Origin of the sequence: Litoribrevibacter euphylliae (assembly GCF_042646085.1) — a bacterium.
In the GTDB taxonomy this organism is placed as follows: domain Bacteria; phylum Pseudomonadota; class Gammaproteobacteria; order Pseudomonadales; family Litoribrevibacteraceae; genus Litoribrevibacter; species Litoribrevibacter euphylliae.
Genome location: NZ_JBHRSZ010000007.1, coordinates 1 through 115343 on the forward strand (window position 1 = coordinate 1; position 115343 = coordinate 115343).

Here is a 115343-nt window from a genome sequence, read left to right on the forward strand (position 1 = left end):
AGACTAAAATCCAGCCTCAAAGGTTTCTAACACACCCCCCAACAAGCATTCAGAAAAAGAAATCACACAACGAAAAACACAATCCCAACAAAAGGCACGCCCCTAAAACGCAAAAAGACGAGCAATGCCCGTCTTTTTTATAAACCTAATAAAGAAACTGCTATATAGCTCTTACTCGCGCAAACTTTTTCTTACCCGCCTGAATCACATGCTCGGCACCAGCTTGCATCTTAAATGTAGACTCTACAGCTTCCTGATCCACCTTAACTGAACCACTCTTTAGCATATCTCTTGCTGCATTCGAGTTCTTAGTTAATCCGGCTTTATTAAGAATGGCAGAGATTGGCATTTCATCCTGACCATCAAATGCTACTTCAACTTCTGGAATATCATCAGGCAACTCACCATCTGCCAAGCGATTCCCCGCTGCCTTGTGTGCATTTTCTGCCGCCTCTTGACCATGGAAGCGTTCAATCAACTCACGAGCCAGCTCCATTTTGATATCTCGAGGATTAGCACCATCCTCAACAGAAACCTTTAGCACATCAATCTCTTCAATCGACTTAAAGCTCAGCAATTCAAAGTAGCGCCAAATCAAATCATCCGGCATAGATACGATTTTCTGGAACATATCACCAGGCGCATCATTAATACCCACATAATTACCTAATGACTTAGACATTTTCTTAACGCCATCCAAGCCTTCAAGAATCGGCATCATGATCACTGCTTGAGGCTCTTGCCCGAAATGCTCTTGCAGTTGACGGCCAGCCAGAAGATTGAAACGCTGATCGGTACCACCTAATTCAATATCGGCTTTCATTGCTACAGAGTCATAACCTTGAATCAATGGATACAAGAACTCATGTATCGCAATACTTTGACCGCCCTTAAAGCGTTTCTTAAAGTCATCACGCTCCAACATACGTGCCACATTAAACTGCCCAGCCAATTGAATCATATCGGCCGCTGATTTTTTACCCATCCATTCAGAGTTGAACATAACAGTAGTCTTTGATTCATCAAGAATCTTGAACACCTGCTCTTTATAGGTTTGAGCATTACGCTGAACGTCTTCTTCGGTCAAAGGAGGGCGCGTTGCGCTTTTTCCGGTTGGGTCACCAATCATCCCGGTAAAGTCACCAATCAAGAACAGAACATCATGCCCCAGATCCTGAAACTGCTTTAGCTTATTAATAAGTACGGTATGACCTAGATGTAAATCGGGTGCGGTTGGATCAAAACCAGCTTTAATTCGTAGCTTGCTGCCTGACTCCAGCTTTTTAATTAAACCTTCTTCTGGCAGAATTTCTTCCACACCACGTCTAATAATCTTCAAAGACTCTTCAACACTTGCCATTTTTTATCCAACTTTTCTTGAACGAAATACATCACTTAGGGGTCAAACGGTCGCGAATTATAACACTCACTTACAAGAAAGCGACCGAACATTTCTTGTTAAAAACCAGAAAAATGGCTAAGATATGTACAATTTTCTACCAAAAATAGTAAGTTAGGCGACACTTTTAATATGAGCTCTAAGAAAAACCTCTCAAGTATTGCAAAACAATACCCGAAGAAGCATTTTGTCGCTGCTTCAGCGGTGGCTAGTTTTTTAATCGCAATTGCAATTCTACCTACATCAGAAAAGGTTTCCGCGAGTCGGACTCAGCTTGATCTAGCATTACCTTTTGACGAAGGCATCGCTGCACCTCAAGAACCTTCTATTCAGGCATCAAATACACCATCTGAAAAATCCGTAAACGTTAACTCTGTAAACTATCCATTAGAAAGTACTCCTGCGCCACAAGGAATCCAATTTTCCAAAGAGTACACAGTTAAAAATGGCGATACTCTGGCGGTTATATTTAAAAAAGCGGGCTTTAGCTCACGAGATGTTTATCACGTAGCCAAAGTGTATGAAGACGCCACTCGACTTCATCCTGGTGAAACCGTAAGTTTTGCCTATAACTCCGACAACACCTTCAAAGCGTTCAAGCATCAGAAAACACAGTTGATCTCAAATGTTATCGAAAAGCAGAACGACGAGTATCAGATCAAAGAAATCGTTCGCGAACCAACTGTTGAGTTCAGATTTGCACAAGGCACAATTAATTCGTCTCTATTCCTTGACGCTAAAGAAGCAGGTCTTGATCAAACGTCCATTATGAATTTTGCCAATATTTTTGGCTGGGACATCGACTTTGTTCAGGACTTACGCCCTGGCGATACCTTTTCATTAATGTATGAAGAGCTATTTCTTGATGGTGAGTCCATAGGGACAGGCAATATTGTGGCTGCGGAATTTGTAAACCAAGGCCAAAAATTCCAGGCAATTCGCCATGTCGATGAACATGGACGAGCAAACTATTATACGCCTGAAGGCAAAAGCATGCGGAAGGCCTTCCTACGCTCACCTATCGATTTTGCACGTATCAGCTCGCACTTTAACTTGCGAAGAAAGCATCCTGTTCTAAATAAAATCAGAGCACATAAAGGAACGGATTACGCAGCAGGCAGAGGCACCCCGATTCGCACAGCAGGCGATGGTAAAGTTGTTTTTGCAGGTTGGAAAGGCGGTTTTGGTCGTTGTGTGATCATTCAACATGGCCAAGGCATCCAAACTTTGTACGCTCACATGAGCAAGTTCAACAAAAAAACCAAGAAAGGCACACGTGTTAGCCAAGGCCAGGTTATCGGTTACGTTGGCAGCAGCGGTCTAGCGTCCGGCCCGCACCTTCACTATGAATTCCGTGTTAATGGTGTTCATAAAAACCCAGTTAAAGTGAAACTGCCAGAAGCACGTCCAATCGAGAAAAAGTATCGCAAAGATTTTTTGGCTGATGCTGATAAATGGTTAGCTATTCTAGAAAACAACCAACGTTCTGTTTTAGTAGCTAGAGTAGACTAAGCACATGGCGTCTGAACTCTATTTAGGCGCCATGTCTGGAACCAGCTTAGACGGCTTGGATATTGTCTTATGCGACTTTAATTCGAAAGACAATATCCTATTAGCCTCGCACTTCTCTCCCTTTCCCAAAGAACTCAAAAGCACGCTCTACGATTTAAGTCACGACGAAACCGTAGCAATCAATCACCTTTATGAAACTGAACAAAGGTATTCCGAGTTTTGTGCATCTGTAGTTAATCAGTTCATTGAACAACATGCCATTCAAAAACTAAGCATTAAAGCCCTTGGCCTACACGGACAAACCATCCGGCATGAACCTAAAATACCAAATCGGTTTACCGTTCAGATTGGAGATTGGAGCAAGGTTGCAGCGCTAACCGATATAACCACCATTGGTGATTTTCGTCGTAAAGATTTAGCACTGGGCGGAGAAGGAGCACCTTTGGTACCTCCGTTCCATCAAGCCATTTTCCAACACCCGGAAAATGCTCGTATTGTTATGAATATTGGTGGCATCAGCAACATCACCGCTCTTACTCCAGAGCAACAACCATTAGGCTATGACACAGGGCCAGGTAATGCCCTTCTAGACTTTTGGTACTCAAAACATCAGTCCGGTCATTATGACAATCAAGGACAATGGGCCCGACAAGGTCGTATCATCCCAGAGATTCTTAACAAGCTGCTAAATGAGCCCTACTTTAAACAAGCGGCGCCTAAAAGCACGGGTAGAGAGCTATTTAATCCAGAATGGTTAACCCAAAAACTGTCAGCTAACTCTTCAGATTCAAGCTTCGAAATAGCACCAGTTGATCTGCAAGCTACGCTCACTGAATTAACCGCGATCACTACAACCAATGAAATCAAGCAGCAACTCACTGCAGGCGAAGTCTTTATCTGTGGTGGAGGCTGGAAAAATTCGTATTTAATTGAACGAATAGAAACGTTATTAGGAAGCAGCTACCAAGTAAGTTCAACAGAAACCCTTGGTATTCATCCGGATTGGGTTGAAGCTTGCGCCTTTGCTTGGCTAGCATCTAACACCCTTAATCGAAGAGACAGCCATCAAAGCTCAACCACAGGAGCTAGCCGAGATGCAATTCTTGGTGGTATTTATTACGCCTGACTCAAAAGTGCTGATAGCCTTGTTTAATTAGCTGGCGCTTATAGAGCGGGCCATTTGGAACGGTATCAACAAATGGAGGCAAATCAGAATGTTGAACACCGTCCTGAGCCATCCACACTTCACAAATACGAACATCAATAATCTTATACGCATCCAAGCGTGCAGCCTGATCCACCAGCATTTTATATTGCTGATAGTTCTTTCGCTGAAACAAGCGAACTTCAGGCCCATGGAGAACCACTTCGATAGGACTTCCGCTGGAAGAATACTCTTGATGAGAAGAAAGAAAGTCTTCGGCACGGTCAAATAAGTCTTTTAGCTCTTCCGGAGTATGCAACTCAACCTTAGCTACATAGAGCCCTTGGGCATTCGGAACATAAGAGACCTGACTGGCATTCGATATTGGGGACGAATTATCTTGCGCCCAAGAAAGATAAGCAAAAGAAAAGCCTGACAAGGTTAGTCCTAAAATGAAAAAACCATTGCCAAGCTTCATAGTGTGATCCCGTTATATGGAGAAGGATGAACCACAACCACAGGTTGTTGTTGCGTTGGGGTTACTTACCACAAAACGCGAACCTTCAAGACCTTCAAGATAATCAACGGTCGAGCCTACTAGGTACTGATAGCTGAGACTATCCACCACCAAGGTAACCCCTTGCTTTTCTACCGTCGTATCATCGTCGTTTAAAGCTTCATCAAAGGTGAAACCGTATTGAAAACCAGAGCAGCCACCGCCGGTCACATAGACACGCAGCTTTAACTGTTCGTTCTCTTCTTCCTCAACCAGAGATCTAACCTTATCAGCGGCGGCATCTGTAAAATCGATCACATAAGGGCTTTGAACTTCAACCACGCCACTCATACAACTCTCCGAATTAGATTAAATGGGTCGATATTATCCATTTATCCAACCAATTCAGTCAAGATTAACCGTTATCGCTTACTGGTTTTGGCTCAACCATAGGTGTCTGGGCTTTAGATACACTGCTCTTCTTCATATCCTTTACTTCAGTGGTGTGCTTCAGCTGACCATTCACTTCAGCACCCATCACCATTTCCATTACAGTATAGTAAACATCGCCTTGCACCGACGCTTTTTTAGCCAGTTCCAAGTGCTTGGTAGAATACACATTACCCAATACACGACCGTTCACAATAACATTTGGTGCTCGGATTTCACCCTCGACTTGCCCACGATCACTGATACGAACAACGCCATTAGACTCATCATCCGCGATAATATTACCTTTAACATGACCATCGATGTGCAACCCACCGGAGAAATGCAAATCACCAGAGATTTTTGTTTTACCTGAGATCACGGTATCCCAGTGATGATGACTACCTTTACTGCCCCACATTATTGATACTCTCTCCCATTGCCCAGCCAAACGCACTATCAACGCGTACTGGCTTTCTGCCTTGTGTTTGTAGAATTACTTGAACTTCTTCTGGCTTAAAGCCTTCTGGCAGCTTTAACTCACCTACGATGTTTTGGAAATAACGGAACCTAAACTTAATCCCTAAATCTTTATAATCTTCAGAAAGTTCTCTCAAAGAATAAATGGTCTTCTGTCCATTAAGTTGTCCAATAATACTAACCGCGGCTTGCCCATTAAGGTAGGACTGATTCTTTTCAAGCTGTGTAAGCACAATTTTAAATTTGAAACGCTGTGCATCAGAGGTTGGTGTCAGCTCCAATTTTTGAATATGCAGACCCGTATTCTTACTGCCCGGCGCCATAATGTTTTTATAGAAAGTGACTTCTTTCTCAAGCTCAGCAATGCGATCTCGGTACTCTTTAACCGATTGACGCACCGCATCACTGGCTTGTTTGTCCAGCTTGCTCCCTTCTTCCAAGACGGCAACACGTTGCGTTAGGCTATCAACCTTAACGGTTTTATCTTCAAGATCTTTTTCGATGACTTCTTTCTGATCAAGCACTACATTTAGCCGTGTAGAGACATGCCAGCTTCCAGCTAAATAAGTACTCACAAGAGCACCTAACAACAATAAAATCAAAAACGCACGACGAATAAAGTCAGTGCCAGGATTGTATGCCACCACTTTAAGACGTTGATGTGGAGAACCTTTCACCACAGCCATAAAATTTCCCTTCTTGTTTTACGCACTTTATTAGAATGGCCCTGGTCTATTAACGACACACTTGTCGTATGTTTCTGAAATCCAGGGCACTGTTATTGGCGACACATCTCAAACATTATCCGTTTGAGATACTACGTGATTAAATCAAAGCTAAATTAAGGTGTTACTCACTTAAGTTCTTATCAATTTAAGGTAATAAAGCGACTTGGCGCAAACCCGTCTCTTCATCTAAGCCCATCATAATGTTCATATTTTGGACTGCCTGACCTGCTGCACCTTTGACCAGATTATCAATGACGGACAAAATAATCACCGTATTACCATTTTGCGGCTTATGCACTGCAATACGACACGTATTGGCACCTTTTACACTACGGGTTTCAGGGTGAGAACCCACCGGCATCACATCCACAAACGGCTCGTCCTTATAAGCCTGCTCGAACAATGCTTGAAGATCTTCAACATCCTGAGTCAAGTTCGCATAGAGGGTTGCGTGAATTCCACGAATCATCGGCGTTAAATGCGGTACAAAGGTCAGCCCTACTTTATCATTGCTGTGCCATTGCAAGCCTTGAGAAATCTCCGGTAAATGACGATGACCGTCAGCTTTATAAGCTTTCATAGATTCCGTCGCTTCACACAACAAAGTTCCCACACTGGCACCACGACCTGCACCACTGACACCCGACTTGGTATCGGCGATCAGACACGACGCATCTACTAAACCAGCTTTGACCAAAGGTAAGAAACCAAGCTGCACCGCAGTTGGATAACAACCAGGGTTAGCAACAAGTCGCGCTTTGGCAATTTGTTCACGAGACGTTTCCGGTAAGCCGTACACCGCTTCTTCAAGCAGTTCGGGACACGCATGCTCCATCCCATACCACTGAGACCAAAGCTCAGGATCTTTAATACGAAAGTCGGCCGCCAAATCAATTACCTTAACGCCTTTCTCAAGCAAGGTAGGCACTGACTTCATGGCAATGCCATTTGGCGTTGCGAAAAACACCAAATCACACTCAGCAAGACGATCAACATCAGGCTCAGTAAACTCAATATCCAAGTGACCACGAAGGTTTGGGTAAAGATCAGAAATTTTCCGGCCAGATTCCGAACGCGACGTGACCACGCTCAATTCAACTTCGGGATGCAACACCAAAAGTCTCAATAACTCTACGCCTGTATAACCTGTACCACCTACTACTCCGACTTTAATCACAATCTTTCCTCTGCAGTCGCTCAAATTGGAAACCCTTGATATGATAATGGGCTAAGCTAAAAAGCTAAAGTAATCTACGAATAAATGCGATTAAAGCAAACCTTAGCCTACCCCACGGTCATAAGCGTATTCGAATCACATCACTATGAGAAGTTGGTCACAAAGGAAAGCACTCCCTAAGTTATCTGCCATTGCGGTAGCCATTGGCATTGCTTCAGGCTTAGTCATCCTGCTATTTCGCATTCTCACTGAACACGCCACCAGCAACTTAATGCCTGGACAAAATCACGAAGGTTTTGAGCAACTGTCCGAAGAAGCGCGTTTTTTCCTTCCAGTATTTGGCGCCATACTTCTGGCCGTCATTTACCGACTGATTCCAACGTCTTTTCACGATGTCGGTGTTCCCTACCTTTTGCAACGACTGGATTACCATCAAGGGCATCTCCCCTTTCGAAACACCTTAATGCAATTTATTGGTGCTACCATTGCTCTTATTTCAGGTCAAAGCGCCGGTCGTGAAGGGCCCGCGATACATCTCGGGGGAGGTGTCAGTAGTGTCATCGCGCGTTACAGTCAATTGCCTTATGCCTACCGACGCATGCTCATTGCCAGTGGCGTAGCTGCTGCAATCTCTGCATCCTTCAACACCCCACTCGCAGGCGTCATCTTTGCGCAAGAAGTGGTTCTCAGACAATTCAGTCTGATCAGCATGACGCCGTTAGTGATTGCTGCGGTAACAGGCTCACTGGTGACACAAATTGCGCTTGGTGAGTTAGCCATTTTCCCAAGCTTTGAGATTCTGCTCAGTGCCTGGGATTTCCCCGGCTTAGTACTATTAGGATGCTTTATCGGTGGTTTATCGGTAATTTTTAGTCGTCTGCTGATTGCCTGGCAAAAAACCAACAACTTCCCTAAATGGTATTCCTTACCCATTGCGGGTCTGATTACCGGAGCCGTTGCCTATTATGTGCCGGAAGTCATGGGGGTGGGTTACGACACCATCAATCTTCTTTTGGGGAATGTGTCTGACTGGCAATGGGTAGTGATTATTCTTTGCGCCAAACTGTTACTGACCAGTTTCGTCCTGGCCTACGGAGTACCGGGTGGACTGATCGGACCAAATCTACTCATCGGGGCCTGTGCCGGTTTTATTGTAGGGCTAGGATTGCAAACCTTGCATTCCGACATCAATCCGGGGCTATTCTGTTTGATTGGCATGGCGTCAATGATGGGCGCGACCTTACACGCTCCCATTGCAGCGCTGATTACTCTATTGGAAATGACCAATTCCTCTCAGATCATTCTTCCCGGCATGATCAGTATTGTGATGGCCTACCTGATCAATAAAGGACTCTGTGGACAACAAGCCATTTTCGATGAGCTACAAAGAATCCGACACGACCGTGATCGTATGAACGCGCAATCGAGTACCCTGGAACACTTTGGTATCATGCCTATCATGGATCGTCGCTTTGTAGTCGCCCAACAGATGCTGAAAGTTCAAAGTGTCATCCAATTGCTGTATGACCAACCACGATGGATCGTCATCGATTCCGGCACTCGTTTTTATCTGATGCAAGCCTCAGATTTAGCCAATTGGCTGCTCTACCAAATGAACTCGTCAGAACAAATTGAGCAATTGAAAAACGATGAAAGCAGAGAAATCGATCTACTAGCCATTCCCGCTTCACGATTAGATTTAACGGCGATAAACATCAAAGCTGACATTGCTGAGGCGTTATCCTTAATCGACAGTCATAAAACCGATGCGCTATTGATCCAGAGCACACCACCCGAAGGACAAGCACCCAAACTCCTTGGTATCATTACTCAAAACGACTTAGCTCACTTTTATTCCAACCGAAAATTTGATGATTTTTTTGAAGCGCCGGATCAAGAGTCTAAAAACAAAAGTTAGATAATTCCGACCGTCTATTGATGTAACTAAGGAGATTTGCGTGACCTATTTGTGGGTGAAAGCCTTTCATATCATTGCTATCGTGTGCTGGTTCGCCGCCCTGTTTTATTTGCCTCGCCTGTTTGTCTATCACGCCATGTCAGACGATGAGACATCGAAAGAGCGTTTCAAAATCATGGAGCGCAAGCTCTATCGCGGAATCATGACACCATCGGCCATTATCTCTGTATTACTGGGAATTTGGCTTGTTTCGCTAATGCCCAGCCTCTACATGGCGGGTGGCTGGTTCCACGCCAAGGTGACTATGGTGTTGTTATTAGTGATTTACCACGCCCTCTGCGGATACCACCTCAAGCAGTTTCGTGATGACAAAAACACCAAAAGCCACGTCTATTTTCGATGGTTTAATGAAATGCCGGTACTGTTATTGATCGGTATAATTATTATGGTAGTGGTAAAACCGTTTTAATTTTGTAAGGACTGGTTCGACATGCAGTATCGCCCTCCGGTTATATTGACCTTTTCTGGATTAGACCCAACAGGTGGTGCCGGCATCCAAGCCGACATCACCAGTCACGCCTTGGTCAATAGCCACTGCTGCCCGATCATTACCAGTTACACTTCACAAGACACCCACAATGTCTATTCGGTCTACCCACTCAGCAGTGACATCATCGAACAGAGTACACGTTGTTTAGTACGGGACGTAGGCCCACAAGCCATTAAAATCGGCTTATTGGGTTCCACTGATATTGTCCTTACCGTCGCTGAATTGATACGGGAAATTCGAATCGACTGTCCACAACTGCCTGTCGTGTTTGATCCGGTTCTCGCGGCAGGAGGCGGCACAAACTTAAGCAGTGACCAGTTGCTAGAAGCCATTCGAGAGCACCTACTGCCGGTTTGCTCGTTGATCACTCCCAACACCTATGAAGCCTGTCGTTTGGCGGAACTCACGAATGCTGATCAAGCAGCAAAATCCTTGGTTACTGATAATCTATCGGTGTTACTAACAGGCACTCATGATGAGAGTGACAAAGACCGTGTTCACAACCGGTTATATACTCAAGCCTCAGAAACGGAATGGCACTGGGAGCGATTGCCTGATGAATACCATGGTTCAGGATGCACCGTTGCCTCGCTGGTGACAGGTTTATTAGGGCACGGTATGCCATTAATTGAAGCAGTCGAACAGGCTCAAACGTTAACCATTAAAGCATTGGAAGACAGCTATGCTATTGGTCACGGCCAACGCATTCCCAACCGTCTTGCCAATGACCTTTATAAGTCCTAATCCGGATCAACACTCGGCCTTCTATCAATCATGAACAGTGACTCTATCTCCGACATCATTTCGGGCATCTATGCCATTACTGATCCAAACTTACTGACATCTCAAACGGCTTTACTTGACGCCGTGGATGCAGCTCTGGCCCAAGGTGTCAGAGTCATTCAATACCGTGACAAACTTGCGTCCAGCGACCAAAAGCTAGAGCGAGCCAAAGCGATTCATCGACTATGTAAACGCTATCAGGCCGTTTCCATCATTAATGATTCGTTGGAATTAATGATCGCGGCCGACGCAGACGGTGTTCATCTGGGGCAAACCGACGGTGCTACGGCCCTGACCGAACTCGATATTCCCAAACAAAAAATTATTGGTGTGACCTGTCACGACGATATTGAACTTGCAATCCGCGCCCAACAGCACGGTGCCTCCTATGCGGCATTTGGACGCTTCTACCCGTCCAACACCAAACCTCATGCAAAGCCGGCAAAAATCGAAACGCTTATTGAGGCAAAGCAAGAATTATCCATTCCAGTGGTCGCGATTGGCGGTATAAACGCGCATAATATGTCCCCATTACTAGACGCGGGTGCCGATTGCATTGCTGTTATCAACGCGATCTTCGGACAAAACGACACCCAGAAAGCAGCGAATACGTTAGTCTCAACCTTTAATAGACTGACGGCTGGATTTAATTAAACGCTCGAAAAAGGTTAACTCATGACTCGTTCTCAAGAACTATTTGAAACTGCATCCAAAGTGATCCCTGGCGGTGTCAATTCACCGGTTCGTGCCTTTAAAGGTGTCGGTGGCACGCCTGTATTCTTCAAAGAAGGCAAAGGCGCTTATCTGATTGATGAAGATGGTCGCGCCTATGTGGATTACATCGGTTCTTGGGGACCTATGATTCTTGGCCATGGCCACCCGAAAGTTCTAGAAGCAATTCATGCGCAAGTCGATAAAGGGTTAAGCTTTGGCGCACCGACCGCAGTTGAAATCGAAGCCGCAGAAAAAGTGTGCAGCCTGATTCCCTCCATCGAAAAAGTGCGTATGGTCAGTTCAGGCACAGAAGCAACCATGAGTGCCATTCGCTTAGCTCGCGGGTACACAGGTCGTGACAAGCTGATTAAATTCGAAGGCTGTTATCATGGCCATGCCGATTCCTTGTTGGTAAAAGCAGGATCTGGCGCACTCACGCTTGGTGTACCAAGTTCACCAGGCATTCCTGAAGATCTTGCAAAACACACCGTCACGCTTGAGTACAACAACCTATCTCAAGTCGAAGAAACACTTAAAGACATTGGTGATCAGGTTGCCTGCATCATCATCGAACCGGTCGCCGGGAATATGAACTGCATTCCACCGGTTGAAGGCTTCCTTGAAGGTTTACGGGCTCTGTGTGATCAACACGGCGTAGTTCTGATTTTTGATGAAGTAATGACCGGCTTCCGTACTGCTTTGGGTTGCGCCCAATCGGTTTACAACATCACGCCAGACCTAACGACCTTAGGTAAAGTCATCGGTGGTGGCATGCCAGTTGGCGCGTTTGGTGGTAAAGCGGAAATCATGGACTACATCGCACCAACCGGCCCTGTCTATCAAGCAGGAACGCTGTCAGGCAACCCGGTGGCCATGACAGCAGGCTTAGCGGTGCTGAATGAAATATCTCAACCCGGTTTCTTCAAAGCCCTAACCGAGAAAACCACGCAACTGGTTAATGGCTTACAAGAGCGAGCAGACAAAGCAGGCATCCCATTCACTACCTCTCAGATAGGCGCCATGTTTGGTTTGTTTTTCACGGATCAGGAAAAAGTAACGAGCTTTGCCCAAGCAACCGCTTGTGATCTTGATCGCTTCCAAAAATTCTTCCACTTGATGCTGGAAGAAGGCGTGTATCTGGCACCGTCTGCTTATGAAGCCGGGTTTGTATCAGCAGCCCATGACGACGAAGCGATTCTGAAAACGTTGGATGCAGCTGAAAGAGCATTTGCAAAGTTGTAAGAATTTCTTTCTTACAGGCATAAAAAAAGAGGCTCAATGAAGCCTCTTTTTTATAGTCTTACGAAACGACTTTAGACTTTAATCTGATAAGCGCGCTGAAGTGCTCGTTGTGCTTTCTGTTTCTTACCTTGCGCGTCCAGTGCTTTCGCCATCGCAATCCACAGTTCTTTTTGAAGAATCGGGTTACCGTGGGACAAAGACAAGCCCTTCTTACACAGTTGTTCCGCCTGACGCGGTTGGTTTTTCTTCAAATGAATGACCGCTAACTCGTAATACACTTTCGGTTCTTTCGGGTCGATACGTTGGGCACGTTCTAATACCGACTGCGCCTTAGCGTACTTTCTTTTCAGGCTATAGGATTCGGCACTCGCCAGTAACTTAACCACACCCAATTTGGTATCGTGAATCGGTTTTGAAGAATGAATGGTTTTCGCCTGCAAGGCTTCACGGTCTTCTTGCGGCTTAATGATGACGCCATTGCCGTTATTGATGGAATTTCCTGATTGATACACCGGTTCTTTCTGACCGCCCGATACCACAGGCACATTTTGATGAGTGGCACAGCCTGCCATGGTTACAAGCAACAAACTCATCCATAAAAAGCGCATGGTCATTCCTCAATAATTTGTTGTGATGATTCGTGTCCGCAGTTTACCAATCTAATAAGCGCTCTAATAGTCCTTTACTACGAGTGACCGTTGGGTTGCTACAAGGAACCTGCTGATCTGGAGCACTGTCGCCAATAAAGGGCAGTAGCCGCGCACTGACGCAATCCTTATCAACTCTCAGCCCAGAGGCTTGATCGATCCAAGAAAAGCCTAGACCTTCCGGAACAACACGCGGAGCATCGCCTTTTGGCATATCCCGCATCACTTGCCCCCACACACGAAGCGCGCCCGAACTTCCGGTCAACTCGGTCGGCGCATTGTCATCCCGCCCCATCCAAGTCACCGCTAGATAATTGCCTTTCACCCCGGCAAACCAGCTGTCTCGCTGTTGATTCGAAGTGCCTGTCTTACCGAATACCACTTCATCCGTAGGGATCACATTATTCAGCCAACGCCCCGTGCCTTCTCTGGCCGCCACCTGCATCGCATAATTGACCAAATATACGGGTTTCTGATCAAACACTTGCTCGACTTTAAGCGGGTATCTATCCAGCACTTCGCCTTCAGCATCCGTCACTGAACGAATCACTTTCAAAGGCGCCTTAAAACCATCAGCCGCCAAGGTCTGATACATTTTAGTCATTTCATACGGACTAAGTGACAGCGATCCCAACATAGTAGCCGGAAGCATAGGCACTCGATCTGAAAAACCAAACTGACGGAACGTATCGATCACCTGCTCCAAACCGATTTCCAAACCCAAGCGGGCAGTCGCCTGGTTATAGGATTTAGCTAACGCTTGATACAACAACACATCGCCGTGACTTTTGTTATCAAAGTTACGGGGCTGCCATTCATCACCATTGTCCATCAAGATCTTAAACGCCTGATCCTGAATCACAGAGGTCAAAGTGTATTTCTCAGGTTGTTGCAACGCGGTTAAAAACACCGCTGGCTTTGCCAGCGAACCAATCGGACGCTTAGCATCCAACGCCCGATTGAACCCGGCATAGCCGACGTTTTTATCCCCAATCGCAGCAACCACCTCTCCGTTATCCACAGACGTGATGACGGTTGCCAACTGATAATGTTCACCCTCTTGTGGATGTTTACGTGCAAGGCGCTCCAGCTCGGCCACTGCATTCTGCTCTAACGACCATTGCACCTGTGGGTCCAGTGAAGTGAATACGCGTAATCCTGATTTAGAAAGCTCGTCTTCCGAATAATCACGTTTTAGATGTCGATGTACCAAGCCAAGATACGCAGGAAAGCGATTAGCTGAACGCGTAGGATGAGAAACCACATCTAAGGGCTGACGCTTCGACCAGTTAGTGACTTTGGCCTCAATAACCCCTTGCTTAGCCAACAAATCGAGCACCAAATTTCGGCGTTCAAGCGCCCGTTCTGGATGGCGTTTGGGATTGTAATAGGCCGGGCCTTTAATCACCGCCACCATCAAAGCGATCTGATGAAGTTTTAATTCCCGAACAGGCACGCCAAAGTAGTAATAACTGGCCGCCATCACACCATGTACGGCACGCCCACCATCTTGCCCGAGATAAACTTCATTCAAATACGTTTCAAGAATTTTATCTTTAGAAAACCTGAGATCCACCAGCAAGGCCATGGCCGCTTCCTGGAGTTTACGGGTATAAGTCCGCTCTCGAGTTAAGTAGAGGTTCTTAATCAACTGCTGAGTTAAGGTACTGCCACCTTGAACTACTCCTCCCGCCTGGAAATTTGCCAACATGGCACGAACAATCGATTTAGGGGAAACCCCATGATGGTCGTAAAACTCCCGATCTTCCGTCGCAATCAATGCACTCTTTAACGCCTTAGGTACGTCATCGACTTTAACTAACTGACGGTCTTCATGATGGTTTGGAAACAGACTCCCCAGCAACAAGGGTTCAAGACGGAAGAGATCCTGTTCACGACCATTAACCCGGACTTGTTCAATGCGTCCGCCTCGGAAGATAACCAAACATTCGGTGGCCTCCTGAAGCTCGTCCTCAAATTGGAATCCACGAGCATGAATACGAACACTGTTGCTGCGCTGTAAGGCATAGCCCGTACGTCGGTGATTCTGAAAACGATAGCCCAGTGCTTTTAACTCCCGAACTAACTGATCCTGACTGAGCTGTTTACCTGGATATAACTCCAACGGCCGTGCATACACTTGTGCAGGGAGCTCCCATTGCACCGCATCCAAATCCTGGCGCAACGTCGCATCGAGATACACAAGAAACGCCAGCAAGCACACCATTCCCACCAGACTTAATTTCACTAAGAATCGAAACCAGCCTGGCAACCAATAGACTTTTTCATGAGAAGCTTGCGCTTTCTTACGCTGCTGAGTTCTTTGAGAACGACGGCTTGATGTCCCGGTGTTTTTCGAATTACTGGCTCGACCCGACGTGTTTTTACTGTTCGACGTTGTTTTTTTGCGTTCTGCCATGAAAAATTTACGCGTTTGCTCTCACAATGTTGTGAATAAATACCAAGAACCAAGAGGTGGTGAGGCTGTTACCTCTCTTGAAAGTCGCATATTATATAACCCAAGGTCTTTACACGACTACTGCAGTCGGAGCACGATTTCGGACACAATGGAACAGAGCGTCAGCCATGCTCTTAATCAGAACTCGATCAAATAAAAGGTATAAAGAATGTCTCAAAATAATAAAAAGTATCATGTCTACGGTTTGGGCAATGCATTAGTAGATATGGAGTTCGAAGTTAGCGATCAGTTCCTTTCCGATAAAGGAATTGAGAAAGGCATGATGACCTTAATCGACGAAAACCAACACCATACCCTGTTTGACGATCTAAAAGACACTTTTGGAGTGATCAAACAAGCCAGTGGTGGTTCTGCAGCAAATACCATCATTGCCGCCAGCTATTTCGGAGCGAACAACTTCTATTCTTGCCGAGTATCCAGTGACGAAACCGGCGACTTCTACGTTAAAGATCTGATGGCCGCTGGCGTTGATACCAACATGAACGGCAATCGTGAAACCGGCGTTACCGGTAAATGCCTGGTAATGGTTACGCCTGATGCAGAACGTACCATGAATACCTACTTGGGCGTTTCGGAACACTTTGATCACAGCAACATTGTCGAAGGTGCTATTGCGGATTCCACCTACCTTTACATTGAAGGCTACCTAGTAACGTCAGAGTCCGGTCGTCACGCCGCGATTCAAGCTCGTGACGCTGCGAAAAAAGCCGGCACTCAAATCGCCATGACCTTCTCTGACCCAGCCATGACCCAGTTCTTTAAAGACGGTCTGGTAGAAATGTTGGGTGAAGGTGTGGACTTGCTGTTCTGTAACGAACATGAAGCACAGCTTTTCACCGGTAAAGAAACCGCACAGGAAGCCATCGAAGAGTTGGCCAAACTGGCTCCGCATTTGGTGGTCACGCTAGGCAAAGACGGTGCACTGATCGTCAAAGACGGTGAGCGTTACCAGATTCCTGCTTTCCCGGTAAAAGCCATTGATACTAACGGTGCTGGCGACATGTTTGCAGGCGCTTACTTATACGCTATTACCCATGGCCATTCACCGCAAGAAGCCGGTCGTCTTGCCAGTCGTTCAGCGTCTGAACTGGTGACACACTTTGGTGCTCGTCTACCAGCAGAAAGCCACGATCAATTAAAACAAGAGATTCTATAATTACGCTTTTTCATCTTGGATGAACATTAAAAGCGACAGGCGCCAGGACAAACAGAGTGGAACAGAAACAATACGTACAATGGTTTAGAAATACCTCCCCGTACATCAACGCACACCGTGGTACAACGATCGTGTTGCTGTTGAATGGTGAAAGTATTGCTGACCCAAACCTTCCCAATATCATTCATGATATTGCCACTCTGAGCAGCCTCGGCGCCAAACTTTGCATCGTCTTTGGGGCCCGTCCACAAATCGAGCAGAAACTCAGTGAGCATCAAATTGAATCCATCATTCAGCAATGCCATCGGGTGACGTCGGATACCGCTCTCCCCCACATCAAAGATGCCGTCGGCAGCATTCGTATTCAGCTCGAAGCGCTACTTTCTATGGGTCTGCCCAACTCACCCATGCACGGTGCTGACATTCGCATCAGCAGCGGTAATTACATCACGGCTCAACCTATTGGCGTAAGAGAAGGTGTTGATTTTGGTCACACCGGCGAAGTAAGACGCGTAGATCATCAAGCCATTTTGGACGATCTTAGCCAAGGCCGTATTGTCCTAATTCCGCCGTTAGGCTTTTCACCGACCGGAGAAGTATTCAACCTGCCTTCAGAAGCACTGGCCACCGATGTCGCAAAAGCGATTAATGCGGATAAGTTAATCTTGTTCCAAAAAGAAGCCGGCGTAATACAGGACGAAAAACTGATTCGTGAACTCACTCCTCTTAAAATCAAAACCTTGCTCGCCAACAGTGCCCTCGAACCTGTGATTGAAGCCAACTTAAAGTCGAGCCTGGTAGCATTGAATTATCTGTCTCGAGTGCATTTGGTCAGCTATCAGTCTGATGGTGCACTGCTTCAAGAGCTTTATACCCTTGATGGTCAAGGCACCTTGTTAACCCGTGAGCCATCGGAAGTATTAAGACGAGCCTCCATCAGTGACGTGGCAGGTATTCTCGACCTCATCCAACCTTTGGAAGAGCAAGGCATTCTGGTAAAACGTTCACGCGAACGCCTGGAACAAGAGATCGAACAATTCATCGTGATGGACTGGGAAGGCATGATCGTCGGCTGTTCCGCCATCTTTCCTTATCAAGATAGCGACACCAAAACTACTTGGGCAGAACTGGCATGCGTGGTAGTACATCCCGACTATCGTGGTAATGATCGTGGTGAAAAACTACTGCATTATGTCGAACAAGAATGCCAGAAACGCCAATACAACAAGCTCTTTGTTCTGACCACGCGCACCGGCCATTGGTTTATCGAACATGGCTTTCAAGCGATGGCTCCAGAACAATTGCCACCAGCAAGAAAAGAGCTCTACAACTGGCAACGAAATTCTCTTATTCTCGCTAAGACAATCAAAGCTGCGGCCACCTCTTAAGCCCGCATTTCAATAGCTAGAATGTCTCCCTTAAGGCTCTGAACTAAGAGCCTTCTTCTTCTGTTGACACCAAGTGCCCGAAACAACAGCACACACTCATAGAAAACCCATCCAGGATCAATAACCTAAGCCGACACTTTATCCATACTTATTTTTCTTGAATTTGCGACTTATGAACATCAATTCCATTACGCAATCAAAGTAGACTCGTCTACACTGAGGGCAATGGATTTAAATTGGACAAGGCAATCTCGATATGTCACAACTTCATACCCCCAGCGTTGTAGAAAACTTACAAAAACTGATTGGCGAAGAAAAATTCTCTGTCATTCTTTCCAGCTCACGCGCCTCTTTGGAAGGCATCATCTCTGAACTGAAATCAGCTTATACCGACTCTGATCATGAAACCATGCGCCGTGCCGCACACAGCATTAAGTCTTCGGTTGGAAATTACGGTGCTGACCCTGTCTCCAAAAAAGCAGAAGAGCTAGAACACAAATACAAGGCTCAAGATCTTGGTAATGCGGCCAGTGAAATTGAAGAACTCGACGGATTAGTACAGGGTCTGTTGACTGAACTTGAAACCTATCTTTAATCAAGGTCATCGCTATCGTTGAAGATACATACAGTCAATAAGGCACTACAGACACCACAACTTAGGTAGTTAGAAGTTATGCCAGGTTCCATCTTAATCGTTGATGATATGACGGATAACCGTCTACTCTTAGATGCCTTGCTATGCGATACCTATCGCATACAGTTGGCGGCATCAGGTCCTGAGTGTTTTGAAAAAATTGCAGAAAACAAGCCGGGTCTAATCCTGCTAGATCTGATCATGCCGGAAATGGACGGCTTTGAAGTCTGTCAAAAGCTTAAATCGGATTATCAAACGCAAGATATCCCCGTTATTTTTATTACCTCGTCGACAGACGATGATGAGAAACTAAAAGCCTATGAGTTGGGCGCAGATGACTTCATCAACAAGCCATTCAATCATGAAGAATTGATCGCAAAAATCTCCAAAGTCGTTTCAAGCCAAGCAAGTATTCAAGAAGCCAAAGATCTGGCTCAGGCCGCTCAACAAGCGGCACTTATTGCTATGACCAATTCCAGTGAATTGGGCATGATCATTAAGTTTATGGAATCGTCCAGTGAATCGGAAGATTTCGATATGTTGGCGAATAATCTCAATGAAGTAACCAAAAACTTTGGTCTGATTTGCTGCTTTCAGTTCGCCTACGAAGATAAAGTTCTGAATATTGGGAACGGCTGTGAAGAGGGCAGTCTCGAAGCAAAAATGCTGACCGAGGCCCGAAAAGCAGGCGGAATCATCGGCCACGGTAAACGTATGTTCTTTAACCAGAGGTACGTGTCCATGCTGGTCAAAAATATGCCGGTGGAAGACGAAGAAAAATGTGGTCGCTACAAAGACAATCTTGCGCTGCTTCTCTCCGCGGCCAATGGCATTGCAAAAACCATAGGTGTTGAAAAAGCGATGCTAGAGCAGCGCAAACAGCTGATTAGAACCACCTTCGACTCCACCTATGAACGAACGCAACATGTAATGGGGTTAGTTCGTTTGCTAGAAACCAACACCGTCGATGTGGTTCAGGAAATCCGACTTTCATTTGAAGAAGCACTTTTTAGTCTAGGTCTGAGTGAAGAGCAAGAAAGCTACTTGATGGGTATTTTTGATTCCGCAATGGATAAAATGGACACCGTAAAAGAAACCGCTATCGAAGTGGAAGATGCTATGAAAACCGTAGTAAACGCCTTTGAGCAGCTTTTAAATGAATAAACCTCAATAAGCTCATCGCAGAGCAACTAAACAAACAAGCAAGAAAGCAAACAAAAAAGCCCTGACAATAGCCAGGGCTTTTTCCTACCAGAGAAACAATCTCTTTGTAGTGCTTAATCGTCTAGCATCGCCTTGTCACGAACCGCACCTTTATCTGCACTGGTTGCGAATTTAGCGTACGCCTTCAACGCAGTGGTTACACGGCGAGGACGATCTTCCACAGGCTTCCAGCCCTTCTGATCTTGCTCAGCACGACGTGATGCTAGCTCGTCATCGCTTAACTCCACATTGATCGTACGGTTTGGAATATCAATCACGATGGGATCCCCATCTTTCAGCAAACCAATAGCGCCACCCGCAGCCGCTTCCGGCGAACAGTGACCAATGGAAAGACCGGATGTACCACCGGAGAAACGACCATCGGTTAGCAGTGCACAGGCCTTACCCAAACCTTTCGACTTAAGATACGACGTTGGGTACAACATCTCTTGCATGCCTGGGCCACCTTTCGGGCCTTCGTAGCGGATGATCACAACATCGCCTTCTTTCACTTCGTCATTTAGAATGCCACTGACTGCGGTATCCTGAGATTCAAAGATCTTAGCCTGGCCGTGGAACACTAAAATCGACTCATCAACGCCTGCGGTTTTCACCACACAGCCATCTTGAGCAATGTTGCCATAAAGCACCGCCAATCCGCCTTCTTTAGAGAACGCATGTTCCATGCTACGGATACAGCCTTCAGCACGATCACCGTCTAGCGTCGGCCAACGGGTGCTTTGACTGAATGCAGTTTGCGTCGGAATACCGGCAGGGCCAGCTTTGAAGAACTTGATTACTTCTTCAGACGGGTTACGCATGATGTCCCACGTATCCAACGCATCTTTCATTGTTTTACTGTGAACCGTCGGCAACTCATTATGCAACAAACCTGCACGATCAATTTCACCCAAAATCCCCATGATGCCACCGGCACGGTGAACGTCTTCAATGTGATACTTTGGAGTATTAGGTGCCACCTTACATAGCTGCGGCACAACACGAGAAAGGCGATCAATGTCTTTCATGGTGAAGTCGACTTCGGCTTCTTGAGCGGCTGCCAACAAGTGCAGAATGGTGTTGGTTGAGCCTCCCATCACAATATCAAGCGTCATCGCATTCTCAAACGCTTTAAAGCTGGCAATTGATCGCGGTAATACCGATTCATCGTCATGATCGTAATAGCGCTTAGCATTCTCAACCACCAAACGCGCTGCTTCCAAGAACAAGTTCTCACGATCCGCATGAGTTGCTAACGTTGTACCATTACCCGGCAGTGACAAGCCGATGGCTTCGGTCAGACAGTTCATTGAGTTCGCGGTGAACATACCAGAGCAAGATCCACAGGTCGGACACGCGCTGCGCTCGTACTCAGCCACTTTTTCGTCAGACGCTGTATCGTCCGCAGCGATTACCATGGCATCAACCAAATCCAGCTTGTGCTCAGACAGCTTAGTTTTACCGGCTTCCATCGGGCCACCAGAAACAAACACCACTGGAATGTTCAAACGAAGCGCCGCCATCAACATTCCCGGTGTGATCTTGTCACAATTAGAAATACACACCAATGCATCTGCACAGTGCGCATTGACCATGTACTCTACCGAATCAGCAATGACCTCACGCGATGGCAAGCTGTACAACATGCCGTCATGGCCCATGGCAATACCATCATCAACTGCGATGGTATTAAACTCTTTGGCTACGCCACCCGCCTTTTCAATTTCACGGGCAACCAGCTGCCCCATATCTTTTAGGTGCACATGGCCCGGTACGAACTGAGTAAATGAGTTGGCAACGGCAATAATAGGTTTATGAAAGTCTTCATCTTTCATACCCGTGGCGCGCCACAAAGCACGGGCACCCGCCATGTTTCTACCATGAGTGGATGTTTTGGAGCGATACTCAGGCATGGATCTTCCTCATCAATTATTTATAGGCCCGATCTTGATCTAAACCGGTTTATATCTCTTGACCGACATTAGAATACTCAAGCACATCAGGACGCATCTGAATAGTTGCGCATAGCATAGCAGACCGCTCCGCACACTCCCAGCTTTTGGTCATTGGTCGTAAATATGATCAGAATCGCTGACTTTTGAAACATTCTGACTATGATAATAAGTTATATTCAGAAGTAGCCTTAATTATGTGACTTATATGACTGAATTAAAAAAACAAATCTCAGCATCACTTCGTAAAGATCTGGAAGCAGGCGAACTGATCCTGCCCAGTCTTCCTGAAGTTGCGATGAAAATTCAGGAAGAGGTGAAGAAAAAATCTTCCACCGCCCACTCCATCGCCAAAGTCATCATGCTCGATCCCGGTTTAACAGCACACTTTCTTAAAGTGGCGAACAGCCCTTTGTATCGCACCCAAAACAGCGTGCAAGGCCTGCCTGAAGCCATCGGTCTAATTGGTATAAATTCTGTTCTGAACATGGCTCTGACCTATACTATGCGTACTATGTTCGTGAACACCGAGGGGCCCTGGAAAAAGGTGCTGATCCATCAATGGAACGAAGCCACCGAGCTGGCAGCCATCGTTGCCGTTTTGGCGGACTATCTGCCTAACTTTAATAGTGACCATATGATGGTCGCTGCCATGCTTCAAAACATCGGCGCTTTACCTTTGATCAATCATTTACAGCATTTCCCTGGCCTAGAGCAAGAAGAAGTGGAAACTCTGGTGGAAGAAAACGCCACCAAAGCAGGCTTAGCTTTGGTCAAACTCTGGGGCTTAGGAAAATCCTTTGAAGATGTCATTAAGGCTCGCCACGACTGGATGTACGAAAGTACACCAGAGCTGGATACAACCGATCTCATCACCATTGCGCGCTATCATTATATGAAAGACAAACAGCGCTTAGAAGATTGCCCCCCAACCAGTGAAATTGCCGCCTTCCGACATCTTGAAGAACTGGATTTCACCGCCGAAATGAGCATGCAATGGATCGACTCTGCACGAGAGAAAATCCGGGCGATTAAACGCATGCTGTGTATGTGAAATGAGAACTCAAAGAGGTGTTAGTAAAGGGGCGTTGATTCGCCCCTGATTTTAATGATCAAAAAAACCGAGGTCTGTCCGTTAAAAATCACTCGGTGAACCCGACAAGGCGAAGTGCATATCCATCATACTCAACGCTCGATGCCCCAGATACAGATGCGTATCCAGCAATTGATTAATCTCTGACGTCGATACCACACTTTGAATTTCAGAGCTGTTCACATGATTTTCTGTGATCAAGATGTAGGTGTCGCCAATACGCTTCAACGTTTCAACCACATCACCAATATCGGCGGCTCTTGCCGTATCTCTGCTGATGCTATAGAGGTTAGCCCTTGAAATCATGATATCTCGCACCGACAACTCAGCTATTGGTGTCGATGTCTTTGTCGCATAAGCCACCGCTTTTTGTCCCATCAAATCACGTTTGGTGACAATGCCGATGATTTCATGCCGACTGTTTTCAACCAAACACACAGACGTTTTCATCGCATGCATCACATGGAGTGTTTGCTGAATACCATCATCGGTGTGAACCGTTACCGGTTTTCGATCAGTAAAAGCATCGACCAATACCGATGCCGGGCTGGATAAAGATAACTTAATATTGGGTAAGGCAACTTTTGTGGACTTGGAAGGCACTTTGTTATTGAGCGAAACGAGTTTCAAAGGCTGATACTGAGTCATTGGGCAGCTCCTGGTTATGATCTGATACGTCTTCCATGACCATCGGATGAGCATCCATAGGGTAATTATTGCCGGAGACGAAAAGGGCTGATTCTTATGAGAATAAACACTTTCGATCAATTTTCAGGATAGACCAGAGCCGATGGCTCTACCTCAAAAAGAAATGCTACAGGGTGTAAATACCGACAAAGGGAGAGCGGTGTTCTCTCCCTCAACCAGAGATAAATTTAGACGACTCGTTCCAGTACGATAAAGCTGTAATCGTAAGGATTTGGGCCGTCGGCCTTAAACTCTTCACGACCTATTTCTTGCCAAGTCGAACGATCAAACTCTGGGAAATAGGCATCGCCCTCAACGTCCGCGTGAACCTGGGTAAGATAGAAACGATCGCATTGATCAAAGGCCATTCCATAGATTTGGGCTCCACCAATGATCATCGCTTCTTCATAGCCATTAATCACAGCCAAACTCTCAGCTAACTCTTTGGCTTGCTCGATGGTCGATACCACGTGAACACCTTCCGGTGCCTCAAAGCCACTGCGACTCAACACGATATTTGGACGACCCGGTAACGGACGACCAATCGATTCATAGGTTTTTCGTCCCATAATGATGGGTTTACCCATGGTGACTTTTTTGAAGTACTTTAAATCTTCCGGTAAGTACCAAGGTAATTTATTGTCTCGACCAATGACTCTGTTTTCAGCCATGGCCACAATCATCGACAGTTTCATTTGGAATCCTTTACAGAACATTACACACTGAATGGGTATTGAATCGGCTCATGACACTGATAACCGATGACTTCAAAGTCATCCAACGTCACCCAGGTTTCAATGTCTTCCAGCGTTTTAATATCCGGGTTAATGTTTAATTGCGGTGCAGGGAAGGGATCACGCTTTAACTGCACATCACGCATTAATTCCAGCTGATCTTCATAAATGTGTGCATTAACAATTTTGTGATACGCCATGCCCGGTTTATGACCCGTAATCTGAGCCACCAGCGCCAACAGCACATAGACTTGCACCATATTGAAATTCAGCCCCAGAGGTACATCACACGAGCGCTGGGTACTGTTAAGATATAAGGTGTCGCCCAACAGCGAAAAATGATGACTGTACATACACGGACGCAAACAGCCCATGTGGAAGGCACCTGGATGATAGAAAGTGAGAATTTCACCACGATCGTCCTGACCGGCTTTCAGGTCATCAATGATCTTACGCAACAGATCAACGCTACCCCCGTCAGGTTTTGGGAAGTTACGACCAATGGCGCCATACACTAAGCCCATATCATCCTCGCCTTTACGATACTCGCTGGCTAGCCAAGCTTGGTTTTCATTGGCGTTGGCATCCCAAGTCTTGGTACCCAACTTACGAAAATCTGCTGCGTTATCGTAACCGCGTAAATAACCAATAATTTCAGCAATGGCCGACTTCCAAAAGCTCTTACGTGTCGTCACCAAAGGAAACTCATTGGCGCCCACATCGTAAGTCAGGTCGGCATTAATCACCGTCAGACAACGCTTACCGGTTCGGACGTTATCAACCCAAACCCCTTCCTCAACAATTCGGGAACATAAGTCGAGATATTGCTTCATCTGAAATTATCCTAATTCTATTTAACGGCCTGAAAATGAGCTGCGAATTGTAGCATGAGGCGGGGGATTCACCCCACCTCTGAATCGAGTATAACGACTAGGCGGCACTCGTTTGCTGAGCCTGTTTTTTGTAACCAATCACCATAAAGGCTACACCGATCAAAATCATAGGCGTCGATAGTACTTGCCCCATGGTGAGCCAGTCACCGTATAAGTAGCCCAGTTGCTCATCCGGCTGACGAACGAACTCGACAATAAAACGAAATACCCCGTAACAAGCCAAGAAAAGCCCGGACACCACCATGCGCGGACGTTCTTTCGATGAGAAGAACCAAACAATCAGGAATAAAGCCACCCCTTCTAGCGCAAACTGATACAGCTGTGATGGGTGGCGCGGCAAATCCCCCGCTCTTGGAAACACCATCGCCCAAGGCACATCCGTTACACGCCCCCAAAGTTCACCACCAATGAAGTTACCAATACGGCCGGCACCTAAACCAATCGGGACCACAGGCACAATAAAATCCATCAGCTCAAAGAAAGTCTTATTAATTTTGCGACCGTACAAGGTCAGCGAAATCATCACTCCCAGCAAACCACCGTGGAAGGACATCCCCCCCTCCCAAATGGCGAATAACGACAAGGGGTCTTGCAGAAAGTGGCTAAAGTTGTAAAAAAGCACATAGCCGATTCGACCACCCAGTATCACACCCAACGCACCCCAGAACACCAAATCCGAGATTTGATCTTTGGTGTACTGGCCGTTTCTCTGAGCTCGGTAATTCAAGAGGAAGTAGGCGGCAGCAAAGCCCAGCAAATACATCAAACCGTACCAATGAACTTTTAACGGCCCTAGTTCAATGGCCACTGGATCAATAGAAGGGTAAGCAATCATAACGTCCCTGCGTTGTTAGTTAGATAGAAGTTAGTAGATAGAAAGTTGATTAGACTACGACCTTGTTTAAAGTTCGTTAACTGAGTAAGAAACGTGTACCCACCACGACTAATAAACAAGCAAAAGTTCGCTTCAAAATCAGTGGTGGTAAGCGATGAGCCAGTTTAGCGCCCTGACGAGCAAAAAACACACTGGTCACCACAATACCGAAGAACGCAGGCCAATACACGTAACCGGAGGTCCACTCAGGCAATCCGGCCTTATCCCAACCGACAACGACATTGGTTATCGCGGCAATGAACGCAATCGGAAAACCAATCGCCGCCGCAGTTCCCACAGCCCGCTGCACTTTTAAATTACACCAAGTCAGGAAAGGCACAGAAAGCGTACCGCCACCGATGCCAAAAATCGCCGACGCCCAACCAATGAAACTACCGACCACGCCTAAGCCGAATGAGCCCGGTAATTGTCGAGACGGTTTAGGGCTTAATTGAAACGCCATCTGCGCCGCAGCACACAAGGCAAAAGTTCCGATAATTTTCTGAAGATGTTCACCGCTTAATTGATCCGCCGTCGCCACACCCAGAGCAGAACCAATTACGATACCCACGGAGATTTTCTTAAAGGCGGGCCAATCCACCCCGCCTTTTTGATGATGGGTACGAATCGAACTCATCGACGTGAACACAATAGTTGCCAACGATGTCCCGACCGCGAGATGAGTTAATACCTCTGGGCTTACTTGCTGCGCCTCAAAAGCCAAAACCAAGGCCGGTACGATGATCATACCGCCGCCGATACCAAACAAGCCGGCCAACAGTCCAGCTATGGCACCGACCAACAAATAGACCAACAAAACCATAAAGAAGTCCTTTCGGTTACAATAAAAAGCTGGTCATTATTACACTGATTTTTCTAAGATAGAACGAACAATCAAGAGAATAATTCACCGAAAACGGGATACGCGTTATGTGTTTGGTCGCCCTTGCCTACAAAGTTCACCCAGACTACCCGTTAATTCTGGTGGCCAACCGCGACGAATATCATCATCGCCAAGCCCATCCTGCTCATTGGTGGCCGGATGCTCCAAGTGTTGTGGCAGGAAAAGACCTTAGCGCAGGCGGCAGCTGGATGGCTTCAGATCATTATGGCCGACTCATCTGTTTGACCAACGTTCGCATCGGTCGTGCACCCCAAGCAGAACAAGCTCTATCTCGCGGTAAGATTGTCAGCGATTACATCGTCCAGAACATTCCCGCCAATAAATACCTCACGCAACTGAGCGATCGCAGCCACCTGTTTAACCCGTTCAATTTATTGGTTTTTGAAAACGACAAGCTCTATTACTGCAACAGTTTAAATCGGGGGCATATGAGTTTGCCGCCAGGGCTGTATGGATTGAGCAATGCCTATCTCGACACCCCGTGGCCAAAAGTACAGGCCACCAAAGCACATCTCCAGCACGCAATCATTGACGATGACATCAGCCCTGACCATCTTACCAACACCTTGGCCGACCGCACGCCTTATGCTCATGAATTACTGCCGGATACGGGTATCCCCAAAGAACTGGAGCACTTATTGTCTTCGGCCTTCATTGTCAGTCCCACCTACGGCACCCGTTGCACCAGCGTGTTTTGGCAGGATCAAAAAGGAAAATGCTACTTTCGGGAAAGTAATTGGTTTGCAACTGGTGAACTGGCGGCGCAACACGAGTTCTCGTGGAAAGCCAAAGAGTTCCAGCACACAGAGCCGCAACAGCCGCTTCGAAAACCTTATCCGCTGTAACCGCGTGTGACCTAGCTCCCATTACTGTCTCCAAGTCATTCACAAAACAGATGCGAATTGATTCAAACTGTTACTGAAAACTCCGGCACAAACGGCTTTTACCTGTCCATAATAAATACATGACTGAGCGAAAAAGATTTGAAATGCATCCAGGCGCTTTGATTTCTTGTGTGTTGGTACTGTGTACCAGCGCCTTTGCCTTTGCTTTGTCGGCGGCCACCCAAATAAAGCCAGTGCTGCCTTCAAATGTTGCAGAGAAATACCTGTCGACATTACTCACAGATTATCAGGAAAAGTTTCAGTACAGCGCACTGCAACAACCTCGACGCGTTGAGCAGTTCTATCATCGAATGAATCACCAAACCATCTGGTTTGATCATTATCAGTTAACCTCTGCCGGGGAGGCTCTCATTCAAGCCATTAAGGAAAATGCCGTCGATCAACCAGGCGACTACCCCTACCACGCAGAGCATATTCTTTATCGGCTACAAAGCCTGCAGACCCATCCCAGAGAAGTAACACATCTCGATGTGTTAATGACCGATGCCTTTTTGTCTTACGCCAACGACGTTTTATCCGGCGATTTGATTCCAAACCAGAATGAACCCGATCACCCAGCCATTCTGAAAACGGCCTCATCGAACAATGATGACATGCTAGTGCCTTTTCGTTCTAGCAATGCAGACACTCATACCGAAACAAATGCTCTTCTGGAAAATACCTTAAACCGAGATCAGCTACTGCCGTTGATCAAGCACACATTAACCCCGCAACATCAAGGTTATATCAAACTCAGAAAGGCACTGGATCACTACCTCAAATTGGCCCAAACCGGCTCCTGGGAGGCCTTTGAAAACACAGATAACATTAAAATGGGCGATCATCACATTCAGGTAACCCGGTTAAAAGAGCGGCTCGCGTTATTGGGTGACTTCTTTAACCATAACTTCCAGATGATTCCTGCCAGAGACTTTCTCAATGAAGCCGCTCGGGATTTCAACACGCCAATGAACTTTCCTGGCAATCAATGGCAGGCACACCAAGACTACTTTGATGCAGACCTTTCCGAAGCCCTAAAACAATTTCAGCAACGCCACGGGCTTCACCCTAACGGCGTGTTGGACAACGCCACCAGAGAACAACTCAATATCACGCCCGATCAAAGAATTCGCCAGATTGCCATTAACATGAAGCGCTGGCGTTACCTGCCCAGTGAGCTGGGAAATCGCTATGTGATGGCGAACATTGCCGACTATTCACTAAAAGTGATCAACGACGACAAAACCACCTTGGAGATGGATATTATTGTCGGCAAAGCCAGTCGCAGAACACCGATTCTGGTACAGAGCATAAGAACCTTGGTGTTAAATCCAAGTTGGGCGATACCACCAAGAATTGCACGCACCAGCATTCTGCCCCATGCGAAGCGAGATCCATCCTACCTTAAAAAACACAACATCGAACTGGTTCGAGGCACAGGCCCACAACGTACCGTCATAGATCCAGAGACCCTTGATTGGGAAACCATCAACATCTACAAATTCCCATATCGACTGGAGCAGAAACCCGGTCGCCGAAATTCGTTGGGCGAAGTTAAATTTCCACTGAATAACGACTTTGCCATTTACCTGCACGACACATCGCAGCCTAAGTTGTTTGATCGATCAATGAAAGCGCTTAGCTCAGGTTGTGTCAGAGTATCGAAACCACGCGAACTTACGGCAGCATTGCTTGAAGATAACCCTGGCTGGGATAAAAAACGAATTGCTAGAGCCCATCGCAGCAAACGCACCATGTATCTAGGGCTGAAACAGGAAACACCCGTTTACCTTATGTATTGGACGGCCTGGGTGGATGATCAAGGCATGATTCAGTTCAGAGAGGACATCTACAATCGCGATCATCACACCGATTACGACACTTACGCCTCGACTATAAGTATGTAGGTCTACTCACTGGAAACTAATCACGACAAAACATTCACGAGCAAATAGTCACGACAAAAATACCCACGGGAAAAGAACCGCCGCCGTCGAAAAGACATCGTTTAAGAAGCTTTTCTACCACCTTTGGGGCGAATAAAGGAAAGGACACCAGCGTCTTCTAACGCCAGTTCAATAATACTGTGAATAACTTCCGGGCTGTCAGCAATCATCACCCGAGCCAATAACTCTTGCGACCAGCTATGGGTGATGTTGCGTACCACATACTTCACTTTTGGCAAGCTGGCCGAGTTCATACTCAAAATGTCATACCCCATCGCCAGAAGGATCGGCGCCGCAATGGGATCACCGGCCAATTCACCACAGATGCTGACAGGCACGCTTTCCATGTGCGCGTCTTCAGAAATCTTTTTCAATGCCTGCAATACGGCAGGGTGATAAGAATGATAAAGATCGGCGACTCGGGCGTTGTTGCGATCTACCGCTAGTATGTATTGGGTCAGGTCGTTACTGCCGACCGAAATAAAATCGACCAACTGAGCCAACTCACGGGTTTGATAAACCGCAGCAGGTACTTCAATCATCACACCCACTTCTGGCATGACCACATGGAAGCCTTCTTCACAGACCTCATGATACGCACGATGGATCAGACGCATTGCCTCTTCCACCTCCCCGGTACCTGTGATCATGGGAAGCATGATTCTAAGGTTGTTCAAGCCTTCCGACGCTTTCATCATGGCTCGAACCTGAACTAAGAAAATCTCCGGATGATCAAGCGTAATACGAATACCACGCCAGCCTAAGAAGGGATTATCTTCCTTAATCGGAAAATAACTGAGCTCTTTGTCACCACCGATATCTAAAGTACGCATGGTCACCGGGCTCGGGGCAAACGCTTTCAACTGCTCACGGTAAGTGTGCATTTGCTCTTTTTCGGTCGGAAAGCGGTCTTTGATCATGAACGGCACTTCGGTGCGATACAGACCAACCCCTTCAGCACCGCGATCCAAAGAACGAAAAACATCGGCCATCAAGCCGGTATTCACCCAAAGCTTCAAACGACGACCGTCTTTTGTTTCACATGGCAGGTTCTTTAGCGTGTCCAGTTCGCGAACTAGCTCTTTCTCTTCTTCTACAATGCTTTGGAAGTTCTCTAACAGCTGATCAGAGAATAAGGTGAACACTTTACCGCGGTAGCCATCAATGATGATTTTCTTACCATCCAACCGGGAATACGGTAATCCCTGAACCCCCATAATGGTTGGGATACCCATAGCCCGTGCCAAAATCGCGACATGAGAGTTACTGGAGCCTTCAACCGACACGATGCCCTGCAGCTTTCCTTTGGGAACTTCGGCCAACATTGTGGGAGTAATTTCCTCACCCACCAAAATCGCATCATCAGGGTAATCAATCGGAGCGACTTTCGCCGACTGCATGTATTCCAGCAAACGAATTCCCATGTCACGAATGTCCGTGGCTCGCTCTCGCAAATATGGGTCGTCCATCACACTGAAGTGCTGCTCGTACTGACGAATCACCTGAGATAATGCACCTTGCGCCCACTCACCGGATTCAATCTTTGACAATACCTCAGAACCCAAGGCCTCGTCATCGAGCATATTAAGGTACACATCGAACAATGCTTGCTCTTCAGGGCGAAGCTGGTCGGCAAGTTTATCACCGGCCATACGAATGTCTCGTCGTACCGCTTCTAACGCTTCTCGAAAGATTTTTTGTTCGGCGTTAATATCCGCTGCAGGCTTGCTGGGTACAGAATCTAAATCCGCAGAGCGAATCATCACTACAGCATGACCAATCGCAATACCGGGTGAGCCTGATACCCCTTTAAACTGCTGATCTTTTTTGATCTTGGTTTTCTTGTCGTGCTTATTAAATTCATTGATCTTACCGGTGGCTTCGGCATGAACAATTACACCTGCTAACTGAGCAGACATAGTGACAAGAAACGCTTCTTCGCCTTCATCAAAGCGTCGCCGATCCCGTTGCTGAACCACTAGTACGCCTAGCACGCGACGATGATGAATAATAGGAACGCCTAGAAACGAGTGAAATTGCTCTTCCCCCGTTTCAGGAAAATATTGATAGTTCGGATGCTCTGGCGCATCTTCGAGGTTAATCGGTTCTTCCCGAACGCCAACTAAACCGGCCAAACCTTGTGCAGAACTGAGTTTTACATGACCAATTGCAGAGCGCTTAAGCCCTTCAGTGGCCATCAGTACATATTCATGGGTATCCGGTTCCCACAAATAGACAGAACACACTTGGGTATTCATAGCCTCTCGAACACGGCGCACAATAATATCCAGAGCAGATTGCAAATCCCCTGCGGTATTAACTTCCTGTACTATGCCCCTGAGAGTTTTAAGCATTCGACCTTATTCTCAAACCGTGTTCATTAAAAACGCCAGGCTAATTAAGTAAAGCTGATCGAAAGAGTTTCGCTACTGCCAATTAAGGCTGAATTAAACGCACTTTAGGCGCCAACTCTTTCAATGCTTTTCGATATACCTCTCGCTTGAACGTCACTACCTGATCCAAAGGATACCAGTAGCTTACCCATCGCCAACCATCGAATTCAGGATTCCCCGAATAGCCAAGATTGACTGATGTATCATCACTCACCATTCTTAACAGAAACCATTTCTGTTTCTGACCAATACACACGGGCTGACTGTTATAGCGCACCATGCGTTTTGGTAACCGATATCGAAGCCAGCCGCGTGTACACGCCAGTACTTCCACATCATGTTCTTTCAGCCCGACTTCTTCCTGAAGCTCTCGATACAGTGCATCTTCGATAGATTCGTCGTGCTTGATCCCTCCTTGAGGGAACTGCCAGGCATCTTGACCGATTCTCCTAGCCCAGAGTACCTGGCCATGATCATTCGATAGAATGATGCCTACATTTGGCCGGAAACCGTCCGAATCAATCACAAAAATAACCCATTAAAAGTCTAGCTCAATATATTCACCTGCTGGCTCGCCGGATTAGGACCTAACGGACAGACAAGATGAACCCATAATTCATCTAAAATACCGTATCTACAAACTAGCCACAACCTGAAAGCTATCGGATTCAGATGCAAATCACGCGCAAGTAAGTTCCTTATAAGCAAAATAAACACCGAAATAGTGACTCAAGAGAGATTACTCATCAGCGTCGCCCAAAATACTTGAATGTCACTAATTTGCAGCAAGTAACCTGTTTAATGCAAAATACCGAGTTATTGAGTAATTCTTTCCGAGCTTTTCAGATTGAGCATTAAACAATGTAATTCTCAAGACTGGTAAAAGTTAAATACCATTACTGTAAACCTGTTAACCGTTTGGGAGTCACTGTGGCTTTAGCAATTTTCGATTTAGATAACACCCTCATCCATGGAGACAGCGATCACGCTTGGGGAGAATTCCTAGTTCAGAACAATTTAGTAGATGGCGATTTATATCGTTCTAAAAACGATGAATTCTATCGCCAATATGTGGATGGTACACTGGACATTCACGAGTACCTTGAATTCAGTCTTTCTGTTTTAACTCAATACAGTTACGACGAAATCACCCAGTGGCGCAAACGGTTCTACGAGCAAATTTTCAGTAAGATGATGCAACCTAAAGCCGCAGAACTACTGAAGCGCCATCGTGATAATGGCGATTATCTGCTCATCATCACAGCCACTAACTTGTTTGTGACTGAGCCAGCCAAAACCCTCTTGGAAGTCGACGACATCATCGCCCCCACCCCGGAGTTTGTAGATAATCAATACACAGGAAAAGTCACTGGCACTCCAAGTTTCCAACATGGTAAAGTCATTCGACTGAATGAATGGTTAGAAGACAATAACCACTCATTGGAAAATAGCTTTTTCTACAGTGACTCACATAATGACTTGCCTTTGCTAGAGTTAGTGGACAACCCTATTGTGGTAGATGGCGACCATCACTTATTAAAAGCAGCAGAACAACGTGGCTGGCAAAGCATCAGCCTAAGAGACTAAAAAATAACAATGAAAGCGCTTTTTGTTTTACTTTTTGCACTAACCGGATGGATGTTAAGCGGCTGTAGTGAGGACGCACCACCCCCCTCATCAAGCACTCAAGCCGTCCAAAAGCAAGAACAGAAAGCGTCGCCTCTGCAAGCAGATTTAACGGTTTTGGCGGAACACAGTTTTCGCCAGACCACCGAACTACTGCACCTTGGCCACCAACTGCATATCTCTATTCGGGATTTTCTGAAAACCCCGTCCGAACAGTCTCTAACCGTAGCCAAACAAGCCTACTCATCGTTACTGCAGCAATGGGTTCAATCCCTTCCTTATATCAACATGACAGCGCTGACCACCAGCGGTGCCCCCTTGATGAATCGCCTGGAAAAACTCCCTATGCTACCGGGCTATCTTGATCAAATCCCCGACTACCCTTTTAGCGGATTGGTTCACGACATTATGCTGCCCATAGAGTCGGATAACCTGATGCGCTTGCACACGTTAGATAATGACGAGCAGGTAATTTTTGGCCTCTCTGCAATAGAGTTCTTACTCTTTGATCATTACCAGGCGGATCACTATAAAAAGTTTCTACCTATGACCTCGTTGTCACAAGAAGAGCAGCAAGAACAAATCCAGCTAGAGCAACTACCCAACAATCGCCGCCGAGCATTACTCTTGTCTCAAGCAAACCAATTAGTCGAAGATCTCTCGGAATTACACAAACGTTGGCTCAGTGAAGGCGGCGATGATTCGAAACGGCTGATTTCTTTAACCGATAAAAACCTGAAACTAGCACTTTCCAGCAGCCTTAAGAAAAACACACAGCTCATTCTGGACGCGTTAAACAGCGTGCAGGAAAAACCGTTAATGCTTGGTCGTGCACACTTTTCCAGAGAAGAAAAGGCGCTGTTAAATACCGGAGTATCGAGCCTGAAAGCGTTTCATGAATCCATTCAAGCGATTTGGCAAGCCTACCCTCAAACGGAAAAAGATGAATTTGATGGGGTCTTGGAATCACTGCTGGAACTGCATGAACAGTACACAGAAGACCCAAGTAACAGCTTATTGCTGGAACTCGCCAGTAATCGCTGCAACCAGCTGCTTGAAATTTCTGACGATTTAAGTTTTGAAGAAGCGCCTGAATAACAACTCAGGCGCTTACGTTCGGAAAAGATAGGCTATCGAATCACCAACTCTTTAATACACGAGTAAACAGACACTTGATGTATTCTGTTTCAGCAATGGCCGGGTGAATCGGATGATCAATGGCTTGATGCCCTTGCTCTATCACCTGAACGGTACGATCTACTTGTCGAGCACCGCTTTGAACGATATTAACCAGACGATCACGGTCTAGGTGCATCGAACACGAGGCCGTTACCAAGGTACCGCCCACTTCTACCAATCTCAACGCTAATTGATTCAGCTTCTGATAGGCTTTCTCGCCAACTTTGATGTCCTTACGACGCGCAATTAGCGCCGGTGGGTCTAACACCACCACATCAAACTTTTCTTTCTGATCAGCTAACGCCTTGAGACCCGTAAACGCATCCGCCTGAATAGTGAAAACGCGCTCATCCAAACCATTCAACACCGCATTGCGCGCCACACACTCCAATGCAAACTCCGAACTGTCGAGACACACTACTTCCGATGCGCCAAAAGCCGCTGCCTGAATTCCCCAGCCGCCAATGTAACTGAACACATCCAACACGCGCTTGCCTTCAACATAGTTAGCCAAGCGAGCACGGCTGTCTCGGTGATCATAAAACCAACCAGTTTTTTGACCTTCCAACACTGGTGCCTCAAACTTCACACCATTCTCGATAAAAGAGGCAAAGCCGTCGTTCAACTCACCTTTGACCACTTCGACATAAACGTCTAAGCCTTCGACCGGGCGCATTTTGCCATCGTTTTTCAAAACAATGGTGCTCGGCATTAACATCGCATCCAAGACCTCGATAATGTCTTGTCGCAACGCTTCCATCGCCGGATTAGAAATTTGGATAACAACCGTTTCACTAAAACGATCCACCACCAAGCCAGGTAAACCATCACTGTCACCAAAACATAACCGATAACTGGCATCATCATAGTGTTGTTCACGTAAAGCCAATGCACTTTGCAATCGCTGCTTCAATAACTTGCGATTGAGCAGTTGTTTGTCTGAACGTGAGATAATTCGGGCACAAATGAGAGATCCGGGGCTCACTATCGCAACGCCCATGCTACGTCCGTCGGCGGCATGTACCTGCACCTGCTGTCCGGACTCAAACGCTTTTAAAGGCGTCACTTTTGTATCTACTTCATTGCTGTAAATCCACATATGACCGGCGCGAATTCGAGCATCTGCTCGCGGGTTGAGTTTCAGACTGGCTAATGACATGTTACGGCTCTCCTAACTTGGGCGGCTATTATGCGTTAAATCAAAAGAAGATGCAGAAATCTTTTACATATGAACAACAGTCAGGTACAAAAACATTTACTATAATTTCAGGGATTTATTGCAACGGGGTCAGCATGTCGAGCAAAGAGCTTTCTGAGAGCCAAATCCAGAATGTGTTGCAAGGAATTCGTATTCCACCGCAGCCACAAATCATGGTAGATCTTCAGATGGAACAGGCCATGCCTGATCCGGACATCAGCCGTATTGCGCAATTAATCAGCAAAGACGTTGGACTTTCCGGCACCATCCTTAAGATAGTCAATTCTCCGTTCTTTGGCCTGAGCAATAAAATCACATCCGTTGAGCAGGCTGTTAACCTGTTAAGTTACACCTCAGTCATTAACATCGTAAATGGTCTCACCATTCGCAGCGAAATGACCGACGAAGACATAGTAGCGCTCAATCGCTTCTGGGATTCAGCCAATGATATTTCGATGGTCGCGGCCACCATTGCCAAAGAAATCGGCTTAAAGAACCACGACGAAGCTTACCTGCTTGGACTCTTCCACAATTGTGGCATCCCACTCATGATGAAGCGCTTTGGTGTGGAAGAATATTCAAAAACGATGTCGGAAGCCTATGGCACAGACGCTGAACGCATCATTGATTTAGAAAATGACCGCTACAATACCAATCACGCAGTGGTCGGTTATTACACCGCGAAAGCCTGGAACATGCCGCTGCATTTATGCACCGCGATTGCGGAACACCACAATCTGAATCAGTTATTTGACGACAAGTACAGTGCCGACAGCGAGAAGAAAAACCTGATAGCAATCTTGAAGATAGCCGATCATATCTGCGCCAGCCACCAAGCACTAGGTGGACAATCGGTAGATTATGAATGGCAACGCTATAAAGACAACATCTTGGAATATGTCGGACTTGGCATCTACGACATTGAAGACATGGCCGCCCGCTTCCGAGAGATGGGCATCTCAGTGGGCGACTCCTTTATTGATTAATGTTATGAACTCTTATTCAAACGCTTCGTAAGAGTCAGCGCATAAGTCGCAAGGTTGCTCGATAATTTCAACCGGCTCTTCCTGGATAAGACGTCGATTCACACCTATCTTACCATCCGTCAGCCAACGCATGTGTGTCTGTTGACCACAGTGACGACAGAACAAGATCTTGAGGTTATGGCTCTCAATCTGAAAGACACTTAGGTCTTGAGCGCCGTCCACCAGGGAAAATCGTTTCTTATCCACAAAGTAGAGTTGCTGGCCATAGCGGATACAGGCGTCGTCCCGACACACCACCCGAACCTCCGGATCGTCGTCCAAAAACACCTCCATCTTAATGGCACCGCAATAGCACTGCGCTTGTCTCACAGACATGTTAGTTCCTTACGCCATAAACCATAGTGCTTGTTTAGAAATAGCAGTCATCACGATATACCCAAATACCGCAATAGCAGCCACAAAACAGATACGTCGTTGTGCGAGAGTTTTACCAAACTTCAGCGCAAACATTCCTAATCCAATATAGACCAGCAAAGCAATCAGTTTCGCGGACAGCCAAGGAATCACAAACGGGTTCCATTGATACACCACCAATAACCCAATTGCTGCAGCCAACAACAAGGTATCGTTAATGTGCGGCAGAATTTTCCAGAGCTTATGATTCAGAGGTTTTTTCAGAAATAACGTTAGAACACCTCGAATACTAAAACCAACAATCGAGAGTAATGCAAAGAGCATGTGTGCATGCTTTAACCACATAGAAAATCCTTTAACAGCTGTCATTGTGAAGAGGTTTGAACCCAGACTATAAGTCAAAAAAAAACCGGACTGCAATAGCCCGGCTTTCTTTTAACTGGAATCAAGGCAGAAGCATTTAAGACGCTTTCCAAGCCAAGTCCAATTCACGTGCCGCTTTTACATCATCCAGACGTTTCACTGGCTGAGTATAAGGTGCACCACGAACCATTTCAGGGTTCGCTTCCGACTCTTTGAGAATGCTGGCCATAGCCGCGATGTATTCATCCATCGCTTCTTTGGATTCGGTTTCTGTCGGTTCAATCAGATGACACTCAGGCACCAACAATGGGAAATACGTGGTCGGAGCGTGCTGGTTATAATCCAACAGACGCTTCGCTACATCCATGGCATTCACACCCAGATCTTTGGTTTGCTTGCTCAAAGTGATGATGAATTCGTGAGTCGCACGACGATCTGGATAAGCCAACTGGAAACCTTCTTTTTCAAGACGCTTCGCCATGTAGTTGGCATTTAAGGTCGCGTATTCACCCACACGGTGCATACCTTCTTTACCAAGTAAGATGGCATAAACATAAGCACGAACCAAAATCCCGGCGTTCCCCATAAAGGCAGACAAATTACCAATCGTCTGAGGAATATCTTCTTGAGTTAACCAGCGATAGGTTGCCGCCTCATCCGAACCCTCTTTACCCACAATCGGTGTAGGCAGGAAAGGCAACAAACGATCATTTACCGCCACAGGGCCCGCACCCGGGCCACCACCACCGTGGGGTGTTGCGAACGTCTTATGCAGGTTCATGTGCATAACATCAAAGCCCATGTCACCCGGCTTAACCTTACCTAAAATAGCGTTCAGGTTGGCCCCATCGTAATACAACAGACCACCCGCTTCGTGAATAACTTTCGCGATCTCTTCAATCTGACGCTCAAACACACCACAGGTTGATGGGTTAGTCATCATAATGCCTGCCGTCTGAGGACCGACCAAGGTCTTCAGCGCGTCAACATCCACATCACCTTCGCTGTTCACCGGTACTTCACGGACTTTATAGCCACACATCACCGCAGTCGCCGGGTTAGTGCCGTGCGCCGCTGAAGGCACAAGAATCTCGGTACGAGCATCGTCGTTACGAGACTGGTGATAAGCACGAATCATAGCAACACCAGCAAACTCACCCTGAGCACCGGCCATAGGCGTCAGAGAAACGCCTTTCATACCAGTCACATCTTTTAAGATTTCCTGAAGCTCATACATACAGCTTAGGAAGCCTTGAGAATGGCTTTCTGGTGCCAACGGGTGACGATTCAAGATACCAGGTAATGACGCCGCGGCTAAGGCACCACGCGGGTTGTACTTCATCGTACAAGAACCCAGCGGGTAGAACTGGGTATCGATGGAAAAGTTCTTACGCGACAAGTTGGTATAGTGACGAATCGCCTGCAGTTCAGAGACTTCTGGCAAACCAGGCTTTTGTTTACGAACTAAATCCGCAGGTAAGCCTGAAACATCTGCCGCTTCAGCCGGAACCTGAGCAGTCGCTTTACGTCCTGAACGACTTTGTTCAAAAATCAACATAACAATAGACTCCGCAGGTTAACCTTGAATTTCGTTTAACACATCGACCAACGCCGACTTGTACAGTTCGAGATCCGCTTGAGACTTAGTCTCAGTTACACAGATCAACATGGCATTCTCAAGAGAGGCATCTACGCGGCCTAAATCGAAGCCACCCAGAATTTCACGCTCTGCCAGCTTCTCCAGCACAAGCGCAGCATTCACTGGTAACTTAACAGCACACTCGTGGAAGGTATGACCGCTGAACTGACGTCCAACCCCCTCAATCGAACAAAGCAGTTCAACCAACGATTGAGTATTTTTATAGCTTTGACCGGCAACATTGGCCAAACCATCCGGACCAACCATGCTCATGTAAATAGTCGACGCAGTAACCGCCAAGCCTTGGTTGGTACAAATATTTGATGTCGCTTTCGAACGACGAATATGCTGTTCGCGCGCTTGTAGGGTCAAGGCATAACCAGGCTTACCATCGAGATCCACGGTACGACCGATCAAACGCCCTGGCATTTGGCGAACGATCGCCTGAGTACAGCACATGAAGCCATAATATGGGCCACCGGACGCCATAGGCACGCCTAACGGTTGACCGTCACCGACCGCAATATCCGCACCTTTTTCACCCCAGTTACCCGGTGCTTCAAGCACTGCCATAGCCATCGGATTCACTAACGCAATCGCCAACGAATTCTGCTGATGAATCCAGTCAGTCAACGCATGAACGTCTTCCAACTGCCCAAAGAAATTCGGCTGCGCGATAATCACGGCAGTAATGTCTTCGCCTTCATACGCCTTTAAAGCATCCAACGCGGTAGTGCCTTGCTCAGCATTCCAAGGCACTTCCACCAGGTCAATGTTCTGAGACTCAACAATCGCAGCTAAGGCAGAACGATAGGTAGGATGAACAGCACCTGGCACTAAGATCTTACGGCTCTTGGATTTACGGTTAGCACGAACCGCCATCAATACCGCTTCAGCCAAGCCGGAGGCGCCATCATAAAGAGAGGCATTGGATACATCCATCGCCATCAAGGTCGCCATCATCGACTGATATTCATAAATTAACTGAAGCGTTCCCTGACTCGCTTCCGCCTGATACGGCGTATACGCGGTCATGAACTCACCACGAGTGGCAACGTCCCATACCGCCGCAGGAATATGGTGTTCATAAGCACCCGCTCCGATGAAGCACAACGCACCTTCGTCCTGAGCGGATTTTTCTCGCATCCTGCGCATCATGTCCATCTCATTTAACGCATCTGGCACTTGGGTCAGTTCACCAGCACGCAGCTGAGGTGGAATTTCATCAAACAGATCTTCGATGGACGAAACCCCAATGGTCTCCAACATTTCCTGAACGTCTTGTTCAGTGTGAGGAATGAATGGCATGAGAAACCTCAAATATATGACAACAGATAGGCAATCACTAAAAGCTAACCAACAGGTCAGAAAATAGCAATCCCAAAAACACAAAACGGGGCAAATGCCCCGTCTTGTTGATACTACTAACTTAGTCTTCCGCTTCGCATTTCTCGCGATAAGCGTCCGCATCTAACAGCTGCTCAAGCTCTTCTGCGTTGGAAAGCTTGATTTTGAAGAACCAGCCGTCGTGATAAGGATCGGCATTAACTGTTTCAGGCGCATCTTCAAGCAACTCATTCACTTCGACGATTGTGCCCGACACTGGCATGTAGATATCAGAAGCTGCTTTAACAGACTCAACTACACCGGCTTCCTCACCGATTTCCATTTCGGCATCTACGTCTGGATGCTCTACGTAAACCACATCCCCTAATAGAGATTGAGCATGATCGGTAATACCAATGGTAACGGTGCCGTCACCTTCAACACGAATCCACTCGTGGGTATCTACGTATTTTAAATCAGCTGGGATTTGACTCATCTTAAGCGTCCTCAGGTCAATTTTTATTCAAAAACTTTCTTTCCGTTTCGTACGAACGGCGGTCTAACCACTCGCACTTTCAGTTGTTTTTTACGCACTTCAACGACGGCGGTGTCACCCGTGCCGGCTGGAACCCTGGCTAACGCAATGGCATGGCCTAAGGTCGGAGAGAAGGTACCACTGGTGGTTTCACCTTCACCAACGCCGTCCACAATCACCTTCTGATGACCACGCAATACGCCTTTATCTTCCAGTACCAAGCCCACTAACTTTTGAGCCGGGCCTTGTGCTTTTTCTGCTTCTAACGCCGCACGACCGATAAAATCACGATCTGCCGGCTCCCAAGCAATCGTCCAGCCCATGTTAGAAACCAATGGAGAGGTGGTTTCATCCATGTCTGAACCATATAAGTTCATACCCGCTTCCAGGCGTAGCGTGTCACGAGCCCCCAATCCACAAGGGCTCACGCCTGCATCGGCCAGTTTCTGCCAGAAATCAGCAACGTGTGCTTCCGGCACCATAATTTCTAGACCATCTTCTCCGGTATAACCAGTTCTGGCAATAAACAAATCACCCGCTTCTGCCCCCTGAAACACTTTCAAAGAGGCCGTCAGTGCTTGCTGCTCTGCTGACATGACGGTCTTTGCTTTCTCGATGGCATTCGGGCCTTGAACAGCAACCATGGCTAACTGCGGTTGCTCTGTCAAAGTGACATCAAATGTTTCCGCTTGCTGTGCCATCCAGGCTAAATCTTTTTCACGGGTGGCGCAGTTTACAACGACTCGATACCAGTCTTCCATGTTATAGACGATTAAATCATCAATGACATTGCCATCTTGATTCAACATACCGCTGTACAACGCTTTGCCTTTTTCTTTTAGGCGAGCCACGTCATTGGCTAACAACTTTTGTAGGAACGCCTGGGCATCAGCCCCCGTCACATCAACAACCGTCATGTGAGATACATCAAACATTCCGGCATCTTGGCGAACAACATTATGCTCTTCAATTTGTGAACCATAATGGATCGGCATATCCCATCCACCAAAATCCACCATTTTGGCGTTCATATCTACATGAGACTGATGTAAAGCGGTTTTATTCCCCATGGTTCCCCCGGAAAAGAGTTAACGGTCATTCTTATCCTTCTCCACCGAACACACTCGATAAAGAAACGATAGGCATTCAATCATAAACTAACGACATATATTAATGTCGACGACTTCTCGACATCAGTACAATTACTGGCGCCAGACCAACAATCACCAAGGTCAGGGCGGGCAAAGCGGCTCTTTCCCACTCACCTTCGGAAGTCATTTCATATATTCGAACGGCTAAAGTATCCCAGCCAAACGGACGCATCAACAGTGTAGCAGGCATTTCTTTCATCACATCCACTAACACCAGCAACCCTGCGACCAGCAACCCTGGACGCAGCATTGGTACATAAACGCGCCATAAGACTTGCCGCTGCGTTGCACCTAACGACTGAGCCGCCTCATGGATGGTAATTCGCACCGCTTGTAAGTGAGAATTCACCGGCCCATAGGCCACAGCCAAAAATCGGACGACGTATGATACCAGCAAAGCGAAGACACTGCCTAAAAACAATTGACCAGTATTTATACCAAACACTTGATTGATCACTTGAATCAAACTGTTATCCAGCCAGCTGAACCACACCATTAAGCCCACGGCCAACACCGTTCCTGGTAAGGCATAGCCCAATGTCGAGAAGCGGGCCATCTGATCCATCACCGGATTCTTCTCAACACGTTGTGCAAACGCCATGATCAAGGCCGCAAACACCGTCATCAAGGCCGCTATACCACCGAGACTGACGGTATTTACCATTAACTGCACAAACCGCGCATCAAAGTCAGCTAACTGAGTTTCAATAACCCACCACACCAACTGACTCACTGGCAGAACAAATGCCAAACTCAAAATGAGCGTACAGAACGCAGAGGCCATCGCAGCCTGAGCGCCCGACAACAGATAAAGACTTTGTTTTTGCTGACGTTCGTGCTGTTCGAAACGCGCTTTTCCTCGCGCCTTTTGCTCCATCCACAAACACGCAATCACAAACACCAACAACACAGACGCAAGTTGTGCGGCCACATAAATGTTGAACAACCCATACCAAGACTTATAAATGGCGGTAGTAAACGTATCGAAGTTAAACACGGAAACCGCACCAAAATCAGCCAAGGTTTCCATAATAGCCAACGCCATTCCAGCAGCAATGGCAGGCCTTGCCATGGGTAGCATCACGCGCCAAAAGGCTTGATAACTATTGCACCCTAAACTGCGGGCCGCATCCATCTGACCACGCCCTTGGTTCATAAAGGCAGTGCGAGCCAACATGTAGACATAAGGGTAAAACGCGAGCACAAAGACACAAATCACACCGGCAAGATTACGAACCGGTAAGTCGAAGTCAGGAGAAATATAAGTGCGTAACCAGGTTTGAATAGGACCACTGTAATCCAATAATCCCAAAAAGCAGAAGGCCATCACATAAGCAGGTACAGAGAAAGGCAACATCAACGCCCAATCAAAAAACTTTCGACCAGGAAACTGACACATTGCCGTTAACCAAGCCAAGGCGACGCCTAAAATCAAAACACCTAATGCTACCCCCAAGGCCAACAACAAGGTATTTACAAGTAATTCAGAAAGAACTGTATCAAGGAGGTGAGTCCAGTCTTCCGGTTGAGGGCTCAACCAAGATAAGAAGATCACTGCGACTGGCATAAACACCGTCAGGGCAATGGCTATGACCAGAAGCCACCAACGCTTCTTCGATACCCATTGACTAACAGGGTTATCTAATAGTTTCTTAAACGCAAACGCCCGACCAGTTGTTAACTGTTCGGGCGTTTTTGGGGATAAGTGATCCACAGATGTATCGCCTTACTGAGAAAGACGACTATTTTATCTGTAATTCACACGATCCATCAATTTTACTGCAGCAGGTTGTAAACGACCGGCTTCAGAAACATTCAGTGCATCACGTTTGAAGTCACCCCAAGCTAAGACTTCTTCGGACGCGGATACCTTAGCATTCACAGGGTATTCCTGATTTAACTGCGCAAATTGCTGTTGTGCTTCTTCAGTAGACAACCACTCTAGCAATGCCGTTGCAGCTTCAGGATGTTTCGCGTGTTTGGTTACGCCTGCACCTGAAATATTTACGTGTACACCACGGTCTTGCTGGTTTGGCCAGAAAATCGCCAAGTTAGCATCAGCTTCTTTCTTCTGTAGACGACCAAAGTAGTAGGTGTTTACTACTGTTGCATCACACTGACCTGCCTGAACTGCGTTCATCGCTTTGGTGTCATTAGAGAACACATCCGTTGCCAGGTTGTTCACCCAACCAGATACCACTTGCTCGGTCTTCTCTTCACCTAAGTTGCTGATCATGCTAGCAACCAACGATTGGTTATACACTTTCTTAGACGTACGAAGACAAAGACGACCTTTCCAGTGATCATCCGCAAGGCCTTCATAAGTGCTGAGCTCGCCGTCTTTCACACGGTCTTTAGCGTAAACAATGGTACGCGCACGAATCGACAAACCAAACCATTGGTTGTTTTCATCTTGAAGGTTTGCTGGAACGTTGCTTTCTAACGCATCAGACGTTACTGAACGAAGAACACCGTCTTCCGCCGCTTTCCAAAGGTTGCCTGCATCTACTGTGATCAGCATATCCGCAGGAGTATTCTCACCTTCGCTCTTCAGACGGCTTAATAATGGAGACGCCTTATCAGTAATGTATTGAATCTGTACACCCGTTTTTTCTGTGTACATATCAAACAACGGCTTAATCAAATGTTCTTTACGTGCAGAATACACAGTCAGAGTTACAGGCTCTGCCGGTTTAGTTACTTCTGTTGAAGCTGCATTCTCAGGTGCTTCTTGCTTACTACAACCTACTGCCAAGGTTGCCAAAGCAACCGCCGAAATTAATTTACGCATTATTTCCTCCGTCTTAAGAATGCAAATAGCAATGATTACCATTATGCAGCGCAATTATACTAAGTTTTTGATGAAGATCATTAGAAGACTAGTAAGAATTTCAGAAAAACAGAAAAATTAAGAAAAGAAAGCAAGACAGACCAAAAAATTCACCACCTTCTGGTCAGGTTGTTAAGGCAGGCTAAAACAAAGGCCGTACACTGTCCGGTAAATCACCATCCAATCCCATTGCTCGCATAATAATAGGACGTTTTATCAAAGGGTGCTGATTTAACAAGCTCATTCCAACGTTACGTATAAAACGAACCGGTGGGGCAGATTCAGCAAACAGTTGTTTAAAGCCTTCCATGACCGACATCATAGATAAATTATGGCCCATACGACGGCGCTGATATCGTCTTAAAATAGGATCGGAGCCAAGATCAAGGTTCTTTTCAAAAGCACTGACCAACTCTTCCGCCAGAACCGCCACGTCCAACAACCCAAGATTGACGCCCTGTCCCGCCAGCGGATGAATGGTGTGCGCGGCATCGCCCACTAACGCGATACGATCTTTGACATAGTGCACCGCATGACGCTGTTTCAAAGGAATTGAATAGCGCCTATCCACCCAAAGAACGGTGCCAAGACGATGCTCTAGAGCATTACTGATTTCATGGCAAAACGCCCCATCCGACAACGCCATCAGTTGCTGCGCTCGTTCCGGCTCTTGCGACCACACGATGGAACAAAAGTGACGCCCACCCACACTGCTCAGCGGCAAGAACGCCAATGGCCCTTCTTTCGCAAAGGCCTGACGCGCCGTCGCACCGTGACTCAGTTCCGTTTCTACAGTAGTCACTATAGCGTTGTGATTATAACTCCATTCGCGGACATTAAACGCCGCCAAATGACGTATCGCCGACATTGCACCATCCGCTGCAACCACGACACGGGCAGAAATCACTTGGCCATTGTCCAAACCCAACAAACGAACACCGTGCGGCTTTAAACCAGCCGTCGTTTCAGCATCGTCTTCCACCATAGGGCCGAGCTGACTGACCGCCGTTCGATCTAAAACCTTAATATTTGGACATTGAGCGATGCAATGGCGTAAAGCAGACGTCAAGATTCGGTTTTCGACAACCGTCCCTAGATGGTCAACATTGGCTTCGTCCGATGAAAATTCAATGCCACCAGTGCCTTCGGCATCCCACACCGACATGGTTCGGTAAGCGCAAGAACGCAGCTCTTCGACCAACGGCCAAACACCAATGCGTTGAAATAAGTTTTCAGAAGCGTGAGTTAATGCCACCACACGCGGATCAAACTGTGTATCGCCGATCTCCAGCGACATCAACTCAGTATTGAAGGGGCCAGCCTCAATCAGACCGATAGATAGGGATCGACGACTCTCTGTGTCTTTACTCAGTGAACTCAATAACAACGCCAAGGTAGCGCCAACCAAACCGCCACCCACAATAACAACGTCAAATCGCTGAGAAACCGTATCCATGATTTTCCTTTAAAAAGAACGTTCGAGAAAACTAATGAGAACCCAATCCTAACCCCATCGCCTGCCGTGCAAAGGCCGCTTTTGCAGGGCCGATCCGATCCAATGCCATCAGTCCTACTTCTCTTAAACGATTCAACCAACGCGAGTCATTGGTAAAAATCTCGATCAACCAGTGAGAAAACGAGGTCGTCAGCCACTGATCCAGTTGTCTGTGGTTTTGATAGTGCGACAACCACTCAAGCGCCAGTAAAGATTCATTCTGATTCAATCGTTCAGCAATAGCATCACTCAAACACAGCAAATCACGAATGATCAAATTGAATCCCTGCCCTGCCACCGGGTGCAATGCATGCGCCGAATTCCCCAACAACACCACGCCCGGGCGGACTTGATCGGTCACTCGCATCAAGCTCAAGGGATAAGATGCGCGTTGTCCGACTTTGGTAATGGGCCCAAGCCGTGTTCCGAATTCTTGTTCCAGAAGTTGAATAAACGCCCGATCCGACAAAGCTAAACGCGCTTCAATCTGATCATCCGGCACGCTCCAAATCAGAGCGCTACGACCTTCGGTTAAAGGCAACAAAGCCAGAGGCCCGTTAGGCGTAAAACGTTCAAAAGCAACGTTATTGTGTTGTAAGCGAGTGCTCACATTGCACACCAACGCGTGCTGATGGTATTGCGTTCGATTGGCCTGAATCCCCAGCTTATTACGCAAGCTGGATTGTGCACCGTCGGCAACCATCAAAAATCCCGTCGAAATTTCAGAACCGTTCGATAACGTCAGGGTTTGCCCTGTCTCATGCTGAGTCAGCTCATCCACTTTCGCCGGAGCAATCCAATCGATGTTGCCGCACGTTTGTACGGCCTGCATCAAGCATTGGCCAAACCAGGCATTCTCGATGACATAGCCCAAATGCGGCACCTGACATTCTCGGGCATTCATGCGAGTGGTACCAAACCCGCCTTTATGTGAGACATGAATTTGATCAATCGCCGAAAGTCGCTGAGATAACTCATCCCATAAGCCCAAACGATCTAAGATCTGACGCGTGCCTTCCGACAATGCCGTCGAGCGGGCGTCAAAACTCGGTTGATACGCTCCGGCCTTAACATCAAAGGCTTCGATGATCGCCAAACGCTTCTGATGTCGTTCCAACACCGGCACCAGCAACAGCCCCATGGTCAGGCCAGCCATACCGCCACCCACAATGACAAAGTCATAATGCATTTTTTCAGAAGGAGTCTCAGTCAGCGACATCAAAGGGTCTCGTTATCCAGCTTATTATTAATCTATTGCCTAATCTGAAACAGGCTCTAAAGAACACCCGCCATCAGTGCTTCAATTTCATCTACGTCTTTGGGTACACCGTGAGTCATTACTTCGCAGCCGTTGCTGGTCACGGCAACGTCATCTTCAATACGGATGCCAATACCACGCCATTTGGCTTCAACCTCTTCACAATCTGGTGCGATGTAGAGTCCTGGTTCAACCGTCATCACCATGCCCGGTTCCAGCACTCGCCATTCATCCGCGACCTTATATTCACCCACGTCATGAACGTCCATTCCCAGCCAATGACCGGTACGGTGCATGTAGAACTTTTTGTAACCTTCCTCGGCAATCAAGGTCTCAAGGTCGCCTTCCAGCAGACCTAATTTCAGTAGGCCTTCGGTCAGAACACGAACCGCGGCAACATGAGGATCGTTCCAATGATTGCCCGGCTTCACTTGTTCAATAGCCGCATACTGGGAATCGAGGACTAATTGATACAGTTGACGCTGCGGTTCACTGAACTTGCCTGAAATCGGAAAGGTACGGGTAATATCCGAGGCATAAAAATCCAACTCACATCCGGCGTCTATTAATACCAAATCGCCCTCGTTCAGAGGCTGATCGTTATCAACATAATGCAGAATACAGCCGTTCGCGCCACCGCCAACAATGGTGGTATACGCCGGTGAACGAGCCCCATTAAGCATAAACTCGTGCAAGAATTCGGCTTCCAGCTGGTATTCCATCAATCCAGGTTTACAAGCTTTCATCGCCCGGACATGAGCTTGCGCTGCAATTTCCGCCGAGCGACGCATGATCTTCAGTTCCGCTTTCGACTTATACAAACGCATGTCATGCAGCAAATGGTCTAACGCCGCAAATTCACCCGGTGGATGCGCACCACTGCGTGCTTTGGCTTTAATCGAGTTAACCCATTCCATAACCTGCTTATCGAATTGCGGATCACAGCCCATCGAGTAATAGACACGATCTCGCCCTTCAATCATTCCAGGCAAGATTTCATCAATGTCCGTAATAGGGAAGGCATCGTGTGCTCCGTGCTTCTCGATAGCCCCTTCCGGGCCAGAGCGATAGCCTGTCCAGATTTCCTCTTCGCGCTTGCGCTCACGACAGAACAGAATAAACTCGCCATGCTCACGCCCTGGGATCAACACTGCTACCGCTTCCGGCTCATTAAAACCTGTCAGGTATTGAAAATCACTGTCCTGACGAAACGAAAACTCAGCATCGCGATTACGAATCTTTATCGCCGACGCAGGTAAAATAGCAATACTGTTAGGCGCCATCATTTCCATTAAAGCCTGACGACGTTCAAGATATTCCTTGGGAGAAATGGCAAGTTCAGTCATAAATCCTCTGCTTACTGTACACCTTCGAAAGTGTCTTTATTCTTTTTAAGAGTCTGATCTGCAGCGTAAACGTTCACGAGTTTACGATTAATGTAAGGTTTTTCCTTCTGAAGACGGCTCAACTTCGTCACCTTGCTGCATCGCCTGACGCAACATCAGAACACCAAGACGCACATACTCATAGAGCTCATATAAGTCTTTTTCATTTTCTTCCGACTCGGACAGCTGATCGTCCAATTCTGAGATGGCGTGTAAATGATTCAATAACTCCACCAGCTCGGTAGACAGGTTTCGCTTATGCTCTGCCGCCAAACCATACCCGGTAATAAAACCACTGGCCCAAACCGCCAACGCATTAGCGCGTTCACCTAAATCATAATCATCTGCCGGCATCAACAGTTGGAAATCATATTGATCAGAAGATAGTCCATCTCGTGTTACCTGGTAGATGTCCTGCATGATGGATTTGGCACGATCATCGATAAGGGAAATATCCATGTCGATCATATCAAGCAGCTTTAACCACTCCTCAACACCTTTAGTTTCAGCCTGAACCAACATGCCGACCAACACACCATGCACCTCTGACGGCTCTTGCTGAATTTTCAATTCCAGAAAAGAATCCGCTAAATCTTCAAACAGTTGTTCCAGCGTGTGTGTTGGTTGCTCTTGAATGGCCATAAATTACCCCTAATTATTGATCGCGCTATCCTAGCATTTGTGGCGTAGACACACCAGAAACAGCCCTGACGCCAGCCGCCTTGCCAGCATCGCGCTAATCCACAGCGTATCAGTGAAGTATGGCTAAAAAATCAACGAAAGCCGTGGTAAGCAATTGACCCTAATCTGTCACGGTTCTATAGTAGGTTTAGCCTTGAAGTAAGAAGATGCAAAATGGACAATTTGAGTTTCCCCGATCTGGAAAAAAAAATAATCGAGCTGATCGAACAGTATGAAACTCTGCTCGAAGATAATCGCAAACTAAAAGAACACCAGGAAGCCTGGAAGGCGGAACGGAATCTCCTTTTGCGTAAAAATGATTTGGCTCGCACGAAAGTCGAAGCTATGATTTCTCGCCTCAAGGCTTTGGAGCAAGAATAAATGTCAGAAGTGGAAACAGTTAAGGTCAGCATTCTAGATAAGGAATATCTAGTCAACTGCCCCAGTGAAGCACGCGCCTCCCTTGAGCAATCCGCTCGTCACCTAGATCACAAAATGCGTGAGATTCGTTCTACCGGTAAAGTGATTGGCCTGGAGCGTATTGCTGTGATGGCTGCTTTAAATATCTCACACGAAGCCTTATCAAGAGAACAAAGCAAAGGCGTCAGCCAAGATCAGCTTCAACAATTGGCCGATCGCTTAGACGCTGCACTGACCAAAAATCATTCATTGCCGTTCGAAGACGACAGCGAAGACCAAGGCAGTCTCTAGCACTGCCTAATATTTACACAATTCCGTGTAAATTCTGAATAAAAAGCCCCACTTAAACACTTGTTTACATCATAACGCTGACAAATTATTTTCAGCCGTTATAATGGCCTTAAGCTCTGAAGTACTCGCCAGCTGATGCGTTCCTCGAGCCGATAATCCTATTTTAGGAGGTTGGCCGCGTAAGCTATTGTGCATGTCCGCATGACGGAAAGCCTACGGCATACCGACAACCACCACTCTGAACCATCGGGTTCAGGGGCCAAGTCGGCAGCGATACTTTGGGGCCTTATATGAGCCACTCAAGCAGTAATTACTGATATGCACCCAGCTCAGACGATTTCAATTTCTTCTTCATCTCTTTCTAACCACTTAACCCCCACTGAACATTTATCTTCCGATCAGTTATTGCAAGCTAAGAAAGCATTGCGGCAACGCATTCGTAAGCAAAGAAAACAACTGTCGACGTTTCATCAAGTCAAAGCCGCCAACCAACTGCTCAAACACCTGAATAACCAATATTGGTATCGCAGCAGTCGGCACATCGCCGTGTATCTAGCAAACGATGGCGAACTCAGTTGTTCAGCGGTAATCGACGCATTGCACACTACAGGAAAGCAAGTTTACCTACCGGTGTTACACCCCATTAATCATCGACAGTTAATGTTTGTCCGATACGATCAGCACACACCCATGCGTTATAACCGCTTTGGTATTAAAGAACCCCAGCTCAAACGCAGTCGTCTTCTTCCGCCAGAAGCACTGGATTTAATTTTAATGCCATTAGTGGGCTTTGATCTGCAAGGAAACCGTTTGGGTATGGGCGGTGGTTTTTACGATACCACCTTAGATAAGGTGATCAATCAAGGCTGGCGACCATCGCCATTGTGCGCTGGGTTGGCACACCCGTGTCAGCAAGTGGATGCATTACCAAAAGAACCTTGGGATGTACCGCTGGATGCCGTAGTCACACCAACATATGTGTTGAGATTCAGCGTTTAATATCTGCTTGATAGAACCTTTCGACACTAATAGTCGTCGGGAAATTCAAGACTTACATCAGGAGAGGTCGCCATCAATCCTGGCGTTTCGTGTTCAATAGACGCAGTTTTTGCCAGACCACTCACCAGCAGACCAACAACAAACAGGGTAATAAGAGTAATGATTAAATCGGGTTTCTTACGCATTTTAGGGTAAAGTTTGATTTTTCATGAAGTTATATAAGAATAATGTATTAGCGTCAAATTATTGTGATCCAGATCACTAGCTCACATTTCGTAACAGCTTCAAACAAACAGACACAGCCCAAATACCCCTACTTTTTATCCTATTTAGAATGAACCACGGGAGAACCACAGTGAACTATTGGCTCGTTAAATCGGAACCTGACAGTTTCAGCATCGAGGATTTACAAGCTCGCCCAAATCAAACTGAAATGTGGGATGGCGTGCGCAATTATCAAGCCCGAAACAACCTTAAAAGCATGAAACAAGGGGATCAGGTGTTCTTCTACCATTCCAGCTGTAAAGTCCCTGCCATTGTAGGTATCGCCGAAGTGATCACCGAACACTATCTCGATCCAACCGCGTCAGACCCGGAGCACTCAGGTTTCGATCCCAAACACAGCGAAGAGAAGCCCAAATGGTATGTGGTTGACCTGAAATTCAAACAAAGGTTCCCGATGCCAATCACACTGTCGTGGATAAAACAGCAAGATGCTCTCAAAGACATTTCACTGATCAGTAAAGGCTCACGGTTAAGTGTGATGCCCATAGACGCAGACCATTGGCACTACATCATGACGCGAGTCTAGACTCCTCACAGGTGAAGTAATATCAAGGGAACCTCCGAGTAAGACCTTATTGGCGGCAACTAGAGGCAAAACGAAACATGCTCTTTAAATGAAAGGGATATTGACGGCCTTTAGATAAATCTTCTTTGGATAAGACATAGCGCCGGAAATCAATCCGAGACCATTGTTTGTCACCAAAGCATTCAAGATATTTCTTGATATTGGTTGCATCAATGGCTGACATTTCAAATGTTTGTTGTAGGGTAGGAATTGCCCCATTGGCTTGATGATAATCATGAATCATCACCAACATCCAAGCCCCTGCCATAAAGTGCCCGCCATGAGTTAACAGAAGCTCTCCCTGCTCTACTGCATTAAGCCCTGCTTGAGACCAATTCAAACCAGCCAACGCAACATCCTTACCTGGCACTAAATTATGTTGCTTTAAGGCCCGAATCGCCCCAAGCGCAATATTATCGTTGGCAGCCCAAATCATATTGGGTGTGTCACGCCGCAACATCAACAAGGTTTTCTGGTATGCCACCTCTTCCGACCACTCACCCGAGACTCGTAATAACTCCTTTACGCTAGTATTCGCTTGCAACGCACTATCCAGTCCGGACGTTCGGGCTAGAGACGCAGGCGTAAGATGATCACCAATAATGGTAAACAGGCGAGGGCTTCCTTGCTGCAAAGCAAAAAGCCGGTTTGCCATTTCCAGTCCAGCGGCATGGTTATCAGGAATCAAGCTTCCTTTCCAAAATGAATAGGTCTGCTCAGGCTCATCGAAATCATTCAACAGCATAAAGGTAGGTAACTGCTTGTGCTCGGCAAGACGTATCAAGTCTTTTGCTCTTTGATGCTCATTTACCAAGATCAAATAATCGAGCGGCTGTTGTTCAATTAACACTCGACCTTCATTCAGCATAATTTTCCAGTGTCGCTGACCATACACCTCAACCAGTTCGATATTCAGTTGCTTAGCGGCAGCCGCCATCACATCCGATACCTGCCCCCAAAACCCAGTATCCTGATAACCGGGGTTGACGACACCAACGCGAATCACCTCGGCAGAGGTCGTTGCTACGCTCAAAAGTAATGAAATGACAACAAGCATTGTCCTAAACATAAACATCATGACGAACTCAATACGATTCAGATAAAGCAACTCACTCTGTTTACCACACCGCATTTCTCCTATTTCCTCACAAAATGCGAAAAGTGGATAACAGCCTGTTCTGACTAACGATATAACAAAGGACTAACCCTAAATATGTAATAACCATTTGCCCCTCCAATCACCAACAGGCCAGGGAGAAGCGAGACCCAAAAACCATGAACATCAACAAGCCTCTCATCCTCAGTGTAGATGACAGAATCGAGTGTCAGAAATTAATTCAACTCTGTCTAGCAGATGATTATCGCCTAGCGACCGCCAGCTCTCTCAAAGAAGTCGCCGCACAGATCCAACAAACGTGGCCTGATCTTGTGCTCATGGACATTAACTTACCCGATGGCAGTGGCTATGAAGCCAGCCAAACGATCAGAGAACTCAGCCCCAATACGCCCCCCATCCTTTATGTTTCCGCCTTAACCTCTCTGGAGGATCGTTTGGAAGCCTACCGTTTCGGGGCTACGGACTATTTAACCAAACCTATCGATCCCAAAGAATTAAAAGCCAAAGTTGCCGTCATTCTGGAACAACAATCCAAAGTAACAAGCCTCACGGAACAAGTTAAAACGGCGTCTGAAACGGCCTTCACGGCCATGGTCAACAGTGGTGAACAAGGCAGTTTATTGACCTACACTCTCGATACCTTTCACTGCCAAACCCCCGAACAGTTGGCCAAAACCAGCTTTATACTGCTTTCGGGGTTTGGCTTGCAGGCCTCATTGCGCTGTGAATTGCTTCCGGACACCCAATTTTTTTCCTCTGGAAACATAATTTCGCCATTGGAACAGCAATTATTAGAAAATGCTTCAGAAAGCCGTCGTATCATTTCTAAAGGCAATCGCAGCTTATTTAATGAAGGTCGCGCCACACTACTGATCAAAAACATGCCCATCGAAGACGAAGCCTTGTACGGCCGCCTTAAAGATCATGTGGCTCTGATCTGTAAAATCGTCAATGCACGCCTGAATACCCTGGAACTTGAATATCAAGCACAGCAGAAACGTCAGCAAGGTGCCTCTCATGCCGTAGATCTGGTCAAGTCAGAAATGTCTGCCTTAGATACCAATGTCCTGCAAGTAGAAGCGAAATTGCGGCACCTTATGGACGATTTACTGATGTTCTACGAAGAAGAGTTGCTGTCACTTGGCCTAACCGACGAACAAGAGAACCGCTTACTGAATCCATTAAGTCGAACCAAAGAGCAGCTCGGGGATGTTTTCGATATTACTGAGGCCATCGAACAGAACACCCTCACCATTGAACAAGCCATTCTAAGGATGAGCGAAACATGCTAGCACCGGAAGTGGGGATTGCCATCAGTGGTTGGGCCGCGGCCTGTGGTATTGCCATTGCTTGGTATACCTTATGGTTCCGAAACCTCAATCACGGCGCCTTGCCTAGGACACAGACCAGCGAACACGCCAAGCAGACCTTCTATCAATTCAAAGCCAAACATCTGCAAACAACCCTCAGCGCCTGCCCCGATGCCATTTTCATTACCAACGAACAAGGCATCATCACCTATGCCAATCCCAGCAGCGAACTGATTTTTGGATTCAGCACCGACGAACTCTTAGGCAATAATGTGTCAATGTTAATGCCGGAACATATCGCTCAATACCACCATCAATACCTGATCGATTTTCATCTCACAGGCCAAACCGGCACCATTGGCCGCCGCCGGGAGATTCAATGTTGCAAAAAAGATGGACAGGTATTTCCTGCGGAGCTTTCCCTGGGCGCATCCAAGGAAAACAATCACTACGTGTTCATCGGCATCATTACCGATATTTCAGAACGCAAAGCGGTGGAGTCCAAACATCGAAAGTCTGAACAACTCCGAGAGATTCTCACCAACAGTGCTGAAGGCATCATGCTGTTATTCACGCCTCAGGGTATCTGTCGTCTCGCCAACAAGGCCGCGATAGAGAGCATTCAACGTTCGGAAACAGACATCATCGGCCATCACATCAGTGACTTTCTGAATTCCGATACGGCCCAGGAACGACTGCGTTGCATCAAACTGGCGACCGAGTGTCGTGAATCCTTCAACACTCAGGATGTACGTGATCAACGCACTTTTGAAAACACCTACACTCCAATTATCGATGACAACGATCAGGTATCAGAAGTTGCCATTCACGCGCTCGATATTACTGAGCGGCTAAAATACGAAGCCTCGTTGAAGAGCGCAAAGAAAATGGCGGAAGACGCCAGTAAGAGCAAGACGTTGTTTATTACCAAGGTCAGTCATGAACTGAAGAATCCGCTGCATTCGATCCTCGGCTTTGCTCACATCATCGAAGATTCCATTCAATCCAACGGCGGCAGTCCACAGGTTGATGAACTCAAAGAGGCCACTCAAACCATCATTCAAAGTGGTTCACACATTCTCAATCTTATTAATGATCTTCTCGATATTTCATCTGCCGAGCTGGATGCCTTACCAATCAAGCTATCATCGCTTGATACTCAATCATTGATCGGGAGCACGGTAGAAATGATGAAACCCATCGCTCGGGCCTCTGACATTCATTTACAAATCCAAGTGAATTCCGAGTTTCCCATCATCATTGCCGATCAACAACGCACTAAACAGGTGTTGACCAATCTGATCAGTAACGCTATCAAGTACAACCGACCTGGTGGTGTGGTCTCGGTACACAGTTACCTCAGCAAGCACGAACAACTGAGCATTGCGGTTAAGGACAATGGAATTGGTATTCCCCCTGAAGACCAGAAGGCCATCTTTAATATCTTCAGCCGCGCCAGCAACGGTCTGCAAAGCCATGGAAACGGCTTAGGCTTGCACCTTTGTAAACAATTGGTTGAACAAATGAGAGGGTCGATTCATTTTCAGAGTAGCGAAAATAATGGCAGCCAATTTTGGTTTAAATTACCTTTAGCAAGTCTTGCTCGCCAAAAGCTAACGTCTACCCAATCCGCATCGCCAAGCCAGCTGATTGAAGAACACGAGCCAAAAGCACGACAGGCTATCGAATCAAACTCAACATTGAGATTACTGGTCGTTGAAGACAACCCCAGCAACTTGAAGCTAATGAAGAAGATCACTGCCCGAATGGCCGACTATCAATATTACCAAGCAGAAACCTACAGCGCCGGTAAGCACCTATTGGAACAACTGTCCCCGGATGTATTAATTTTAGATCTCAACCTACCCGACGGCGACGGCTTGGCACTACTCGATGTCGCAACCTCAGTACCTCGAATTGTGGTGTTATCGGCGTTTATTGAGCATGATCAGCTCCGCCTATCCAAAGACAAAGTGGATTTAATACTCAATAAACCGGTGAATATTCGCCAACTCACCGATCAACTGAGCCGCTGGCATCACGAAATCCGTTCAGAGAAACAGACCAAACACAGCGCAACTCAATGATACGAAGCAACTCAAATGAAGCAATAAAAGGCATCTTCCATCTTCTGCTTACGTCATCGAAGTTTTAAGTCATTAGAAGTTCAAGCGATTAATTGCTTTATACAGTGCTGACAACGCATATCCATCGCTCGCACTGGCTCTTGCCCCCATTGTGGAGCCATCCAACATTCGGTCACGCCTCGAGCATTCATAGCCCTCGCATAGGAAGTTAATTCCGCACGAAACGCTTTACGTGTGGCACTGGGTAATTCCCCAAAAACACTCTGATAGTAAGACGAAAAACGACCTAAGTGCGCAAATCCGTTAATGGAGGCTAAATCCGATAGATTCCAGTTTTCATCGGCCAACAATGACATACGCACGCGTCGTAACCGATGCAGCTTCAAGAATTGATACGGAGAACAACTCATAAACAGCTGAAAGTCCTGATACAGCTTACGGCTGCTGACCGACATGGAGGCAATTAAATCATTCAGCGAACCATTAGATTCCAACACCAACAAGCGATCCAGGAAACTTTGCAGATGTTCCGGTAAGGATGAATAATCCTGAATATTTCTGACCACCTCCAAATCCGCCAATAAAGCGGCTTTAAACCGTTTCGACCATTCTGACAGATACCATCGGGAAGTCTGGTGATCAGGCGACACCATCAATTGCCCCAACAGATTTAAAGTCAGCTGCTTAAGATCAGCCAAACAATTTGGTAACAACAAACGTCGCTCCAAGGTCTCTTTATGCTCACTTAAGTAATCGGACGGCGCAATACGAATCACCAGATGTTGGGCATTTTGAACAAAGACAGCATTCAATTCCTCACCCGGCGTTAACACCAAAACATCCCCCGCATCCGCAGAATAAACCTCTCCGGTTGGACACTTCATGCATACACCGCTGAGAAACATCACGAGATACAGCGCTTCATCCACCGGTGAGAAGACATGGGTATCGACACCGTATGACATACTCAACAAGCTCAGTTCATCAATCTGGGTCATCGCGAAATAACGACTGTACTGACCATTGCCAAAGCGTAAAGGTAAGCAGCTCACCGGACGCAGATAGCGACTCAACCAGCACTCCACATGCTTCAGTTGATGACCCACCAACAAACCGTGCTGAGCCATAGGAATGCATCCTAAGTCCCCCGATTCTATGCCTTTGATCATCCAATCTAAGTCGAATAATGCCATACATCACCGCCAACTCTGCTAACAGGTTTTTTCTACGCCACACCGAGAGATCCGTTCCATCGGCCTTAACAACCATTCTATTCAGTACCCTCCACATTAATTATCCGATTTCTGCATCACGCAATGCGATCGCCATCACCAGATTAAGTGACCGGATACCTTCTGTTTCTGCCCCCGGCTGGTATACACTAACGCCTATTCACGAATGGCCTCCGCCGGATTACTTTTTTGCCGGATACGCTGGAATTATTAACACGCCACGCTGATTCCATTGATGACTTAGGACAGTGAAGTGTTATTTACCAAATTTGATTTACCCATTTTGGACCTGATATGGATCGCATTTTTCAAACCATCGCTACCGAATTAAATGTTCGTCAACAACAAGTCGAAGCCTCTGTGGCTTTGCTGGACGAAGGCGCAACCGTGCCGTTCATCGCACGTTATCGAAAAGAAGTTACCGGCGCCCTCGACGACAGTCAGTTACGTCAACTGGAAGATCGTTTACGTTATCTCCGTGAGTTGGAAGATCGCCGTTCTGCAATTCTTAAGAGCATTGAAGAACAAGGTAAGTTAACCGCTGAACTGACCAAAGACATTGAAGCCGCTGACACTAAAAACCGTTTGGAAGACTTGTACCTTCCTTACAAGAAAAAGCGTCGCACCAAAGCCCAAATCGCTAAAGAAGCAGGCCTGGAGCCATTAGCAGATCTGCTGTACGAAATCCCAACGTCTAATCCAGAGAAAGAAGCCGAAGCCTATGTTGATGCCGATCAAGGCATCGCCGATGTGAAAGCGGCCTTGGATGGCGCCAAGTACATTCTGATGGAACGCTTCAGTGAAAACGCCAACCTACTTGAAAAACTGCGTACCTTCTTATGGCAAGAAGGCACCTTGTCTGTTCGTGTAAACGACGGCAAAGAAGAGGAAGGTGCGAAATTCCGTGATTACTTTGAGCACGATGAGCCACTCAAAGCCGTACCAAGTCACCGTGCGCTGGCGATCTTACGTGGTCGTAACGAAGGCATTCTTAACTTCAACATCATCGCGGGTGACCTCGATCAGAAAAGCTCGCCATGTGAGCAAATGATCGCGGACTTCTGGCTGATCGAAGACAAAGGCCGTCCAGCAGACACCTGGCTACGCGAAGTCGTGCGTTGGACATGGCGCGTGAAGTTGTTGACCCATCTGGAAACCGAACTCATGGGCCGCGTGCGTGAATCAGCGGAAGGCGAAGCCATTAAGGTATTCTCTCAAAACCTTAAAGACCTGCTACTGGCTGCGCCTGCGGGCCCTCGCGCGACCTTAGGTCTCGACCCTGGTTTCCGTACCGGTGTAAAAGTCGCCGTCATCGACGCAACCGGTAAAGTAGTGGATCACGGAGCGATTTACCCACACGAGCCGCAGCGTAAGTGGGATCAATCCTTACAAATCCTTGCTGCTTTATGTAAAAAGCACGCCGTAGAGCTGATCAGTATTGGTAACGGCACTGCCTCTCGTGAAACCGATAAACTGGCCGGTGAACTCATCAAGAAACACCCGGAACTGAAACTGACCAAAATCGTAGTCAATGAAGCCGGAGCATCGGTGTACTCGGCATCCGAGTTTGCAGCAAAAGAATTCCCGGATCTCGACGTAACCATTCGAGGCGCTGTTTCTATTGCCCGACGCTTACAAGACCCATTGGCGGAATTAGTAAAAATCGAGCCGAAGTCTATCGGTGTAGGTCAGTATCAACATGACGTTAGTCAGACCGAGTTGGCTCGCAGCCTAGACACCGTCATTGAAGACTGTGTGAACGGCGTCGGTGTTGACCTTAATACCGCGTCAGCCCCGCTGCTGAGCCGAGTCTCCGGCCTAAACTCCACCATTGCCAATAACATTGTCTCTTTCCGAGATCAGAACGGGCAATTCTCAAGCCGTAATGACTTAAAGTCTGTTCCGCGTCTGGGGCCAAAAGCCTTCGAACAAGCGGCAGGCTTCTTAAGAATCATGAATGGCAGCAACCCGTTGGACGCATCCAGTGTTCACCCGGAATCTTATTCATTGGTGACTGAAATCGCCAAGACACAGAAGGCAGACGTTAAATCTTTAATCGGTGATACCTCGTCTTTGCGTGCCGTGAATGCCGAATCCTTTGTGAGCGACCAATTTGGTTTGCCAACGGTGGTCGACATTCTGAAAGAACTGGAGAAGCCAGGACGTGATCCGCGCCCTGAATTCAAAGCGGCCACCTTCTTGGAAGGCGTTGAAACCATTTCTGACCTGAAAGGCAATATGGTTCTAGAAGGGGTTGTTACCAACGTAACCAACTTTGGAGCCTTTATTGACATCGGCGTTCACCAAGACGGTCTGGTTCATATTTCTGCAATGTCTGACACCTTCATCAGCGACCCACGCCAAGTGGTTAAAGCCGGTGACATTGTGAAAGTGAAGGTCATGGAAGTGGATGTAGCCCGTAAGCGCATCGGTCTGTCTATGCGTATGAGTGACGATGCCAACGAGCAAGGTGAGAAGCAAAGCACACCAGGAAAACCTCAACGTACGGCAGCGAAACATAATCGAACGACGAACCAGAAAGCTCAGTCGTCTGGTGAAGGTACGATGGCGGCGTTATTTGCTCAAGCTCAGAACAAGAATGGCAAAAAGAAACGCCTTTAATATCTAAGTCTGAGTACTTTGAGTTAGTCTCTTTTGACACCTTTGGGGATGCCTCGGCATCCCCAAGTCAATTAAGATGCAACTTTTTGATCACCTGTTAGACCAACCCCCAATGAGCTTTAGCCAAGATAACGATTTTTCAGCGGCTCTGGCCGAATCAATATTACAAGTCTAACCTCAGTTACAGTATTATTGCCGGTTTGTTACATCCGCAGTCTGCTAACAATAAGGAACTTCCCTTGCCACATATTAATCCTTCACATCTCGAACACTTGATGGCATCTGACTTTCAATCAGAATTTGCAAATATTCGCCGAGGGCTTGAGAAAGAAGGACTCCGGGTAGACAGGCAGGGAAAGATCTCTCAAAAGGATCATCCTAAGGTTTTAGGGTCGGCGCTGACACACCCGCACATCACCACCGACTATTCAGAAGCACTGCTGGAATTTATCACACCGGCGATGAGTAGCCCGGTTGAAACCTCTGAGTTTTTATATAACTTGCATGCATTTACTCAACAGAACCTGGATGAAGAAATCATCTGGGGGTGCAGTATGCCGTGTCATATTGCCAATGAGTTGGATATTCGTATTGCGGAGTACGGCAGTTCTAATATCGGGCAACTGAAACACGTCTATCGACATGGGCTGTGGCACAGATACGGCCGTCTGATGCAAAGCATTGCAGGCATCCATTACAACTATTCGATGCCAGACAGCTTCTGGGCCAAATACCAAGACGTGGTGGGTAATAAGCAAAGCGAACAAGATTTTCGTTCCGAACAGTATTTCGGTCTGATTCGAAACTTCAAGCGTTACTCCTGGCTACTGATTTACTTATTCGGCGCCTCACCATCAGTCAGCGCCAGCTTTGTAGAACATAAACACCATAAGCTTACTGAAGGCCTCAAGGACACCTTGTTTGCACCGAAAGGCACCTCATTAAGAATGAGCGATCTCGGCTATCAAAACAGCGCTCAATCTGACCTTACTATTTGCTACAACAGCCTAAGTAATTACATTTACACGCTATCCCATGCGGTCAATACACCTCACAAGCCGTACGAAGAACTCGGAGTTCAGAATGAGCAAGGCGGTTTTAATCAACTCAATACCAATCTATTACAGATCGAAAATGAGTTTTACAGCGACATCCGCCCGAAACGCACTACGCAGTCCAGTGAAAAGCCGCTTGAAGCCTTGTCAGCACGTGGCGTCGAATACATCGAAGTTCGTTGTTTGGACATCAATCCCTTCCTGACCACAGGTATCGATACTCAACAAATCGCCTTTATGGATACCTTTTTAACGTTCTGTTTACTGGCTGACAGCCCGGAAGTTGAACCGGCAGAATGCAATCGTCTGGCACAAAACATGGTCGGTATGGCTTATGAAGGCGCAGATCCAAATCACCGTATCTTACTGGAAGGCCAGTCCTTCTCGATTAAAGGGGAAGGCGGTTTACTGTTCGAACAGCTGGATCAAGTCGCCTGTATGCTCGATCGTAGTCAAAACACTCGCCTGTACAGCGAAGCTGTCAACCATTACCACGCATTACTTTCAGCACCTGAAAGTTTACCCTCCCATCAACAAATCCAATGGATGACAGAAAATAACGCCAGTTTCCAAGACTTTGGTTTAGAAATGAGCCTAAGACACGCTCAGGAATTGTCCGAACATTCCCTTTCTCAGTCTTTTTCTGACGAGATGGTTAAAAAGAGCCAACTTTCGATAGGGGAGCAGGAAAACATTGAAAAACAAGATAAAACCAAGTTTATCAAATACTTAGACGAATATTCTAATAAACAACCTGAAAAATAGCTGCAAAACTTCACATTTCTTTAGGATTTGGCTTCACACTCTATTTTTTTTTGCTAGAGTTACAGACTGTAACCTGTTTGTAACTTATTGTTTATGAACGCAAAACGGAGTGTTTCACTTTGCTGAACGATAAAAATTATTCGCTTGAATCTATGGACAAAGCCTATCGTCGCGGCTATTTGATCGGCGTAACAGGCAGCCATGAGCCATGCCCGTACACAACCGATGTGTTGATTGCTGCGTGGGAAGCGGGCCGTGATGATGGCCATGAATTCTTTGAAGAACATCAAGAACGTCTGACGGCTTAATTGCTCACTCTTCAAACGTTCTCGGCTGTATGTCTTCGCTTCTTGCCTAACTTCGGACGTACTTACTCAGCACCCCTCCGAACTAAAAAACCACCTTTTGGTTACTCCTGAACAATAAACTCCGTAAACAGTGCATCCTGTACCAATTCTTCACCCTCTTCTTCGGTCAAAAACGCCTGTATATCAGACAAAATATCTTGTAATAGCTGACGTTTAGCCTCCGCAGTTCGTACCGTATCGACCTGCTGCCGAACCAGATGACGAATAATAACATCACGAAGATAAGGCGTATGATTTCGAACCTGGGTAGCAACGGTATCGTTGTCCACTTTCAAAGAAACATTCACACGAAGATAACTTAATTTAGGCTTTTCAGGATCACCGAAATTTACCGTAAAGTGTTCATCAAAATTCACAAATGACACTGCATTCGCCTGCCCCACGCCTAACATCAGCGCCATAGCTAAAAACATCATACAACGCTTCAACATTGACCTTTTCTCCTCGTATGTTTACCCAAAAAGACTTTCATTTAAGTTATTGAACTAAATCAGTAAACTGATTTCCAATGCACTAAGTAGTTGTTTCTACATCCTTTAATGTAGTATTTATAACGTAATCCAGCGAACCGGAAAATACCAAGCATGTTTTTTCTTACGAACTTTCGAGCCCTATCCTCCATCACCGTCCTAGTCTCAATTGCCTTACTGGCTGCGGCTTATTACTTTGAACTTGTGGTCGGGCTTGAGCCTTGCCCCATGTGCATGATGCAACGCATCATTGTGTTTGTACTCGGCTGGGTTGCGCTAATTGCAGCCATTCACAACCCTGAAAAACCACTCGGTAGAAAAGCCTATGCTTCGACCGCCGGACTGGTCGGCTTAGCGGGCGTAGCCATTGCCATTCGCCACAGCTGGATTCAGGCCTTCCCGCCAGAAGATATCCCAGATTGCGGTGCGCCGTTAGAGTACATGCTGGACATCCTGCCCTTCCAAGAAATCCTGACCTACATGCTGACAGGCTCTGCCTCTTGCACCGAAGTTAGCTGGAATTTTCTTGGATTAACTATGCCGAACTGGATGATCGTGATCTTCCTTGGCTACATGGTATACGGACTATTACTTTGGAAAACCGCGAAACAAACAAACGTTTGAATGACTTTCTCAGGTTGACAAGCCTCTTGAAAAGTCAGTAGATTCTAACCCGAAGGGAAAGAATTAACGCGATAACAAAACAAGGTATCCCGAAGAAGGATACCACCGTTATCATGGCTATCAGACAATACCGATAGCCAACAAGAACAAAGAACTAACAAAGCGACTAGATAGCCCCATAACTTATAATTAGCGCCGGTCAGAGCTGGCGAACAAGGGAAGACACCTATGCTAGAGAACTGCAAATCCGCAAAAGAACGTTGGGGCGGTGTGAGTGAAATTATCGATCGCTGGCTGGCTGAACGCCAGGAACTGATTGTTTTGTATTGTGAATTAAGCAATATCAGTCGAGAAAGCGAAGAGACATCTTACTCATCTACGATTCAGAAATTGTGTCAGGTATTGGTTGATTATGTGTCAGCCGGTCATTTCGAAGTCTATGAACAACTCATCAAAGAAGCCAATGAGTTTAACGATGGCGGCATTGAATTAGCCGAGCGCTTATTTCCAAAAATTCAGGAAACCACAGAAACCGCCTTGGACTTTAATGACGAATACGATAATAACGCCCACGCATTGGATCTTCTCGAAGTACTACCAGAGAAGCTGTCTTTACTGGGAGAAGCGTTGGAAGAACGCTTTGTATTGGAAGATCAACTGATCGACTGCTTACACAACAGTCACAAAGAGCTGGTTGCCTAACGGCCAACCAGCTTTGGCTGCCACCCAACTACCTCTGAATATTAAAGCCTTACGTACTTTGGCCGACACACTCAAAGTAACATGATATTTTTGGGCAATGACTGCCTGTAAGCAAGACAACCACCCCTTGTCTTTGCAACCGATCTACACTGAGAGTAATTCGTAACGCTATCATTTCATGAGATTCGCCTGCATGCCCGCTTTGAACAAAACCACGACTTTAGTTAAAGCTGCTCACCGACTGTGTTCTGTTGTAATCGCCGCTTTAATGCTAAGCGCATGTTCCGGCGAACCACCCTCCAACTTTGAAGAATACGCAATGCAGGGCATCCGAGATGGTAATCTCGATCAACGAGGCGCCCGTGTGGTCATCGCCTCCATCAATCATGGTGGATCATTCTGGAACACAGAAGATCACGAGCGTTTATTCAATTGGAACCACCAATCTGGGGGCTATTCCGATCTCACCCTCACAGCCGTTAACCCGAAAGGTTCTATCGCACTTACCGCCGATACCAAAGCCTTTGTTGCCTGGAATACCAATACCGGAAAATCACTGGGTTACTGGAACACGCCCAGTCGCCTGCACTCGCTAGCCTTACACCCCAACGGTAAAGTGGCGGCCTTAGGACGCGAAGACAATCTTGCCACCATTTTTGATATCAATGCCGGACGCATCGTTCGCTCTCTTGCGCACGGCCACACCATTCGTTCGGTCTACTTCATTCCGCAAACGGATCTGTTACTGACCGGTTCAGAAGACACTACAGCCAATCTCTGGAACTGGAAGACAGGGCAGAAAGTTCAAAGCTGGAAACACACTTTCCCAGTCGATGTTGTCATCAGTAATAACGCCAAAGACAAGGTGTTTGTGGCGGCGTATATGGACGACGGGTTCCTGTACGACTTAAAAACCGGTGGCCCACTCACAACCACAGGTACACAACGGCAGCGAATCTCATCGGCGCGCTTTTCACCAGACGACAACTATCTGGCGTTGGGATTGTTTGACGGACATGTGCAGCTACACGATGCCACAACAGGAGAGATGTTACACAAGTGGCGTATGCATATTCGTCCCAATGTCTATCGCGAAAGCAGCCACGTAACCGACCTTGCTTTCACCTCATCAGGCAACCAGTTGGTTGCCTTGGGTTCTAACGGCCTGTTGAACCATTTTAACTTGCCGCAGTAACAAATCTGCGGCTCGTCGACACTGAACGAATTACGGGTTTACCGAAATCAATTCCAGCTTGTATTCCAGCACCTCATTCGGCCCAACAGGTCCTGCACCGCCGGAGCCAAAGCCCAACTCAGGTGCCACCCAAACACGCCACACGGCACCGGGTTTCATCTTTGGAAGCACTTTAACCCAACTGCTTGGCCCTTGATCTACTTGGAAGGTTACCGGCTTCTCCAACGAATACGAGGTGTCGAATACCTGACCATTCAACAACTGCCCTTCGTAATGAACCGCCACGGTATCGCCTAACTTGGGCTCAGCACCACTGCCTTCGTTTAGCACCTCAAACTGCAAACCCGGTTCCAGCTCTTCGACATTTGACGATTTCACGTTCTCAGCTAGGAACTTCTGACCTCGCTCAAGATTCGCCTTCGCCATGTCCTCAAACGCTTGCTGCTGTTGATGACGGGCTTGATCCTGGACTTGTCGGTAACGCTCAAACGCTTCTTTAATTTGTTGATCAGACAGTTTAAGCGGCGCGCCTTGATAACTGTCTCGCAAGCCTTGTTCAAACACCTCCATATCGAGGTTATTGGCCTCTTGCTTAAGACGTGCACCAAAGACTACGCCAATGGCATAGCTGAGCTTTTGTTGATCGGTTAGTGCTTGAGGAGGAACTGGAGAATGGTCGGAGTTATCTGCTAACACACTGTTCATACCAAATACGCTCAAAACCAGAGCAGGAACAAAAGACGTTACTTTTTTCACTGATCACCTATTTTTTTGTGGTGTTGTACTGTTGCAACATTTCATTACGCTGATCGACCATTTGCTGATATTGCTTGGCCTGATCCATTAATTCAGGAACCTCTGTTAGAGGTACTGTTGTTAAAGATGGTTCCGTCGAAGTTTTTGGCTCTTTAACTGGTTCCACCACGACCTCAGGTTCCTCTTCTTTCTTGGCCAGCGATTGAATGATATTCGCGTTGGGATTGTATTTTAACGTCTCATTTTGAACATGATCTTGTGGTTTATCCGAGAAATGCCACTGTCCGTCTTTATCTTTCCATTTATAGACGGTGGTTAACCCCGAAGGGGAAGCCGGTGCATTTGGACTCACCGATGGCGAAGGGTCATCTGGAGCCGGAGACGAGAAAAAGTCTTTCCAGGAAATCAAGGGTTGGCCATCCGGCCCCTTCATGACCATGGGCGCCACGAACACGCCGATTAAAGCCAGGATCAAAAGCTTAATCATTATTTTCATAAAACGGACAACCTGCCTAAAGATATATTCTCAGATAACGATCAATAAGTTATGGTCTACAGTTATAGTCCCTTACAGTAACAATGAAGACGGCCGATAACTGTTGTGAGCCAGTTTATGCGCTCTAACGATCTACAGTTAACCTAAGTTTTGACCTATATGGGTTCCTTGTCCAACGGGCATTCATAGGAATTTCTAATAGCATAGTATGACAGGCACATCCCATGGCTCGCCAGTACCACAGAAAAACAACGCCCAGGATTTTAGTCACCAATGCCAAAGGCGGCAGCGGTAAGACCACGCTCACCACCAATCTGGCAGCACACTATGCGCACAGCCGTGACGTCACCATTATGGATTTTGACTCTCAACAATCGAGTACTTCCTGGCTGACATTACGTCCCAATAATCTCAACACCATAGGAATTCATTCGGGCTTCAAGCCGAACCACATGAATCAAACCCGAAGCTGGCAACTACGATCATCCATCGAAAGTGATTTGATCATTCTGGATACGCCCGCCGCCATGCCTGACTTTGCATTGGAAGAAGTGGTGTGTTGTTCAGACATCATCCTGATCCCAGTATTACCATCGATGATTGATATCAAAGCCGTAGAGCAATTTATTTATCATCTGCTACAAACACGAGCCTACCGACAGAATCCGATTCCTGTCGGCATTGTGGCCAACCGGGTGCGTCGCAATACGAAGATATTTGGTACATTGTCACAGTTTTTAAAAAGCTTACAGCTGCCGGTGATTTCGGTAATTCGAGACACCCAGCAATACATCAAAGCGTTCGAACAAGGGATGGGAGTAATGGAATTGGAACGAATTAACGCCAGTGATACCCGTTCCATGCATTTGATCATTGATTGGATTGATCAACATCTGAACGGTCAGCCTTCAGAATATCCAAGCACCAATCAACCCGTGACAGAACAAGAAAAGTCTTTTATGAGCGAACATAAAACTTCATCCTTGTCGGATGCTGCATCAACTCTGGTTAAGTCGATAGCACTCAAATAATCTCGAACCCCTTGTTCCACCCCCGCCCGTCCAGAGTCAGGACGGCAGTTAGGCACTGCATGTTGCTGACAATAGCCTTCCAGCCAATCGATATGGAGACGCTCAGCATCGAGTTCCAACGCTTTTAACTGTTGGTAGATACAATCTTCAACCTGAGCCTTTGATTGCATGCGATAGCCTCTCAGAGGTGAAATCAAACGAGACAAAACGCCACTTTGTTGCTCTGCCAGAACCAAGCTACCCCATGACAACGTCCGCCCCTGACCATCCAACCAGGCAATCACTAATAAGTGATTTATGACTAAACCATATTGATTCTGTAATGACAGCAGACAGGATTCCACACCAGGCCGTTGGTAGACCTGGCAGGCATAGTTCCAGAATGAAGGGGAATGTTGATTCAAATTAGGCTTTTTTCTTCGGTAGTGGGACAACATTTTCAGGCGCCGCAGATTCTACTTCAACGGCAGTCTTAATATCACCCTCATCCAGTACCGTTTCGACCTGAAGATACCTAGGCACTTCTATGGACAAAGCAAAACCGCGATGGGTCAGCACCTGAACTCGCCCCTGCAACAACTGTGTGGCGACATTAAACACGATGTACATACCCAAACCGGTTCTACCCAACGCTCCTCGCTGAGTCGTGTAGAACGGCATAAAGATCTTCTCGTGATCGGTGTCACCCAGACCTTTGCCATTATCTCGATAGGTTAAGACAACTTTCGACGGCTGAACATCCAACTCCACAGAAATCGCTCGATTCAACTGGTCTTTCACAAACCCGTGCTGAATCGAGTTTTCCATTAACTTTTCAAGAATGAGCAGAAACGCCTGTGGATAACTGCACACATCCACCTGATTAGGAATGTTGAGATCCAGAGTAATGCCTGTTAAGTCGGGGCCATCGCCTAGCGCGATGCCTCGAATCAGATCCGACAGATCAAATTCTTTCTGGGCAAACCCTAAATGATGTACCGACACTTGTCGGAAATTGGTGACCAAATTCTCGATACGTTTAAGATTTCGGGACATCAAGTCAATGCCGTCGCCCAACACATCAATGAAGCTTTCAAAACTATGGCGAGTCATCTTACCACTTTCAAATTGGCTCTTTAGCTCCGCTTGGCGATCTTCGATCAGACTCAAACTGGTCAGATTAATTCCCAGCGGCGTACTGACTTCATGAGCAACACCGACCACCACTTCTTCCAGTGCCGCCATTCTGCGACGCTCTTCTTCCTGACGATAGCTCTCAGCAAACTTACGCTCGGTAATGTCCACCACCGAGCCTTCCAGGTGATCGACATTACCCGCCACATCCATCACCGTTCGTACAGTCATTGATACCCAGATGTAAGAGCCGTCCTTACAACGCAGTTTCAACTCCCGATCCATCACCGATTTTTCACGTAGGAGCTTTTGGAACAGTCGATCCATGTCCGGTTTCTCGACCGCTAAATTGCGAGATATACTCGCTATTTGGGATACCATTTCCTGTGGTGATTCATACCCAAACATCGAAGCTAATGCCGCATTGACGCGAATAAAACGATCTTGCAGATTGCTTTGGAACATTCCGGCCACCGCGTTATCGTATAAGTCCTGATAACGTTTTAGATTGAGAATGGATTCCCGTTGCGCCCGAATCATTTCCTTCTCAGCAAGTGCCTTTTCTTTCTGAGCAATATCAATCCGTCGCGCCAACGCCAACGACAACAACAAGACCTCAAACACTGCGCCGAACTGGTAAGCATGAGCCGTCACAAAGTTAGAAGGAATAAGCCCGAGCGCTCGCAGATTGCCCAGCACCAAACCAATTAATAACAAAGCCCAAGCGACAGTGAAATAATGAGCAAACTTGTTACCCTTCGACCACAGATAGGCACCGGTACTGAAGCCGCTGATGGTCACCACCAGACCTAAGAACACCACCATAGGCACTAAATACTTGTATGGAATGACCGTCACTCCGACTACAAGCCCTACGGCCATAATCATCAGCAGCCGGAAATAGAGATCCAGCCTTGGGTTTTTACCGGGTAACTCCATGAAGATCCGAATAAAGGCTATCATCGCCACTTCATTGAGGGCATAAGACAGCGGTAAAGAGTAGGCATTCAGCCAAGGAAGGTTTGGCCAGAAGTATTGGAAGGCAACGCCTTCATAGACCAGCTGAAAGAATAAAAAGGTACTAACAAACAACACATAGTAGGCATAAGCCCGCTGCCGGATCACCGCATAAATAAAGAGGTTATACAGCACCATCACGATCATGATGCCGAAATAGCCACCCCGTACCACCAGCACATTGTCTTGCTGGGCGTCATAGGTGGATTCACTCATCACTTGAATCGGCCAGGTCACTGAACCGTCAGTCTGTAACCGGAAATAGACATCAATGACATCGTCTTTGCTGCTATCCACATCAAAAACAAACTGTGGATGCTGCACCGGACGGCTGTAATACGGACGAGCATCGCCGGTTTGATGGGCTTTGACCATCTGACCATTGCGGTAAATCCAAACATCGACAAAGTCAATCAGGGCATACTCACCACGAATCACCAAAGGCTCATTGAGAGCACTCTTAAACCGACTATGAATCCAAAATTTTGATCGACTATAACCAAAGTTTAAGGTGTCGTTGCCAACCTCTTGCCACAATTCCGGGTGATCACGCACCGAGTCAATGGTGTATTCACCGTGTTTGTCTTCGATGTATTGAGACGTTGCATCCAACAAATACACTTCGCCCTGTTGAATGACCACAGAGCCATTTTGTTCTAAATCAGCACCCTCAATATCAAGAGTTTCAGCGGATACAACGAATGCAACGGAGCTCAACATGAGAACCCAGCATTGAATTAAGTATATGAACGCGCCTTTTATTATTTTTTTATTCAAGGCTAGGAACCTCTATTCATCGTCTGTCATGAATATCCTGATATACATGGATTAACCGATCATTTGAATACTGGCGTATATGAATACGGACTACTCAGAACTGTTTGACGAACGACCTTTCAATCTCGCCACCTCAATTTCCAACTGTTTCACATCACGCTTGTAGGTAATGATGATAGGTACCACTTCCTTATACATACACCAATCACCTTTATGATTTTCTCGAGGTACAACGGCAGACGAGCCAACATTGGTCTCTGCATTGTAACGAGTTATTTCGCCACCGGCCTCGGACAACTCCGCTTTTTCTTTCTTTAACTGCTCAACGGTGGCTTGCAACACTGAGTTACGATGGACGTATTCTTCATTTTGAGCACGAGCTTCTTCCAGCTCACGACGCAATGCTTCTAACTCGGCGCGATCGGCTAAATTATCAACACCAGTACTTTGCTGGGCTTCTTCCAGTTGCGTTTCCACCGTTTGCAGACGGTCTTTTAATTGTTCAAATTCACCTAATACACTTTGCAACCGATTCTCTATGGAGTCGACGGTTTTTTCACTGGTCTCTTTGACTTCGGTAAATTCACCGACCAAAGAATCAATACGACCAGCTTCTTTAAGTACCCGACTAGCAACTTTCTTTAATATATCTTCTTCCATGACCATTCCTGAAACAGACATAATTAATCGTACCTTCCTTTAATTTATCGATAAACTCAATAAAAACTTAACATTACCAGTGCCCTTACGAGTTTAGAACCTAATACTCCTTGTCCATTTATCAGTCAGACACTTGACCAATACTTCAACTGTTTTAAAGTATAGTTAAGTTATCTCATTATGATTCGAGCAAATGATAATTTTGATAACTCAATGTCGCTGATCTCATTGGTTTAGTGTCATTTATATGTTGTTAGGTCTTGAATCAGGCCAATGATGGTCATCGGGATCTATTAAATCGTCATTAAACGCAACATATTAGCGGTGCACTCAATTAGGAAAATTAAGCGCACAGGGCCGTATTATGACAAAATCAACAAAACGGACGAATACCACCCGCCTTAACAGTATCCAACGCACGCCTATCCCCGAATTAAAATCGAAGGTCTATGTCCTCGACACCAATGTCCTCATCCATGACCCCAATTCTGTGATCAACTTCGACGAGCATCAGGTGGCTATCCCCATCACGGTGCTGGAAGAACTCGACAAGCTCAAATCGAGCAAACATACCGTCGCGGCGGACTGTCGACAGGCCATCCGACGAATCGACGAGCTGATCGGCGACGCGCCACCGGATAAGGTCGAACGAGGCGTCCCCATCATTCGACCGGATACCATACAGGCCAAAGGCAGTATCTCCATTTTAATGTCAGACCCCGATTCCAAAGTCACCCCGCTCAACCCCGCACTCCCCAACGATCTCAACGACAACAAAATCATCAATCAAATCGTCAAGCTGCAATCCTCCTCTCCTCACATCGAATACGTACTTGTCACTAAAGACATCAATATGCGCCTCAAAGCCCGAGGCTGCGGCATCCGCTCCGAAGATTACCAAAACGACCAACTGGTCTCGGATATTGATTTATTACCCGCCGGCTTCATTCAGCTCGAAGGGTCCTTCTGGGACAACATAGATCATGTCGAATCAGTACTGGAAGGGAAACGCGCTAAGCACATCATTTCGAAATCGTCCTTGGACTTCGATGTCTACTACAACCAGTTCATCGTCGATGAACAAGGCTTTATTGGTAAGGTGGTGGAAATCGGATCAGATCACATTGCGCTGAAAGACATGTGTCATGATCTGATGATGTCTCAGGAAGCTTGGGGATTGCACCCAAGAGATATTCACCAAGCGATGGCGCTGAATATCCTGCTCGATCCAGACATTCACTTAGTAACGCTCACCGGCAGTGCCGGTTCCGGTAAAACCATTCTGGCGCTGGCCGCCGCCATTGAACAAACCATATCGATTAAGCGTTATAAGCGCATTATTGTGACACGAACCATTCAAGGCTTGGATGAAGACATCGGCTTTCTTCCTGGTACGGAAGAAGAAAAAATGGAACCTTGGCTCGGTGCCATCACCGATAACCTGGAAGCGCTCCACGATGACGATGAATGCCGCGATGGCAGTCTCGACTATCTGCTGCAGAAAGTGCCACTTCAGTTCAAATCACTGAACTACATGCGCGGCCGCAGCTTCCAGCAGAGTTTTATTTTAATTGATGAGTGCCAAAACCTGACGCCACACCAGATCAAAACCATCATCACCCGTGCTGGTGCAGGCAGTAAAGTGGTGTGCTTGGGGAACTTGGCGCAAATTGATACCGCGTACATGAATCCGATCAGCTCAGGTTTAACTTATCTAACCGCACGATTCCGTCAATTCCCGTTGGGTGGCACCCTACAACTGCAAGGCGTTCCACGATCGCAATTGGCTGAATACGCGGAGCAATACCTCTAACAACTAACAATTAACAATTAATAAACAAGACTCAAACTAACCCTGGATAAAAACGAACACGGCCCGATGTCTCCATCGGGCCGTTTCATTGATTCGGGATAAGTTAAGCACTACTTCGGTCTGTTGTTCAGTCGATTCTTTTGTTTTTCACTCTCGCTTTTCTTAAGCAACACATAGACAGCGCCGACCCCACCGTTCTGTTTTAACGCGCTATGAAACGCCAAGACGTCCGGAATTTCGCGCAGCCACTTATTGGTGTAGCTCTTCAGCAAGGCTCTTGGTTCTTCACGCTCACCTTTACCGTGAACGATGATGCCAGTACGGATGTCGTATTTCAGACAATCACTGATGAACTCAAACACCGCTTTTCGTGCCTGCTCTACCGTGTGGTGATGCAAATCCAAACGGGCATCCATGGTGTATTTGCCTTGACGAAGTTTCTTATACACCCCTTCCTGAACACCGTCCTTTTTATATTCCAGCGGGTCTTGCGGCAATACAAACTCGATGTAATCCGCTTCCGTGGTTAAGAAGTTAGTATCGGTCGGTAACTCTGACACAGCCGCTTGTTTGCGTGCCAACAAGCCAGGAGTAACTTCCGCTTCCTTTTTAATATCCGCTTTGTTTTTTTGTTTGAGAGGCTGAACGTCACCAACTTCTTTTAAAAAGTCATCAAAGTTATCCATTAGATTCACCCTCCTGCCATTAACATTTGTTATTACTGCTGACTCAAACTCTGCATTACTATGAATGCCATTGATATAAGACAACAGCACACGTCATTAAGCATCACAGAATCAGACTCTATTAGACACATTTTACTGCATTTGTTTTGATAGGTCTTTTATCAACAATCAGGTCAATAGTGCGCTCCTGTATAATCCAATGACCAAGATATCCAGTAATGACCAAGACACTCAGTGCACGACAGTTATAGAGCGTTAGAACAGAACCACCAGCCAAAACATAAGACGAGACAATTTTTCATGAATAAGCCTACTTTGGCAGTGATAGGAAGTGGCATCGCCGGTTTATCCGCCGCGTGGTTACTCAAGGATAAGTATCAAGTCACCCTATTTGAGAAACACGACCAACCAGGAATGGGGGCTTATGCAGTAGATGTCGGTGATGAGCACGCATCAGTGAACATCGATATTCCACTACGAATCATCACCTCAGGCTACTACCGTGAACTCTATCAGTTATACAACACCGTGGGTGTGGCCATCGAACGTACCGATCACGCCGGGGCTTTCTTTAAAGATTCAGGCGAGCAGGTCTTTCACTACAAGAACTACCATTTTGGCAACAAAAGTTACTCCTTTCTGAACAGCCCCAACCGCTTTACCCGTACCAACATCAGTCACGGTTACGAAGCCACCGAGTTTCTGTGGCGCTTAAGTCGTTTTGTGATTGCTGATATTGAACAACTGACCTTTGGGGATTTCATTCGACGCGCTGGCTATCAACATTCTTCTTTTGTGAAGCTAGTACTGATGCCGATGCTGTCCACCATTTGCACCTGCGATTACGACAGCATTTATCAGTATCCTGCCCATATCATCGTCGATTACCTGACCTGCGGTGTAACTAAAGAAGGAGTGTGGAAAGCCACTTACGGTGTCACAGACATCGTTGCTCGCCTAACACAAGGCTACCAAGTACATACCGGCCATGCCATCGACAACATTACGGAGTCCCAAACATCATCGGTTGCGAGTGATCACAAGCCACTTAACTTAACCTTGGATAACGGCGAGCAGATGACCTTTGACCAGGTGGTGATTGCGACCCAGCCACAGCATGCCGCGCAGATGATTTCTGGCATTGATCCAATTACGTCTAAGCAATTGGCCTCAATTCCATTTGAGCAAAGTGAAATGGTGGTTCACCGGGATCAGAGCATCTACCCACAGCATTGGAAGAAACTCTCACCCGTCTATTATTCGGTCGACCCGAAAGCCCAGCGCCCTATGGCAACCGTCTGCCTTAACAAGTCGATGCCAAGTGTCAAAGACTGTCGTCCGGTCTTTCAAACCTGGCATCCAACCGTGGAGTTGAATCCTAAGCAAGTGCTGGCACGTGCGACCTTTGAACGTCCACTGGTCACCTTCGATACTCTGAAGACGCTTTCCAACATCAAAGATTCAATGGCTCAGCCGAATAATACCTTGTGGTACTGCGGCTCCTATTTGGGGGGAGGCATTCCGTTATTGGAAGCCGGGGTACGGTCTTCACTGGCCGTTGCTAACCATCTCGGCGTGACTGCACCTTGGCAGTAACTTCAACGACAGATTAAGCACTAATCAATAAGGCTCGCCCATAACAATCCAGCATCGTACTAATGGCTTGTTTGGCGGTCGAGCCGTAACTGACCACTCCGTCCTGATGCCCTTTCATCACAAAGATCCCTTGAGACGGATTGGCTTGATCCCGATACAACTGCTGTACTGCCTCCGCCATTTCGGGCGTGCCATAGGGTACCTCGGCGGCGGTAGCGGCTAGCCCTAGCGCCTCACTGTGTTGCCATATCTCAGGGCAATGACTGTGTAAAATCCACGACACCTGATCGCTGCATTGATACAACGCCGCATGAGTCATGGATTCCGACGATGGTGGTAGCATCCCCTCGGAATCAATGTGGTTTTGTTCAAGATCACTGACCAGTACGCGCGCAAAATGCTGAGGTTCTGCGGTGATCACACCGCTGGTTTGACTGGCGCTGATAATAAATTGCTGAGACGACTCACGGGCGCTGATGTTGCCATAGCCTAATCCGCCATAGCGTTGAGGATCTTGCCCAAGCCATTGCAGGCGACGACTTAAATCACGCCAGACCATCAATTCACTCAACACCGAAGCATTGACCGGTCGATCCAATGTTTGGTGCGTTAGCGAAAACTTTATAACGCCTTCCTGCTCCGACATGCGTTCTTCCTTACTTGCTCAACCTCATCGGCCACCCGACCATGACCACTGCTTTGCATCGCTGGCAATTACCGATAGTATCTATGCCAGTTCAGATTCCTCTTTGCGCTAAGGAAAGCAAACCATGGCCACCAAGGCAACGCCTAAATTCTCCATCTATTCGACTCAAGACAGAACACCCATGCATTTTTCCGGTGCCAATGGCTTTCCCGTGGGATGTTACGATGCCTTACTCAATGGTCTGAGCCAACGCTTTTCAATCACCAGTGTTTGGCATAAAGCGCTTTGGCCCGGTATCGGAGACCCTAATGACGCGTTAACTTGGGATGATTATGCCGACGACCTGATTCAACACCTCAAAACCAAGCACAACCGCCCGGTGGTGGGTGTCGGGCATTCGATGGGCGCGTCAATTACTCTCATTGCTGCAGCCAAAGCACCAAAACTGTTTTCGAAATTGGTGCTTATCGAACCTGTGATCATAAGCCCATTACAAAGCTTCTTGTGTCAGTATTCCCCGCAGAGCTGGTTGTCAGGGATCGAACCCGTGAAATCAACGCTTAAAAAGCCGTCTCAATGGAAGAGCAAAGAGCAAGCCTTGGCGTACTTTAAGCAAAACACGGCCTATAAACGCATTCCACAAGAGCAACTGACCACGATACTCAACAGCATGGTTGAACAAGAAGGCCAACACACCAAGCTGGTTTATCCGCTGAATTGGGAAATTGCCAACTACTTAGCTGGTCGTAACATCCTTAGCGACGTTAAAAAACTCAAAGTCCCGACCGCCTTTATTCGCGGCAAGCCGTCGTTATTTGTTCACGATAAGAGCTGGCATCGTTTAATGAGAGCCAAACCTAAGCTGCACTATATAACTGAGCGTGACTATGGCCACTTAATGCCGTTTGAAGCGCCACAAATTACCCGACAGCTGATTATGTCGACGTTGAAAAAGATGGATGAAGATTAAACAGAAAGGAACAAGCAGAAGTACACACTGTGTATCTCGACTGGTTGCGTCCAGATTGCCACCAGTCGTAAGACACAAACCGTCGATTATCAGGTAATCACGGTCAAAACGATCAGACCCGCAACGTACAAGGTTGCTCCCCAACCCAATGCCAACAGCACATTCATCACAGATCTAACGCTTGGAGTCATAGTTTGAACATGTTGCATAATAGCGTTCCTACCCTCAGGTTAATTGCTAAAACCAGTACTCTATAAAGAGTTTATGACATTCTTTTGAGTGAATTGGACGGCTATGTCAGACTCTCTGTTTCATTTCATAGACACCTCTGCTGAGCCCTGAATATGATCTGTCGCCCTACTGGGTACCGCCGATTTTTTTACTTCGCTAGTTCTGCTGCAATGCGTCATAATCCCTTAATACGTCAGCATTATTTTTGAATTTCAACCCGCTCGTGAGCCCGCTTATGAATACAACTATGTTCCTTTTCGGCTTCTTATCTGCCTTAGCGTCGATCTTTGTGTGGCGCGCATTTCAGCTCAAACGCTTCGATCTTTCCGACGAACTGTTGAATTTAAAACCGGATGACCACCACTGGGGAAATCTCGGTTACTGGGAAAATACCCAAGACTATGGCGAAGCCTGTCGGCAACTGGCCATGAAGGTGGGAGATCAGGCGGCACTGGATCAAACGTCGGATATTCTCGACGTTGGCTTTGGCTGCGGCGATCAGTTGATACTCTGGCATCAGCACTATCGGGTGAAAACCATCTCCGGCGTAAACACCTCTCAAGCACAAGTCGGTTTGGCTCAAAAAAAATTACGCTTTGAGGGTATTAACGCCTTTCTTCATCACTACGATCATCGAGCCATTAATAATCAAGCCGATCGCAATTTCTCCCACGTGTTATCAGTCGATGCAGCCTATTTCTTTGATGAACGGGATCAGTGGTTTAAGCAAGTCCATCGAGTCCTTAAACCCGAAGGCAAGCTGGTCGTGACCGATCTGGTGATTCCGCATCCCCCCAGCGACCTGCTGCAAGAGTTCATCATGCGCAGCCTGTTATGGTTATGCGGCATTCCTAAAGACAATGTCATCACCCTGGACGCCTATAAACAACAACTCACTGAAGCGGGCTTTGCCACTGTCTCCGAAGCAGACATCTCAGACGCAGTGATGGACGGTTTTGCCCATTGGCTACCCACGTATCGTCAACAATTTGAAGGCGTCGGCAGCTTGCCTATCTGGCAAAAGTATCAGGCAACCGCCAAGATTCTTAGCTGGCTACGAAAACACGACCTTCTGCGTTGTTATCTGATCTGCGCACAACGCTAAAGCCACGTTATATGTAAGGCTTTTCTTACCCATCTGAACGCACACATCGCTCAAAAATTGATCTACATCAATAATCCGACGCCATTCCTTTTATTGGGCCTTGGGTTATTGATACGGATCAATATTTCTTCCGCTGCATGATCTAATCTGGACACAAGTTAGAGATGACAAGCCCCTTAAGAAAAGGGCCAGGAGATATAACATGAGCAGCATTTACGATTTTCAAGAAACTGCAGTATACGAAGATGAACCAATGGAAAAAGCCGATAACTCAATTCTTACCTACATCGTACCGATTGCGGTGTTAGCGGTATTAAATATGGTTCCTATCGCGGCGGGTTTATTCCATTACTTCACACGGTAACAATTTAAGGGCGTGGCCTCAGGGTCCGGCGGCGTCCTTTTTTAGACACTAGGGTAGTAGTGTCACCTTGTCAGTAGGCCTTAGTGGCTGAACGACTGTAATGCGATTTTCGATTCCCTCCTAATCGAGTCTTTTGCCGAGGTTATCCCTCGGCTTTTTTATGCCCGAAAATCTAAGTAAGCGAGTCGAAAGTTAGAGAAAAAGAACCGCTTACAGCGCCCGCTCTAGTCCCCGCATCAAACCATCGCGAGACAAATGGGCATCTTTGGCATTGTCGGAGACTTTCATTACACAAAATTTTGCTTGCAGCAATTTGGCTCGTTTCTTAGCCCGTGCCGCCAGGGTCGAGATGTCCAATGACGATTCGCCCTCAGGTATATCTTGTTGCACGACGCCCACCGAGAGAGTACTTAACGGGAACTTCTGTGGTTCACCATTACGGTCGAAGGCGTCCATATAGCCAGCATTCGCCATGGCACTGGGATAAAAACTCTTCACCTTCTGGGAGAACGACTGTTGAATTTTGTGACAGGTTTCCGTCAAGTCATTCACCCCGTGGAACACCACTAGGAAGTCATCACCGCCTACATGTCCGATAAAAGAATTCTGATCATGCAAATGGGCTCTTAAGATGTTAGCCAGTAACTGAATCACCTGATCCCCAATGGAATAGCCCAAGACATCGTTCAGCGGCTTAAAGTTGTCGATATCGAAATAGGCCAATGAATAGCGTTCTCTGGACTCTTCCATTTCCCGCAGCTTTTCATTGATCGGCACATTGCCCGGTAATAAAGTCAATGGGTTCGCATAACGCGCCGAACGAATCTTCATATCAGTGATCCGCTTCAACACATCACGAGTACTGCCAATGCCGTGGTATTTGCTTTCCTTGGTAATAATGAAGTGCTGACGAATGTAGAGGTCTTCCTCATCGGTCAACATGCGACTGACGATGGAAAGGTCTTCACCCCAAGGTACTACAATCGGCGTCTGCGTCATGTAGTGCTTCACCGCTTTCTTTTCATGCAGCGCCCGACCGAAGGGTAAGGAGAACAACTCCATCAGACTCCACTTAGAAATCATGCCCACCGGTTTTTCATCATCGACGACAGGAATCGAAGAAACATGCACCGCATCCGAGAAACGTTTTGCGACATCCCCTAAGGGCGTCAGAGGAGAAACTGGGGGAATATAAGTGGCCAGTGCACCGACCTTGCCCAAAGAGATCTTATTCTCCATTGATGGACGTGAACGATTGAGATTAGTCGCCACCGGATGCACTTTGGGCTTGCCGAAGTAAAAGCCCTGACAAAACGGAATACCCAATTCATGGATGGTTTTGTATTCGGATTCGGTTTCCACCCCTTCCGCCACCAGCTGACAGCCCATGCCATTGGCAAGATTCACCACGGAAGCAACGAATTCACGCTTCACCAAGTCGGTATCGATGTCGCGAATGAAGTGTCGATCAATTTTGACGTAATCAGGTTTGACTTCCGACCACAGCTTTAATCCAGAATAACCTGCACCCAAATCATCGATGGCTACTTTAAAGCCTCGTTCTTTGAGCATTGCTAAGGCTTTTAGTGTCTGTCCCATATCGGTAGCAGGGTAACGTTCAGACAACTCAAGTACGACCTTAGTGGCTTCGACATCCAACTCTGACATCAAGCGATCGAGTTTATCTAAATCAAACACCGGGGGTTCTAATACTTGAGGACTGATATTGACGAACAAGTAGCCATCCACACTCAAGGCTTTAAAGCGCTGTGCTGCTCGATTCCGGCAAAGTCGTTCCAGTTCCTGTTGCAAGCCCGCACGCTCGGCAGTTTCAAACAACACGCCAGCGGAATACAAGGGTGAGTCAGAAGGCCCTCGACTCAACGCTTCATAGCCCAACACCAATTGCTTACGGATATCTACAATGGGTTGAAACACAGATTGTATCGATCCCTGACAGATGATTTCCCTAAGCGACTCTTCCAGTGCGCACCAATTCATATCACCAGCCACAACTTATAGATGATTGAATCCTGCCATTCAAAACAGAAGCTATTTCCTAAGGAGCCCCTAGAAAACGCCCTGATAGACAGCACAATTCATACGACAAAAGAATGATTAATAACTGGGCGTATGGTGCAGCGGTTTGATGACAATTAGATGACAGAAACCCCTCTCAATGATGGAGAATCACTTGATTACGGCCGTTTTCCTTCGCCAGATACAAGGCTTGATCCGCTTGTTTGTAGAGCGACTCTTCGTCGGCAGCGTCATTACTATCGGCCAACCCAATACTGCAAGTAATGGAATGACCGGCATGAGATACGGTAGCTACCGTCTTACGAACCCGCTCCATCACCAGTGCGGCGTCGTTTAAGCTGGTATTAGGCAACAAAATGGCAAACTCTTCCCCACCAACGCGGCAGACTATATCCAGATCGCGCGTCTCGCGCACCAATACACTTGAGAAGATTTGCAGCACTTCATCACCGACATCGTGCCCATGGGCATCATTTACTTGTTTGAAATGATCAATATCGGCAATGGCCAAGCAAAACTGTTGATCGGAATGACGCTTCAAATTACTGAACAGCATTTGCAGCTCTTTATCGAAATAACGCCGGTTCTTACAACCCGTTAACGCATCAGTTATGGTTAAATTACGCAATCGACGTTCCAGTTCTTTTTGCTCACTTATGTCTACCCAGGAACCCACATAGCCAATGATTTTCTTACGTCGGGACTCCAGCGGAAAAATCTGAAATAGCCCTTCGACAGGCGTGCCCTGACAATTAGTAAACTTAAGCTCGCCCTTCCACGATGGTTCTTTTGTTAATCCTTGCCAAATTTTTTCCAACGCCACTCTGTCGCGCTCGTTTAATAAACTCGATAACCGCTGCCCTTTTGAAGATTCCGAAGTCATACCCATCAACCGCAGAAACGCCGCATTGGCATTCAGCATATGTTGCTGACGATCCATTAATACAATCGGCGACATCGACCGCATCGCTGCTTGCGCCATAAACGAAAGATCCAACATCAAAGAACGTCGGTACGTCCACCAGGCAATTAATAATGCAATCACAACCACGACCAACATAAACATGGTCATTCGAGTGGTCAGATGCGCTTGTTCTGATGCCGATAACGCGGCCACTTTGTCATCGGTGAAATAAGCGACCAACCAGCTGCGGTAGACGCCTAAGTTGTCAAACTCCACATCCAGCGGCCGCACCACAAAGCGCACCCCCTGATCATGAATTATCTGGGGCGTTGAAACGGCCGCTTTCGTTGTTCGCTGAGAGATATGCTTCCAGGCATTGGGATACAAAGTGGTGAACGGCTGTTGATCAAACGTTAACTCACCATGTTCACCAAACAGGTAATGACCGTCTTCAGAGAGCAACAACAAAAAAGCGTCGCTTTTGCCGGTAAATTCCAACATTTCTGCTACTAACGCCCCCACCGACACCGTCTGCACCACATACCCTAACGGTAAGAAACCATCGTAAACCGGGGCGACCACTTCAATGTGAGGCTCTTCATGTTCATAGCTATCACCAATGAAGACGCCCACCTCATTCATGGAAATTTGTTTGATGTAGGGGAAATAGTTGTAAATACGAATGTTGTCTCTCTTGGTGGATACATCGTATTTCTCTGTTTCAAGCGGTGTAATCTTGATTCGGGTATAGCCATCCAAAGACACCAAACGTAATGACATGACGTAAGAGTTAGAAATCAGTACGTTCTGGAACACATCCAACACCAGATTCCCCAGGCTTTCCACATCCTCGGAATCCTCTTCTAACAGAAAGAACTGAACAATGGACAAATCTGACAGCAAGAAAGTGGTTTGTTCCAAATGTTGCATGCGCGTGGACACTTGTCGGGCAAACACCTTAATTAACTGTTGAGTTAACGACGTTTGTTCCGATACCACCTGATCAACGATGCGCCGTTCAGTACTGGTGACTTGAACGTAAGCGCCTACCAGCCCAATCAGCAGCAAGGTTGTAAAAGTCACTAGAACCCGAACATAGACGGTTCGAAAAGCAGAGCCTATCACGCATTAACCCGGACATTACTATGATTCTCTATAGACTAGCTGGTTTATCGGAGTGCGTGACTCTGCCCTTATAATTTTTGTGCTTAGGTTTCTATTTTCGCACGCTTTCGTTCATTGCAACTCTGCTACACCGCAATCTGATTGGATAAAGCCGCCGCCCAGTCTCGCGAGGACGCATCCTTCCCCCAATGGTTTAACGGGTTCAGGAAACGGGTCATGAATCGCAACGGCAAAAACCCTAAATCCCAACCATAACGAGGAATCACATGCAGATGCACATGCGGTACATGCTGGTTCGCCGACGGCCCGTCGTTTATCAAGAAGTGAACGTCTTTGATCGAGCTATCAACACGCTTCATCGCTTGACTGATCTTTCGTCCTGCCTGCCAGATGCCTTGAAGTTCCGAATCCTCCAGTTGATCAACACTGCCTTGGTGGCTCTTACTCAAGATGATCACATGACCGGGACTTAGCGGAAATTTATCCACAATAGCTCGACAGTGTTCGTCCTCATAAACCGTGTGGGCAGGTAATGCCCCTTGATTGATTTGGCAAAAAATACAGCTCATATCCGTCCTCCTTGAAGGGTTAAAATGTCTTTTCTGGTCAATATGACGTCTATCTTGGCCACCACCTACCGAAAATCCTCATAAGAATCTATGCTATAAGGTACAGATTCGTCTTCACTTCGACTCAGGTATACTCTGGATCGACTTTTGCTCTCCATTCAGCGGAACATAGGGCTAATGGCTTGAAATAGGTCTAGAGAAACGTATATAACATCTCTCGGGTATAAGAAAGTCACAGTGAGAAACACATGGTAAAACAAAAACAAAAAGATTCACGCTTTTCGAAAGAGCACTGGATCAAAAAAGCTCTCGAAGTGCTCTCCCAAACGGGCGGCGCCAAAATACACATTGAGAAACTGGCTGCCAAATTGGGAGTCACCAAAGGCAGCTTTTACTGGCATTTTGAAAGCCGTAATGATTTTGTCGAACAAGTACTCGACTACTGGGAAGAGAAATGCACCCAAGTGGTTATCGACTACTTAAACGAACAAACCCACGCCTCTGGAAAAGATCTAATCAAAGCTTTAATCAATTATCTGCACGACAACGACTTGTTGGCCTATGAAATGCCTGTTCGCTCTTGGGCGGTTCAGGAAAGCCAGGTACAAAAGCGCGTGGAAGCGGTAGACATTAACCGAGCAGACTTTATTAAAGAGAAGCTACAGAACTCTGGTACCGATGCAACTACAGCGGAGAGGTTTGCGTATCAGTTTATTTGTTTCTGCGACTGCCACGGCTTTATGTTACCGCCATTGTCGAAAGAGCAGCACAGAGCGCAATTGCACTGGCTGGCGGATACCTGTCTGTAACGGCACACGTATCCCCTCGCAGAGAGACAACACATTTCAGATATTGTCTCAGAGCAAGCACTGCAGAAAGGGCCTTATTGCATAGCAATAAGGCCCTTTCTTTTGGGTAACTTATTGAAAAACTGCCACCCTGATCTACATTTTAAATACGCACAACTCCCATCCTCACTAAATACTACGACGGCTTCAACCAGGGATTTCATTCGGTATGAGTGACGAGCAAACACGTTCCACGCCACTATCTAATTCTCTGGCTAGTTCTCTGGCCGTCAGAATCCCATTGACCTTTATTGTGATCATGCTGCTGTTCGTTGCCGCCTTTCTATTGGTCATGGAGCTGCGAGGAAAGCCGTTACTCATTAATCTGTCTAATCAACAGGTACAACAAACCGGCGAGTCTATGGTGGCCCAGTTAGGTCGCCGTATTAAACAAACCGAGTCTCTGGTTCTGGCCATGGCCAAAGCCGGGGAAACGCTGCCCCAAGATGACGCCTTACATCGCAACGTCATCAAAAACATTATTGATCACGAAGGTACCGAAAACTTTATTGCCGGCGGGGGCATCTGGCCAGAACCAAACCTATATGACCCGGACATCGAGCGGCGCAGCTTTTTTTGGGGGCGTGATCAATCCAATCAATTGATCTATTACGACGATTACAATCATCCGGCGGGCAGTGGTTATCATCATGAAGAATGGTATGTGCCCGCTAAATTACTCAAGCCCAGTGAAATCTACTGGTCTCGCTCCTACATGGACCCCTACTCCTATCAATCGATGGTCACAGCCACCGCGCCCATGTTTCGTGACGGGCGTTTTTATGGCGTCACTACCATTGATCTGAAACTGGAAGGGCTCTCCGAATTCCTCGCTAAAGAATCCGAGAAGTTCGGTGGTTACGCCTTCGCGCTGGATCGAAATGGCACATTTTTATCCCATCCAAACGAAGAACTTACCAAAGAGTTTGGCGTCGATGAAGAAGGCAACCGTACCGAAGCCTATTTAGACATTGATACGCTTATAGACTCTTCACCTCACTTCAACAGTCTGGTTGCAGGACTCAAAAAATGGGATGAATTGCAACCACTGTCAGCGAACGCCGAAAAACAGGCCGAACAACTGGCCAATGACAGCTATCAGATCAATCAGGAAGAAGCCCATCGGATTATTCAAACCTTAACCGACCCGCTGAAAAGCCATATACACGGCGACACCTACCTTTCACAATTAAATATCACCACCGACCCGATTCTCGATGAACCCGTGTTGGTTAATATCTTTCATGTGCCCGATACCTACTGGAAAGTCATCACCGTCACTCCGCAACAACGCGCATTCGCGGCCAGTAAGAAAATCATTGATTCAGTGTTATTTGCTTCTTTTATTGTGCTGGCGATCAGCTTATTGGTCGGTTTTATCATCATGCAACGAAGCTTGGTTCAGCCGTTACTCAGCATGACCACTCAGATTAAACACCTCGATCTGGAAAAGTTGGCCATCACTAAAGAACCGGCCATAAAAAACATAGATCAAGGCGAGCTGGGTGAATTAGCCACCCAATTCAATGCCCACACCAAACAACTGGTGCACGCCAATTCGGCGCTGGCGCATCAAATTGATCTGGCTAAGCAAGCCGCCGATGCTAAATCACAATTTCTGGCCAATATGAGCCATGAAATCCGCACCCCGATCAATGGTGTTCTCGGCATGCTGACGCTGATGGATCATACTCAACTCAACAAACAACAAAGCCATTACACCAGCATGGCTCGATCCAGTGCCGAATCGTTACTGACCATCATCAACGACATTCTCGACTTCTCAAAAATTGAAGCCGGTAAACTCGATATCGAAACCATCGACTTTGATCTTCGCAGTTTGTTGAATGATTTCGCGGGCAGCATCGCCCCTCTGGCCCAACGCAAAGGGCTGGAACTCATTCTCGACATTAACCACATCTCTCATCGTATGGTCAAAGGTGATCCCGGCCGCATTCGGCAAGTACTCAGTAATCTGGTATCGAACGCCATTAAATTCACCAATGCCGGGGAAGTCAGCATTAAAGTGAAATTAGAAAATGCCGGTAAGTTGGGCATGATCATGTACGGCTCGGTCAGCGATACCGGCATCGGTATTCCCAGAGAAAAACAAGATCAGCTGTTTAAATCCTTTTCACAATTAGACGCCTCGAACACCCGAAAATACGGCGGTACTGGTCTTGGGTTAGCGATCAGCAAACAGCTCTGTGAATTGATGGGCGGCGGCATCTCATTAATCAGTGAACTGAATCAAGGCAGCCAATTTAACTTCTCCATCAATTTGCAATCCAGTGTGCATGACCTCCCCTCGCTGCCATCCGTGAACCTCACTGACACACCGATTTTGTTGGTGGATGACAATGCCACTAACCGGCTGGTACTCAAAGGCCAATTAGAAAGCTGGGGCGCGGAGATAGTGGAAGCCAACAACGCCGAAGAAGCGTTGAATTGTCTGGCACAGCATCCTCTGGAACACTTTAAAGTCGCCATTCTCGACATGCATATGCCCAGCATGAACGGCGCAGATCTCGGCCAGAAAATCAAAGAAGACCCTCGTTTTGAACACATTCATTTAATTATGATGACATCCATGGGGGAGCGTGGTGATGCCAGCTACTTTGCTGAACTCGGTTTTTCCGGCTACTTCCCCAAACCGGCCTCAATTCAGGACATTTACGATGCACTGTCTGTGGTGCTAGAAGGCGGTAAAGCCTTGGAAACAGCGAAGCCGTTGGTCACTCATCACCACATCAAAAGTCTCAAGCGTTCGGTTCATAAAGACGATGCCAAAATACTCTTAGTCGAAGACAATCTGATTAATCAGCAAGTCGCCTTAGGCCTTATCGAACGTTTAGGTTATCAGGTCGATACTGCCACTAATGGTCAGGAAGCCCTGCATTATCTGAAAACATCACCGCCTGATGCGCCCTACAGCATTATTTTGATGGATTGCCAAATGCCGGTGATGGATGGCTATCAAGCCACAGAAACGATTCGTTCAGGCGAGTGCCGGGAAGAATACAAGGACATCACCATCATTGCGTTAACGGCCAATGCGATGAAAGGCGATATGGAATACTGCATTGAAGTCGGGATGAATGATTATATGAGCAAACCCATCGACCCTGTGACCCTGAAAGAAAAATTAGACCACTGGTTACATGGAAAAGCACCGGCCGAAGACTCGACCGATGCTCAGGAAACAGGGAATCGTTAGCTTGAAGCAGCTAACTTGTAAACGCTTTAAAATAAGCGTTCGAAAACAAACGCTTACCAATAGCAGATATTAGAAAAATAATCACACAGTGCATCGTGATTTGCTTGCTCTACGCTATTATGCGGTACAAACACTTCATACTGAGTAGAAAATTCCATAACAGATAACCTCCGGGTTGAGTTATATAAAATGGCTAATCAACGACTTGTGATCGCCTTTCGCCATGAGATCTACTGTATGGAATTCCGCAATACTTTTCTTGACCCAAGAGCTCACAAACTTGACTCTGGGTAACACATTTAGGCCATTCTTTAATCAAGCGCCAACTCGGGCTCTCTTGGCTCGTGACTGACGATCAATTCCTGAGATTTTGCTTCCTTCAGCGCCACCACTTGCTGAGTAATCCACTGGTCGATGGACGTTTTCACCTTGGCTAAGGTGATTTCTTCCCACTTATTTTCCAGACGTTCCTGCCCCACCATGCCGACCAAAGTTTTAGCCACCACTTCTTCGCTCTGTGCATCTACAAACTCGGCTTCTACGAACACATAAATCTCTTCATCACGAACTCCGATTGCTTTTGAAACGCCTGTTACCGCCAGCGCCGCCGGTAAAAATTCATAGAAACGTAACGCTTCGTCTTTGGTTTCTATCCCAGTGATCGCCACGCGTGCTGTCAGGGTTTTGCCATACGGCTGATCGGAGACGCGGTAATATTCTTGGAGTTTTTTCGACATCGCTCGCTGCATGTATTTGCGGATCGAGTTAATGGCTTTGTTCGTCACCTGACGATCACGGGCAATACCTCGCTCAATACGAATCGGTGCAACTATAGCTGTGTGATAGCTTCTCAAATCCACCCCTGGCGCAATCCAGGCTTTGGACGTAACAAACTCCCGTTCTTGTTCTTCCACTTGATTAAACGAACGGTAATCTTTGATAAATCCGGTATAAGGGCGATCAACGCCTGGTGCTTTTGGTGCAAACAAAGCACACCCGGAAAGCCAAACCAAGGCGCATCCAGCCAAAGCAAGTTTAAGGGATGAGCCAACAGATAGATTCGAAGACATGTCTCTTTATCCTTTTATTATTATTTTTAGAGCACTTGATAGCCCTAAGGCGTCATTCAGAGTTGTTTAAAGAGTATTCAGTTACAAGATGTCACACAAGCTTTTTTGTGAAAAAACGACAGTATGGAGATACGGTATGGACTATAAACAGCGACAGAAAAGCCCAAACCTGTGTCCAGATTTGGGCTTTGTATTAACTCCCAATGATCCTCTCTGAAGATCATCAGCTCACTCAAACGAAATCACTTAAGCAAAATCACTTAGGACACGGCAAAGGCCTCTTCAGAAATCCCCATTAAACTATCAGATCCCGTCAAGATAGCATCACGATGACCACACGTTCTCGGCAAAATCTTATCAAAATAGAACTTGGCAGTTTCTATTTTACCGCGATAGAAGTCCACATCATCACTGCCATTCGCTAACTGTTCAGCGGCTTTCTCTGCCATCATGGCCCAGAAATACGCCATCACGATGTAGCCTGAGTACATCAAATAATCCACCGAGCTGGCACCGATTTCATCGCGATTCTTGATCGAACGATAGACCACTCGCAGAGTTAGACGCGTCCATTCGCCGTTTAATTGTTTCAGTTTCTTAATCAAAGGTTTGATTTCAGAACGGTGTTTACCGGGGACGTAATCAGAGCGGCCATTGCAGTAGTTTTTCACTTCCTTAGTGAAACGTCGGAAGGCACCACCGCGATCCAATAAGATTTTACGCCCTAATAAATCCAACGCCTGAATACCTGTAGTACCTTCATACAAGGTCGAGATGCGGGTATCACGAACGATCTGCTCCATGCCCCATTCTTTGATGTAGCCATGACCACCAAACACCTGCATGCCAAGGTTGGCAGCTTCACAACCACTTTCCGTAAGGAAGGCTTTGAGAATAGGCGTTAGGAACCCCAAATCATCATCGGCACGTTCACGAATTTCTTCGGTGGCGCCATCCACATAATAATCAGCAATGTTGGCTGCGTAATAGATCATGGCACGACCGCCTTCGGCAAAGGCTTTTTGGGTCAACAACATACGGCGCACATCCGGATGGAAAATAATGGGGTCGGCCACTTTATCCGGTGCTTTTTTCCCACTCAAAGAACGCATTGAACACCGCTCTTTGGCATAGGCCAACGCCCCCTGGAAGGAGCGTTCCGCAGCGCTGGAACCTTGTAAGCCGGTGCCGATGCGCGCGGTGTTCATAAAGGTGAACATGCACTGCAACCCTTTATTCGGAGGTCCGATCAAATAGCCTTTGGCGTCTTCAAAGTTCATAACACAGGTTGATGACGCCTTGATGCCCATCTTTTTCTCAAGCCCCGAGCACACCACACCGTTACGCTCACCAACCGAGCCATCCGCTGCGGGTAGGAACTTCGGCACAATAAACAGAGAAATACCGCGCGTCCCTTTCGGAGCATCCGGCAAACGCGCCAGCACAATATGAACAATGTTCTCGGCCATGTCGTGTTCACCGGCAGAAATAAAGATCTTTGTGCCGGTGAGATTGTAAGAACCGTCGGCATTCAATTCGGCACGGGTTTTTACCTGACCTAAATCGGTACCACATTGAGGTTCCGTCAAGCACATAGTGCCTGTCCAAGTACCTTCAATCAGCTTGGTAAGATAGGTTTGTTTCTGTGCTTCATCACCGTGTAAGAAAATAGTATTCATGGCACCAATACTGAGCCCTGGGTACATCCCCCACGACCAGTTGGCGATAGAAATTAGTTCCGATTTCAACACGCCCAGCGAAATAGGTAGCCCTAAACCGCCGTATTCCGGGTCATGGTTAATGCCTTGCCAACCACTTTCCACATAAGTCTGATAGGCTTCTTTGTAGCCTTTCGGGGTGTGTACCACACCATCTTCCAAGCGGCACCCTTCTTCGTCGCCTGATTGGTATAACGGTGCTAATTCCTGTTCGCTGAACTTGGCACACTCTTCCAGAATTGCATTCACTGTATCGGGCGTTGCTTCTGCACCTTTTTCAAAGTTCTTATAGTGTTCGTAGGAATTCAATAACTCTTCAAAGACAAATCGCATATCCCGTAGCGGGGCTTTAAATTCTGGCATGACTTTCACTCCTGATGATTCTTGTCGATACGCGGACACGGTTTTGAACTAACGAGCGGACAAAAAAATAGGCAGTGAATTAACCGTCGAACCAGCACCTCTGATGGAAGCAAGTGCTCACTGTCGATTAATCGCGACTGCCCTAACATATAAGTAGCGAACCGTTCTCGCGGTTTGTGAGTCGCTGCCGGAGACAGGTTTCAGAGCAAACTCACAGTCGCTATAGTCTCAGATTGAGTGGAGATCAGAAGGTCATTTACAGACGACCCATCGGTCACTTTCGGACAAAAAGCTTTCCAATCGTTTATTTATTAGGCATGATCACTGGTCGAACAAACTCAACTATTCGACGTATAAGACGACCACCGAGGACAACCACCCTATGGCGGACCAGCGACCAGCACATCAAGAGACGGATTCTAACCGTCATCGAGATAGTCGACCGGCCTTACACGGTCAGTATGCGGCCATGTTGCTGGATACCTTGTCGTTAAATACGCACGAACAGCATCAGTTGCTCCAAGAATGCAACATTCGACCAGCGTTGTTATCCAGCCAAGATGCCTTTCTCTCGAAACAACAAAGCCATCAACTGATTCAACGGGTCATCGAAATCAGTGGCTCGCCTTGGCTGGGGCTGACCTTTGGTGAACGACTGAATCTGATGACCCACGGTGCGCTAGGTCAAGCCGTGCTGAGTTGCAACACCTTAAAACAAGCCCTCGACTTACTGCTCAAGTACTACCGCACGCGCATGATTCACGCCCGCCTGGAATTGCTCTACGAAGGCGATTTGGCGGTACTGAGTTTTGATTTCGACGAAGAATATTCTGAAGCCTACCGTTTCCAGATTGAAACCGTGTTTGTGTGTTTGGTGAAAACGGGGATGTTTTTCTTTGGCATGAAGTTAATGCATCAAGGGCAGGTGCAGCTTAGCTACCCTGAACCTGACTATCTCAAGCACTATCAAAATACCTTTTTCGACGGCGTCACCTTTAATGCGCCGCGCAACGCCTTGTGCTTTCAACGTTCATTGCTCGATCTGCCTATGGCCATGCCTAACCCCAGTGCATTGAAACACGCAGAGCAAGCCTGCAATGAGCTGATGGCGCGTTTACCGCAGCAAACGTCGTTGGTGGAACAAGTAAAAGCTTTGATTTTTTCACCAGACGGCGAGCAAGCCAGCCTTGAAGAATTGGCTGCGATGCTGCATATGAGTAGTCGAACTCTCAGGCGCAAGCTGTCGGCATCCGGTCATAGCTATCGAACCTTAACCGATCAAGCCAAGATCCAACAAGCAAAAGAATTATTGGTTACCGGCGATTCGGTCGAAGTCATCGCTGAAAAACTCAATTACTCCGACCCCAGCAATTTTGGCAGAGCCTTTAAACGCAGCACCGGCGTATCACCATCGGTGTATCGAGACAGCCAATTAGACGCTCCCGAACACGCTTGATCCGCTAAGGTGTAAACCCTTCCCGACCATTATGCGTCGCATATTTAATCCACTGGTCTATGGTTGGCTTCAATAACGCCAAGGACAACTTCTCGGTGCCGTTGACCTGATAGGTTGGAGCCACGCCGGTGACCACCGACTGCGCCAATAGTTCGTTAGTTTCCATGTCACGCACTTCAAGTTCAAAGGCAATCACCGCATCATCATTATTCGGATTCAGCGACGTTTCCTCGGCGGCAGAAAGCAATGCCTGGGAAACGGTGTCATGATCCTGATAGTCTTTGCTGGCAGTTTCCACTGCAGTGATCGCGGTACGTACTTCCGCTCTTCGGGTACCGCTGTTCTTCATATCCTGAGTTAAGAAAATCGACGCTCGTCGTAACTGTGCATCCACATAGATCAACACGTCAGTCAGCATCTGGTCCGACACATGCTCAGAAGCACGAACTTCCGGATAAAACTGCGTGGAAATATATTTCACCTCTTTATACTCACCCGATAACAGCTTAGGGCTGACCCAGCGTTTTACCGCAAACGAATCCTGTGCCTGAGTTGCTCCCAGAATTGAATAATCGGAGAGAAACCCTGAATATTGTTCTGCAGGTTGGTTTTCTTGTTGTTGAATCTGACACCCGGCTAAACCACTTAAGCTTATCAACAGTCCGACAACTTTCATTGTTTTAATCATCACTGACCTCTGTCTTTCCTTTGAAACATCCCCTAAATAAAGGAAGGGAATCTCTGAACAAGTCTATTATAAAACGTATCAATCTGAACTAGGGAACATCTGAACAAGTCCGCTCTAGCTCAGCGGGCGCTAGAAAAATGTTAGAACAAGGCGAGCTTCGTAGAGAATGTCTAGACCTTTTCAAGAAGTTCAACGACGTTATAACGTTTTTAAAGCCCCGCCCTTCGGGGCCTTAAGAGAAATGCCTCTTTTTTGTTGCGGCTTTTTGACGTAACCCGTTATGCCTTCAAAACCGCGCCTCAAAGAGACATTTCTCTTATAGGCCTGAGCAGAGAGAGACTTATTCAGAGGTTCCCTAGAGAACCTTTGACTAAGAGTCTCTATACTCTTGTCTATAAGAAATCTGGTCTATAAGAAAAAAGAATGTATCCTGTATAACAGATTAAATGAATTAGGGCACTGACGTCGACGCCTATGCACTTACACGACCGACAATTACGGTTCTCACAGGTAACAACTCGATGGTTCACCCTGTGTGTGACCCTGTGGTGCATCAGTTGGTTCAATACGAGCCAAGCAAAAGAGCTTACTCTCGCCACCAGTAAGTCCATCCCGCCTTATATTTTTGAAGAAACCGAAAACGGTATACAGATTGAGCGTGTTCGCGCGGCATTCGATCTCGCTGGGCATTCCATCAAAAAAATCATCTTCACATCGAACAAGCGCGCGGAATTGCTGCTCAAACAGAAGAAAGTGGATGCCATTATTAATGTAGCCATGGATCAAAAAAACCTATATTACTCCGACCCGGTGATTCACTATCAAAACTCTGCCATCAGTCTCTCCCGACTAGAACTCAACCTCAAGAGCATTGAAGAACTGGCCTATTACCGAGTGATGGCCTTTCAAAATGCCAAAAAATTCTTAGGTAACCGCTACGCTACCGCTGTATCGAAAAGCCCCATTTACGACGAAGCAGTGAATCAATTAGCGCAATTAGAACGCCTTTATAACGAACAAGTGGATGTCATCATTCTCGATGTCCGTATCTTTGAATACTTTAATCAACTCTATAATGCCGCTGGAAAATATCCGGCTCCAGTACAGTACCACTACATCTTTCCCTCCTCGCCCCGCAGTCTGGGTTTCCACAATGCGACCCTCAGAAACGACTTTAATCGTGGTTTGAAAAAACTACTTTCACCGAGCAACGACACAAAAGATAGCCAAGACACCCCAAACCCTGTCCCAAATTAACCCCCGTAATCTTTATTCAATAATCATTTAATAAAAGAGTCATCGGAACGAAACCTTCCCTACCTAACGTATCAGCGCTCAATACACCTAAATGACTAATTAATCATTAGCTGCATTCCTGCCTGGCAAACCACGTTGGTCTCTGCTGGCCAAATTGCAAAAGCTAAGTTTCAAAAGCACAAAGCCTGAGGAAACATTATGAACCTTAAACTACGCAGCCTGGTTGCGGCATGCTCGCTCGCGTGCGCATCTACCAGTGCTTTTGCTGGCGCGTTACCAGACTCTCAACTAGACAACGACTGGTATCAACTGGGCGAGCAATTGATCGAACAGAAAACGCTGCAATCTCGCAATACCAATACCGCGAAGAACGTGATTCTTTTCGTGGGTGATGGTATGGGTATTTCAACCCTGACTGCGGCGCGTATCCTGCAAGGTCAGCTAAAGGGGGATACCGGTGAAGAAGGCTTCCTTAGCTTCGAGAAATTCCCACACACCGCCTTGGTGAAAACCTACAACACCGACCAACAAACCCCGGATTCTGCCGGTACCATGACCGCGATGATGACCGGCGTTAAAAACCGTGCAGGCGTTATTGGTCTTGGGCCAATGGCGGTTCGTGGCGAATGTGACGAGGATGTTGAAGGCAACAAGCTCACCTCTGCATTGACACTGGCTGAGCGTAAAGGCAAAGCAACCGGAGTCGTCTCTACTGCACGTATCACGCACGCAACTCCGGCGGCAACCTATTCCGTATCCCCGGATCGTGACTGGGAAGACGACACTAAACTGCCCGAAGAAGGCAACTGTACTGACATCGCGTCTCAGTTGATCAATTATTCTGAGGGCAACGGCATCGAGGTCGCACTAGGCGGTGGCCGTCGTCATTTCCAAAGCGAAGCAAACGGTGGTCGTCGTGAAGATACCGATCTCACAGAACAATGGTTGGATGACGCCGGTGACGAAACCCGTACCTACGTAACCAACAAAACAGAACTCGACAATGCAGACCTTGCCAATACCGACAAACTGCTTGGCTTGTTCACTTCATCGCACATGAGCTACGAAGCCGATCGTGACGATGCAGAAGAGCCATCGTTGGCAGAAATGACAGAAACCGCACTGGACGTACTTAAGAAAGACGAAGACGGTTTCTTCCTCATGGTAGAAGGCGGCCGTATTGACCACGGTCACCACGCCGGTAACGCATATCGGGCGCTGACAGACGCACACGCCTTTGCTGATGCGGTTCAAACGGCATTGGACAACACCTCTCGCGACGACACCCTGATCATTGTCACCGCTGACCATAGCCACGTATTCACCATTGCAGGCTATCCAAAACGCGGTAACCCGATCCTGGGTAAAGTGGTTCAGATTGACGACACTGAAGCGACCGACGCCGATGGCCTACCTTACACCACCGTGGGTTACATGAACGGCCGTGGTTTTGCCGATCTGGAAACCGGAGGCGATGACCGTTATGACACGCCAGCGGTAAGTGGTCGTCAAGATTTGACAGCGATCGACACCGAAGGTCAAGGTTTCCACCAAGAAGCATTGGTTCCTCTTAGTTCAGAAACTCACGCAGGTGAAGACATTTCAGTTCACGCCATTGGCCCAGGTTCGCACCTCTTTGGTGGTGTAATCGAGCAGAACGAAATCTTCCACGTAATCAACGAAGCCGCCGATCTTGACGGCGGGTCTTACTAATCCAGCAGGAGAAACATCATGAACTTTAAGAAAACCTTACTTGCTGCGATTATAAGCGGCTCTGCAGTGCTAACCGGTTGTAGTGACAGCGACAGCAGTTCTTCTGGCTCAACCACTGAACCAACCGCTCAAACCGCCGCACAAGGCGAATCCAAAAACTTCTGGTTTGAACAAGCATCCGATGCAGTCGCAGCAGCGGCGAATACCGCACCAAATCAAACGCGCGCCAAGAACGTCATTCTCTTCATCGGCGATGGCATGGGCATCAGTACCACCACTGCAGCACGTATCTTCGAAGGTCAAACGCGCGGCGAAACCGGTGAAGAAAACAACCTGGCCTGGGATACCTTCCCATACGCTGCGCTTGCCAAAACCTACAACACCGACCAACAAACACCGGATTCCGCCGGTACTATGACCGCCATGATGACCGGTGTTAAGACAGATGCAGGGGTGCTTGGTGTCGACGAAGACGTTGAACGAGCCGACTGCACCACTGTGAATGGTAATGAGTTGGTATCCGCGGTATCTCTGGCTGAAATTGCCGGTAAAGCCACCGGTGTGGTTTCAACTGCACGCATTACCCACGCAACCCCAGCCGCCACCTATGCGGTAACGCCTGATCGTGATTGGGAAGACGACACCAAAGCACAGGGCGGTTGTGAAGACATCGCATCTCAGCTAATCAGCTTCGACGAAGGCGACGGCATCGACGTTACCTTGGGTGGTGGCCGTCGCCACTTTATCCCGGTAGCGGATGGCGGTCGTCGTGGCGATGCTCGTAACCTGCCAAATGAGTGGTTAGCAGGCAGCGGCGTACGTCAATACGTAACCGATAAAGCAGGCCTAGACGCGGTCGACACCACTGCCACCGACAAACTGTTGGGCTTGTTCACATCGTCGCACATGAGCTACGAAGCCGATCGTGATGACACGGTTGAACCATCACTGACCGACATGACTGAAACCGCCATCGACATGCTGTCGAAAGACGAAGACGGTTACATGCTGGTGGTTGAGTCCGGTCGTATCGACCACGGTCACCACGCCGGTAACGCTTACCGTGCTCTGACCGATGCGGTTGAATTCTCAAACGCGGTCAAAGCGGCGGTAGCAAAAGTAAACCTTGAAGAGACCCTGATCATTGTCACGGCAGACCACAGCCACGTGTTTACCATCGCCGGTTATCCTAAACGTGGTAACCCGATTCTGGGCAAAGTGGTTAAGATCGACGATAGCGAAGCCACCGATGCCAACGGATTGCCGTACACCACCGTGGGGTACATGAACGGACTGGGCTTTGCCGAGCTGGAAACCGGTGGCGATGATCGTTACGGTTTGGCACCGGTGGCAGGCCGCCAAGATCTGACCAACGTTGACACCACCAACCAAGGCTATCATCAGGAAACCTTGATACCTCGCGCCGGCGGTGAAACTCACGCGGGTGAAGATGTTGGCATCTATGCGACCGGGCCTTGGGCGCATCTGGTTCAAGGAACCTTGGAGCAAAACGTGATTTTCCACATCATCAACCAAGCCACGGGTCTGGTGGAGTTGGCGGATGCCAATACGCCTTAGAAGAGCAAAGAGTAAACCTGCTCTTTGAAGGGCTTGATCGCATGGCAGTGTCATATCCCTGCCATGCGTTTGATCATTAATCACCGTCACACTTCGATCACTTTATTAACCTCACACGATAGATTCTGGAGCGATTATGCAACACCTCCAATTACCGTCTCTACTGCGTAAACTGGCTGCAACGCTTGCCATCGGCAGTGTTCTTTTTTCCACCCAAGCCAACGCCGAATACTGCAAACCAATCAAGATAGAGCAAGGCTGCGATCCTTTTGCTTTGGATTACTTTGTGACCGATCAGGCCACAGGAAGCATATCACCGCTGCAAGTCTGGTATACCGAGCAGGGCACCTTTTATCGTAAAGCCAATGGCGTGCTGGTCTCCTGGCAACCTCAAGGCAAGAACTTATACTTCAGGCGCTGGATGGAAACCGAGCAGTTGGTGATCGAATATGAACCGTCGGATTTGTCGTCACTGGGCCACCAAAAGGTCGAATGGAAACAAGTACGCGGCTTATTGGCGTCAGAGCTGCTCAATCAAATGCACTTCGTTAAAGACTCCGAATGGAACCGTTACGACACCACACTGTTAGCCAGTAAAGAACACGCTCAGGAAGTGGAATTGCTGGATCGCTACCAAGTACCGACCCAAGTCATCGTTCAGGGTCGTCCAACCATGGTGTTGTCACGCCTCTACGATACAGAGCAAGTGGAACAATGGCTTAACAACCTCAAATCATTCGATCGTATGGACTTCGCCGACATTGGTGATCACGAAAATGACACGCGCGTGGCCAAGCTGATCCATCAAGGCTTCGTACCTGGTCATTCGTCTTCTACGCACAGCCACTGAGTCGAATCCTCAGAGATTAATTCAAGGGATAAGGTCTATCAGACCTTATCTTGCTCAAAAGCTCCCTTGATATTTCGACGCTTTATCCCCCACTCACAAGCCTTTACACTGCATCATCCTCATATGCCTTTTTCAAGGAGAAGAACGATGGTTTGGTTTCAATGGTATGTCTTGCTTAACGTACTCATCATCACCTTATTGGCGTTGAATGTATCGCTGGTTCGCATCTCAGAAAAAATCCCCAATGGCGACGGCAAAAGTATTCGACTCAAGAAGTCCATTCGTACGCACATGAATGGCGTTGAACAAGTCATTGCCTTTGGTTTGGTATTGCTGGCATTGGCACAATCCGCCAGTGACACTCTACTCGCCAGTTTAGTCATTACCTTTACCGCGTCACGCGTGGTTCACATGATTGGTATGTTTCAGGTTATCCCCATCCTTAGAATAGGCGGCGCGGCACTGACTTATCTCTGCCAACTGGCCGGACTTATCGCTTTGGCTTGGCTGTTAATTTAAGTCCACCGGAACCCTGGATGTCTTAAAACGCAAACGACCAGCCGAAGCTGGTCGTTGGGGCGTTCAATGTAAGAACTGAGGCTTAAGCTCTGCGCTTCTGAAAGGCCTGAATACCATTACTGGTCATAGTACGAACGATCGACCAATACACATTCATATTCGGCTTAGGTTGCTTGCCCTCAGCAATTCGCGCCATTTGCTGCTCGTACCAGGTAATTTCCAACATACCCGCCTGATCCAGTGCTTTCACGCCGGTCGTTAAGGGTTTTACCAAGCTCTTCACATCGACACCCTTGATGATTTGTTTTGGCATGTCCGGATGTAAAGTCAACGGACGCGCAATTCCGACCATATCAATTTCACCCGAAGCCACCGCATCGGCCATGCCTTGTGCCGAACGGAATCCACCAGTCACCACCACCGGCGCCTTAATTAAGCCTTTCACTTTGGCTGCAAATTCGATGAAGTAGGCTTCACGTTCACGAGTGCTTTGCTTGGCACCTGTCATCGCTGGCGCTTCATAGTTACCACCCGAGATTTCGAACAGGTCCATGCCCATGGCATCCAGCGCTTGAATCACTTGCGTCGACTCATCTTCGGTAAAACCACCTCGTTGAAAATCCGCCGAGTTCAACTTAATACCCACAGGGAAGTCAGCACCTACTTCATTACGAATGGCCTGATAGATTTCTTTGACAAAGCGCATGCGGTTCTCAATTCTGCCGCCCCATTGATCCTGACGGCGATTGTGGTGTGGCGAAAGGAACTGACTCACTAAATAGCCGTGGGCACCGTGAATTTGAACGCCTGAGAAACCTGCGTTTTTGGCCATTTTGGCGGCAAAGGCGTATTTCCCGATGATCGCGAGTATTTCTGCTTCAGTCAGTTCACGCGGCGGATTAAAAAACTTGTCCAAGCCTTTGCCTAGCGGTACAGCAGAAGGCGATACCGGATCCGGGTTAATCGCTTTTGGTGATTGCTTACCAGGATGATTCAATTGCACCCAACAATCGGTATTATTGGCCGTCGCGGCGGCCGCCCACTTGGCGACCATAGAAGTATCAGTCTGAGCATCGAACACCACATTTCGTGGTTCACCCAAAGAGTTGCGATCAACCATGACGTTACCGGTCACCAATACACCACAACCACCGTCGGCCCACCGTTGATAGAGTTTCACCAAGCCGTTACTGACCTGATGATCGACGGTACCCAAAATCTCACTCATTGCCGATTTAAAGAATCGGTTTTTTACTTGATGACCGCATGGCAAGTCTAATGCCTGGCCCAACACTGCAAATTCACTCATTCTTCACCTCTTTCTTGGTATATGACCGACAAAAGTATTAGACCGGTCGTCTATTAATTAAGTAAATAAAAACGCTCAAGGTGAGCGCTTTTTGTATCTAAACCGTTATTTTTTCAACAGGATGGCATCAAACATCTTATTCACTACATCTTCTACGGCTGTTGAGGACGCTTCCACTTTCATGCGAAGCACACCGCCTTCCCAACAATTCCATAGCATCTTCGCTAGGAACTCAGCTTCCAAATCGGTGCGAATAGTGCCGTCCTTTTGACCTTGGGTAACTAACACAGCCAACATGCTGTTCCAGTTCTCCACTTCTTTCAATATGGCCAGACGACAAATTTCACTGGTTTCGGAAATCTCACTGGCCAAGGCACCTAAAATGCAACCGCAAGTTCCTGAACGGTACTCTTCAACCATCAGCATAAAGGCATGTTTAATGGCAATTAATCCGGTTTTTTTCGACCCCGCCATCACACCAAGAATGCGCTCGTTTAGATCCCGCGCATAAAAATGCACCACTTCGGCAGCAAACATCTCTTTGCTTTTAAAGTAGTGATAGAAGGAGCCTTTAGGCACGCCCAGCTTGTCCAGAACTTCTTTGATACCCGTTCCGTGATAACCCTTGGTCAACAAGGTCTCTAAGCCCGCACTTAACAACTCGTCTTTAATGTGTTCATTTTTTCTTGGTCTGGCCATGCTGCGGAGTTTACGACCGGTCGTCTATTAATACAATACAGCACAAGAAAAAAGAGCACCGTTCATCTAGAAACAATAAATTCAGAGTTAATCACCAAGTTATTCACAGGCTAATCACAGCCTTGTGCCTGGATTTACCGGGTCAAGCAATAATTTGCTCAAAACTACTGTTTTTATAATCAGATACGAATGCAATTTTCGGATTATTAACACTCGTAGAAAGATGACACTAATATGTAGAGACTAAATTCAAGATGTTTATCAGTTATTCACAGAAAAACTAAGCCATTGATTTTATTAAACTTAAATTAATTGCTTATTTTTAGTCCGATTCTCGCAACCCCAGATAAAACGGGCGTTTGGATAGGTTCCGAATACCTTACACACACTTTTATCCACAACTTCTGTGCACAACTACATTTTGTACAATTATCCATCAACAGCGTGTGAAAAATGGCCATTTTCAGGCATTACAGCAGAATGCCAGTGGATTGATATTCACAACAAAAGCAAGCCTCAATACTATACTTCCAATAACTATAAGAATTAGGCGCTTTATGACTTACTTTGACAGTATCGACGAAATTTATCAGAACACGCCAGACAACCCTAAAGGCCAATGGCAAAACTGGTCGCAAAATCAGAAATCCCATCCCGGTAAGGTTTTCCAACCCAGATCCACCAGCGAACTGATGGCTGAAATTCAGGACTCGTCAGGCGCACTGAGACTGGTGGGTTCTGGTCATTCGTTCACGCCGCTCGCTAAAACAGATGACACCTTGATCAGCCTGAACCACATGACCGGATTGCTCGGACATAATGAAGAAGCCAACACCGCTCGTATCATGGCAGGCACTCCGCTGCATCAGTTAAGTGAACTCCTTGATGGTATTGATCAAGGGATGCTGAACATGGGAGACATCAATCATCAATCCCTGGCTGGCGCCGTCGCCACCGGCACCCATGGCACAGGCGCCAAACTGCCCTGCATCTCAGGCTTGGTCAATTCCTTGACCTTGATTACCCCCAAAGGGAAAGTACTGGAATGTTCAAAAACACATAATAAGGATTTGTTTGATGCCGCCCGAGTGAATTTGGGGGCGTTAGGGGTAGTTACCGAGATTGAATTACAAAATCGTCCCAGCTACTTCCTAAAAGAACAGATTGATATCCAACCGTTAGATGACGTACTTGATAACATCGATACCCTAAAAGCTCAAAACCGGCATGTGGAATTTTTTGCCTTAGCCTATTCGGATCAAGTCATTCTGAAAACACTGAACCCAACTCAGGAAACGCCGTTCTCACCCAAAGCGCCCTTTATTTCTGACGACGCGTTGTTACGCTTCTTCTGCGAAGTAACGCAACGCATGCCCAAGTTGATTCCGATGATTCACCGACAACTGGCGCGTTTCATTAAACCCAGCCTGCGTGTAGACGTATCGCATAAAGTATTCGCTACGCCGCGCACCGTTCGTTTCAACGAGATGGAATACCAAGTGCCCGCCGAAGATGGCCCACAGTGCTTACGAAAGATTCTTAAGCACTTAAAGACCAATCAAGTCGCTGCCTTCTTCCCCATCGAATATCGCTATGTAGCCGCCGATGACATCTGGTTAAGCCCTTTCTATAAGCGTGATTCGGCCTCTATTTCGATTCATCAATATTTCAAACAATCCTATACCGAGTTGTTTCAACAACTTGAGCCGATCTTCGATGAATTTGATAGCCGCCCGCATTGGGGGAAAAGCCACACCAAAACCCATAAACAGCTGGCTCGGTTATATCCTCAATGGCGTGACTGGAAAGAAGTTCAGCAACAACTCGACCCGGATCGTCGTCTGATGAATGAAGCGATGGAACGCATCTTGGGAGAAGCCTGATGAATTCCCCTGCGGGCACTCAATCGACGCCGTATTTTGATGCACTCAATGCCTTGTTAAAAGCGCAAGGCCAAGGAGTTCCGCACCTGGTAATTGATCTTGAGCAGCTTGATCAGAACATCCTAGCGTTACAGGACAGCTGGCCAAGTAATACAAACCTTCGATTGGTGGTGAAATCTTTACCGAGCATTGATCTGTTGCACTATCTGTCCTCAAGCTTGCGCTGTCAGCACTTTATGACCTTTCATTTGCCTTTTCTGTTAGCCATGGTTCAAGCCTTTCCTGACAGTGACCTGTTATTAGGCAAGCCCTTGCCCGTACGTGCCGTCAATCAGTTTTATCAACACCTAGAAAGCTTAGACTCCGACTTTGACAGCAAACAGCAATTGTCCTGGCTGATCGACACCCCGCAACGACTCAGTCAGTACCTTGCTGTTGCCCAAAAACATCAACAACAGATGGGCATCGCCATCGAACTCGACATTGGCTTACATCGCGGAGGCGTCAGTTCAACCACGGAACTGGATGTGTTACTGACTCAGATCCGCAATCATCCCAAGTTTCTCAGACTGACCGGCTTTATGGGCTACGACGCGCATGTGGGTAAACTGCCGAAATTCATAGAAACCCAACAAACCAGCTACCAAAAAAGCCAGGACAAATACCAAGCCTTTATCGACTACACACGCACCTATTTTTCGGAGTTGACTCCAGAGACGTTACTATTAAACGGAGCTGGCAGCCCAACCATTGAACTCCATAAGCAGGCATCGCTGTGTAACGACCTGTCCATCGGCAGTGCGCTGGTGAAACCCAGCCATTTTGATCTGCCGCTACTCAAGAAGTATCACGCCGCCAGCTACATCTGCAGCCCTGTCTTAAAACAATGGCCAGGTATGAAGTTACCCGGCCCGGAGTGGTTGAGTCGGCTGATTCAACAGTTTCAGCCAGGAATGCAGCAGACCTTCTTTATTTATGGCGGAGGCTGGAAAGCCGATCTAGTCGACGATCAGCTAAAAGAAAATGCACTTTACGGTGCCAGTGCCAATCAGGCGATAGTGAACGGAAGTCATTCGGTCCGACTACAACCGGACGATCATATCTTCTGGCGTCCCCAGGAAAGCGAAGCGGTGTTCTTACAGTTCGGCCGCATTCTAGCCATTCGTGGCGACAAAATAGAAGCGCAATGGCCCGTCTTACAGAACCACTGAAGGACAAAGAGACAGAATCTCAATCACTCCGCATTCATCCAGGCACGCAATTCAATCCACAGTAATCCGACCTTTTCATAAAAGTAACGCTGGGATTTTTGTACCGCTTCATAAGACGGGTAATAACGTTCAGAGACATCACTGCCAAGAAAGTAGGTGGGTGCAGCAATCGGATGGAGCCCTTCCTGCTTAAAAATCGCCATCGCTCTTGGCATGTGAGAAGCAGAGGTCACGAGAATCAGACGACCGTCCTGCACCATGTCTTCAACATCAATGGCTTCTTCGCGGGTGTCTTTCGATTCGGTCAGCAGATCAATACGATCTTCATCCATCCCCAACGATGTGGCAAAAATCTTAGCCGCTTCTGCGTTGGTCAGTTTATTTACGCCCGAATAACCGCCATAGCCAGACAACACCAAACGCGCATCCGGGTATAAGTTCGCTAAACGAATGCCTTCAGTCACTCGCGCTATCGACGAGGAAGACATCTGAACACCATTCACAAACCGACGACTTTCCGCATGACCTCCGCCCAATACATGAATCACAGCCACGTCTAAATCATCGCGATATTGAAAGGCCTGATACTGAGCTTCGTGACTTCGCATTAAAGCATCACCGATGGGATTAAACGAGGCCGCCCAGGTAATCACTAAAGAACAGAGAATCAGTACCGTCGCTCGTGTCCTTTTACCCGCTAAAAGATAGAGCCAACCCACCAGCCCAATGATTAAGGCAACGGACAACGGAGAAATCAAAGCAATGACCAACTTCTTGAAACTAAAAATCACGTCCATGCGAACTTTCCTAAGTTAATAGCAGCTGATAAACCTGGTAACTGATTCGTTATGAACGTTAACTATCTTCGGAAGTATCGTTATTTGCAAGCATCACAGTGATGTCGTCGGGTGCCACCGGCTTACTGAAATAATAGCCCTGAATCAAATCACAGGTCATATCATCCAATAACTTCAGCGCCTCTTCGGTTTCCACCCCTTCCGCGACTACTTGTACGCCCATCACATGCGACAGGTAAATAATGGTACTGACCAAGGCGCGATCTGCTTTGCTTTTAAACAATTCATCCACAAAGCGTTTATCAATTTTAAGACAATCGATCGGCAAGGATTTCAAATAGCCCAGTGACGAATAGCCGGTACCAAAGTCATCAATAGCGATGCGAATGCCCAGTTTACGCAACCGCGCTAAGATCCGGATCGCCGATTCAACGTCTTCCATCACCATGCTCTCAGTAATTTCAAGCTCTATGAAACGGGTCGGCAGCTCGTACTTGTGCAGCAAGGCCATCAGATTTTCGACCAAATCCGGCTGTTGGAACTGACGGGCCGACATATTGACGGCCACTGTGAAGTAGGACGGAGCCACATCTGACCAAGCTTTGGCTTGTTTAATCGCTTCTTCAAAGACCCAATCGCTGATCGGTAAGATCAAACCATTGTCTTCCGCGGCGGAAATAAATTCATCCGGGGGTATCACCTGACCATCCGGCAATTTCCAACGAATCAGGGCTTCGACACCAACAATACGGTTTTCTTTGGTGGTGACTTTCGGTTGATAAACCAGTGAAAACTGCTCTTCCTCAATGGCCGTTTTGAGTTTGTTTCTGAGTGATAGCCGGTAGGAAGACAACACCGCCAGTTCTTGAGCAAAAAACTGATAATTATTGCGGCCTTTGGCTTTGGCATGGTACATCGCCATATCGGCATCACGAATCAAGCCTTCCGCCGAATCGCCATCGTTCGGATACAAAGAAATACCGATGCTGGTGGTCATATAGAGGCTTTCGCCACGAATGAAGAAGGGACGTTCCAGCTCCTTAATAATACGATCCGCCAACTCGGTGACTTGTTTCACCGACGTCACTTCATCCATCACCACAATGAATTCATCACCACCGTAGCGCGCCAAAAGATCAATCTCGCGAATGCAATCCTTCAAGCGCATGGCCGCATGGCACAACATCAAATCGCCAAAATCGTGTCCGAGAGAATCGTTAACGTATTTGAAGCCGTCCAAATCCATAAACAGGATGGCAAGACGATGTTCGTGATGATGCGCACTCTTGAGCGCTCGCTGCATTTGTTCTTGCAGCAAGGCACGGTTGGGTAAGCCGGTTAAATTATCATGGTAGGCCTGATGGCGGGCTTGCTCTTCCGATTGTTTAAGATCGGTAATATCTCTCAAACTCCACACCCGACCGACGATCCGATGATCTAAAAACCTGGGTTTGGACACACACTCCACATAAGTACCGTTTTTGAAATGCAGTAACCCTTGAGCTTTTTCCGCCGGATTCTGATTGGTAAACCGAATTAATTCCAACAAGGTATCGTCGTTATAGACCGTAGCTTTGAGCATTTCTTTGAGCTTTCGTCCGACGAACGAGTGCTCAACTTCTTCCGAAGTGATACCAAAAAAATCCGTGAGCAACTTGTTATGAGCCACCACTTTGTGGTGTTTATCGAATACTACCAGACCATCATTGGTGGCATCTAAGGTGGTATTTAACAACGACAAGGAATCTTCCAGCCCCAGCTTCACCGCCGCCAGTTGAGTAATTTGGCGTTCATACTGCTGGCTTTGTTCCTGTAATAGACGTACTAATTCTTCAGGAGAGTGATCATCTGTTGCCAAACCATCTAAATAAAGCGGTGGTGTATCAGAACGCTCGGAACGAGTAGCACCGTCTCGCGAGTTACGAGATATAAATTCAATCTGTGCTAAATAGGCCGACACTTGCTCTAACAAAGGCTCCAATTTCGGCTGATCGGACGGGCTAATATTAAAGCTCTGAACCAGTTTCTTTAAATATGGATGCATACACCTGTACAACGCTGCTCAACCGCCACTTCTTAAAGTGAGCACAATTTAAAATTCTTATTTTATACGCGAACAGAAAATCTCTGAATAAACATAGTCTAGCAAAGGCCATGACATTGAAAGTCCTCCGATCACGAAATCTACGTTTACCTTCACGTTTCGCCCACCAATAAAGCGACGAATCTTATCAGGTTATCGCACCACACCGCCCAACTGTTACCTAAATAGACATAGAGCGTTTCATATATAGAACAAAGGTAACATCGCCCACCCACATTATTTAAAACCAAGATGAAGTATTTCAGATAACTCTCTGTATCTAAATAATTTTATAAAAACTGGCTCAAGATCAGCTTTCTAATTAGGTATCTCATCATCGGACGCCGCTCTAATAATAAGAACAAGAATAAAAACAATAAGGCTAACCCGATCAGTTTGGTCACCAATAACAATAATAACGACCAAGCAAGCAAAAGCGGTTTGCTCCTGTGAGTCAGGGTTCTGACTCACAGGAGAGAAAGTTTTCCCTCTCTTCATATATGCATTCCTTCGACCCGTTACCCGTTACCCGTTACCCGTTACCCGTTACCCGTTACCCGTTACCCGTTACCCGTTACCCGTTACCCGTTACCCGTTACCCGTTACCCGTTACCCGTTACCCGTTACCCGTTACCGAGCATGCTGTTATTTTTGTTCTGTTACCTAAAGCGTTACCGCATAACACAACAATCTTTCCAATTTATGGAACACAGGTAACAATGACTGTTACCCAATCTGTGCTACAAGTCAGCATAAACAACATAAGGCACTGTTTTTATTGATATTTTATAACTTGGCATAGAAACCCGCATACATAATAGCAAGAACAACAAAAAACGACACAATTAAGCTTCACCAATAAAAATAAAAACAGAAGCTCTAATTGACGCTCAACAATAAAAATAAAAAGCGAGCAAAAAACACTATTGCGGGCCTTCGGGCCCTCCACCTTCTTTTCTAAACTATCTCAACACTTCATAACGCGTCTTACGTCTTTCTAAACATGAAAACTCCTGTTACTGTGCACGATCTTTCTTCCTCCACAGTCAACAACGTTATTGCATCATGATTCAGCTATCCAATATTGCGCTGCAACGCGGCATTAAAGTTCTCTTTGAAGACACCAACCTCATCATTAATCCTGGCCAAAAAGTCGGATTGGTAGGCGCCAACGGTGCAGGTAAGTCGAGCTTATTCAAACTGATTCTTGGTGAATTACATCCCGATCAGGGCAATTTCAGCATCCCATCTCAATGGCGCATTGCTCATATGGCACAGGAAGTGTCCAACTCTGATCGCCCTGCCGTGGATTATGTGTTGGATGGCGATCAAACGTTTCGCCAGGCTGAACAAGCGATTCAAGACGCCGAAACGCATCATCAGCCAGAGCAACTGGCTCACGCGCATGAACAGTATGATCAAGCCGACGGCTATACCGCGAAAAGCCGTGCAGAACAACTGCTGGCGGGTCTCGGCTTTAAACAGGAAGAAATGAACAACCCAGTAAGTAGTTTTTCGGGGGGATGGCGTTTACGTCTCAATCTTGCACAAGCCTTGATGTGCCCATCCGACTTATTACTTCTCGATGAACCGACCAACCACTTGGATCTCGACGCGGTATTTTGGCTAGAGCAGTGGCTAAAGAATTATCCGGGCACACTCATTCTGATTTCGCATGACCGTGATTTTCTCGACAGCTTAGTTACTCACATTGCTCATGTGGAACAGCAACAAATTCAGAGCTACAAAGGCAACTACAGTAATTTCGAACAAGCGCGAGCCGAAAAACTGGCGCAACAGCAAGCGTCGTTTGAGAAACAACAGCGCGAAATTGCGCACATGGAATCCTTCATCCGACGTTTTAAAGCCAAAGCCACCAAAGCCAAACAAGCACAAAGCCGGGTGAAAGCATTGGAACGAATGTCACTGATTGCGCCCGCGCATGTGGATACCCAGTTCAGCTTCCAATTTCCTAAATCAGACAAAACCTCTTCACCACTGTTGTCGTTGGAAGAGGCAGCCATTGGTTACGAACAACCGCTGCTGGAAACCTCCTGCACCCTGTTACCGGACATGAGAATCGGCTTACTCGGGGCCAACGGTGCAGGTAAATCCACCTTCATTAAAACCCTAGTTGGCGACCTCCCATTATTGTCCGGCAAAGCGAATCAAGGCATGCATTTGCACATCGGCTATTTTGCACAACATCAATTGGAAGCACTTGATCTATCGAGCACGCCGCAAGTGCATGTGCAACGTATGTCTCCAACTGCCAGCGAGCAGAGCATTCGCGATTTCCTCGGACGCTTCGGGTTTAACGGCGATCGAGCAGCGGAGCAAGTAAAGCTATTTTCGGGCGGTGAAAAAGCCCGTTTAGCGCTTGCGTTAATCGCCTGGCAAAAACCAAATTTATTAATCATGGACGAACCGACCAACCATCTGGATATGGAATCCCGGTTTGCCCTGACCGTTGCTCTGCAAGAGTTTGAAGGCGCCATTATTATTGTTTCGCACGATCGTCACTTGCTTAAAAATACCGTCGATGAGTTCTGGTTGGTTCATGACCACCAGGTCGAGCCCTTTAGCGGCGATCTCGATGATTACCATGTGTGGCTAAAGAATCTCAAGAAATCCGAAAACAGCGCATCGTCCAATGACGTCTCTTCTGCAACTGCCGACGCTAAACCGGCGGTGGATAGAAAGGCTCAACGTAAACGCGAGGCAGAAATTCGAACGATCTTGCAACCAATCAAGAAAAAAATTGCCAAACTAGAGCAAGAAATGGAAAAAGTTGACCTGCGTCTCAGTTCAATAAATGATCAACTGAATAACACAGAACTTTACAATGAATCATGTAAGACTAAGCTTACAGAGGTTCTTCAGACACAAGCGTCATTGAAACAACAGGCCGAAGAGTTAGAAATGAATTGGCTGGAGCTTCAGGAAACGCTGGAACAGCAAGAGTTGGACTTGCGCGGATCTGAGACAGGAGAGTTATAGGTCACATACCACGAGATTACACACGACCCGATAACTCGCACACCTCACAATAATAACAAGAAGCGTTTGACGATTCTGGCATAAAGCTTGTTAACACTATCTTCATGGAAGTGAAGCTTATGCCTTATAGACTTTGATCAAACGATAGGAAGAGTGCAGAAATGAACGCTTTACGCAAATTTGGTAATACCCCTTCAGGGGATCAGGAAACGTTAGCAAACTTTCCTTCACAGCCAGTACTGTGGATCATAAATACTGCATTACTGTGTGCCCTGATAGCCGTGCAATGCCTGATCAGTCTTCCCGCCGCCGCAGAAAGCCAGCAGTACATGATTGATGATGATCACATCAACGCACCTTATAGATCTTCCTCTATGCTCCCCAATGCCGTCACGACACTTTACGAAACCACCTTACCCAACTTCTTTGGCCCAAAAAACAACTCCGATCCAAGCATCTCTATTTCCATTCAACAATTAGATGACTCAAAAGATTCGGCACTTATGGACGATGAGCGTCAGAAATCATTGCGTCCGTTTACCGGAGACCCGCTGGACAGAAAAGCTCTGGTCATTGAAGTGCCATTGGATTAATTCTCTTCTTAAGCCCCCAAACAGCGGATACAAAAAAGGTGACAGTTAAATAACCATCACCTTCATTGAATATAGCTCTGAACTGATTAAACGCTATACCCTTAGTTATATTTCTTAATCATAGATAAGACTTCATCCACCAGCGCAAAGATACCTTTGGACGCTTCAAAAATACCACCCGCCAACATATAGGCCGGTGTTGTCACTAACTTATTGACTGGATCAACACAGATATCATCTACCGCTCGGTCCTGATGTTCGCCCCCCATGGCCGTAATCGCTTCCGCCACGCTCGGATCAGTACCAATGGTACATACCGACTTTTCACCAAAGAGCTGAGGCACCATTACTGGCGCGATGCACATCAACCCAACGGGCTTCAGCGCTTCATGGAAACTGCGGACAAACTCGATGACGTCCTGACGGATCGACATATCCGCACCTTTTACTGCAAAATCACACAGGTTCTTCGCAGCGCCAAAGCCGCCCGGTAAGATTAAACCATCGAAATCTTCTTGCTTGGCCTCGGCCAAATCAATGATGTTACCACGTGCCAAACGAGCTGCTTCGACCAGGATATTGCGCGACTCTGACATTTCTTCGCCAGTCATGTGATTGATCACATGCATCATCGCATCGTTCGGCGCGATGCACTGATATTCCGCCCCCGATTGATCCAAACGCAACAGCGTTAATACGGTTTCATAAATTTCAGAGCCATCGTAGACACCACAACCCGACAACAACACGGCGATTTTCTTTGCCATTTTACTTTCCCTTCAATGATTCGACTTAGACGTTATACGTCCCAAACACCTTTAGCTTAACAGCCCTGTTGCTATTTGCATCTTTAGCTTCGCATCCAACGATGGAAACGTTCGAGCCAAGTCAGCACGCTTTCCGAGACATGGGCTCGCTTCCATTCGCCGGCTGCGTATTTATTGGCTTCGCTTAAGGTTGGATAAATATGAATGGTGCCGAGGATTTTATTTAAGCCCAGCCCATACTTCATCGCCGTCACGTACTCGGCAATCAGCTCACCGGCATGATAACCGACGATTGTCACACCTAGGATTTTATCTTTGCCCGGAACCGTCAGTACTTTCACAAAGCCATGCGCTTCGGAGTCGGCAATGGCACGATCGAGATCATCAATGCCGTATTTCGTCACTTCATAAGCAATGCCTTGCTTGTCCGCTTCTTGTTCGCTGAGTCCCACCCTAGCGACTTCAGGGTCGGTAAAGGTGGCCCAAGGAATCACTCGATAATCTACTTTGAACTTTTTAAGACGCCCAAACAACGCGTTCACCGAAGCATACCAAGCTTGATGCGCTGCCGTGTGGGTAAACTGATACGGGCCGGCGACATCACCACACGCCAAAATATTCGGGTACTTAGTCTGAAGGAATTCATTGACTTCAACCGTACCTCGGTCAGTCGTGTCTATCCCCAAGGTTTCCAGCCCAAGGCCATCGGTATTGGCTTTACGCCCCACCGCTAACAGAACCGCATCAAACTCAATCCTTTGCTGTTCACCTTGCTTTTCAACCACTAAGGCTTGTCGATCACCCTGCTTTTCAAAGCGCACCGCTTTGTGGCCCAGGAACAGCTCAATGCCTTCTTCCTGCCAGCGTTGATGAATCACCTCAGACACATCCGGATCTTCTCTTGGCATCAGCCGCTCCGACATATCCACCTGTGCAACCTGACAACCAAGCCGACGAAATGCCTGAGTCAATTCACAGCCAATCGGACCGCCACCCAACACCAGTAAACGCGATGGTTTTTCTTCCAGCATCCAAATAGTATCCGACGAATACCAGTTCACCTCATCCAAGCCAGGAATGGGCGGCACAAACGGCCGAGCCCCGGAAGCAATCACAATGTTCTTCGCCGTCAGGGGTTTTCCGTTAAGCTCCACTTCATAAGGCGACGTCAGCTTGGCTTGACCTTGCAGACATTCCACGCCCAGATCCGTGTAGCGTTCGACGGAATCGTGCGGCTCAATGGTTCGAATGATCTCGTGCACTCTCGCCATCACGGCGGGAAAGTCCACTTCAACAGAGCCATGCTTTAACCCATATTGACCTGCTTGCTGAATGTAATGATTAATCTTGGCACTGCGCAACAACGCTTTACTGGGGACACAGCCGGTATTTAAACAATCGCCGCCCATCTTATGACGCTCAATCAAGCCGACTCGGGCTTTTACCGCCGCTCCGATGTAAGACGTTACTAGGCCGGCAGCGCCAGCTCCGATCACCAACAAGTTGTAATCGAAGCTCTTAGGCTTAGCCCAACCACGATACACTTGCTGACGCTTGATAAATCCAACCAAACCTTTAGCCAACCATGGGAAAATACCTAGCAACACAAAGGAACCAATCAACCCTGGGGTCAGAATGGCCGAAGGGCTGAACTCGCTGACCTGCGAAATCTGAGTCCCAGCCAATACATACACTATGGTACCTGGCAACATCCCTAATTGACTGACTAGGAAAAACGTCAGCGTTCGAATGGGCGTCAGCCCCATTAACAGATTGATTAAGAAGAAAGGGAATACAGGTATCAGTCGTAAGGTAAAGAGATAGAAGGCTCCGTCTTTATTAATGCCTTCGTTGATGCTTTTTAACTGCTCACCAAACTTTGCCTGAACTGAATCCCGTAAAATAAAACGTGATACCGCAAACGCTAACGTCGCCCCCAAAGTACTGGCAAAGGACACCAGAATCGTCCCCCACACCAAGCCAAACAAGGCACCGGCCACCAGCGTCATTACTGCCGCGCCTGGAAGCGATAAGCCAGTTACCGCCACATAGATGGCAAAGAAGATAGCCGTGCTCGACCAAGGGTTCTGTTCAATCGCTTGCGACCACTGAAGCCGCTGCTCCGAAAAGTACTCCAGTGTCAAATATTGACCCAGATCGAAATACCAAAACCCTAATCCCGCTAATACTAAGAGCCCTAATATCGGAAGACGTTTACTCATAAGACGTTCCTACTTTGATTTTTATGTTTTTTCTGACCGAACAATGACTTTTAAGTTCTGTTGAGGTAACGCAAGGCACATTCATGATAAAGTTTCATAATAGTTAAACAGAATCTTATTATCCTAACCCTTCGTGCTTGTTTTTTATCCAGATACGACCAACTATGTATCCATCGTTATGATCTGACTGGAAAAAACAGCTGTGCACAAGGTGGCGCTAACGTCACATTACATGGAGTGAGACATGCCTACATTTGATACCCGCCGTTTCCCGTTAATCAGAATGCGTCGCATGAGAAAAGACGATTTCTCACGTCGTTTAATGCGTGAATCCGTTCTGAGCACCAACGATTTAATTTACCCAGTATTTGTTCTGGAAGGCACCAATCAACGAGAAGAAGTTCAATCGATGCCCGGCGTTGAACGCCTTTCCATTGACCTCTTAGTGAAAGAAGCCAAAGTCTGGTCTTCTCTCGGTATTCCGGCCGTTGCGATCTTTCCGGTAACACCACAAGACGCAAAATCAGAAATGGCCGAAGAAGCCTACAACCCTGATGGCTTGGCGCAACGCGCCGTAAAAGCACTGAAAAACGCCTGCCCGGAACTGGGCGTGATGACCGATGTCGCGCTCGACCCGTTCACCACTCACGGCCAAGACGGCATCATCGATCAAAACGGCTATGTGTTAAACGACATCACCGTCGACATTCTCACCAAACAAGCGCTTTCTCATGCCGAAGCAGGCGCGGATATTGTTGCGCCATCCGACATGATGGACGGTCGTATTGGTGAAATCCGCCTCGCCCTGGAAAGTGAAAGTTTGATTAACACGCGTATTATGGCCTATTCCGCCAAATACGCATCGGCTTATTACGGTCCATTCCGGGACGCCGTCGGTTCAGCCAGCAATCTGGCGGGCGCTAACAAGTACAGCTATCAGATGGATCCGGCCAACAGCGACGAAGCACTTCATGAAATCGCCACCGATTTG

At 47.1% G+C, this 115343-nt stretch carries 100 protein-coding genes and 1 other RNA gene (1 of these 101 running past the window's edge); 49 read left to right on the forward strand and 52 right to left on the reverse strand.

Features of this window, described 5'->3' with window-relative positions:
* Nucleotides 1–160: 160 nt before the first annotated feature.
* Nucleotides 161–1360, reverse strand: coding sequence for a tyrosine--tRNA ligase (gene tyrS, locus ACFOEK_RS15435; RefSeq protein ID WP_386722361.1), 1200 nt, complete (start codon nucleotides 1358–1360; stop codon nucleotides 161–163).
* 171 nt (nucleotides 1361–1531) lie between these two features.
* Between tyrS and ACFOEK_RS15440 the strand changes: the two genes are divergently transcribed.
* Together ACFOEK_RS15440 and ACFOEK_RS15445 are read left to right on the forward strand one after the other, a co-directional pair.
* Nucleotides 1532–2911 (forward strand): peptidoglycan DD-metalloendopeptidase family protein, encoded by a 1380-nt coding sequence (locus ACFOEK_RS15440; protein ID WP_386722362.1) that lies wholly within the window; start codon nucleotides 1532–1534, stop codon nucleotides 2909–2911.
* Between the two features lie 4 nt (nucleotides 2912–2915).
* Entirely contained in the window at nucleotides 2916–4037 is a 1122-nt protein-coding gene (locus ACFOEK_RS15445; protein ID WP_386722363.1) for an anhydro-N-acetylmuramic acid kinase, read from the forward strand.
* A 1-nt stretch (nucleotide 4038) separates the two neighbouring features.
* On the opposite strand, the gene ACFOEK_RS15450 is transcribed toward ACFOEK_RS15445, so the two are convergent.
* The 5 genes from ACFOEK_RS15450 to argC all read right to left on the reverse strand — a co-directional run bounded on the left by ACFOEK_RS15450 (nucleotide 4039) and on the right by argC (nucleotide 7365).
* The gene (locus ACFOEK_RS15450; protein WP_386722364.1) at nucleotides 4039–4533 is read right to left on the reverse strand and encodes a DsrE family protein; all 495 of its coding nucleotides are present in this window, start codon (nucleotides 4531–4533) and stop codon (nucleotides 4039–4041) included.
* 12 nt (nucleotides 4534–4545) lie between these two features.
* A complete protein-coding gene (gene erpA / locus ACFOEK_RS15455; RefSeq protein ID WP_386722365.1) occupies nucleotides 4546–4902 on the reverse strand; it encodes an iron-sulfur cluster insertion protein ErpA in 357 nt (118 codons plus the stop codon).
* Between the two features lie 64 nt (nucleotides 4903–4966).
* Complete coding sequence (locus tag ACFOEK_RS15460) at nucleotides 4967–5401, reverse strand: bactofilin family protein (protein ID WP_386722366.1); 435 nt, start codon at nucleotides 5399–5401, stop codon at nucleotides 4967–4969.
* On the reverse strand, nucleotides 5388–6146 hold the full coding sequence (locus tag ACFOEK_RS15465; protein ID WP_386722367.1) for a DUF6776 family protein: 759 nt from the start codon (nucleotides 6144–6146) through the stop codon (nucleotides 5388–5390). The genes ACFOEK_RS15460 and ACFOEK_RS15465 overlap by 14 nt, the downstream gene beginning before the upstream one ends.
* 187 nt (nucleotides 6147–6333) lie before the next feature.
* The gene (argC, locus tag ACFOEK_RS15470) at nucleotides 6334–7365 is read right to left on the reverse strand and encodes an N-acetyl-gamma-glutamyl-phosphate reductase (protein ID WP_386722368.1); all 1032 of its coding nucleotides are present in this window, start codon (nucleotides 7363–7365) and stop codon (nucleotides 6334–6336) included.
* 145 nt (nucleotides 7366–7510) lie between these two features.
* Here argC and ACFOEK_RS15475 point away from each other — a divergent pair, with 145 nt between their 5' ends.
* From ACFOEK_RS15475 to hemL, 5 genes are read left to right on the forward strand one after another with little or no spacing between them, the layout of a single operon-like run.
* Nucleotides 7511–9283 (forward strand): chloride channel protein, encoded by a 1773-nt coding sequence (locus tag ACFOEK_RS15475; protein WP_386722369.1) that lies wholly within the window; start codon nucleotides 7511–7513, stop codon nucleotides 9281–9283.
* Nucleotides 9284–9323: 40 nt separating this feature from the next.
* Nucleotides 9324–9752 (forward strand): protoporphyrinogen oxidase HemJ, encoded by a 429-nt coding sequence (gene hemJ / locus ACFOEK_RS15480; RefSeq protein WP_386722370.1) that lies wholly within the window; start codon nucleotides 9324–9326, stop codon nucleotides 9750–9752.
* A gap of 21 nt (nucleotides 9753–9773) precedes the next feature.
* The gene (thiD, locus tag ACFOEK_RS15485) at nucleotides 9774–10577 is read left to right on the forward strand and encodes a bifunctional hydroxymethylpyrimidine kinase/phosphomethylpyrimidine kinase (protein WP_386722371.1); all 804 of its coding nucleotides are present in this window, start codon (nucleotides 9774–9776) and stop codon (nucleotides 10575–10577) included.
* Nucleotides 10578–10607: 30 nt separating this feature from the next.
* Nucleotides 10608–11270: a thiamine phosphate synthase gene (gene thiE / locus ACFOEK_RS15490; RefSeq protein ID WP_386722372.1), complete on the forward strand. Its 663-nt coding sequence runs from the start codon at nucleotides 10608–10610 to the stop codon at nucleotides 11268–11270.
* Between the two features lie 21 nt (nucleotides 11271–11291).
* Nucleotides 11292–12572, forward strand: coding sequence for a glutamate-1-semialdehyde 2,1-aminomutase (gene hemL / locus ACFOEK_RS15495; protein WP_386722373.1), 1281 nt, complete (start codon nucleotides 11292–11294; stop codon nucleotides 12570–12572).
* Between the two features lie 71 nt (nucleotides 12573–12643).
* On the opposite strand, the gene ACFOEK_RS15500 is transcribed toward hemL, so the two are convergent.
* Nucleotides 12644–13180 carry a tetratricopeptide repeat protein gene (locus ACFOEK_RS15500; RefSeq protein ID WP_386722374.1) on the reverse strand — a complete coding sequence of 179 codons (537 nt, stop codon included), beginning with the start codon at nucleotides 13178–13180 and terminating at the stop codon, nucleotides 12644–12646.
* A 43-nt stretch (nucleotides 13181–13223) separates the two neighbouring features.
* Complete coding sequence (gene mrcB / locus ACFOEK_RS15505) at nucleotides 13224–15638, reverse strand: penicillin-binding protein 1B (RefSeq protein WP_386722375.1); 2415 nt, start codon at nucleotides 15636–15638, stop codon at nucleotides 13224–13226.
* A gap of 208 nt (nucleotides 15639–15846) precedes the next feature.
* Between mrcB and ACFOEK_RS15510 the strand changes: the two genes are divergently transcribed.
* The 4 genes from ACFOEK_RS15510 (at nucleotide 15847) to ACFOEK_RS15525 (ending at nucleotide 20040) form a co-directional block, all read left to right on the forward strand.
* Nucleotides 15847–16854: an adenosine kinase gene (locus tag ACFOEK_RS15510; RefSeq protein ID WP_386722376.1), complete on the forward strand. Its 1008-nt coding sequence runs from the start codon at nucleotides 15847–15849 to the stop codon at nucleotides 16852–16854.
* A 56-nt stretch (nucleotides 16855–16910) separates the two neighbouring features.
* Nucleotides 16911–18242, forward strand: coding sequence for an amino-acid N-acetyltransferase (gene argA / locus ACFOEK_RS15515; protein ID WP_386722377.1), 1332 nt, complete (start codon nucleotides 16911–16913; stop codon nucleotides 18240–18242).
* Between the two features lie 256 nt (nucleotides 18243–18498).
* Nucleotides 18499–18837: an Hpt domain-containing protein gene (locus ACFOEK_RS15520; protein WP_386722378.1), complete on the forward strand. Its 339-nt coding sequence runs from the start codon at nucleotides 18499–18501 to the stop codon at nucleotides 18835–18837.
* A gap of 78 nt (nucleotides 18838–18915) precedes the next feature.
* Complete coding sequence (locus ACFOEK_RS15525) at nucleotides 18916–20040, forward strand: response regulator (RefSeq protein WP_386722379.1); 1125 nt, start codon at nucleotides 18916–18918, stop codon at nucleotides 20038–20040.
* Between the two features lie 113 nt (nucleotides 20041–20153).
* Here the strand turns inward: ACFOEK_RS15525 and ilvD are convergent, their stop codons facing one another.
* Entirely contained in the window at nucleotides 20154–21992 is a 1839-nt protein-coding gene (ilvD, locus tag ACFOEK_RS15530; protein ID WP_386722380.1) for a dihydroxy-acid dehydratase, read from the reverse strand.
* A gap of 247 nt (nucleotides 21993–22239) precedes the next feature.
* On the opposite strand from ilvD, the gene ACFOEK_RS15535 reads away from it, so the two are divergent.
* The gene (locus ACFOEK_RS15535; protein ID WP_386722381.1) at nucleotides 22240–23085 is read left to right on the forward strand and encodes an HDOD domain-containing protein; all 846 of its coding nucleotides are present in this window, start codon (nucleotides 22240–22242) and stop codon (nucleotides 23083–23085) included.
* Between the two features lie 81 nt (nucleotides 23086–23166).
* On the opposite strand, the gene ACFOEK_RS15540 is transcribed toward ACFOEK_RS15535, so the two are convergent.
* The 5 genes from ACFOEK_RS15540 to ACFOEK_RS15560 form a co-directional block, all read right to left on the reverse strand.
* On the reverse strand, nucleotides 23167–23772 hold the full coding sequence (locus ACFOEK_RS15540) for a CBS domain-containing protein (protein WP_386722382.1): 606 nt from the start codon (nucleotides 23770–23772) through the stop codon (nucleotides 23167–23169).
* A gap of 227 nt (nucleotides 23773–23999) precedes the next feature.
* Nucleotides 24000–24506: a dihydrofolate reductase gene (locus ACFOEK_RS15545; protein ID WP_386722383.1), complete on the reverse strand. Its 507-nt coding sequence runs from the start codon at nucleotides 24504–24506 to the stop codon at nucleotides 24000–24002.
* A gap of 20 nt (nucleotides 24507–24526) precedes the next feature.
* Nucleotides 24527–25378 carry a thymidylate synthase gene (locus ACFOEK_RS15550; protein WP_386722384.1) on the reverse strand — a complete coding sequence of 284 codons (852 nt, stop codon included), beginning with the start codon at nucleotides 25376–25378 and terminating at the stop codon, nucleotides 24527–24529.
* Nucleotides 25379–25475: 97 nt separating this feature from the next.
* Nucleotides 25476–26273 carry a prolipoprotein diacylglyceryl transferase gene (gene lgt, locus ACFOEK_RS15555; RefSeq protein ID WP_386722385.1) on the reverse strand — a complete coding sequence of 266 codons (798 nt, stop codon included), beginning with the start codon at nucleotides 26271–26273 and terminating at the stop codon, nucleotides 25476–25478.
* Between the two features lie 76 nt (nucleotides 26274–26349).
* Nucleotides 26350–27135 carry a sulfite exporter TauE/SafE family protein gene (locus ACFOEK_RS15560; protein ID WP_386722386.1) on the reverse strand — a complete coding sequence of 262 codons (786 nt, stop codon included), beginning with the start codon at nucleotides 27133–27135 and terminating at the stop codon, nucleotides 26350–26352.
* 107 nt (nucleotides 27136–27242) lie between these two features.
* Between ACFOEK_RS15560 and ACFOEK_RS15565 the strand changes: the two genes are divergently transcribed.
* Complete coding sequence (locus ACFOEK_RS15565) at nucleotides 27243–28061, forward strand: NRDE family protein (RefSeq protein ID WP_386722387.1); 819 nt, start codon at nucleotides 27243–27245, stop codon at nucleotides 28059–28061.
* Nucleotides 28062–28204: 143 nt separating this feature from the next.
* Complete coding sequence (locus tag ACFOEK_RS15570) at nucleotides 28205–30007, forward strand: L,D-transpeptidase family protein (protein ID WP_386722388.1); 1803 nt, start codon at nucleotides 28205–28207, stop codon at nucleotides 30005–30007.
* Between the two features lie 101 nt (nucleotides 30008–30108).
* On the opposite strand, the gene ptsP is transcribed toward ACFOEK_RS15570, so the two are convergent.
* Complete coding sequence (gene ptsP / locus ACFOEK_RS15575) at nucleotides 30109–32400, reverse strand: phosphoenolpyruvate--protein phosphotransferase (RefSeq protein WP_386722389.1); 2292 nt, start codon at nucleotides 32398–32400, stop codon at nucleotides 30109–30111.
* 82 nt (nucleotides 32401–32482) lie between these two features.
* A complete protein-coding gene (locus ACFOEK_RS15580) occupies nucleotides 32483–32965 on the reverse strand; it encodes an RNA pyrophosphohydrolase (RefSeq protein ID WP_386722390.1) in 483 nt (160 codons plus the stop codon).
* A 404-nt stretch (nucleotides 32966–33369) separates the two neighbouring features.
* Between ACFOEK_RS15580 and ACFOEK_RS15585 the strand changes: the two genes are divergently transcribed.
* Together ACFOEK_RS15585 and ACFOEK_RS15590 are read left to right on the forward strand one after the other, a co-directional pair.
* Complete coding sequence (locus ACFOEK_RS15585; protein ID WP_386722391.1) at nucleotides 33370–34026, forward strand: histidinol-phosphatase; 657 nt, start codon at nucleotides 33370–33372, stop codon at nucleotides 34024–34026.
* A gap of 9 nt (nucleotides 34027–34035) precedes the next feature.
* Nucleotides 34036–35163, forward strand: a complete 1128-nt coding sequence (locus tag ACFOEK_RS15590; RefSeq protein WP_386722392.1) for an imelysin family protein — start codon at nucleotides 34036–34038, stop codon at nucleotides 35161–35163.
* 40 nt (nucleotides 35164–35203) lie between these two features.
* On the opposite strand, the gene ACFOEK_RS15595 is transcribed toward ACFOEK_RS15590, so the two are convergent.
* Nucleotides 35204–36403 (reverse strand): class I SAM-dependent rRNA methyltransferase, encoded by a 1200-nt coding sequence (locus tag ACFOEK_RS15595; RefSeq protein ID WP_386722393.1) that lies wholly within the window; start codon nucleotides 36401–36403, stop codon nucleotides 35204–35206.
* Nucleotides 36404–36537: 134 nt separating this feature from the next.
* Here ACFOEK_RS15595 and ACFOEK_RS15600 point away from each other — a divergent pair, with 134 nt between their 5' ends.
* A complete protein-coding gene (locus ACFOEK_RS15600) occupies nucleotides 36538–37428 on the forward strand; it encodes an HDOD domain-containing protein (RefSeq protein WP_386722394.1) in 891 nt (296 codons plus the stop codon).
* Nucleotides 37429–37440: 12 nt separating this feature from the next.
* On the opposite strand, the gene ACFOEK_RS15605 is transcribed toward ACFOEK_RS15600, so the two are convergent.
* The 12 genes from ACFOEK_RS15605 to ACFOEK_RS15660 form a co-directional block, all read right to left on the reverse strand.
* The gene (locus tag ACFOEK_RS15605) at nucleotides 37441–37803 is read right to left on the reverse strand and encodes a GFA family protein (protein WP_386722395.1); all 363 of its coding nucleotides are present in this window, start codon (nucleotides 37801–37803) and stop codon (nucleotides 37441–37443) included.
* 9 nt (nucleotides 37804–37812) lie between these two features.
* Nucleotides 37813–38187 (reverse strand): SirB2 family protein, encoded by a 375-nt coding sequence (locus tag ACFOEK_RS15610; protein WP_386722396.1) that lies wholly within the window; start codon nucleotides 38185–38187, stop codon nucleotides 37813–37815.
* Nucleotides 38188–38302: 115 nt separating this feature from the next.
* Nucleotides 38303–39763: an aminomethyl-transferring glycine dehydrogenase subunit GcvPB gene (gene gcvPB / locus ACFOEK_RS15615; protein ID WP_386722397.1), complete on the reverse strand. Its 1461-nt coding sequence runs from the start codon at nucleotides 39761–39763 to the stop codon at nucleotides 38303–38305.
* An 18-nt stretch (nucleotides 39764–39781) separates the two neighbouring features.
* The gene (gene gcvPA, locus ACFOEK_RS15620) at nucleotides 39782–41152 is read right to left on the reverse strand and encodes an aminomethyl-transferring glycine dehydrogenase subunit GcvPA (protein ID WP_386722398.1); all 1371 of its coding nucleotides are present in this window, start codon (nucleotides 41150–41152) and stop codon (nucleotides 39782–39784) included.
* 121 nt (nucleotides 41153–41273) lie between these two features.
* Nucleotides 41274–41666 carry a glycine cleavage system protein GcvH gene (gene gcvH / locus ACFOEK_RS15625; protein WP_386722399.1) on the reverse strand — a complete coding sequence of 131 codons (393 nt, stop codon included), beginning with the start codon at nucleotides 41664–41666 and terminating at the stop codon, nucleotides 41274–41276.
* A 23-nt stretch (nucleotides 41667–41689) separates the two neighbouring features.
* Nucleotides 41690–42775, reverse strand: a complete 1086-nt coding sequence (gcvT, locus tag ACFOEK_RS15630; protein WP_386722400.1) for a glycine cleavage system aminomethyltransferase GcvT — start codon at nucleotides 42773–42775, stop codon at nucleotides 41690–41692.
* 100 nt (nucleotides 42776–42875) lie between these two features.
* The gene (locus ACFOEK_RS15635; RefSeq protein WP_386722401.1) at nucleotides 42876–44570 is read right to left on the reverse strand and encodes an ABC transporter permease; all 1695 of its coding nucleotides are present in this window, start codon (nucleotides 44568–44570) and stop codon (nucleotides 42876–42878) included.
* Nucleotides 44571–44603: 33 nt separating this feature from the next.
* Nucleotides 44604–45647, reverse strand: a complete 1044-nt coding sequence (locus ACFOEK_RS15640) for an extracellular solute-binding protein (RefSeq protein WP_386722402.1) — start codon at nucleotides 45645–45647, stop codon at nucleotides 44604–44606.
* A gap of 181 nt (nucleotides 45648–45828) precedes the next feature.
* On the reverse strand, nucleotides 45829–47142 hold the full coding sequence (locus ACFOEK_RS15645) for an FAD-dependent monooxygenase (RefSeq protein WP_386722403.1): 1314 nt from the start codon (nucleotides 47140–47142) through the stop codon (nucleotides 45829–45831).
* Between the two features lie 31 nt (nucleotides 47143–47173).
* A complete protein-coding gene (gene ubiH, locus ACFOEK_RS15650; protein WP_386722404.1) occupies nucleotides 47174–48400 on the reverse strand; it encodes a 2-octaprenyl-6-methoxyphenyl hydroxylase in 1227 nt (408 codons plus the stop codon).
* Between the two features lie 56 nt (nucleotides 48401–48456).
* On the reverse strand, nucleotides 48457–49785 hold the full coding sequence (gene pepP / locus ACFOEK_RS15655) for a Xaa-Pro aminopeptidase (protein ID WP_386722405.1): 1329 nt from the start codon (nucleotides 49783–49785) through the stop codon (nucleotides 48457–48459).
* Nucleotides 49786–49872: 87 nt separating this feature from the next.
* Nucleotides 49873–50466, reverse strand: a complete 594-nt coding sequence (locus ACFOEK_RS15660; protein WP_386722406.1) for a UPF0149 family protein — start codon at nucleotides 50464–50466, stop codon at nucleotides 49873–49875.
* A gap of 213 nt (nucleotides 50467–50679) precedes the next feature.
* On the opposite strand from ACFOEK_RS15660, the gene ACFOEK_RS15665 reads away from it, so the two are divergent.
* The 4 genes from ACFOEK_RS15665 to ACFOEK_RS15680 all read left to right on the forward strand — a co-directional run bounded on the left by ACFOEK_RS15665 (nucleotide 50680) and on the right by ACFOEK_RS15680 (nucleotide 52215).
* The gene (locus tag ACFOEK_RS15665; protein WP_284383385.1) at nucleotides 50680–50886 is read left to right on the forward strand and encodes a TIGR02449 family protein; all 207 of its coding nucleotides are present in this window, start codon (nucleotides 50680–50682) and stop codon (nucleotides 50884–50886) included.
* On the forward strand, nucleotides 50887–51216 hold the full coding sequence (locus tag ACFOEK_RS15670) for a cell division protein ZapA (RefSeq protein WP_386722407.1): 330 nt from the start codon (nucleotides 50887–50889) through the stop codon (nucleotides 51214–51216). It abuts the gene before it with no gap.
* Nucleotides 51217–51326: 110 nt separating this feature from the next.
* Nucleotides 51327–51505, forward strand: a non-coding RNA gene (gene ssrS, locus ACFOEK_RS15675) — 6S RNA.
* 29 nt (nucleotides 51506–51534) lie between these two features.
* The gene (locus ACFOEK_RS15680) at nucleotides 51535–52215 is read left to right on the forward strand and encodes a 5-formyltetrahydrofolate cyclo-ligase (protein ID WP_386722408.1); all 681 of its coding nucleotides are present in this window, start codon (nucleotides 51535–51537) and stop codon (nucleotides 52213–52215) included.
* 26 nt (nucleotides 52216–52241) lie between these two features.
* Here the strand turns inward: ACFOEK_RS15680 and ACFOEK_RS15685 are convergent, their stop codons facing one another.
* Nucleotides 52242–52400 carry a hypothetical protein gene (locus ACFOEK_RS15685; RefSeq protein WP_386722409.1) on the reverse strand — a complete coding sequence of 53 codons (159 nt, stop codon included), beginning with the start codon at nucleotides 52398–52400 and terminating at the stop codon, nucleotides 52242–52244.
* 170 nt (nucleotides 52401–52570) lie between these two features.
* On the opposite strand from ACFOEK_RS15685, the gene ACFOEK_RS15690 reads away from it, so the two are divergent.
* The gene (locus ACFOEK_RS15690; RefSeq protein ID WP_386722410.1) at nucleotides 52571–53026 is read left to right on the forward strand and encodes an EVE domain-containing protein; all 456 of its coding nucleotides are present in this window, start codon (nucleotides 52571–52573) and stop codon (nucleotides 53024–53026) included.
* Nucleotides 53027–53072: 46 nt separating this feature from the next.
* On the opposite strand, the gene ACFOEK_RS15695 is transcribed toward ACFOEK_RS15690, so the two are convergent.
* Entirely contained in the window at nucleotides 53073–54197 is a 1125-nt protein-coding gene (locus ACFOEK_RS15695) for an ABC transporter substrate-binding protein (RefSeq protein ID WP_386722411.1), read from the reverse strand.
* A 143-nt stretch (nucleotides 54198–54340) separates the two neighbouring features.
* Here ACFOEK_RS15695 and ACFOEK_RS15700 point away from each other — a divergent pair, with 143 nt between their 5' ends.
* Nucleotides 54341–55474, forward strand: coding sequence for a response regulator (locus tag ACFOEK_RS15700; RefSeq protein ID WP_386722412.1), 1134 nt, complete (start codon nucleotides 54341–54343; stop codon nucleotides 55472–55474).
* Nucleotides 55468–57579 carry a hybrid sensor histidine kinase/response regulator gene (locus tag ACFOEK_RS15705; RefSeq protein WP_386722413.1) on the forward strand — a complete coding sequence of 704 codons (2112 nt, stop codon included), beginning with the start codon at nucleotides 55468–55470 and terminating at the stop codon, nucleotides 57577–57579. The genes ACFOEK_RS15700 and ACFOEK_RS15705 overlap by 7 nt, the downstream gene beginning before the upstream one ends.
* Before the next feature lie 80 nt (nucleotides 57580–57659).
* On the opposite strand, the gene ACFOEK_RS15710 is transcribed toward ACFOEK_RS15705, so the two are convergent.
* Complete coding sequence (locus ACFOEK_RS15710) at nucleotides 57660–58772, reverse strand: AraC family transcriptional regulator (protein WP_386722414.1); 1113 nt, start codon at nucleotides 58770–58772, stop codon at nucleotides 57660–57662.
* Nucleotides 58773–59105: 333 nt separating this feature from the next.
* Between ACFOEK_RS15710 and ACFOEK_RS15715 the strand changes: the two genes are divergently transcribed.
* The 3 genes from ACFOEK_RS15715 to rmf all read left to right on the forward strand — a co-directional run bounded on the left by ACFOEK_RS15715 (nucleotide 59106) and on the right by rmf (nucleotide 63561).
* Entirely contained in the window at nucleotides 59106–61433 is a 2328-nt protein-coding gene (locus ACFOEK_RS15715; protein ID WP_386722415.1) for a Tex family protein, read from the forward strand.
* Nucleotides 61434–61672: 239 nt separating this feature from the next.
* Complete coding sequence (gene gshA / locus ACFOEK_RS15720) at nucleotides 61673–63253, forward strand: glutamate--cysteine ligase (RefSeq protein WP_386722416.1); 1581 nt, start codon at nucleotides 61673–61675, stop codon at nucleotides 63251–63253.
* A 119-nt stretch (nucleotides 63254–63372) separates the two neighbouring features.
* Nucleotides 63373–63561 (forward strand): ribosome modulation factor, encoded by a 189-nt coding sequence (gene rmf, locus ACFOEK_RS15725; protein WP_386722417.1) that lies wholly within the window; start codon nucleotides 63373–63375, stop codon nucleotides 63559–63561.
* A 101-nt stretch (nucleotides 63562–63662) separates the two neighbouring features.
* On the opposite strand, the gene ACFOEK_RS15730 is transcribed toward rmf, so the two are convergent.
* Nucleotides 63663–64052 carry a flagellar basal body-associated FliL family protein gene (locus ACFOEK_RS15730; protein ID WP_386722418.1) on the reverse strand — a complete coding sequence of 130 codons (390 nt, stop codon included), beginning with the start codon at nucleotides 64050–64052 and terminating at the stop codon, nucleotides 63663–63665.
* 153 nt (nucleotides 64053–64205) lie between these two features.
* On the opposite strand from ACFOEK_RS15730, the gene ACFOEK_RS15735 reads away from it, so the two are divergent.
* From ACFOEK_RS15735 to ACFOEK_RS15745, 3 genes are all read left to right on the forward strand, one after another.
* A complete protein-coding gene (locus ACFOEK_RS15735) occupies nucleotides 64206–64715 on the forward strand; it encodes a disulfide bond formation protein B (protein WP_386722419.1) in 510 nt (169 codons plus the stop codon).
* Between the two features lie 228 nt (nucleotides 64716–64943).
* Nucleotides 64944–65417, forward strand: coding sequence for a sigma D regulator (gene rsd, locus ACFOEK_RS15740; RefSeq protein ID WP_386722420.1), 474 nt, complete (start codon nucleotides 64944–64946; stop codon nucleotides 65415–65417).
* A 193-nt stretch (nucleotides 65418–65610) separates the two neighbouring features.
* Nucleotides 65611–66612, forward strand: coding sequence for a WD40 repeat domain-containing protein (locus ACFOEK_RS15745; RefSeq protein WP_386722421.1), 1002 nt, complete (start codon nucleotides 65611–65613; stop codon nucleotides 66610–66612).
* Between the two features lie 30 nt (nucleotides 66613–66642).
* Here ACFOEK_RS15745 and ACFOEK_RS15750 read toward each other — a convergent pair whose 3' ends face one another.
* Complete coding sequence (locus ACFOEK_RS15750) at nucleotides 66643–67368, reverse strand: FKBP-type peptidyl-prolyl cis-trans isomerase N-terminal domain-containing protein (protein WP_386722422.1); 726 nt, start codon at nucleotides 67366–67368, stop codon at nucleotides 66643–66645.
* Nucleotides 67369–67375: 7 nt separating this feature from the next.
* Nucleotides 67376–67864 (reverse strand): DUF4124 domain-containing protein, encoded by a 489-nt coding sequence (locus ACFOEK_RS15755; protein ID WP_386722423.1) that lies wholly within the window; start codon nucleotides 67862–67864, stop codon nucleotides 67376–67378.
* A gap of 224 nt (nucleotides 67865–68088) precedes the next feature.
* Between ACFOEK_RS15755 and ACFOEK_RS15760 the strand changes: the two genes are divergently transcribed.
* Nucleotides 68089–68895, forward strand: a complete 807-nt coding sequence (locus ACFOEK_RS15760) for a nucleotide-binding protein (RefSeq protein WP_386722424.1) — start codon at nucleotides 68089–68091, stop codon at nucleotides 68893–68895.
* Here the strand turns inward: ACFOEK_RS15760 and ACFOEK_RS15765 are convergent.
* The 3 genes from ACFOEK_RS15765 to ACFOEK_RS15775 form a co-directional block, all read right to left on the reverse strand.
* The gene (locus tag ACFOEK_RS15765) at nucleotides 68793–69299 is read right to left on the reverse strand and encodes a TIGR02444 family protein (RefSeq protein WP_386722425.1); all 507 of its coding nucleotides are present in this window, start codon (nucleotides 69297–69299) and stop codon (nucleotides 68793–68795) included. The genes ACFOEK_RS15760 and ACFOEK_RS15765 overlap by 103 nt on opposite strands.
* A 1-nt stretch (nucleotide 69300) precedes the next feature.
* A complete protein-coding gene (locus ACFOEK_RS15770) occupies nucleotides 69301–71745 on the reverse strand; it encodes a 7TM diverse intracellular signaling domain-containing protein (RefSeq protein ID WP_386722426.1) in 2445 nt (814 codons plus the stop codon).
* Nucleotides 71746–71892: 147 nt separating this feature from the next.
* Complete coding sequence (locus ACFOEK_RS15775; RefSeq protein ID WP_386722427.1) at nucleotides 71893–72462, reverse strand: hypothetical protein; 570 nt, start codon at nucleotides 72460–72462, stop codon at nucleotides 71893–71895.
* Nucleotides 72463–72826: 364 nt separating this feature from the next.
* Here ACFOEK_RS15775 and ACFOEK_RS15780 point away from each other — a divergent pair, with 364 nt between their 5' ends.
* Complete coding sequence (locus ACFOEK_RS15780) at nucleotides 72827–74275, forward strand: PhoH family protein (RefSeq protein ID WP_386722428.1); 1449 nt, start codon at nucleotides 72827–72829, stop codon at nucleotides 74273–74275.
* Nucleotides 74276–74385: 110 nt separating this feature from the next.
* Here ACFOEK_RS15780 and smrA read toward each other — a convergent pair whose 3' ends face one another.
* Complete coding sequence (gene smrA / locus ACFOEK_RS15785) at nucleotides 74386–74961, reverse strand: DNA endonuclease SmrA (protein WP_386722429.1); 576 nt, start codon at nucleotides 74959–74961, stop codon at nucleotides 74386–74388.
* Between the two features lie 300 nt (nucleotides 74962–75261).
* Here smrA and ACFOEK_RS15790 point away from each other — a divergent pair, with 300 nt between their 5' ends.
* Complete coding sequence (locus ACFOEK_RS15790) at nucleotides 75262–76557, forward strand: FAD-dependent oxidoreductase (protein WP_386722430.1); 1296 nt, start codon at nucleotides 75262–75264, stop codon at nucleotides 76555–76557.
* Nucleotides 76558–76570: 13 nt separating this feature from the next.
* Here ACFOEK_RS15790 and ACFOEK_RS15795 read toward each other — a convergent pair whose 3' ends face one another.
* The gene (locus ACFOEK_RS15795) at nucleotides 76571–77203 is read right to left on the reverse strand and encodes a class II aldolase/adducin family protein (protein WP_386722431.1); all 633 of its coding nucleotides are present in this window, start codon (nucleotides 77201–77203) and stop codon (nucleotides 76571–76573) included.
* Nucleotides 77204–77327: 124 nt separating this feature from the next.
* Between ACFOEK_RS15795 and ACFOEK_RS15800 the strand changes: the two genes are divergently transcribed.
* From ACFOEK_RS15800 to ACFOEK_RS15810, 3 genes are all read left to right on the forward strand, one after another.
* Nucleotides 77328–78173: an alpha/beta fold hydrolase gene (locus ACFOEK_RS15800; RefSeq protein WP_386722432.1), complete on the forward strand. Its 846-nt coding sequence runs from the start codon at nucleotides 77328–77330 to the stop codon at nucleotides 78171–78173.
* 478 nt (nucleotides 78174–78651) lie between these two features.
* Entirely contained in the window at nucleotides 78652–79509 is an 858-nt protein-coding gene (locus tag ACFOEK_RS15805; RefSeq protein WP_386722433.1) for a methyltransferase domain-containing protein, read from the forward strand.
* A 202-nt stretch (nucleotides 79510–79711) separates the two neighbouring features.
* A complete protein-coding gene (locus ACFOEK_RS15810; protein ID WP_386722434.1) occupies nucleotides 79712–79873 on the forward strand; it encodes a hypothetical protein in 162 nt (53 codons plus the stop codon).
* Between the two features lie 210 nt (nucleotides 79874–80083).
* Here ACFOEK_RS15810 and ACFOEK_RS15815 read toward each other — a convergent pair whose 3' ends face one another.
* The 3 genes from ACFOEK_RS15815 to ACFOEK_RS15825 all read right to left on the reverse strand — a co-directional run bounded on the left by ACFOEK_RS15815 (nucleotide 80084) and on the right by ACFOEK_RS15825 (nucleotide 84511).
* The gene (locus ACFOEK_RS15815; protein ID WP_386722435.1) at nucleotides 80084–81874 is read right to left on the reverse strand and encodes a GGDEF domain-containing protein; all 1791 of its coding nucleotides are present in this window, start codon (nucleotides 81872–81874) and stop codon (nucleotides 80084–80086) included.
* Between the two features lie 175 nt (nucleotides 81875–82049).
* On the reverse strand, nucleotides 82050–83900 hold the full coding sequence (locus ACFOEK_RS15820) for a sensor domain-containing diguanylate cyclase (RefSeq protein ID WP_386722436.1): 1851 nt from the start codon (nucleotides 83898–83900) through the stop codon (nucleotides 82050–82052).
* A 167-nt stretch (nucleotides 83901–84067) separates the two neighbouring features.
* Nucleotides 84068–84511 (reverse strand): HIT family protein, encoded by a 444-nt coding sequence (locus ACFOEK_RS15825; RefSeq protein ID WP_386722437.1) that lies wholly within the window; start codon nucleotides 84509–84511, stop codon nucleotides 84068–84070.
* A 248-nt stretch (nucleotides 84512–84759) separates the two neighbouring features.
* Here ACFOEK_RS15825 and ACFOEK_RS15830 point away from each other — a divergent pair, with 248 nt between their 5' ends.
* Complete coding sequence (locus tag ACFOEK_RS15830) at nucleotides 84760–85320, forward strand: TetR/AcrR family transcriptional regulator (protein WP_386722438.1); 561 nt, start codon at nucleotides 84760–84762, stop codon at nucleotides 85318–85320.
* A gap of 208 nt (nucleotides 85321–85528) precedes the next feature.
* On the forward strand, nucleotides 85529–88576 hold the full coding sequence (locus ACFOEK_RS15835) for a response regulator (protein ID WP_386722439.1): 3048 nt from the start codon (nucleotides 85529–85531) through the stop codon (nucleotides 88574–88576).
* A 311-nt stretch (nucleotides 88577–88887) separates the two neighbouring features.
* On the opposite strand, the gene ACFOEK_RS15840 is transcribed toward ACFOEK_RS15835, so the two are convergent.
* Nucleotides 88888–89646: a DUF3313 domain-containing protein gene (locus tag ACFOEK_RS15840; protein WP_386722440.1), complete on the reverse strand. Its 759-nt coding sequence runs from the start codon at nucleotides 89644–89646 to the stop codon at nucleotides 88888–88890.
* A 260-nt stretch (nucleotides 89647–89906) separates the two neighbouring features.
* A complete protein-coding gene (locus tag ACFOEK_RS15845) occupies nucleotides 89907–91727 on the reverse strand; it encodes an acyl-CoA dehydrogenase C-terminal domain-containing protein (protein WP_386722441.1) in 1821 nt (606 codons plus the stop codon).
* Nucleotides 91728–92109: 382 nt separating this feature from the next.
* On the opposite strand from ACFOEK_RS15845, the gene ACFOEK_RS15850 reads away from it, so the two are divergent.
* Complete coding sequence (locus ACFOEK_RS15850) at nucleotides 92110–93183, forward strand: AraC family transcriptional regulator (protein ID WP_386722442.1); 1074 nt, start codon at nucleotides 92110–92112, stop codon at nucleotides 93181–93183.
* Between the two features lie 4 nt (nucleotides 93184–93187).
* On the opposite strand, the gene ACFOEK_RS15855 is transcribed toward ACFOEK_RS15850, so the two are convergent.
* Nucleotides 93188–93871 (reverse strand): DUF3313 domain-containing protein, encoded by a 684-nt coding sequence (locus tag ACFOEK_RS15855; protein ID WP_386722443.1) that lies wholly within the window; start codon nucleotides 93869–93871, stop codon nucleotides 93188–93190.
* A gap of 537 nt (nucleotides 93872–94408) precedes the next feature.
* Between ACFOEK_RS15855 and ACFOEK_RS15860 the strand changes: the two genes are divergently transcribed.
* From ACFOEK_RS15860 to ACFOEK_RS15880, 5 genes are all read left to right on the forward strand, one after another.
* Nucleotides 94409–95128: a substrate-binding periplasmic protein gene (locus ACFOEK_RS15860; RefSeq protein ID WP_386722444.1), complete on the forward strand. Its 720-nt coding sequence runs from the start codon at nucleotides 94409–94411 to the stop codon at nucleotides 95126–95128.
* A gap of 198 nt (nucleotides 95129–95326) precedes the next feature.
* Nucleotides 95327–96841, forward strand: a complete 1515-nt coding sequence (locus tag ACFOEK_RS15865) for an alkaline phosphatase (protein ID WP_386722445.1) — start codon at nucleotides 95327–95329, stop codon at nucleotides 96839–96841.
* 18 nt (nucleotides 96842–96859) lie between these two features.
* On the forward strand, nucleotides 96860–98419 hold the full coding sequence (locus ACFOEK_RS15870; protein ID WP_386722446.1) for an alkaline phosphatase: 1560 nt from the start codon (nucleotides 96860–96862) through the stop codon (nucleotides 98417–98419).
* A gap of 136 nt (nucleotides 98420–98555) precedes the next feature.
* Nucleotides 98556–99269 (forward strand): hypothetical protein, encoded by a 714-nt coding sequence (locus ACFOEK_RS15875; protein ID WP_386722447.1) that lies wholly within the window; start codon nucleotides 98556–98558, stop codon nucleotides 99267–99269.
* A 147-nt stretch (nucleotides 99270–99416) separates the two neighbouring features.
* Nucleotides 99417–99788 (forward strand): MAPEG family protein, encoded by a 372-nt coding sequence (locus ACFOEK_RS15880; RefSeq protein ID WP_386722448.1) that lies wholly within the window; start codon nucleotides 99417–99419, stop codon nucleotides 99786–99788.
* Between the two features lie 82 nt (nucleotides 99789–99870).
* Here ACFOEK_RS15880 and ACFOEK_RS15885 read toward each other — a convergent pair whose 3' ends face one another.
* Both ACFOEK_RS15885 and ACFOEK_RS15890 read right to left on the reverse strand, forming a co-directional pair.
* Nucleotides 99871–101097 carry an NADH:flavin oxidoreductase/NADH oxidase family protein gene (locus ACFOEK_RS15885; protein ID WP_386722449.1) on the reverse strand — a complete coding sequence of 409 codons (1227 nt, stop codon included), beginning with the start codon at nucleotides 101095–101097 and terminating at the stop codon, nucleotides 99871–99873.
* A 105-nt stretch (nucleotides 101098–101202) separates the two neighbouring features.
* A complete protein-coding gene (locus ACFOEK_RS15890; RefSeq protein ID WP_386722450.1) occupies nucleotides 101203–101796 on the reverse strand; it encodes a TetR/AcrR family transcriptional regulator in 594 nt (197 codons plus the stop codon).
* 557 nt (nucleotides 101797–102353) lie between these two features.
* On the opposite strand from ACFOEK_RS15890, the gene ACFOEK_RS15895 reads away from it, so the two are divergent.
* On the forward strand, nucleotides 102354–103679 hold the full coding sequence (locus tag ACFOEK_RS15895; RefSeq protein WP_386722451.1) for a D-arabinono-1,4-lactone oxidase: 1326 nt from the start codon (nucleotides 102354–102356) through the stop codon (nucleotides 103677–103679).
* Complete coding sequence (locus tag ACFOEK_RS15900; protein WP_386722452.1) at nucleotides 103679–104890, forward strand: alanine racemase; 1212 nt, start codon at nucleotides 103679–103681, stop codon at nucleotides 104888–104890. The genes ACFOEK_RS15895 and ACFOEK_RS15900 overlap by 1 nt, the downstream gene beginning before the upstream one ends.
* Nucleotides 104891–104913: 23 nt before the next feature.
* Here ACFOEK_RS15900 and ACFOEK_RS15905 read toward each other — a convergent pair whose 3' ends face one another.
* Together ACFOEK_RS15905 and ACFOEK_RS15910 are read right to left on the reverse strand one after the other, a co-directional pair.
* Entirely contained in the window at nucleotides 104914–105687 is a 774-nt protein-coding gene (locus ACFOEK_RS15905) for an ElyC/SanA/YdcF family protein (protein WP_386722453.1), read from the reverse strand.
* A 58-nt stretch (nucleotides 105688–105745) separates the two neighbouring features.
* The gene (locus ACFOEK_RS15910) at nucleotides 105746–107731 is read right to left on the reverse strand and encodes an EAL domain-containing protein (RefSeq protein WP_386722454.1); all 1986 of its coding nucleotides are present in this window, start codon (nucleotides 107729–107731) and stop codon (nucleotides 105746–105748) included.
* Between the two features lie 1104 nt (nucleotides 107732–108835).
* Between ACFOEK_RS15910 and ACFOEK_RS15915 the strand changes: the two genes are divergently transcribed.
* Together ACFOEK_RS15915 and ACFOEK_RS15920 are read left to right on the forward strand one after the other, a co-directional pair.
* A complete protein-coding gene (locus ACFOEK_RS15915) occupies nucleotides 108836–110770 on the forward strand; it encodes an ATP-binding cassette domain-containing protein (RefSeq protein WP_386722455.1) in 1935 nt (644 codons plus the stop codon).
* Nucleotides 110771–110931: 161 nt separating this feature from the next.
* Nucleotides 110932–111363 (forward strand): hypothetical protein, encoded by a 432-nt coding sequence (locus ACFOEK_RS15920; RefSeq protein ID WP_386722456.1) that lies wholly within the window; start codon nucleotides 110932–110934, stop codon nucleotides 111361–111363.
* 101 nt (nucleotides 111364–111464) lie between these two features.
* Here ACFOEK_RS15920 and elbB read toward each other — a convergent pair whose 3' ends face one another.
* Nucleotides 111465–112130, reverse strand: a complete 666-nt coding sequence (elbB, locus tag ACFOEK_RS15925) for an isoprenoid biosynthesis glyoxalase ElbB (RefSeq protein ID WP_386722457.1) — start codon at nucleotides 112128–112130, stop codon at nucleotides 111465–111467.
* An 83-nt stretch (nucleotides 112131–112213) separates the two neighbouring features.
* The gene (locus ACFOEK_RS15930) at nucleotides 112214–114352 is read right to left on the reverse strand and encodes an FAD-dependent oxidoreductase (RefSeq protein ID WP_386722458.1); all 2139 of its coding nucleotides are present in this window, start codon (nucleotides 114350–114352) and stop codon (nucleotides 112214–112216) included.
* Nucleotides 114353–114596: 244 nt separating this feature from the next.
* Between ACFOEK_RS15930 and hemB the strand changes: the two genes are divergently transcribed.
* Nucleotides 114597–115343 carry the 5' portion of a porphobilinogen synthase gene (hemB, locus tag ACFOEK_RS15935; RefSeq protein ID WP_386722459.1) on the forward strand. It continues 261 nt past the right edge of the window, so only the first 747 of its 1008 coding nucleotides appear in the window; it begins with the start codon at nucleotides 114597–114599; its stop codon lies beyond the right edge, outside the window.

Bases quoted from the DNA above. Each gene is read 5' to 3' on its own strand.
- ACFOEK_RS15670 (WP_386722407.1), top strand. From the start codon at position 50,887: ATGTCAGAAGTGGAAACAGTTAAGGTCAGCATTCTAGATAAGGAATAT.
- ACFOEK_RS15680 (WP_386722408.1), top strand. From the start codon at position 51,535: ATGCACCCAGCTCAGACGATTTCAATTTCTTCTTCATCTCTTTCTAAC.
- ACFOEK_RS15840 (WP_386722440.1), bottom strand. From the start codon at position 89,646: ATGTCTTCGAATCTATCTGTTGGCTCATCCCTTAAACTTGCTTTGGCT.
- ACFOEK_RS15800 (WP_386722432.1), top strand. From the start codon at position 77,328: ATGGCCACCAAGGCAACGCCTAAATTCTCCATCTATTCGACTCAAGAC.
- ACFOEK_RS15885 (WP_386722449.1), bottom strand. From the start codon at position 101,097: ATGAGTGAATTTGCAGTGTTGGGCCAGGCATTAGACTTGCCATGCGGT.
- ACFOEK_RS15550 (WP_386722384.1), bottom strand. From the start codon at position 25,378: ATGAAGCAATATCTCGACTTATGTTCCCGAATTGTTGAGGAAGGGGTT.
- lgt (WP_386722385.1), bottom strand. From the start codon at position 26,273: ATGATTGCTTACCCTTCTATTGATCCAGTGGCCATTGAACTAGGGCCG.
- ACFOEK_RS15755 (WP_386722423.1), bottom strand. From the start codon at position 67,864: ATGAAAATAATGATTAAGCTTTTGATCCTGGCTTTAATCGGCGTGTTC.
- thiD (WP_386722371.1), top strand. From the start codon at position 9,774: ATGCAGTATCGCCCTCCGGTTATATTGACCTTTTCTGGATTAGACCCA.
- ACFOEK_RS15805 (WP_386722433.1), top strand. From the start codon at position 78,652: ATGTTCCTTTTCGGCTTCTTATCTGCCTTAGCGTCGATCTTTGTGTGG.
- ACFOEK_RS15715 (WP_386722415.1), top strand. From the start codon at position 59,106: ATGGATCGCATTTTTCAAACCATCGCTACCGAATTAAATGTTCGTCAA.
- ACFOEK_RS15535 (WP_386722381.1), top strand. From the start codon at position 22,240: ATGACTGAATTAAAAAAACAAATCTCAGCATCACTTCGTAAAGATCTG.
- ACFOEK_RS15795 (WP_386722431.1), bottom strand. From the start codon at position 77,203: ATGTCGGAGCAGGAAGGCGTTATAAAGTTTTCGCTAACGCACCAAACA.
- ACFOEK_RS15525 (WP_386722379.1), top strand. From the start codon at position 18,916: ATGCCAGGTTCCATCTTAATCGTTGATGATATGACGGATAACCGTCTA.
- gcvPB (WP_386722397.1), bottom strand. From the start codon at position 39,763: ATGTTGATTTTTGAACAAAGTCGTTCAGGACGTAAAGCGACTGCTCAG.
- ACFOEK_RS15595 (WP_386722393.1), bottom strand. From the start codon at position 36,403: ATGTCATTAGCCAGTCTGAAACTCAACCCGCGAGCAGATGCTCGAATT.
- mrcB (WP_386722375.1), bottom strand. From the start codon at position 15,638: ATGGCAGAACGCAAAAAAACAACGTCGAACAGTAAAAACACGTCGGGT.
- ACFOEK_RS15545 (WP_386722383.1), bottom strand. From the start codon at position 24,506: ATGAAACTGTCGATGATTGTGGCCATGGCTGAAAACAGAGTCATTGGT.
- ACFOEK_RS15665 (WP_284383385.1), top strand. From the start codon at position 50,680: ATGGACAATTTGAGTTTCCCCGATCTGGAAAAAAAAATAATCGAGCTG.
- ACFOEK_RS15705 (WP_386722413.1), top strand. From the start codon at position 55,468: ATGCTAGCACCGGAAGTGGGGATTGCCATCAGTGGTTGGGCCGCGGCC.
- ACFOEK_RS15770 (WP_386722426.1), bottom strand. From the start codon at position 71,745: ATGTTGAGCTCCGTTGCATTCGTTGTATCCGCTGAAACTCTTGATATT.
- ACFOEK_RS15930 (WP_386722458.1), bottom strand. From the start codon at position 114,352: ATGAGTAAACGTCTTCCGATATTAGGGCTCTTAGTATTAGCGGGATTA.
- ACFOEK_RS15475 (WP_386722369.1), top strand. From the start codon at position 7,511: ATGAGAAGTTGGTCACAAAGGAAAGCACTCCCTAAGTTATCTGCCATT.
- ACFOEK_RS15780 (WP_386722428.1), top strand. From the start codon at position 72,827: ATGACAAAATCAACAAAACGGACGAATACCACCCGCCTTAACAGTATC.
- ACFOEK_RS15760 (WP_386722424.1), top strand. From the start codon at position 68,089: ATGGCTCGCCAGTACCACAGAAAAACAACGCCCAGGATTTTAGTCACC.
- ACFOEK_RS15850 (WP_386722442.1), top strand. From the start codon at position 92,110: ATGGCGGACCAGCGACCAGCACATCAAGAGACGGATTCTAACCGTCAT.
- ACFOEK_RS15685 (WP_386722409.1), bottom strand. From the start codon at position 52,400: ATGCGTAAGAAACCCGATTTAATCATTACTCTTATTACCCTGTTTGTT.
- elbB (WP_386722457.1), bottom strand. From the start codon at position 112,130: ATGGCAAAGAAAATCGCCGTGTTGTTGTCGGGTTGTGGTGTCTACGAT.
- ACFOEK_RS15845 (WP_386722441.1), bottom strand. From the start codon at position 91,727: ATGCCAGAATTTAAAGCCCCGCTACGGGATATGCGATTTGTCTTTGAA.
- ACFOEK_RS15600 (WP_386722394.1), top strand. From the start codon at position 36,538: ATGTCGAGCAAAGAGCTTTCTGAGAGCCAAATCCAGAATGTGTTGCAA.
- ACFOEK_RS15835 (WP_386722439.1), top strand. From the start codon at position 85,529: ATGAGTGACGAGCAAACACGTTCCACGCCACTATCTAATTCTCTGGCT.
- ACFOEK_RS15570 (WP_386722388.1), top strand. From the start codon at position 28,205: ATGCATCCAGGCGCTTTGATTTCTTGTGTGTTGGTACTGTGTACCAGC.
- gcvPA (WP_386722398.1), bottom strand. From the start codon at position 41,152: ATGCCATTCATTCCTCACACTGAACAAGACGTTCAGGAAATGTTGGAG.
- gcvT (WP_386722400.1), bottom strand. From the start codon at position 42,775: ATGGGGAATAAAACCGCTTTACATCAGTCTCATGTAGATATGAACGCC.
- rsd (WP_386722420.1), top strand. From the start codon at position 64,944: ATGCTAGAGAACTGCAAATCCGCAAAAGAACGTTGGGGCGGTGTGAGT.
- ACFOEK_RS15825 (WP_386722437.1), bottom strand. From the start codon at position 84,511: ATGAGCTGTATTTTTTGCCAAATCAATCAAGGGGCATTACCTGCCCAC.
- pepP (WP_386722405.1), bottom strand. From the start codon at position 49,785: ATGACTGAACTTGCCATTTCTCCCAAGGAATATCTTGAACGTCGTCAG.
- ACFOEK_RS15730 (WP_386722418.1), bottom strand. From the start codon at position 64,052: ATGTTGAAGCGTTGTATGATGTTTTTAGCTATGGCGCTGATGTTAGGC.
- ACFOEK_RS15900 (WP_386722452.1), top strand. From the start codon at position 103,679: ATGAATTCCCCTGCGGGCACTCAATCGACGCCGTATTTTGATGCACTC.
- ACFOEK_RS15775 (WP_386722427.1), bottom strand. From the start codon at position 72,462: ATGGAAGAAGATATATTAAAGAAAGTTGCTAGTCGGGTACTTAAAGAA.
- ACFOEK_RS15500 (WP_386722374.1), bottom strand. From the start codon at position 13,180: ATGCGCTTTTTATGGATGAGTTTGTTGCTTGTAACCATGGCAGGCTGT.
- ACFOEK_RS15610 (WP_386722396.1), bottom strand. From the start codon at position 38,187: ATGTGGTTAAAGCATGCACACATGCTCTTTGCATTACTCTCGATTGTT.
- ACFOEK_RS15590 (WP_386722392.1), top strand. From the start codon at position 34,036: ATGAAAGCGCTTTTTGTTTTACTTTTTGCACTAACCGGATGGATGTTA.
- ACFOEK_RS15745 (WP_386722421.1), top strand. From the start codon at position 65,611: ATGCCCGCTTTGAACAAAACCACGACTTTAGTTAAAGCTGCTCACCGA.
- ACFOEK_RS15565 (WP_386722387.1), top strand. From the start codon at position 27,243: ATGTGTTTGGTCGCCCTTGCCTACAAAGTTCACCCAGACTACCCGTTA.
- ACFOEK_RS15855 (WP_386722443.1), bottom strand. From the start codon at position 93,871: ATGATTAAAACAATGAAAGTTGTCGGACTGTTGATAAGCTTAAGTGGT.
- ACFOEK_RS15710 (WP_386722414.1), bottom strand. From the start codon at position 58,772: ATGGCATTATTCGACTTAGATTGGATGATCAAAGGCATAGAATCGGGG.
- ACFOEK_RS15660 (WP_386722406.1), bottom strand. From the start codon at position 50,466: ATGGCCATTCAAGAGCAACCAACACACACGCTGGAACAACTGTTTGAA.
- ACFOEK_RS15910 (WP_386722454.1), bottom strand. From the start codon at position 107,731: ATGCATCCATATTTAAAGAAACTGGTTCAGAGCTTTAATATTAGCCCG.
- ACFOEK_RS15865 (WP_386722445.1), top strand. From the start codon at position 95,327: ATGAACCTTAAACTACGCAGCCTGGTTGCGGCATGCTCGCTCGCGTGC.
- ACFOEK_RS15540 (WP_386722382.1), bottom strand. From the start codon at position 23,772: ATGACTCAGTATCAGCCTTTGAAACTCGTTTCGCTCAATAACAAAGTG.
- ACFOEK_RS15875 (WP_386722447.1), top strand. From the start codon at position 98,556: ATGCAACACCTCCAATTACCGTCTCTACTGCGTAAACTGGCTGCAACG.
- ACFOEK_RS15695 (WP_386722411.1), bottom strand. From the start codon at position 54,197: ATGCGGTGTGGTAAACAGAGTGAGTTGCTTTATCTGAATCGTATTGAG.
- ACFOEK_RS15510 (WP_386722376.1), top strand. From the start codon at position 15,847: ATGTCTCAAAATAATAAAAAGTATCATGTCTACGGTTTGGGCAATGCA.
- ACFOEK_RS15870 (WP_386722446.1), top strand. From the start codon at position 96,860: ATGAACTTTAAGAAAACCTTACTTGCTGCGATTATAAGCGGCTCTGCA.
- tyrS (WP_386722361.1), bottom strand. From the start codon at position 1,360: ATGGCAAGTGTTGAAGAGTCTTTGAAGATTATTAGACGTGGTGTGGAA.
- ACFOEK_RS15520 (WP_386722378.1), top strand. From the start codon at position 18,499: ATGTCACAACTTCATACCCCCAGCGTTGTAGAAAACTTACAAAAACTG.
- erpA (WP_386722365.1), bottom strand. From the start codon at position 4,902: ATGAGTGGCGTGGTTGAAGTTCAAAGCCCTTATGTGATCGATTTTACA.
- ACFOEK_RS15645 (WP_386722403.1), bottom strand. From the start codon at position 47,142: ATGGATACGGTTTCTCAGCGATTTGACGTTGTTATTGTGGGTGGCGGT.
- ACFOEK_RS15815 (WP_386722435.1), bottom strand. From the start codon at position 81,874: ATGAATTGGTGCGCACTGGAAGAGTCGCTTAGGGAAATCATCTGTCAG.
- ACFOEK_RS15810 (WP_386722434.1), top strand. From the start codon at position 79,712: ATGAGCAGCATTTACGATTTTCAAGAAACTGCAGTATACGAAGATGAA.
- ACFOEK_RS15890 (WP_386722450.1), bottom strand. From the start codon at position 101,796: ATGGCCAGACCAAGAAAAAATGAACACATTAAAGACGAGTTGTTAAGT.
- ACFOEK_RS15880 (WP_386722448.1), top strand. From the start codon at position 99,417: ATGGTTTGGTTTCAATGGTATGTCTTGCTTAACGTACTCATCATCACC.
- ACFOEK_RS15560 (WP_386722386.1), bottom strand. From the start codon at position 27,135: ATGGTTTTGTTGGTCTATTTGTTGGTCGGTGCCATAGCTGGACTGTTG.
- thiE (WP_386722372.1), top strand. From the start codon at position 10,608: ATGAACAGTGACTCTATCTCCGACATCATTTCGGGCATCTATGCCATT.
- gcvH (WP_386722399.1), bottom strand. From the start codon at position 41,666: ATGAGTCAAATCCCAGCTGATTTAAAATACGTAGATACCCACGAGTGG.
- ACFOEK_RS15440 (WP_386722362.1), top strand. From the start codon at position 1,532: ATGAGCTCTAAGAAAAACCTCTCAAGTATTGCAAAACAATACCCGAAG.
- ACFOEK_RS15920 (WP_386722456.1), top strand. From the start codon at position 110,932: ATGAACGCTTTACGCAAATTTGGTAATACCCCTTCAGGGGATCAGGAA.
- ACFOEK_RS15460 (WP_386722366.1), bottom strand. From the start codon at position 5,401: ATGTGGGGCAGTAAAGGTAGTCATCATCACTGGGATACCGTGATCTCA.
- hemL (WP_386722373.1), top strand. From the start codon at position 11,292: ATGACTCGTTCTCAAGAACTATTTGAAACTGCATCCAAAGTGATCCCT.
- ACFOEK_RS15640 (WP_386722402.1), bottom strand. From the start codon at position 45,647: ATGCGTAAATTAATTTCGGCGGTTGCTTTGGCAACCTTGGCAGTAGGT.
- ilvD (WP_386722380.1), bottom strand. From the start codon at position 21,992: ATGCCTGAGTATCGCTCCAAAACATCCACTCATGGTAGAAACATGGCG.
- ACFOEK_RS15830 (WP_386722438.1), top strand. From the start codon at position 84,760: ATGGTAAAACAAAAACAAAAAGATTCACGCTTTTCGAAAGAGCACTGG.
- ACFOEK_RS15915 (WP_386722455.1), top strand. From the start codon at position 108,836: ATGATTCAGCTATCCAATATTGCGCTGCAACGCGGCATTAAAGTTCTC.
- ptsP (WP_386722389.1), bottom strand. From the start codon at position 32,400: ATGCTTAAAACTCTCAGGGGCATAGTACAGGAAGTTAATACCGCAGGG.
- ACFOEK_RS15735 (WP_386722419.1), top strand. From the start codon at position 64,206: ATGTTTTTTCTTACGAACTTTCGAGCCCTATCCTCCATCACCGTCCTA.
- ACFOEK_RS15450 (WP_386722364.1), bottom strand. From the start codon at position 4,533: ATGAAGCTTGGCAATGGTTTTTTCATTTTAGGACTAACCTTGTCAGGC.
- ACFOEK_RS15895 (WP_386722451.1), top strand. From the start codon at position 102,354: ATGACTTACTTTGACAGTATCGACGAAATTTATCAGAACACGCCAGAC.
- ACFOEK_RS15605 (WP_386722395.1), bottom strand. From the start codon at position 37,803: ATGTCTGTGAGACAAGCGCAGTGCTATTGCGGTGCCATTAAGATGGAG.
- ACFOEK_RS15700 (WP_386722412.1), top strand. From the start codon at position 54,341: ATGAACATCAACAAGCCTCTCATCCTCAGTGTAGATGACAGAATCGAG.
- ubiH (WP_386722404.1), bottom strand. From the start codon at position 48,400: ATGTCGCTGACTGAGACTCCTTCTGAAAAAATGCATTATGACTTTGTC.
- smrA (WP_386722429.1), bottom strand. From the start codon at position 74,961: ATGGATAACTTTGATGACTTTTTAAAAGAAGTTGGTGACGTTCAGCCT.
- ACFOEK_RS15445 (WP_386722363.1), top strand. From the start codon at position 2,916: ATGGCGTCTGAACTCTATTTAGGCGCCATGTCTGGAACCAGCTTAGAC.
- ACFOEK_RS15790 (WP_386722430.1), top strand. From the start codon at position 75,262: ATGAATAAGCCTACTTTGGCAGTGATAGGAAGTGGCATCGCCGGTTTA.
- ACFOEK_RS15465 (WP_386722367.1), bottom strand. From the start codon at position 6,146: ATGGCTGTGGTGAAAGGTTCTCCACATCAACGTCTTAAAGTGGTGGCA.
- ACFOEK_RS15905 (WP_386722453.1), bottom strand. From the start codon at position 105,687: ATGGACGTGATTTTTAGTTTCAAGAAGTTGGTCATTGCTTTGATTTCT.